Source organism: Chitinophaga sp. RCC_12 (genome assembly GCF_041360695.1).
In the GTDB taxonomy this organism is placed as follows: domain Bacteria; phylum Bacteroidota; class Bacteroidia; order Chitinophagales; family Chitinophagaceae; genus Chitinophaga.
Genome location: NZ_JBFUPS010000004.1, coordinates 288,358 through 403,700 on the forward strand (window position 1 = coordinate 288,358; position 115,343 = coordinate 403,700).

Annotated in this window: 74 protein-coding genes and 1 tRNA gene (2 of these 75 only partly in view); 48 read left to right on the forward strand and 27 right to left on the reverse strand. The window is 47.6% G+C overall.

Annotated elements, in window-relative coordinates; all coding sequences use genetic code 11:
• The 9 genes from AB6805_RS14345 to AB6805_RS14385 all read left to right on the forward strand — a co-directional run.
• A protein-coding gene (locus tag AB6805_RS14345) for a gliding motility-associated C-terminal domain-containing protein (protein ID WP_370910114.1) crosses the window boundary here: on the forward strand, positions 1-1,778 show its 3' portion. The gene continues 7,144 nt to the left of window position 1, outside the view; only the last 1,778 of its 8,922 coding nucleotides appear in the window; the start codon falls outside the window, past its left edge; the stop codon is at positions 1,776-1,778.
• Positions 1,779-1,788: 10 nt separating this feature from the next.
• Positions 1,789-2,145 (forward strand): T9SS type A sorting domain-containing protein, encoded by a 357-nt coding sequence (locus tag AB6805_RS14350; RefSeq protein ID WP_370910115.1) that lies wholly within the window; start codon positions 1,789-1,791, stop codon positions 2,143-2,145.
• A 27-nt stretch (positions 2,146-2,172) separates the two neighbouring features.
• Positions 2,173-6,282, forward strand: a complete 4,110-nt coding sequence (locus tag AB6805_RS14355) for a PKD domain-containing protein (protein ID WP_370910116.1) — start codon at positions 2,173-2,175, stop codon at positions 6,280-6,282.
• A 31-nt stretch (positions 6,283-6,313) separates the two neighbouring features.
• Positions 6,314-7,318, forward strand: a complete 1,005-nt coding sequence (locus tag AB6805_RS14360) for a PorP/SprF family type IX secretion system membrane protein (RefSeq protein WP_370910117.1) — start codon at positions 6,314-6,316, stop codon at positions 7,316-7,318.
• Between the two features lie 26 nt (positions 7,319-7,344).
• Entirely contained in the window at positions 7,345-9,342 is a 1,998-nt protein-coding gene (locus tag AB6805_RS14365; RefSeq protein ID WP_370910118.1) for an OmpA family protein, read from the forward strand.
• A gap of 33 nt (positions 9,343-9,375) precedes the next feature.
• Positions 9,376-10,407, forward strand: coding sequence for a type IX secretion system membrane protein PorP/SprF (locus AB6805_RS14370; RefSeq protein WP_370910119.1), 1,032 nt, complete (start codon positions 9,376-9,378; stop codon positions 10,405-10,407).
• 69 nt (positions 10,408-10,476) lie between these two features.
• Positions 10,477-11,067, forward strand: a complete 591-nt coding sequence (locus AB6805_RS14375) for a hypothetical protein (RefSeq protein WP_370910120.1) — start codon at positions 10,477-10,479, stop codon at positions 11,065-11,067.
• 96 nt (positions 11,068-11,163) lie between these two features.
• Positions 11,164-11,748: an RNA polymerase sigma factor gene (locus tag AB6805_RS14380; RefSeq protein ID WP_370910121.1), complete on the forward strand. Its 585-nt coding sequence runs from the start codon at positions 11,164-11,166 to the stop codon at positions 11,746-11,748.
• An 81-nt stretch (positions 11,749-11,829) separates the two neighbouring features.
• Entirely contained in the window at positions 11,830-13,011 is a 1,182-nt protein-coding gene (locus AB6805_RS14385; protein ID WP_370910122.1) for a glycosyltransferase, read from the forward strand.
• 3 nt (positions 13,012-13,014) lie between these two features.
• Here AB6805_RS14385 and AB6805_RS14390 read toward each other — a convergent pair whose 3' ends face one another.
• The 15 genes from AB6805_RS14390 to AB6805_RS14460 all read right to left on the reverse strand — a co-directional run bounded on the left by AB6805_RS14390 (position 13,015) and on the right by AB6805_RS14460 (position 32,947).
• Positions 13,015-14,352 carry an ATP-binding protein gene (locus AB6805_RS14390; RefSeq protein ID WP_370910123.1) on the reverse strand — a complete coding sequence of 446 codons (1,338 nt, stop codon included), beginning with the start codon at positions 14,350-14,352 and terminating at the stop codon, positions 13,015-13,017.
• Entirely contained in the window at positions 14,337-18,053 is a 3,717-nt protein-coding gene (locus tag AB6805_RS14395; protein ID WP_370910124.1) for a contractile injection system tape measure protein, read from the reverse strand. Before AB6805_RS14395 ends, AB6805_RS14390 begins: the two co-directional genes overlap by 16 nt.
• Positions 18,054-20,909, reverse strand: coding sequence for a hypothetical protein (locus AB6805_RS14400; protein WP_370910125.1), 2,856 nt, complete (start codon positions 20,907-20,909; stop codon positions 18,054-18,056). It lies immediately after the preceding gene.
• Positions 20,910-20,918: 9 nt separating this feature from the next.
• Positions 20,919-21,701 carry a hypothetical protein gene (locus tag AB6805_RS14405; RefSeq protein ID WP_370910126.1) on the reverse strand — a complete coding sequence of 261 codons (783 nt, stop codon included), beginning with the start codon at positions 21,699-21,701 and terminating at the stop codon, positions 20,919-20,921.
• Positions 21,702-21,747: 46 nt separating this feature from the next.
• Positions 21,748-25,545: a hypothetical protein gene (locus AB6805_RS14410; RefSeq protein ID WP_370910127.1), complete on the reverse strand. Its 3,798-nt coding sequence runs from the start codon at positions 25,543-25,545 to the stop codon at positions 21,748-21,750.
• Positions 25,542-25,964, reverse strand: coding sequence for a GPW/gp25 family protein (locus tag AB6805_RS14415; RefSeq protein WP_370910128.1), 423 nt, complete (start codon positions 25,962-25,964; stop codon positions 25,542-25,544). The genes AB6805_RS14410 and AB6805_RS14415 overlap by 4 nt, the downstream gene beginning before the upstream one ends.
• 2 nt (positions 25,965-25,966) lie before the next feature.
• Positions 25,967-26,269 (reverse strand): PAAR domain-containing protein, encoded by a 303-nt coding sequence (locus AB6805_RS14420; RefSeq protein WP_370910129.1) that lies wholly within the window; start codon positions 26,267-26,269, stop codon positions 25,967-25,969.
• A gap of 18 nt (positions 26,270-26,287) precedes the next feature.
• Entirely contained in the window at positions 26,288-28,096 is a 1,809-nt protein-coding gene (gene vgrG, locus AB6805_RS14425; protein WP_370910130.1) for a type VI secretion system tip protein VgrG, read from the reverse strand.
• 6 nt (positions 28,097-28,102) lie between these two features.
• Complete coding sequence (locus AB6805_RS14430; RefSeq protein ID WP_370910131.1) at positions 28,103-28,774, reverse strand: hypothetical protein; 672 nt, start codon at positions 28,772-28,774, stop codon at positions 28,103-28,105.
• Positions 28,771-28,938: a DUF5908 family protein gene (locus AB6805_RS14435; protein WP_370910132.1), complete on the reverse strand. Its 168-nt coding sequence runs from the start codon at positions 28,936-28,938 to the stop codon at positions 28,771-28,773. The genes AB6805_RS14430 and AB6805_RS14435 overlap by 4 nt, the downstream gene beginning before the upstream one ends.
• A gap of 2 nt (positions 28,939-28,940) precedes the next feature.
• Positions 28,941-29,414, reverse strand: a complete 474-nt coding sequence (locus AB6805_RS14440; protein ID WP_370910133.1) for a phage tail protein — start codon at positions 29,412-29,414, stop codon at positions 28,941-28,943.
• 81 nt (positions 29,415-29,495) lie between these two features.
• Positions 29,496-29,951 carry a phage tail protein gene (locus AB6805_RS14445; RefSeq protein ID WP_079467630.1) on the reverse strand — a complete coding sequence of 152 codons (456 nt, stop codon included), beginning with the start codon at positions 29,949-29,951 and terminating at the stop codon, positions 29,496-29,498.
• 44 nt (positions 29,952-29,995) lie between these two features.
• On the reverse strand, positions 29,996-31,498 hold the full coding sequence (locus tag AB6805_RS14450; RefSeq protein ID WP_370910134.1) for a phage tail sheath family protein: 1,503 nt from the start codon (positions 31,496-31,498) through the stop codon (positions 29,996-29,998).
• A 17-nt stretch (positions 31,499-31,515) separates the two neighbouring features.
• Positions 31,516-32,343 (reverse strand): hypothetical protein, encoded by an 828-nt coding sequence (locus AB6805_RS14455; protein ID WP_370910135.1) that lies wholly within the window; start codon positions 32,341-32,343, stop codon positions 31,516-31,518.
• Between the two features lie 31 nt (positions 32,344-32,374).
• Positions 32,375-32,947, reverse strand: a complete 573-nt coding sequence (locus AB6805_RS14460; RefSeq protein WP_079467627.1) for a DUF4255 domain-containing protein — start codon at positions 32,945-32,947, stop codon at positions 32,375-32,377.
• 578 nt (positions 32,948-33,525) lie between these two features.
• On the opposite strand from AB6805_RS14460, the gene AB6805_RS14465 reads away from it, so the two are divergent.
• Positions 33,526-35,274, forward strand: coding sequence for a glycosyl hydrolase family 18 protein (locus tag AB6805_RS14465; RefSeq protein WP_370910136.1), 1,749 nt, complete (start codon positions 33,526-33,528; stop codon positions 35,272-35,274).
• 219 nt (positions 35,275-35,493) lie between these two features.
• On the opposite strand, the gene AB6805_RS14470 is transcribed toward AB6805_RS14465, so the two are convergent.
• A complete protein-coding gene (locus tag AB6805_RS14470) occupies positions 35,494-37,134 on the reverse strand; it encodes a SusD/RagB family nutrient-binding outer membrane lipoprotein (RefSeq protein WP_370910137.1) in 1,641 nt (546 codons plus the stop codon).
• An 11-nt stretch (positions 37,135-37,145) separates the two neighbouring features.
• Positions 37,146-40,241 (reverse strand): SusC/RagA family TonB-linked outer membrane protein, encoded by a 3,096-nt coding sequence (locus AB6805_RS14475; protein WP_370910138.1) that lies wholly within the window; start codon positions 40,239-40,241, stop codon positions 37,146-37,148.
• Between the two features lie 563 nt (positions 40,242-40,804).
• Here AB6805_RS14475 and AB6805_RS14480 point away from each other — a divergent pair.
• Entirely contained in the window at positions 40,805-41,269 is a 465-nt protein-coding gene (locus AB6805_RS14480; protein ID WP_370910139.1) for a hypothetical protein, read from the forward strand.
• Between the two features lie 15 nt (positions 41,270-41,284).
• On the opposite strand, the gene AB6805_RS14485 is transcribed toward AB6805_RS14480, so the two are convergent.
• Positions 41,285-41,692 carry a winged helix-turn-helix transcriptional regulator gene (locus AB6805_RS14485; RefSeq protein ID WP_370910140.1) on the reverse strand — a complete coding sequence of 136 codons (408 nt, stop codon included), beginning with the start codon at positions 41,690-41,692 and terminating at the stop codon, positions 41,285-41,287.
• Between the two features lie 107 nt (positions 41,693-41,799).
• On the opposite strand from AB6805_RS14485, the gene AB6805_RS14490 reads away from it, so the two are divergent.
• The 7 genes from AB6805_RS14490 to AB6805_RS14520 all read left to right on the forward strand — a co-directional run bounded on the left by AB6805_RS14490 (position 41,800) and on the right by AB6805_RS14520 (position 51,205).
• Positions 41,800-42,180: a nuclear transport factor 2 family protein gene (locus AB6805_RS14490; protein WP_370910141.1), complete on the forward strand. Its 381-nt coding sequence runs from the start codon at positions 41,800-41,802 to the stop codon at positions 42,178-42,180.
• A 5-nt stretch (positions 42,181-42,185) separates the two neighbouring features.
• On the forward strand, positions 42,186-42,530 hold the full coding sequence (locus AB6805_RS14495; protein WP_370910142.1) for a TfoX/Sxy family protein: 345 nt from the start codon (positions 42,186-42,188) through the stop codon (positions 42,528-42,530).
• A gap of 119 nt (positions 42,531-42,649) precedes the next feature.
• A complete protein-coding gene (locus AB6805_RS14500) occupies positions 42,650-43,252 on the forward strand; it encodes an RNA polymerase sigma factor (RefSeq protein WP_370910143.1) in 603 nt (200 codons plus the stop codon).
• Positions 43,253-43,334: 82 nt separating this feature from the next.
• Positions 43,335-44,525, forward strand: a complete 1,191-nt coding sequence (locus tag AB6805_RS14505) for a FecR family protein (RefSeq protein ID WP_370910144.1) — start codon at positions 43,335-43,337, stop codon at positions 44,523-44,525.
• A gap of 296 nt (positions 44,526-44,821) precedes the next feature.
• Complete coding sequence (locus AB6805_RS14510; RefSeq protein WP_370910145.1) at positions 44,822-48,205, forward strand: TonB-dependent receptor; 3,384 nt, start codon at positions 44,822-44,824, stop codon at positions 48,203-48,205.
• Positions 48,206-48,234: 29 nt separating this feature from the next.
• Positions 48,235-49,728 carry a RagB/SusD family nutrient uptake outer membrane protein gene (locus AB6805_RS14515; RefSeq protein WP_370910146.1) on the forward strand — a complete coding sequence of 498 codons (1,494 nt, stop codon included), beginning with the start codon at positions 48,235-48,237 and terminating at the stop codon, positions 49,726-49,728.
• Positions 49,718-51,205: an FG-GAP repeat domain-containing protein gene (locus tag AB6805_RS14520; RefSeq protein WP_370910147.1), complete on the forward strand. Its 1,488-nt coding sequence runs from the start codon at positions 49,718-49,720 to the stop codon at positions 51,203-51,205. Before AB6805_RS14515 ends, AB6805_RS14520 begins: the two co-directional genes overlap by 11 nt.
• A 100-nt stretch (positions 51,206-51,305) precedes the next feature.
• Here the strand turns inward: AB6805_RS14520 and AB6805_RS14525 are convergent, their stop codons facing one another.
• The gene (locus AB6805_RS14525; protein ID WP_370910148.1) at positions 51,306-53,741 is read right to left on the reverse strand and encodes a mechanosensitive ion channel family protein; all 2,436 of its coding nucleotides are present in this window, start codon (positions 53,739-53,741) and stop codon (positions 51,306-51,308) included.
• 162 nt (positions 53,742-53,903) lie between these two features.
• Between AB6805_RS14525 and AB6805_RS14530 the strand changes: the two genes are divergently transcribed.
• Positions 53,904-56,387: a hypothetical protein gene (locus tag AB6805_RS14530; RefSeq protein ID WP_370910149.1), complete on the forward strand. Its 2,484-nt coding sequence runs from the start codon at positions 53,904-53,906 to the stop codon at positions 56,385-56,387.
• 32 nt (positions 56,388-56,419) lie between these two features.
• Here the strand turns inward: AB6805_RS14530 and AB6805_RS14535 are convergent, their stop codons facing one another.
• Positions 56,420-58,237, reverse strand: a complete 1,818-nt coding sequence (locus tag AB6805_RS14535; protein ID WP_370910150.1) for a WG repeat-containing protein — start codon at positions 58,235-58,237, stop codon at positions 56,420-56,422.
• A 112-nt stretch (positions 58,238-58,349) separates the two neighbouring features.
• Positions 58,350-61,034, reverse strand: a complete 2,685-nt coding sequence (locus AB6805_RS14540; RefSeq protein WP_370910151.1) for a PQQ-dependent sugar dehydrogenase — start codon at positions 61,032-61,034, stop codon at positions 58,350-58,352.
• A 203-nt stretch (positions 61,035-61,237) separates the two neighbouring features.
• Between AB6805_RS14540 and AB6805_RS14545 the strand changes: the two genes are divergently transcribed.
• The 10 genes from AB6805_RS14545 to AB6805_RS14590 all read left to right on the forward strand — a co-directional run bounded on the left by AB6805_RS14545 (position 61,238) and on the right by AB6805_RS14590 (position 76,734).
• Positions 61,238-61,534: a hypothetical protein gene (locus AB6805_RS14545; RefSeq protein ID WP_370910152.1), complete on the forward strand. Its 297-nt coding sequence runs from the start codon at positions 61,238-61,240 to the stop codon at positions 61,532-61,534.
• A gap of 165 nt (positions 61,535-61,699) precedes the next feature.
• Complete coding sequence (locus AB6805_RS14550; RefSeq protein WP_370910153.1) at positions 61,700-64,249, forward strand: hypothetical protein; 2,550 nt, start codon at positions 61,700-61,702, stop codon at positions 64,247-64,249.
• Positions 64,250-64,674: 425 nt separating this feature from the next.
• On the forward strand, positions 64,675-66,729 hold the full coding sequence (locus tag AB6805_RS14555) for a hypothetical protein (protein ID WP_370910154.1): 2,055 nt from the start codon (positions 64,675-64,677) through the stop codon (positions 66,727-66,729).
• A 2-nt stretch (positions 66,730-66,731) separates the two neighbouring features.
• Positions 66,732-67,121, forward strand: coding sequence for an SxtJ family membrane protein (locus AB6805_RS14560; RefSeq protein ID WP_370910155.1), 390 nt, complete (start codon positions 66,732-66,734; stop codon positions 67,119-67,121).
• Between the two features lie 21 nt (positions 67,122-67,142).
• The gene (locus AB6805_RS14565; protein ID WP_370910156.1) at positions 67,143-67,292 is read left to right on the forward strand and encodes a DUF5989 family protein; all 150 of its coding nucleotides are present in this window, start codon (positions 67,143-67,145) and stop codon (positions 67,290-67,292) included.
• 5 nt (positions 67,293-67,297) lie between these two features.
• On the forward strand, positions 67,298-69,151 hold the full coding sequence (locus tag AB6805_RS14570; RefSeq protein ID WP_370910157.1) for a carbamoyltransferase: 1,854 nt from the start codon (positions 67,298-67,300) through the stop codon (positions 69,149-69,151).
• Between the two features lie 137 nt (positions 69,152-69,288).
• The gene (locus AB6805_RS14575) at positions 69,289-72,279 is read left to right on the forward strand and encodes a SusC/RagA family TonB-linked outer membrane protein (protein WP_370910158.1); all 2,991 of its coding nucleotides are present in this window, start codon (positions 69,289-69,291) and stop codon (positions 72,277-72,279) included.
• 35 nt (positions 72,280-72,314) lie between these two features.
• A complete protein-coding gene (locus tag AB6805_RS14580; protein WP_370910159.1) occupies positions 72,315-73,841 on the forward strand; it encodes a RagB/SusD family nutrient uptake outer membrane protein in 1,527 nt (508 codons plus the stop codon).
• Between the two features lie 115 nt (positions 73,842-73,956).
• Entirely contained in the window at positions 73,957-76,212 is a 2,256-nt protein-coding gene (locus AB6805_RS14585) for a GH92 family glycosyl hydrolase (protein WP_370910160.1), read from the forward strand.
• Positions 76,213-76,236: 24 nt separating this feature from the next.
• The gene (locus AB6805_RS14590; RefSeq protein WP_370910161.1) at positions 76,237-76,734 is read left to right on the forward strand and encodes a 2'-5' RNA ligase family protein; all 498 of its coding nucleotides are present in this window, start codon (positions 76,237-76,239) and stop codon (positions 76,732-76,734) included.
• A gap of 58 nt (positions 76,735-76,792) precedes the next feature.
• Here the strand turns inward: AB6805_RS14590 and AB6805_RS14595 are convergent, their stop codons facing one another.
• The 4 genes from AB6805_RS14595 to AB6805_RS14610 are packed head-to-tail and all read right to left on the reverse strand — an operon-like array spanning position 76,793 to position 83,231.
• Positions 76,793-77,764, reverse strand: a complete 972-nt coding sequence (locus AB6805_RS14595) for a DUF5007 domain-containing protein (protein ID WP_370910162.1) — start codon at positions 77,762-77,764, stop codon at positions 76,793-76,795.
• A 23-nt stretch (positions 77,765-77,787) separates the two neighbouring features.
• On the reverse strand, positions 77,788-78,477 hold the full coding sequence (locus AB6805_RS14600; protein WP_370910163.1) for a hypothetical protein: 690 nt from the start codon (positions 78,475-78,477) through the stop codon (positions 77,788-77,790).
• Between the two features lie 18 nt (positions 78,478-78,495).
• Complete coding sequence (locus AB6805_RS14605; protein WP_370910164.1) at positions 78,496-79,953, reverse strand: RagB/SusD family nutrient uptake outer membrane protein; 1,458 nt, start codon at positions 79,951-79,953, stop codon at positions 78,496-78,498.
• Positions 79,954-79,970: 17 nt separating this feature from the next.
• On the reverse strand, positions 79,971-83,231 hold the full coding sequence (locus AB6805_RS14610; protein ID WP_370910165.1) for a SusC/RagA family TonB-linked outer membrane protein: 3,261 nt from the start codon (positions 83,229-83,231) through the stop codon (positions 79,971-79,973).
• 484 nt (positions 83,232-83,715) lie between these two features.
• Between AB6805_RS14610 and AB6805_RS14615 the strand changes: the two genes are divergently transcribed.
• Positions 83,716-84,219, forward strand: coding sequence for a hypothetical protein (locus tag AB6805_RS14615; protein ID WP_370910166.1), 504 nt, complete (start codon positions 83,716-83,718; stop codon positions 84,217-84,219).
• A 117-nt stretch (positions 84,220-84,336) separates the two neighbouring features.
• Here AB6805_RS14615 and AB6805_RS14620 read toward each other — a convergent pair whose 3' ends face one another.
• Together AB6805_RS14620 and AB6805_RS14625 are read right to left on the reverse strand one after the other, a co-directional pair.
• Positions 84,337-85,083, reverse strand: a complete 747-nt coding sequence (locus AB6805_RS14620) for an XRE family transcriptional regulator (protein WP_370910167.1) — start codon at positions 85,081-85,083, stop codon at positions 84,337-84,339.
• Between the two features lie 58 nt (positions 85,084-85,141).
• A complete protein-coding gene (locus tag AB6805_RS14625; protein WP_370910168.1) occupies positions 85,142-86,287 on the reverse strand; it encodes a redoxin domain-containing protein in 1,146 nt (381 codons plus the stop codon).
• A 94-nt stretch (positions 86,288-86,381) separates the two neighbouring features.
• Between AB6805_RS14625 and AB6805_RS14630 the strand changes: the two genes are divergently transcribed.
• The 18 genes from AB6805_RS14630 to AB6805_RS14715 all read left to right on the forward strand — a co-directional run.
• Positions 86,382-86,684, forward strand: coding sequence for a hypothetical protein (locus tag AB6805_RS14630; protein ID WP_370910169.1), 303 nt, complete (start codon positions 86,382-86,384; stop codon positions 86,682-86,684).
• Positions 86,685-86,755: 71 nt separating this feature from the next.
• Entirely contained in the window at positions 86,756-87,520 is a 765-nt protein-coding gene (locus AB6805_RS14635; protein WP_370910170.1) for a LuxR C-terminal-related transcriptional regulator, read from the forward strand.
• A 277-nt stretch (positions 87,521-87,797) separates the two neighbouring features.
• Positions 87,798-88,445, forward strand: coding sequence for an RNA polymerase sigma-70 factor (locus tag AB6805_RS14640; RefSeq protein WP_370910171.1), 648 nt, complete (start codon positions 87,798-87,800; stop codon positions 88,443-88,445).
• A gap of 253 nt (positions 88,446-88,698) precedes the next feature.
• Complete coding sequence (locus AB6805_RS14645; RefSeq protein ID WP_370910172.1) at positions 88,699-89,712, forward strand: FecR family protein; 1,014 nt, start codon at positions 88,699-88,701, stop codon at positions 89,710-89,712.
• A gap of 50 nt (positions 89,713-89,762) precedes the next feature.
• Positions 89,763-93,269: a TonB-dependent receptor gene (locus AB6805_RS14650; RefSeq protein ID WP_370910173.1), complete on the forward strand. Its 3,507-nt coding sequence runs from the start codon at positions 89,763-89,765 to the stop codon at positions 93,267-93,269.
• A gap of 19 nt (positions 93,270-93,288) precedes the next feature.
• On the forward strand, positions 93,289-94,896 hold the full coding sequence (locus tag AB6805_RS14655) for a RagB/SusD family nutrient uptake outer membrane protein (protein ID WP_370910174.1): 1,608 nt from the start codon (positions 93,289-93,291) through the stop codon (positions 94,894-94,896).
• A 27-nt stretch (positions 94,897-94,923) separates the two neighbouring features.
• Positions 94,924-96,048: a SusE domain-containing protein gene (locus tag AB6805_RS14660; RefSeq protein ID WP_370910175.1), complete on the forward strand. Its 1,125-nt coding sequence runs from the start codon at positions 94,924-94,926 to the stop codon at positions 96,046-96,048.
• Between the two features lie 8 nt (positions 96,049-96,056).
• Positions 96,057-97,202 carry a glycoside hydrolase family 76 protein gene (locus AB6805_RS14665; RefSeq protein ID WP_370910176.1) on the forward strand — a complete coding sequence of 382 codons (1,146 nt, stop codon included), beginning with the start codon at positions 96,057-96,059 and terminating at the stop codon, positions 97,200-97,202.
• Between the two features lie 14 nt (positions 97,203-97,216).
• A complete protein-coding gene (locus AB6805_RS14670; RefSeq protein WP_370910177.1) occupies positions 97,217-98,284 on the forward strand; it encodes a glycoside hydrolase family 76 protein in 1,068 nt (355 codons plus the stop codon).
• 189 nt (positions 98,285-98,473) lie between these two features.
• The gene (locus AB6805_RS14675) at positions 98,474-98,878 is read left to right on the forward strand and encodes a carbohydrate-binding protein (RefSeq protein WP_370910178.1); all 405 of its coding nucleotides are present in this window, start codon (positions 98,474-98,476) and stop codon (positions 98,876-98,878) included.
• Between the two features lie 75 nt (positions 98,879-98,953).
• Positions 98,954-99,037: transfer RNA gene (locus AB6805_RS14680), tRNA-Leu, on the forward strand.
• 716 nt (positions 99,038-99,753) lie between these two features.
• A complete protein-coding gene (locus tag AB6805_RS14685) occupies positions 99,754-103,311 on the forward strand; it encodes a hypothetical protein (protein WP_370910179.1) in 3,558 nt (1,185 codons plus the stop codon).
• Between the two features lie 250 nt (positions 103,312-103,561).
• Entirely contained in the window at positions 103,562-106,099 is a 2,538-nt protein-coding gene (locus tag AB6805_RS14690; protein WP_370910180.1) for a hypothetical protein, read from the forward strand.
• Positions 106,100-106,105: 6 nt separating this feature from the next.
• Positions 106,106-107,209 carry a hypothetical protein gene (locus tag AB6805_RS14695; RefSeq protein WP_370910181.1) on the forward strand — a complete coding sequence of 368 codons (1,104 nt, stop codon included), beginning with the start codon at positions 106,106-106,108 and terminating at the stop codon, positions 107,207-107,209.
• Positions 107,210-107,211: 2 nt separating this feature from the next.
• Positions 107,212-107,733: a hypothetical protein gene (locus AB6805_RS14700; protein WP_370910182.1), complete on the forward strand. Its 522-nt coding sequence runs from the start codon at positions 107,212-107,214 to the stop codon at positions 107,731-107,733.
• A complete protein-coding gene (locus AB6805_RS14705) occupies positions 107,730-114,251 on the forward strand; it encodes a hypothetical protein (RefSeq protein WP_370910183.1) in 6,522 nt (2,173 codons plus the stop codon). The genes AB6805_RS14700 and AB6805_RS14705 overlap by 4 nt, the downstream gene beginning before the upstream one ends.
• An 18-nt stretch (positions 114,252-114,269) precedes the next feature.
• The gene (locus AB6805_RS14710) at positions 114,270-115,064 is read left to right on the forward strand and encodes a hypothetical protein (protein ID WP_370910184.1); all 795 of its coding nucleotides are present in this window, start codon (positions 114,270-114,272) and stop codon (positions 115,062-115,064) included.
• Positions 115,065-115,098: 34 nt separating this feature from the next.
• On the forward strand, positions 115,099-115,343 hold the start of the coding sequence (locus tag AB6805_RS14715) for an RHS repeat-associated core domain-containing protein (protein ID WP_370910185.1). The gene runs 8,332 nt beyond the window's last position; 245 of the gene's 8,577 nt are visible here — the first part of the coding sequence; its start codon is at positions 115,099-115,101; its stop codon lies beyond the right edge, outside the window.

Sequence of the window (115,343 nt, forward strand, 5' to 3'; positions counted from 1 at the left end):
TGATGGTAGCGCAGTATATGTCGTCCAGCGGCAGCTGCCCCAATACCAGCGGCAACGGCGATCCGGAAATGATTTACCTGAGCCCGGTAGAACAGGGTATCAAAAAGGTAGGACTGTACCGCAATACGCAGGAGTCTATCACTGTTAACTATCTTACCCTCATCATACCTACGGGAGGTGTATCCTCCCTGCTGATCGACGGCAGCGCTACTTTCGATCATACGTATCCGCATCCTAACGCGACCGGATATACGGTAGTAGTGAAGCGCTGGCCGGCAGCACCTGCACAGTGTACGGTTACCAGCGACTCTGCCTTCACCGCCGTTACCTACGGCCTTGGCAGCGTGGAAAGCTATGGCTACAACGCAGGTACCCTGGTGAAGAATCTGAACATCCTGCCTTCATTTAACAACGTAATGAACAACAGTGGTCAGAACAACACCTACACCTGCGCTAAAACGCCATTCCGCTTCTCTATGCTGATACCGGTGAAACCAACGGCTATCACCTGGAAATTCAGCCAGGTAGCAAGCCTGGCGCCTAAAACCGATATCGTGCAGAATAACCCGGTGCCAGTGGATTCTATCATCAGCAACGAACGGAAATACTATCGCTTTACAGTACCGGCTGATTACATCTTCAGCAAACCAGGCTTGTATGAAGTGCCTATCCTGATTTCACATCCGGATATTGAAAGCTGCAGCAACAGTTTTGAAAGCATCCTGCAGATAAAGGTAATCCCTGCGCCAGTGGTTGACTTCAGTGTTGATTATACCGGCTGCCTGAACGACGGCGCCTTGTTTAAAGGTACTGCCACTACCAGCAACGGGGTTGCTATCAGCACCTGGAAATGGAGCTTTGCCGATTCTACAGTATCGTCTGCAAAAGATACCCTGAAGTATTTCAGATACCCGGGTGTGAAAGAAGTGAAACTGAGCATTGTGGCGGCAGAGGGTTGCGTAGGGGATACTACCAAAGAAGTAGAAGTGTATGCGCCTGCGGTGGCACAACTCGTAAAAGACTCTATGACCGTATGTAACGGCACGGATGTTACCCTGTCTGCCAGGAACCCTGAACCCGGCGTATTGTACAACTGGTACGATGCTCCAACAGGCGGTACCCTGTTGCACACCGGCAACGACTATACGATTAATAACATTGCCGCCGACGGTAATTACTACCTGGAAACACTCACACACGGATGCCCCGGACTGTCACGCGCTAAAGCCATTATACATGTATTGCCGGTTCTGGAAACACCGGTAATTACGGTAGACAGCGTAGGCGTAAACATGATCCGCTTCAAATGGAAGGCAGTTGCCAATGCCACCGGTTACGAAGTATCCCTGGATGGCGGTACCAGCTGGACATTGCCAACTTCCGGCAGGGAAGGACTGGTGCATATCGTTAGCGGGTTACAACCGGTGCAAACAGTGAAACTGATTGTGCGTGCGAAAGGTTGCGAAGACAAGGCATCACTGCCGGCTGAAGGTAAGACCCTACCGGACGGCATCTATATTCCGAATACGTTCACACCTAACAACGATGGCCGGAACGATGTACTGCTCGTGTATGGTTACATTATCAAGCAGCTGCACATCACCATTTTTGACCAATGGGGTGAAAAAGTATTCGAATCCAATAACCAGTCTGTAGGCTGGGATGGCAACTACAAAGGAAAGGCATTGCCCTCCGGTGTATACATCTATGTATGTCATCTGACCCTTACAGACGGAAGTAAAACAGAGAAGAAAGGAGTTATTAATCTGATCCGCTAAAAACAGTTGTATGAAAAAAGTAAGCATAGAGAAGTTGTTACTGTTAGTCATTGGATGTTGGATGTTGCATTGGCCTTGTGCCAATGCAACTATCCGGCCCATGCGCCAGGATATCGACAGCCTTTTAATGTTGCAGCGATCTGTGAAGGTATATCCCAACCCGGTCGTTTCTTCCCTCACTATACAGTCACGCAAATCCATTCAACAGCTGGTACTCTATGCGATGGATGGCAAAACCATCAAGCGTGTAGCCGTTACCGGTAAAAATAACCAGCTGGATGTACAGGATATCCAGCGGGGAGCCTATATGCTGAATACCATTTTTGCAGATGGCACAACGACGTCGAAGATGATCATCAAACAATAATCATTTCAATATGAAAAATTGAAAAAGATGTCAACCAAATTACTATACATAAAGCGACTTTGCATTGCCATATCCCTGACCCTGTTTCAGTTCGTAGCCGATGTTGCATACGCCCAGAATCTTTCCAATAAAGGGAAAGATTTCTGGGTGGGCTACGGACACCACCAGTTCATGGAGATGGGGCAAAGCAACAGCCAGGAAATGATCCTGTACCTGAGTGCGGAGCAGCCTGCTACCGTTACGGTGAGCATTACCGGCACCACCTGGACGCGTACGTATAACATCCCGGCGAATACTGTTATTGCTTCTGATCTGATCCCTAAATCGGGCGCTATAGATGCAAGACTGTATTCCCTGCCGCCATCTTTTGGCGGCACCGGCGGCGAGGGCGTTTTCACGGGGAAGTCTATTCACATACAAAGTAACGTGCCTATTGTAGCTTATGCGCATATTTATGGCAGCGCCTCTTCCGGGGCTACTATGCTGATGCCGGAAGAAACATGGGGTTATTCCTACATTTCTGTGAACAGTATGCAGAACTATGCAGACGACTGTTTCTCCTGGATGTTTGTTATTGCGAACCAGAATAATACCGTGGTGGAAATTACACCTTCGGTATTAACCCGTAACGGACGCCCTGCGGGCGTACCTTTCACCGTTACGCTGAACCGCGGGGATATCTACCAGCTGGTAGGCGCTTCGCTGGGCGGTGGCGCCGGCCGGGAGCTGACCGGTACTACTATTAAATCGATCGGTAATCCAATGGGACAGTGTTATCCCGTGGCCGTGTATTCCGGCAGCAGCCGTACGGCTATCACCTGCAATAACTCCAGTAGCAGCGGTGATAATAACATCCAGCAGATCTTCCCGTTCCAGGCGTGGGGTAAACGTTATCTCACCGCACCCACCTCTGAAGATGATTTGCCGTCGACCCTCCAGTATAATATTTATAAAGTAGTGGTGAAAGATCCTGCTACTATTGTAAAAAGAAATGGCGTAACACTCACCGGCCTGATCTCCAACTCTTACTACGAGTTTGTTAGCAATACCGCCGATTATATAGAGTCAGATAAACCGGTGCTGGTGGCGCAGTTTATGTCGTCTTCCGGCGCCTGCGGCAATAACGGCGGATTGGGAGACCCTGAAATGGTGTACCTGAGTCCTATAGAACAAGCCATCAAGCGGATTGGTTTTTACCGGAACGACCGCGAGTTTATTGAAACCAACTATCTCACTATGATCATTCCTACGGCAGGCGTTCCCTCGCTCAGGATTGATGGCAGCCCGCTGTTCGACTTCTCTTACCCGCATCCTAACCTGAACGGTTACACGGTGGTGATCAAAAGATGGCCGGCTACGCCTGCACAATGTATTGTGAGCAGCGACTCCGCCTTCACCGCAGTAACCTACGGCCTTGGCAGCGTGGAAAGCTATGGCTACAATGCTGGTACGCTGATCAATAACCTCAATGCCGTAGGCTCTATTCACAACAGTTATGATACCTCTAAAACATCCAATGATTTTACCTGTACCAGTACCCCCGTGCAATTGTCCATTTTAATGGCGTACAAGCCTACAAAAATGGTGTGGCGGCTCAGCACCCTGGGCACAGCGATTACACCTAACGCAGACATAACGGTTAATGCGCCGGTAAGCACCGGTACGGTACTGATCAACGGGATCACTTATTATAAATACTCATTGCCCGGCACTTACCAGTTCAGCGCAATAGGAGAGTATGATATCCCCGTCATGTCCACGCATCCGAGCATTGAAAATTGTAACAACACAGAAAAGGTGGGATTCACGGTATTGGTGAAAGGAAAGCCGCGTGCGGTAATGACTTATACCTATACCGGGTGTTCGCTGGATACGGTTTATTTTAAGGGAGATACAAGCCTGAAGGATCCGCTGATTGACCGCTGGCAGTGGGAGTTCCCGGGAGCAGTGAAGGATAGTGGCATACAGGTAGGAAAAGTATTTCCTGTGGGAAATGCGGCTGTAAAGCTAACGGTGATTTCAAGGGATGGCTGTGTGGGAGATACTTCCTTCCAGGTGGCCGCAGCGGCCAAACCGGTGGCCTCCTTTACCACAGATGCCGCTGCCTTATGCGAAGGCGGAGTATTGAAGATGACCGATAACTCTACTTATGGCGGTACGGCGCCTTTGAAATCGTGGTACTGGAACTTTGGAAATGATTCTGTGCTGAACGCTGCTACCAACGCGGTACAAACGATTACTTACAAAGATCATAGTACCTACACCATAAAACACGTGGTGAAAATAAGTAACCTCTGTGTGAGTGACACTGTTTCAAAAACGGTTACCGTATATGCCAAACCCAACCCGCTCTTTGCTTATCCCGGCGATTGCCTGCCGGTAGGCGGATTGGTACAGTTTACCAGCGGTGCAGTGGTACCCGATGCGCAAACCATCAGCACACACGCCTGGAACTTCGGGGATGCTAATGCAACCACTGCCAACCCGAATACCTCGGTGGCAAAAGATCCCACGCATGCCTATACGAAGTTTGGCACTTACACTATTAAATACAGCGTAACTACCGATAAAGGCTGTACGAAGGATACTACGGTAACGGCTACCTTTAAACTGAAACCACAACTGGCTTATGCTGCCCTGAACGGGGTTTGCGTAAACATGCCCGGTACCATTGCCATAGGCAAAGCTACGGTACAAAATGGCGTAACTGGTAAAGGTTACTACCGTGGTCCGGCTACGGATTCAACAGGCAATTTTACCCCTGCTGTCGCAGGCGCAGGTACGCATACCATCTGGTATGTGTTTACCACCAGCAGCGGTTGTACCGATTCCATTTCCACCACCGTAGTAGTGTATCCTAAGCCAGCAGCTGCATTTACAGCTACCGCCAATTTGTGTCTTGGACAGACTACTGTTTTCACTGACCAGTCTGCCATCCCCGTAGGAACCATCATCAACTGGAAATGGGACCTGGGCAATGGTACGCTGAGAAACAACACCAACAACAATCCGTTTACCATCACTTACCAGAAAGACAGCAGCTACCTCGTGAAGCTGGTGGCGGTGAGTGATCATAATTGTATCAGTGATACCGCCAAAGCCATAGTGGCCGTACATGAGTTGCCGGTGACCGATTTTGCGCTGCCTGCCAAAGTATGTATGCCGGATGGTACCGCCGCGTTTACCAATCTCACTACGGCGAGAGACAAGTCGTCCCTTTCCTACCAGTGGAACTTCGGCGACGGCGGTGCGGGATCGGCGGCAAAAGACCCTACCTGGCAGTATAAAGCCTTTGGACCGTTTAACGTGAAGCTGGTGGCGACTACCGCTTATGGTTGTAAAGATTCCGCCACTAAAACATTAAGCGCCTTCTTCGGCCAGCCGGTGGCATCCTTTAAAGTAACGCCGGATACCCTTTGCCAGGGCGCCGACAATGTGTTTACGGATCAAAGCACAGATCCTACCGGAAGCATTAATAAGTGGGAGTGGAGCTTTGGCGATGGCACCACCTCCACTGAACAACACCCGGTAAAAAAATATACCGCACCTGGTGAATACAGCGTGCAGTTGCAGGTAGCAAATCAGTCGGGTTGCGGATCATCTGCCTATAGCAGCAAGGTGATCGTATACCTCCAGCCGGTGATAGATGCCGGACCATCCTTTGTTGTGCCGCAGGGTACTATCGTGAGCTTTAAGCCGGTGGCCAACGATTCGGTGAACCTCACTTTTGCCTGGGACCCTGCTGCCGACTTCCCCGATCCTACGGTGTTGTCGCCGGTAATTCCTGCCATGCACGATGCCACGTACACACTTACTGCCATCGGCAAACACAGTTGTATGGCACGTGACGCTATGACGGTGAAAGTATTAAAACCAGTTGCACCGCCAAATGCCTTCTCTCCAAACGGAGATGGTATTAATGACACCTGGATCATCACCAACCTGTCTGATTATGCAGAAAGCACCGTGGAAATATTTAACCGCTACGGACAAAGGATATACCACTCCACCGGTTATAATGTACCGTGGGACGGCAGGTTCAAAGGTAATCAGCTGCCAATGGCCACTTACTATTATGTAATCAGGCTCCGGGCGGGTATGGCGCCTATCACCGGCTATGTAACTATTATCAGGTAAAGTAAATCATTCACATAAAACCGTATTGTAAATGAGAACGATCATTGCAACCTTATTCATCTTTGCTGCCACTGTATGCTCCGGTACCCGGTTAATGGCGCAAACCGATCCCCACTTTTCACAGTACTACGTATACCCGTCGTGGTTAAACCCCGCGCTTACAGGCGTATTTGATGGCGACTACCGCGTGGCGGCTATTTACCGCACGCAGTGGGGAAATATCAGCCCGTTTAAAACATACGGCGTAAGCGGGGAAATACCCACTGCAAAGAATATTAATATAGGCGCCAGCGTATTAAATCAAACTGCCGGCGATGGCGGTTACAATTATACAACGGCCTATGTAAGCGCGGCCTATACCGGTGTGAAACTGGATGCTTCCCATTATCACCAGTTAAACTTCGGGTTGCAGCTGGGCTTTATCCAGCGCAGGTTTGACCCTTCCAAGCTCACCTATGGTGAGCAATGGAACCCTGTTACCGGCTACAACCCCGGTAACCCGGTATCGGATGTACTTACCCGTAACTCGGCAGCCTCCTTTGATGCCGGCGCAGGGGCATTGTATTATGACGCTACCCCCGGGAAGAACTTTAATATCTATGGCGGCTTCTCCGTTATGCATCTTACAAAACCACAGGACCAGTTCAGCGCCAAAGGTGATGCCCGTTTCCCGATGCGCTTTAATGTACACGGCGGCGTGAAGTTAACCCTGTCGGAAATACTCAGCATTACGCCCAACTTCCTGTTCATGCAGCAGGGCCCTGCGCAGGAAAAAATGATCGGCGCCTATGGCCAGCTGAATGCAGCCGCAGGAACGGATTTCCTGCTCGGCGTAAACTACCGGTACAAAGATGCAGTGACTACACACGCGGGATTTATTTATAAAAACATGATGCTCGGCGCCAGCTATGATATCAATACATCTGATCTCAGCAAAATGGCGCATGGCTCCAACAGCTTTGAAATATCCCTTACGTTCATTGGCCGCAGATCGGTAAGAACACCGGATGTAGAATTTGTTTGTCCACGATTGTAATCAACTTTTAAAAGCAACAGGATCTCATGAAAAAAATAATATTTACTTCCGCATTGCTGTTATCTGGTATGATGTCGTTTGCACAGTTTACCTATAACTATCTCAAAGCGGCAGATCAGTACTACAGTAAAGAAGACTACAATTCAGCGGCTACCTATTATGAAAAGTACCTGGGCTCCCGCACCAAAACGGTGAAGCCGGATACTTACAAACCTTATGCGGCCGTGTCGGTGGTAAAAAATAAAACGGTAAAGGTAAGCAGCGAACAGCTGGCGGTGTATAAGCTGGCAGAGAGCTACCGCAACCTGCATAACTATGGTAAAGCGGCGCCCTACTACGAATCCGTGATGGAACTGGATAAAGCTGGTTTCCCGTTGGCGCCTTACTACTACGCAGTTTCCTTACGGGCGCTGGCTAAGTATGAAGAGGCGACCCAGGCGTTCAAAAATTTCCTGGACAGCTATACGGCCAATGATAAATTCACGGAAGCGGCCAAACGCGAATTGCAAAACCTGGCATTTATTACCGCCCAGTTGAATAAAAAAGATCTGTCGGAGTACAGCGTAAAGAAGGCGCCTCCTGCGTTAAATACCACTGGCGCCAGCTATGCGCCGTTGTGGAACAATGGTAGTACTCTCATCTTTACTTCTACCCGGCCGGATAGTTCCTTTCAGAAAAATCATACCTATATCAACCGTTTATATACCGCCAGCTATGAAGCCGGGCAGGTATCCAATATTCACCTGTTAAAGCTCGACCAGCCGGAAGGGCTGCATCAGGGCGCTGCGTGCCTGTCGCCCAACGGGGAGCTACTATTCCTTACCCGCTGGCACATTGATCATGGCAAAAAGGTATCGGCCATTTATGTGTCCCGTAAAAACGGTGATAACTGGAGCGAGCCCGTGGTGATGGATGCGCTGGTAAATTCGGCGGGTAATAATACCCAGCAACCGTATTTACTGGAAGATGGTAAAACATTGTTGTACGCCAGCGACAGGGCCGATGGTTACGGTGGTTTCGACTTATGGTATGCCTCCCTTGATGAATCCGGAAAGCCCTTGCAAACAGCCAACCTGGGAGAAGTGATTAATACTGCCGGTAATGAACAGGCGCCATTCTATCATGCGGCTACCAAAACGCTGATTTTTTCGGCAGATAACCGTGTAGGCATGGGCGGATACGACTTCTTCTCCAGCAAAGGAAATGTAGGTACGTGGAAAGCACCGGTAAACATGGGGTACCCGGTTAACTCCGTGAAAGACGATATTTATTTTACCAGCAGAAGCAATAATAAAAACCTGCTGGACGATGTACTGCTGGGCACCGACCGTGCAGCAGAATGCTGCCTGGAATTGTTCTTTGTACATAAAAACCGTCCGCCAAAACGGTTGAGTGGTATCGTGGTGTCCTGCGACAGTAACACGCCGCTGGCGGGTGCTGCCGTAAATGTGATAGATACTATCAGTAACAAAGTGGTATACACGCACACTACGGCCGCCGATGGCAGCTATGCTTTTACCGTGGAAGACTTTTTACCGTTAAAAGCAGTGGCTAACGCAGATGGTTATACGACCAACGCTCGGCAGATAACTGTTCCGCAGGACGAAGACACTACTGCCATGACGGTGCCGGTATTGTGCCTGGTGAAGCTGGTTACACCGGAAGCGCCGGTAGTGCTGGAAAACGTGTACTACGATTTCAACAAAGCTACGTTACAGGAAGGTTCATTCCCTTCATTGGATAAGCTTGCGGAACTGCTTGCTGCCAATCCTGATATGCACATAGAACTGAGCGCGCACACAGATAGTAAAGGTAAGTCCGCCTTTAACCAACGCCTGTCTGAAGCCCGTGCTAAAACCTGCGTGGAATATCTCGTCAGCAAAGGCATTGATCGCTCCAGGCTTACTTATATAGGCTATGGCGATACACAGCCGGTAGCGCCCAATACACTGGAAGATGGTAGTGATAATCCGGAAGGAAGACAAAAGAACAGGAGAACGGCATTTACCATCATTAAAAAGTAACAGCCCGGCTGTTTAACTCAAAATTACTGATCCATGAAAAACATTGTGCTCACAGGTTTGCTTGTTTTGCTGGTGCATGTTACCCATGCGCAGCAACAGCCACATTACACGCAGTATATCATGAATCCTTTCATCATCAACCCGGCATTGGCGGGTATTGAAAACTACTGGGACCTGCGCTTCAGTCACCGGCATCAGTGGGTAGGTATGAAAGGTGCACCGGTAACCACGTATATGACCCTGCAGGGGCCTTTGCGTAAATCGGATTACAGTACCGCGTCGCCTACCGGTTTTGACCCGGAAGGGAATAATCCCCGCGGAAAAGGCTACTGGCAGGATTACACCACGCCGCCTCCGCATCCCGGAGTAGGGCTCACTGTGCTGAACGACAAAACCGGTCCGCTTAACCGCTTTTCCATTACCGGAGCCTATGCGCATCATATTAATTTATCTCCCAGAACCAGCATCAGCGCAGGTATCGGTATAGGTATGCAGCAGGTAAGTCTGGATGCCAGCAGGGTGGAGTTTTTTGATCCTTCCGACCCGGTGCTGGGTACCAGCACTGGTATACTGAATAAATGGAAGCCGGAAGTGAACGCAGGACTGTGGCTGTACTCAGCGGATTATTTTGCCGGTATATCTGTGCAGAATATTATCCCGCAGCAAATCGGGTTCGACAATGGCAAAGTAGTGGGCGACTCTGTTTACAGCGGCAAACTGGTACCACATTTATTCTTTACAACCGGCTACCGGTTATGGATAAACGATGATCTGAATGTGATGCCGTCGGTAATGCTGAAAATGATCACCGCCATGCCATTCAGCGTGGATGTTAACGCCAGGTTTATGTACCGCGACCGGCTCTGGCTGGGGGCTTCTTACAGGATAAACGACGGGGTGGCTGCTATGTTTGGGGTCAACATCAGCTCGCAGTTTAACATTGGTTACTCTTACGACTATACGGCATCTTCCCTGAATACAGTAAGCCGGGGCACTCATGAAATCATGATCGGTTTCCTGCTGGGTAACAAGTATGGAGATACCTGTCCCCGTAACGTATGGTAACGGCTGTCAATTTTTTCATCTTTTCATTTAATAAATAAAAACAAAAACAAAAACAAAACAATTGTCATTATGAAACAGGTTACACGCTTTATGCCCTATGCATTGATCACTGCGGTTGTATTATTTTTTGCTGCCTGCTCCAAAGATGGAGATCAGGGTCCTGCTGGTCCTGCCGGCCCTGCTGGTCCAGGTGGTATCCCCGGAGCTACCGGTCCTAAAGGCGATTCAGGCGCCCCTGGTAGTGCGAATGTTATTTATTCCACCTGGAAGGATGTGGCCTTTGCGCCTGCAGATACCATCTTTAATCAGAATGGTACTATTAACACCATCATATATGGCGCCAGCCTGGATGCTCCGAAGTTAACAGCTCCCTTACTGGCCAATGCATCTATCAACGTATATATCAATCTCGGTACTGCTGCCAATTCTTTCGTACAAGCGTTACCGTATGTGGATGAATATGGTTACCTGGTAAGGTTTGTAGCCTCTGTCGGCGCCATCGACCTGCTTGCGAACGCACCTATCAGCACCACTGGTACGGATAAACGTTATCAATACAGGTATGTAATTATTCCAGGTGGCGTGTCTGCAAGATCTGCGGCAGGCATCGACTGGAATGATTACAGCCAGGTGAAAAAATATTTAAATCTCAAGGACTAGGTTGGCTAATACAACCACCAGTATATAAAAGGGCTGCCCTGTTCAGGGTGGCCCCCATTTGAAATCATTTATTGACCAAAATTTACGAAACCGTGTATGAACCCATATAGTGACCTTACGGATCAGGAGTTGATCCGCCTGTATATTTCAGGAAATAACCCGGCTTTTACCGCATTGGTATACCGCCATAAGAACAGGATCTTTACTACTATTGTTTTACTTGTGAGAGACAGAAGCCTGGCAGAGGATATCTTCCAGGAAGTATTTATAAAGATAGTGAACGCTTTACAATCGGGCCACTATGTTGATAACAGCCGGTTCCTGGCATGGGCGGTAAGGATTGCCCATAATGCATGTATCAGTCATTTCAGGAAAACCAATCAACGGCAAAGCACCATCGTTACCTACAACGATGACCTGGGCGATTATATGGAAGTTACGGAACACAGCCAGGAGTACCGTATGATCCGTGCAGAGGTGACCGAAGAAGTAAACAGGATGCTGGACCGCCTGCCCGGGCTGCAACGCGAAGCCCTGATCCTGCGGTATTACGCCGACCTGAGTTATAAGGAGATGGCGCAAACCATCGGTATCAGTATTAATACAGCGCTGGGAAGGGTACGGTATGCACTGATGAATTTAAGGAAACAGGCCGGGGTTGAAAACCTTGTGGCGGTATAATTCTGCGGGTTAAACTAAATGTTGAAAGCCGGGTGTTTTTCGTTAATTTCAGTCAGCCGGAATAACGAAAATACAACTCCCATGTATACCCGAAATAATCCCCAGGAACGTAAATTCCGCAGCAATGCCGATCACATAGCTGGCAGAAATGGTATCTCCCAAAATGCGCCTGTACAGAGAAAATTTATATATGAGGGTACTGAAGAAGAGCCCACCATCACTGATATGATAGCTTTTAATCCGGAACTGTTTGAGCAGCACTATGGCTTAATACAGGTCATGATGCGCGAATCCGAAATATATCCGCTGGAGAAAGGAAAGGAGAAGGAGGCTATTGAGCGTTACATTAGTGAATTTAAGAGTAAGGATAACGGAGGCCTGCCGAAGATCATCCATTTTATCTGGATAGGGGCTTCCATGCCTGGATCCGGGAAAACAAATGTACTTGCCTGGAAGAAAAGAAATCCCACTGCGAAGATCTGGTTATGGTCTGACAGCCGCTGGCGCGACCGGACTAACCTTATACAGAATGGTTTTGCAGATATGGCGGCCTGGGCAGGAGAGCATGAAATAACTATTAAGGATATCTCCGCTGATGCCAGCGTCTTTACAGAACATTATAAGAAGGAGGCAGGTTATATTAAAAGGGCACCCACTGATACAAATGATACTTGGACCAACTTTGGCACTGCGTCCGATCTGGCGCGTTACAGCATTCTCAGCAAGTATGGCGGCATCTATTCAGATAGCGATCTTGGTTTCAGGGAGAATACCGGGCAGCATGAATCGGGGAGTAGCTCCCCGCAGGCAGAACAGCCCGATATTTTTGAAGAAGTAAAAAAGAAGATCTATAAAACAGGCATGCTTACCCATAACAGGACAGAAGCAAAAAAGGCTGCCAATGACCTGATCGCAGCATTGCCTGGTGCGGAGAATATAGGACTTATTAACGCTAATGCGGAGAAGAAGCTGAATGCGCTATATGAAGACGGGGAGAGACTTAAAGAGTATCCTGACCTGGAGGGGGGATTGTTTAGCGCCCGGGGATTAGAAACAATGGGCTCCACCGGTCCGGAGGGAATGAGGGAAGCGTTAAGAACCAACAGCAGGACAAGAGGGGTTCCCGGTAGTATCCCTGTCGGAAATAGAAAGTATTTCAGTGAAGCAATGGAAAATAAAATATCAGCGGAGGACTTGTCTATTAAAGTCCCTTCGTTGGCGGTGGGCGATTTTGAAGGAAGTGATATGTCCTGGCTAAAGTAACGCCTATACAATCTTCCCGTCTTTCCCAAACTCCTTGCGGATGCCCGCCAACAGATCTTTTTGACGGATGGTTTTATCACCCCGTTTCAACGCCATCAGGCAGCTGTACCGCACTACGTTGATAATAGTGCCGCCGGTCATTTCGTATTTACGCGCAGTGTCTTCCAGGTTCACTTTATCTTCCAGCGCTATATGTGAAGGAAACGATTGTTCCCATATGCGTAACCGTTGCTCCGGACCTGGCATAGAGAAATAGATCATCGATTGAAAACGACGGGCGAAAGCTTCGTCGATATTGGCTTTCAGGTTAGTGGCCAGGATTACCACGCCCGGAAAATCTTCCACGCGCTGTAACAGGTAAGCCACTTCCTGGTTGGCGTAACGGTCGTTGGACGAAGATGTTTGTGTGCGTTTTCCAAACAACGCGTCTGCTTCATCAAAAAACAGAATCCACTGCTGGTTGATGGCCTTGTCAAACACCTGTGCTAGATTCTTTTCTGTTTCACCAATAAATTTTGATACCACCAGCGATAAGTCGATCCGGTATACATCCATGTTGAACGTTTTACCCAGCAGGCAGGCAGTGAGCGACTTCCCCGTTCCCGGCGGTCCGTAAAAAAGACTGCGGAAGCCAGGCTTTATTTTGTGGCTCATGCCCCAGTCGTGCAGCAGGGTGGTGCCATGTTCTATCCATGTCCGGATGTCTTCTACTTCTTCCATCGCATGCGGTTCCAGTACCAGGTCCTGCCACTCCATACCGGTTTCAATACGCTTGGCAGGAAACTGCGTATTATAATCAGGACGGTAGGAAACGCCTTCTGTAAACAGGCTGAGATACTCGGTAGACAAGCTCAGGGTGCCGCTTAGCAGCGGCTCATCGCCGGTGGGGTTGAGTTTAAGGATTTGATGTTTGGCAAAGAAATGATCGGGGCTGAAATACCGGATCATATTAAACCGTTGCTGCAATCCGTCCGCCGTCAGCAGGAATGCGGCTGTTTCCCCGGTTGGTAAAAAGCCGCCGTGCATCTGTCCCTTAATACCACCAAATTCTGTGAATCCCCTATCATAGGTGGCATTCTTCACAAAGAAAATGTCCAGCAACTGTGGCTGTATATGCGGGATCAGCGCGAGCAGCAGTATAATCCGCTCCGCATGCGACATGCCATAGTGTTTTATAATCTGTGCGTACACAGATGGATCTTCCGAGAGATCCGGTATTGGCGGGTATTCCACCACTGTTTGCTGGAAGTATTGTTGCATCCGTGCTTCCGTCAGTAGCCGGAACCATTCCAGTTCTTTCTCCAATGCAGCTGCATTGGCTGCTATTAACTGTATGCCCATTCTGTATATATTGTTTTTTCCATCCAGGGGGTCTTGATCATACCAATGCCCCACGGTAAGGTTTGAAGTATCATGTCGTAGCCCCGTTCTTCCACCCGCAGCCACCAGTCGTCATCTTTTTGCCATAGTGCGCCGTCGCGCTGCAGGAAGGCCGCCTGGAAACCTTCTACAGAGGAGTTGTTCATTTTCTCCCAGCGCTGGATTACTACTTTCAGCAGTTCCTCGCAGAGTTGTTTTTCCTCTGCGGTCAGCAGTATTTCTGCGGGCACCGGTTCTTCCAGTGGTAAGGCGCACAGTATTTTATTGAGTGCTAATTCATGTTCTGCATGTATTTCCTTTCCGTTTACCATATATTGGAGCAGGTGTACGGCGCGATGTTGTGCTTCCCGGTTTACAAATCCTTCGTCGTTCACCAGGCCGATCCGCTTGAAGCCAAACGGAATAAAAGGATGCAGTATGATTAGGCCGGCGTTACCGGTATAAATGGTATCCAATGGTTGCTTCTTCACTTTAGCCCAGCTGTCGGGCCCGTGAGGCGGTGTTTCCAACGGATGCGCCGTTGCCGTAGCGGTAGCCGGGTTTATTGTCCGGAGAAGGTCTTTTTCGTAGAGACTTTCCCGTAACAACGCCCGGTGACGGCTGGCTGTAATGTTTAATTGTGCTTCCTGCTGCAATACCGGCACTACATGCCGTATATGCGTGTACGATAGCAACGCTGGTTGTTGCGCGCTTTTTACCAGCTGGCTGACCAGTATTTCCGCAATACCCGGGGTGGTCGTATTCATAAAATCGAGGAAACGTGTAGCGTAGCTGCGCGCGTCATATACATGTATATGTGCGCCCAGCAATAACAAGTGAAACCGCCGGAATACCTGTTGCAGCTGTATTTTCTCCTGGCTGCCGGGAAGCAGTGATTCCAGCAGCTGTTGCAACTCGTGCAAGGCATCCGTGGTGTTGGCTGTCCAGCCGAGGGGAACATCCTGCACAATGTCAAGGAACGATTCTTCATCGAGGTGCTGCGCCATTTGTTCTATCAACGCCGGATGCTGCAGTATTTTACTGTAGAATAACCTGCGTTCCTGCCGGCTGCGTTGCTTATAAAACCTGACGGCCTTCCGCAGGTCGGTGATGCTGCCCTGGTGACTGTTACCGGCTGTTTCCTGTAACAGGAGCAGGCTGTCCTGTACCGCGTATATATCCAGCGTTTGCCGGATATGGCTGTCGGGTACCCCGGCATAAAAGGAGAACAACCCGTATATCTGCAGCCTGGCCGCCAGTTGCTGCCGGTAGCTGGTAAAGAGCTGATGAAGAATGGCAGGAGCGGCGTTGAATAAAAGGATCACGGCTGCTTTGATGATTTCGTTGGTTGCTGACAATGGCAACGAACCCAGTTTTTCAGGCAACCGGTAGCGTGTAAGGTATACCGTTAGTAGCTGCCGCGCCTCCTCCAGCACTTGCTGTTGCTGATGTTCAACGGTAATGGAAGGGTAGCGCTGCATACGCTGTAACAACGACCGGAAAGCCACCGCCGGTTGATAGATCCTGCTGCTGCTGCCTTCCGCAAAGAAGCTGCCTTCCGCGATGGTTTTCTCCAGCCAGGGTTGCAGCAACGCCTGTACCGGTTCAATATGCGGTTCCAGCTGAAGGAACAGCTCCTCTAGTTGCCGGAATAGTTGTGGTGAGGGGGTGATGCTCTCCTGCAATAGCTGCATGTGTTCTTCATGATATTCGTATAGCCATTGCAGTAACCTTGCCGCATAGGCTGAAGATGTATTACCCGCTGCCGGAGGCAATTGACCGGTGGAAAGGAATTGTTGCAGCCAGTGGGTGATTTCTTCCGGTGAGGCTGTTATCTGTGCGGGTAAGCGTTCTGCCTCCTGCAGGGAAAGAGCGGATGCAGGCATGGTCCATGCCTGCAAATCATTGGCCAGTACTGTATTCCCGGAAAGATGATTAATAACGGGTAGCAGCTGTTGTAGCAGGAAACGGATCATGTGCGGCGCTGCCACTGGCGTTTCCGACCATGCGGGCAGGAACAGGTGTTGCAGCAACACCTCTTTGCTGATCCGGCGGTAACGGGTGGCCGCAAGCGATTGCCAGATGGCTCGCAGGATAAACTGCTCCGGCGGCAGGGTGCTTACCGTCACAAATTGTTGTACGGCGGTTAACAGCGTATATACGTTGTCGTATACTTCCTCCGCGGCGGCGCTCATACCGCTGCTTTTCAGCAACCGGAAAAATACCGCGGGCTTTACGCCAGCCACCAGCCGGTACATAGCTGCCGGTAGGGTGGCGGCGTATTCGAGTATCGTCAGCGTTTGATCCGGATGCTGATCGGCGAGTTGTTCCAGTAAGCTGTTAAGGGAGTAGTGCGCATATATTTTTCCCCACCACGACATACTGCCATAGGTGAGCAGGTGCAGGATCACATCGCGGAGCAACAGCCGTCTTGTAAGCGTGTCCCCGGTAAAGGGCGCCGCAGCAATGGTGTCAGCTGCCCAGTTTTTTATCTCCCTTAAATACCCGGCTTTCTCTACCACCTCCTCATTCATTTGCATGAGTTCATTCCACCTGCCGGCAGCGGTTTGATGCTGTAATACCAGCTGCAGCATTTGTTTCAGGGAGGCGGCGGCACGGTAACCGGTATTGTTAAACATCAGTTGCAGGGACGCAGGTGTAACACCCGGCGCCCACCAGGGAATAGCGCCATATAGCAGATAATAGCGGAGTACATTGATTTGTTCCCCGGTATCTGCCATTAATTTTTTGTAAGATGGATCACCGCCGGCAACCAGTTTTCGTTGGGGCGCAACGGTTAGTTCGTTATAGAGGTCTTTGATATAGTTACCTAATCCCGTTTCTGGTAAGGAAGATTTGTAACGCCACAATGCTTCATAAAACAACTCCAGGATGGTTTCATAAGAAAGATTGAAATGCCCTGCCAGCTTCAGCAGGTTGCTGCGTACAAATTCTTTGCGGTTAAAGTTACTGCCCCGTTCCATAATGAGATAGGTGAGCATAAATAACCACACCGCTTTTTCCAGCTCACTGGTTTCTGTATGGAGTAATTGTTGCTGCTGTTGCAGCAACAGTATTTCCCGGCTGCCGGCAATAATAAACAAGGCTTCCGCCGGCTCCAGCACCTGTACGATAGCCTGTAATATATCAACGGAAAATTGCCACACGATTCGCTCCCGTACACTTTGAGTCCGGCCAAGGCTGCGGATAAAACCAGCCAGTTTCCCCGGGGAAGTTTTTGATAACTGTAAAATGATATCTCCCGGTTGCGCGCGTTCGGTAGTAGTGGCCCACCAGGGCATCACCCCCTGCAACAGGAAAAAGCTCATCAGTTCCAGCTGCCGGTCTTCGCCCTTCCTTATGGTAATATCCCCGCTAACGCCATGCTGTGTGCCTGCCTGTTGATGATACAGCAGGTCGGTAAGCGCCTGTTGCAAAGCAGCTAATATTTTCGTTGGCAGCTCGGCTTCCAGGTCTTTGAAAAGAATGGTCCCTATGTTCAGCACCAGCCCGTCGATAGAAGCCATCATGTCGGCCGGGATCAGTTGTTGCAGTAGATCATCCGTGCCATTGCTGATGCTTTGCCGGAAAAGCGTACTCACTTTATCCTGCAAGGCAAAAGCCCTGGACCTCGAATCGTAGGTGATATCAAAGCTGTATCGCCGGATGATGTGTGCTTCCATTTATACGGTAACTACATGTTGAGAAAATGCGGGATCTTTTACAATGAACGCCAGTAAAGCAGCGGTGGCAGATGGCCGGTCGCCTTCTCCGCGCATGGCTTTGAGCCAATCGAAATACCGGAATTCAAATGCCTGCATGGCGCTGATACCCAGCCAGTCGAAGTTCATGCGGAATTGTACGGGTGTATGTTCCCGGAACAATCCTTCGGTAAAATTCCTGAACTCCTTATACTGGAAGCGTGCCGGCCATGAAGGGAAAATAATGCTCATGCCGAATTTGAAGAAGGCTTCCTGCAACATTTCCGACTCACCGTGTTTTACATAAGGCACCACACGTACTTGCCGGTGCTGCCCGGTTTTCATTTGCCTGATGAGCAACAGCAGGTCCAACATGGTTTTTTCAACGGCAACCTTATGATCAGGAGACGTGAAATGTGCTGCTGTTAAAAGTTCCGGCGTATCGCCGCGATAGAAATATATTTTGTAATACTGCTGCAGCTGTTGCCAGCTGCCATAAGCATCCTGTTCATTCAGGGCTGCCGCCAGCGGGGCCACGTTTTCCAGCTGCGCTTCCCGCTCTTCAAGGGTCAGCCATTGTGCATGTTGCAGCAGTAGTTTATTGGACCTGCTGTAGATACGGAAACCAAAACTCTTGTCGGTGTAGGCGGGCTTCAGCAACAGGTGTTCCAGCAGGTAACATCCTTCCGAGTCTGTACTGATCTGTTTCAGGTGCCGGATCGTTTCTTTTTGTGCCTGCATAGCTTCTTCATGCGTGTTTTCCCGGGTCACCACCTGCCACAACGCATGTGCAGCCTGACGGTACACCAGCAGGTACACATCTTCTTCCCCGTCATATACAATGCGGTAATTGGTGGGATCCAGCCCGTAACGCAGCAGCGACACCGACTGACGGCCATAGTCATATTTCTTGCCGGTAATGATTTCGCCGGAAGTGCTTTCAGCGATGTTCACTTTCAGCAGTTCATCTTTCACTTTGTATTCCTTCACCAGGTGAACATGAATATGTGGCTCTGAAGGTTGACTCACGGATACTTTCCAGTTGCTGCTATCAAATACGGAGGTAAGCCGCTTTCTTTTTTCCAGGCGCACATGCAGCAGTTTATGCAGAATGGTTTCATAACCAGACAAACTCCCTTCGTTAAAAATATCTTCGCGGTAATTGAACGAGCGGTTGCGGTTAGCGCTGAGTGCAGGCAGGTCACGAAGGATGGATGCTTTCCACTCCAGCTCGGGGCTGATCCGGGAGAGAGGGGCATCGCGGTCATAAGTTTGTTCATAGAAAGTAACCGGGTATTTCAATAACACCAGGTTGAAGCGGGCCATCAGGTGATCCAGTATCGTGTTTTTACGTTGCTGGTATTCTTTATCCGGTTCTGCTGCTTCCTGCATATTTTTAATATAGGGGTTCCCGTTATCGTTGATGAAATCCTCCCAGGAGACAGGTGATTTCTGATGGGTAAATGCTTTCAGCAGTGAGGCCACATGCGGCACGTTGTACAGCGGCTGTGTAGCGTAGGTAGCAGCTGGCACCTGTTGCAGGAAAGGCGAAAACAGGTTGCCGATGTTGCTTAGCTGCGCGAGGTAGTTGGCCAGCAACTGTTCAAAAAAGAGCAGGTAAGCCTTTAGCTGTTTAGCCTGTGCCTGGCGGAGCGCGGGAGCATCTTTTTCGAGGCCTTCATGCCCGATGCCATAAATCGCCGGAAAGTGATGCTGAAGGGAATAGTACTGGCCTAAGTTGCGGTATATTCCTTTCAGCGGTTTGGGAGCTTCGGCGTTTTGATGACCTGTAAATTTCCTGCGGGCTACTGTTTTTACCTGCTCGTACATATTGAGGAAGCCGGCATCGCGGAGGTTGTATTCAAATTTGTCGCTCGATATTTTTATCTCGTGCTTGTCACTTATCATTTCCAGGTAAGGGTAGTGGCCTTCTTTGATCTGCACCGGTTTCGCCTGGAAGTTACCGTTTTCATCTGCCAGGTAAATAGCTTTTACTTTCATTACGCCGGGCACTTCTGATACACTTTTCATCAGGTCGGCCGGATCGGCGGTTTGCTTGCGGGGGTGCAGATCGCTGTTCGCCACGAAACCTTTTTTCAGCAAGGGGCCTGCATACATTTCTTCCGGTGTGTGGCCATTGATATACATTTCGGCAGCGGGCACAAATCTTACCGGCGGGTGCATCGTCATTTCAAAAGCATTGCACATCAGGGCGAGGATCTGCTGGGGCTCATGCCGGCTGTCAACAAAAATTTCGGCTTTGATGAAAATCTCCTGTGGTTGCAGCACGACTGCGGGTTCAAAGTCTTCCCCGATGTTCCGGTACGATTGCAGGAGATGATCTGTTTGCGCGGCCAGCTGCTGTACCTGGTCTGCATTGGCTTTCATGTTCTGGGCAATTGCATCTTCCACCTGTATAAATACCCGGTATACACCTTTTGTACATCCGGATGGATGGATGGTTTGTACGGGTTCAATCCATACATTTTCTATATCATCTATTTCATCCAGCACCAGTTTGCGGTAGTCGTTCACCGTCACAGGCGCAGAGGTAAGCATTTCTGCTCTCCGGAAAAAGGAGTGCTGCAAAGGATCAATGTCGCCCTTTTTATCTGCCAGTATTTCTTCTATCGGGAAAGCCGTGCGATATGCTGGATCAGTGATTGCATAGCATAGCTGTTGCAGGATGGTTACACCGGGATCATGCAGGTTGTAGTCGGTCCATTCGGTACCGGACAGCTCCTGCACGCGGGCAATGGCTTCCTTCATTAAAAGATCATAATCCATTGCGGGGGCAATGGATTTGTCTCTGTTGATCTGAACGGGACTATCGGACATATGAGCGCATTAATAGTAATATTCATCCGGCATAAACAGCTCGTCGCTCCATAGCCGGGTGATGTTATAAAAGATTTCCACACCATCGCCATAGTTGCTGTTGGAACGTAATTGCAGCGCGTAGTTATGCGTGGTGCCTTTCCAGCGCAGTTTGATCTTATTCCAGAAAAAGCCGTAGTGGGCGCAGCGCTGGCTGATCCGGTTATGTGATCCGCCGTATGCCGCGAGTGCCGTAGCGTGAAGCAATGCTACCCGGCCGGCGCCTTTCCGGCCGGTTCTGGCCATCACTTCAAAAGCCTGGCAATTATCCATCGATTCGAGAATGGGATGCCATTTGCCGTTTGCCGGAACGGCGCCTGTTTTGAAAGTGCCTACGCGTCCCTGCATACCTGCAAAGCCGTTGACATCCACTTTAAAACGGGGGTCGCTTTTTTTCCCGATCCCCAGGTTGCCGTTCATATGGAAAAAGAAGCTCTTCCCGGGGCCGGTCTGGTCATCTTCCCCGGTGCCGGGTTTCAGGCGAAGGGCAGGGAAGTCCTGTTCATCTTTTTCCATGCAGAAAAAAGGTTCCAGGTCATCAGTAGCGCGGTAAAAGGATACCAGCCGCTTGGAGTCGCCGAGCGTAGATACCAGCAAGCCATTGTCTTCATCTTTTGAAAAACCATCTTCCTGTTTATTGATGGTAGAATCTATCAGGTAGCCGAAGTGGTTTTCTGTTGGCATTACGCCGTTTCTGAAATATTGTTTGAGCTCATCCCGCCCGTATACTTTTTTACTTTGTTGCGTATCCATATATAAGCAATTTATTTTAAGAGATGAATAGTTACTGGTATGCCGGTCAGGGTGGAAGTATAGAGATGGTCAGCATCTCTTCGTCGGTTGCGTGATCCGGTCGTTGGTCCGTTGGCGTTATAACATGTTGGTCGTTGCCGATAATGAGTTCGCTGCTGATCTTCAACGCATCGATGCCCAACGGTTCCGGTTCTTTGTATTCGGGCGAGTGCAGCACAGTGATGAGGTGTTCTTTCGACGGGATCAGCACGGCTTGCGGCAAAGAAGGCGTAACCTGCTGAAGACCGCCTATGGCGGTATCTGTACAATAGGCCGTTACCATACCGGTATCTTCATCTTTTGTGTAATAAAAATGCACGAGGGAAAAACCGGTGATATATTCCACATAAGGCTGCCGGTTGATATAATTCAGTAACTCAGATTTGTATAACGTACTGCCTATCTTTAAATGGGAAGAAGGATCAAACAACCAGGGACAAAGATATTTCTGGATATCCAGCTGCAGCTGTTGCAGGTGGCTGTTCTGGTTGTTTTCAGATGGATCCCTGAACATGATGCTGCATACTACCTTCACACTTTCATACACCGGGTTACGGATCGATAAACGGACAAAGGGGGATATATGCTGTTGCATAAAGGTTTGAATGCGGCACAGGGTGTCCAGGTCTACTTTAGGTTCTACACTGATAAACAGGCCGCTGTCCGATTGGCGCGGAACCACCACGATGCTTACATCTTCGTCCCTGGCGCCGGGTAGCGCAGTGATGCATTTTACAATCAGTATCTCCGGAAAAGCTTCCAGTAATACCTGCGCAATATCCAGTGCAGTAACGGGCCGTTGCTTGTGCCGCAGTCTTTCACTCACCCGTGTATAGAATTTACTTTCGGGTTCTGTTTTACGGCCTCCGAAAGAAGGAAATAACTGCCAGATCGCCTGGATGGTGCGGATATCTTTCTTTGTTTTTTTTATCGTTAGTGGAGGAAGTGTTAATACTTTTTCGAGCGAACCGCCAATTCCTTCAAACACCCGCTCCACGGTTACTGCATTGGGAAAGATACCAATCACCCTCGGCGTGATGCATTCGTGGGAAGGCGTGGAAATCCTGATCCACCAGGTACCGGGTGTATGGATAGTGTTATTGGGATTGATACCGTAAGGAACACGGATCTTTACAATACCACTCCGCGAAAGGTTATTTGTATTGTCTGATAAAAGACACATGCTTTCAAAGGGATGCCATTTGTTATTTGCCAGGTAATGCCAGTTCAGCGGGGTGAGATTGGTAGTGGTGTCGGTGAAATATTTATCTTCCAGCTGAAACAACAGCGACAGCTCTTCTCCCGGTTTCAGTTCGTTAAAACCAATGTAGAGGTGACCGGCTTCGTTGAATACCGGAAGCAGGGAGAAGTCATTGGCGCCGTTGCCCGGATAAATGCCCTCATTCCCGAATACGCCCGCATGATGTATTTCCATGTTTTCGCCCGGTATGGCTACTTTTCCCGGCTTTAATGACTCGGAATGTTCCAGTGTATAGTTGACGGCAATGGCCTTTACCACCGGCACGTAAGGAAGCGACGGCAGCGGTTTTTTCCGCATCGGGTGTTTGGCGTTGTATAAAATTACTTCCGGAAAGATGAGTGTGTACAACAGATGCCCGAACGCTTCGGAGGGGGCCGACAACTCCAGCCTGACGGCGCCCTGTTTGTAAGCGGTTCCACCGCGCTTTACTTCCTTATCCATTTTCATCCCATTGGGGAAACTGATCTTGTTGAAGTCGGCGTCTTTAATCAATGATATATCGGCCAGGTACAAATCGCCTTCTTTATCGCGGCGCGTATCGAAAAGCCGGAACTGCTCCTGGTTGTCGCGTTCGGGCAGAAATACGCCGTTGTTAATACTGCTGAGGCCCACCCTGTAAGAGTTGTTGGTCATATTCCCCGGGTAGGCGGCGAAGTAACTATCGAACCCGTTTATATTTTTAGGAAGATCCAGCCATTCCAGTTTTATGCTGAAGTCTTTCGTATACTTATTAAAAACATTGCTGTTGGAGATATCGAGAAACGACCCTACTGCCGGCATGGGTCCGAATATTCTGAAGGAGCTGTATGCATTCAGTTCGCCGACGTTATTATCCAGCTTTACCGCCCGGAAGCCGGTTACTTTAGCCGTTACCGTTACCCGGTCCAGTACCAGTTGACGGAGAAAAGAGTAAGGATGGTGGAAGCTGTTATTGTTCAGCAATACTTTCAGCAGCGGCAATGCCGATGTAATATTATCGCCATGTACATCTGGGCTGAATACGGTGAAAGCGGCTTCACTGCTGCGCAGCAGGAAGTTGATGACAATAGCGTTATCTGCCTGCTCTGCCGCGCTGCACCGTACATTATAATGTTTAACAGGCGCCCAACCCGTGGGTGTGGTGTAGTATAGCAGGAATGCGGCAGACATCAGTTCACTGTTGATGATAGCGGCACTTCTGCCGGTAACGGCAGAAAAATTCTGCAGATATTTAATCAACTCCGTATAGCCGGCAGCGTTAAAATGCAATCTTACCTGTACAGATCGTGCACCTTCTGTAAGGTATAATGTGGGCGATCCGATCATAAAGCCGATCGAGGTATTCTCCATGGTGCGTACCGATTGCGACAGGTCGTGCTGATCTTCTCCCAGCAAAGGCCAGGTTACCGGCGGGGCGGTGAGGGCGGCAAAAGCCGCCGGTGGTATCACCGGGTGAGTAGCATGATAAATAGCTGCTTCGCAGATGTTATTTGTTTGCAGCGACCGCGCAGCGATCTGGAGGTAATTACTGATATACAGGGTGTGTATGGCGGTAATGGTGGTGGCATGTACCTTGAGGGGATCCCGCAGCCGGTATTGCAACGGTTCCTTCCTGGCGGCGCTGGGCGCAAGCACTATTTCTCCTTTATCCAGCGTGAGGCTGTTCACCTGCGGGGCGGGCGTGACCAGGATATGTACTTTGTCCGGTACCGCATGCAGGGGTTCCATCCCCAGTATGGTGCGGTAATAATAATCGAGATGCCGTTTGGGTATTTCGTTGATCTGGTCCTGCAGGTATTTATAAAGCTCCGTAAACGCCATTAGCAGCCCCATATGCGGCGTATGTTTCCGTTCCCGGAGCTGATTCTTCAGGTAGTAAGCGGAAGCGCTGGAAGTCTGGTAAAATTTCGTCCGCAGCGTATCGTAAATTTCGTTCAGCGAAAAAAATCCGCTGAAGATATCTTCGCTTTCGGTGATACTATTTGAAATGCCGGGGAACAGCGCCTGCAACCGCGCTGTGGTAGTGGCGCCGCGGAGGGTATGATGCCTGGCCGTTTCATAAGGAAACAATTGTTTTACCTGTAGTTCATACCGGTTTAACTTCATCGTTTCATCTTGCACCACCTGGATTACCTGTTCTATGTAATGCCGGATCACCTGCTGTTTATCCGAGAGGAATAATTTCTGCAAGTTATCCATGAGTTCAATGGCAATGTCGTAAAGCAGGGAGAAGAAGCCGGCGGTATGTTTAAAAAGACTGGCTTCATTTCCTGCTTTGCCCATCGCTTCCCGCAGGAAGAGATATTTTTCTTCATAGGCGGTGAACTGGAGGTTGGAGCAGGTGATGAGCATAATCACCAGGTCTGCCTGAAAAAATTCCTGCCAGTCGCCATCCGGCTGATCCTGGAAATTATAATAGTTAAACTGGCTGGCAAGTGCGGTCAGCTGCGCCAGCAGGTCAAAGGTACTTTTGTCGTCTACTTTTACATAGGCAGGTTGCAATGCATCCAGTTGCCGTTCCAACTGGCTGACGCCATCCTGTATATTTTCAAAGTAGTTATTCATCGCGTACTGATGTTGGTACCTTCCAGGAAGTAGAACGGATACACCAGGTTATGCCGGGTATTGGTAGAAATCACCGTATAGTTGATCTGAACGTACACAGTGCCGCTTTCCATTGTCTGGTCAACAATCTGGCAGTCCACCAGTTTGATCCGTGGTTCGTATTCCAGCAATGCATGATAGATGAGGTGGTTCAGTTCCCCGGAAAACCGGGAGTCTACTACTTCAAATACCATCTTGCGGATGTTACAGCCGAAATCCGGCAGCATGATGCGTTCGCCGGGAATGGTGCTGAGAATGATGCGGATGCTTTCTTCAATATCCGCCACATCAGACACCATGAGCACCGAGGCGTTGGGTTTGTCGAAGGAAGGAGGGAAGCTCCAGCCTGTTCCTAAAAATGATTTGATATCTTTTGCCATTGTTAACCTCCTATTAATACCGTTGGACATCCTAATGCAATTACGCCGCCGTGGGCGGTGGTGTCGCCCATACGTACCGCGGGCCTTCCGCCTATGAGTACGGTGAACGATCCCATGATGGCCGAATCAGGCGGTCCCACACAGGTACACAGGTCGCCCATTACGGAGGCGGGCATGCCGCCGATTAAAACGGTGGGCATACCCGGCCCTACTATGGGGCCACCCACATGCGGAATAGGGGGGAGTCCCGGTGTAATGAGCGGGCATACATGCATATCTGTGATCCTTGCGGCGGGTTGTCCCATAATTTATTTTTTATCGTTTTAATTAATCATTACTACGCCTCCCTGTATGATGGTGGCAGCAGAAGAAGAGAGGGTGGCAGAGGTGTTACCGGTGGCGCTGAGCGTGGTGTCGGCCGACATTGATAGTGTGGCGCCGCTCATTTCCAGTGCGGTAGTGGCGGCAACGTTCACCGACATGCCATTCAGTTTGAGCTGCCCCGTGGCCTGCAACGTAAGGTCGCTGGCGCTTTTTATGGTAACCCCTGCCGGCGCCATGGTAATGCTGTTACTGCTCTGGTCCTGGATCACTATTTCCTGCGACGTGTCGTTCAGTGCAACACTGTTGCCTCCCGGCGTAATCACGGTGATGATTTTGTTCTCATCATCAAACGTAATTTTCAGCTGGCTCTTTGTATACAGCGCCTTGATGTAATTATTATTATCTGCGGGAATTACCGGCGGTGTTTTCATCTTGCCGTATAAGGAGCCGATGATCACCGGGTAACGTGGATCATTTTCAATAAAAGCCACTACTACTTCATCGCCTACTTCCGGGAAAAAGATGGCGCCTGCACTGGCGGTGGCATAGAACGTAGACAGCCGGGCCCAGGTGCCTTGCTGACCGGTAGCGGTACTTGCCAGCATCACCTGCACGCGGTACTCTGCAGCGGGGTCCTCAGAAATGGCCACTACCGTGCCCAGCTGAAGTCCTTGTATGGCCGGCAGCTGCCCGTTTGCCGGGGAGTAGGAAAAATTTTCCCTTTCATAAATAGGTTTGCTGTTCAACCCGAACTTTGCGTTGGTATTCCAAACGCCTTCCTTCAGGGTATGTGTTACGGCCCACACATAGGCGTTACCGTTAAAGCGTGCGCCTACGCCGGCTAAGGTGATCAAAGTGTTAGGCCATACGGTGGCGTTGCCCATGAAGGATACCTGCCCGCTGATGGATTCCAGCCGCATACGAAGCAGGGTGCTGTTAGCCCATGATTGTAAAGTTTCCTGTGCCAGCGGTGAGTTAGATACCAGCTGCAGCGGTGTTTGATGCAGCGAGGAAGCCAGTGTGGTGGCTTCCAGGTTGCCTTGCGCATTCAGCGCAGGTTCCGTGGCGGTAGCGGTGATCATAGCCAGTGTTTGCGGATCCCATGCGGCAGCGGTGAGGGAAGGCACCTGTTTCTCGGCGCTTACAGAAGCGTTGAAGCTGATCAGGGATTCACCGAAAGCCACGGATACTACCGGCTCTCCGCTTACCACCGGAGGGGCCGCCACTATTTTGGCACCTACCAGTGATACCACGAAGCCGTTAAATTCCGCGCGTGATAACAGGAAATCCCAGTCGGTACAAAATTTCTGAAACACCAGTTCGTTGAGCGCGCTGGTACTTTGTATGTCGCCGCTTAAACCATTATTACTAACGGTGGTGGACATGATGTCGCTATCTGTTTGATTGATGAACACCGCATCTTTTTTGGTGATGGTCATCTGTACGGCGCTGTGCTTACAGGTTACAATCAGGTGAAAACCCTGGTCGGTGGCCTGTATGGACTGCTTCACCACCACGCCGGTGAAAATCAGTTCTTCACCGGTATTGCCATATCCGGCAGTAATGGTGATGGTGTTACCCGGTAAAAAGCTGTCGCTGTCGCTGGCGGGAAAATCGCCGATCACACCTGTAGATGCTTTCGCCGTAGTGCCATCAGACAACATGATTTCTGCATAGGAGATCCGGTTCAGTTCATGATGTATTGTTACAGATATGACAGGGTACGTGTATTGCACGGCGGTGCCGTTTGCCGTGATGGTATACTGCAGGGTAGGATCTGCTATATTGATAGGTACAACTGCTGCCATAGGAATTTATTTCTTTAGCGGGGGAAAATAGAGTCCGTCGCCGGGTTTAATATCATGGATACTATTCAAACCATTTACCCTGGCCACTTCCATGTAATAACCGGGTTCGCCGTAAATGCGATAGGTCATTAACGGCAGGGTATCGCCGGCCAGTACGGTCCGCATATGTGTAAGGTCCGGGGATGACACACCGGATTCTTTTATTTTCGTTGCAAAGGCTACCGACTCTATCACGGTGAGTTTGATCACTGCGCGCAAAGCCGCGCCGGTAGTGCTGAACAGGCTGTATTTGATGTTGATGTTTTTACATACGCCTGTAAAGTTGGTGTTTCCCCAGGTAATGCGCAGGTAGTTGGGGCGATGGTCTGTTCCCTGGTAGTTATACGCGATGTTCATCACTTTTTCGATATAAGCGTCTACTGTTAATCCGCCGGGAATAGGGATTACGCCGGTTCCATCCACCAGCAGTTCGAGGTCGAAGTTACCCGACTCCATGCTGCTGAAAATTTGTGTAGGCGCTACTGCGCCCTGCTCATCTGTGTTTTTGTAATTGATGGTATAGTTGAGCGTATAATTGTCCGGGTTGATTACGGCGGATACACTGTCGATCAATTCCGTCGCTTCCGGATCTGCATAGCCTGCCAGTAATAATTTCGTGGGTCCTCCTGTAGGGTTCATCTTGCGGGTAAGTTCTCTATGGTAGTAATTAGTTTATCCATGCATTCCCTTACTATCTTATCTTTCAGGGCTTGCAGGTCTTTAACGCCGGTATGGCCTGTTGCCTGCGGGGGATGTTCTTCTATGGTGACTTTGATCACCAGTTCTCTTATTTCCAAAGGCATAATTAACCGATTTGTTGAAAATAATCATAGCATAGTTCCAGGGTTTCCAGGGCAATAACGCTTTCCTGCGCTTTGAATTCTGATACTTTCAATGCTACGGGATAAGCATTTACAAATTGCCATGAAGCTACCAGTCCACGGTTTGCATTCATCAGGCTTACTACTACCGCTACGGGCGAGAAAGTAAAAAGATTAATACTGTTCTGCGCCCAGCGTATCAGCGGTGAGCCGGTGAGCATGCCTCTTTTGAGCACCAGGTTACCATATTTTGGCGCCTGCGGAAGGCGATGGATAAACCTGTTTTCTCCTCCTTCTTTTACTTCCAGTGGCGTAATGGTAGCGGTTAGTCCGCTTACTTCCTGGAAGCTGCCTTCATTGCTGCCGGTGATCCCCGGCACCATTACCCTGAAATAAAATCCCACCGGCGGATAAAAGGGCGTTTGGGCCGACGACGGTGGTGGTGGTGGAATAGGCATGACAATTTATTTGAAGCCGTGAATAAGCGGAGTAACGGATAACGAAGTCATTCCTGCGGCTTCGCTACCCGTTGTCCGTTTTTATTTGGTTAAATGCAGTCCTTCATGCGCTACTTCCATGGTTTCCACTGCCACTTCATTGGCATCGGATTTCATATCGGTAACGGTCATTTTGCAGGGAAACGCATTGGTCAGTGTCCAGTTCATCGCGGTTTGCCCGGTTTCATCCAGTAAACTGATCACGATGGTGGAACGCTTGATGGTATTCATTTTGATGAGATCATAATTATCCCACAGGGTAGTATCTCCTTTGAAGATACCTTTCTTCAGGGTGATATTATTGAACTTGGCGATCCCCGGCATTTTTACTACCGAGTATACAGGATTACTGCCGCCGCGGTATTCTATTACCTGTGTTTCAGAAGTAAGCCCGGTTACTTCCTGGAATATGATCTCTTTGCCATCCCACATGACTTTGAAAGAAAACTTTACCATAGGCCAGGTGGCCTGTGATTGGGTGGAGCCGTCATCTGCCATAATTGCAAGTTTTAAAAGTTATTGAATAAATTTTTAGTTGCGGATTAAGATTCCTGCATTTGTTGCTGGAAGGTGATGATGATAAATTCAGCCGGACGTGTAAGCGCTACTTTCACGGTGATCAGCATCCTGCCTTCCAGGATGTCCTGGGGTGTCATAGTAGCACCAAGACCAACCTGTACATCGAAAGCCTGCTCTGGTGCGGCGCCGGCCAGTGCGCCCTGTTTCCAGAGGTTTTGCAGGAAGTTGTTGATCATGCTTTTTACCGTGATCCAGGTAGTGGCATCATTGGATTCAAACACATAAGCGCGGGTAGCCAGTTTTACGGATTGCTCAATCATGATGAGCGTGCGCCGCACGTTGATATAACGCCAGTCGAGGCTATTGCCATCCAGTGTTCTGGCGCCCCATACCAGCGTGCCTACGCCTGTAAATGGCCTGATCACATTGATAGATTTTCCTGCCATGATATCCACGTTGAGGTTTTTTTGTTCCTCACCGGAGATGTTAACCGTGGGGGCAGTTACCATGCTCACCGATACATTGGCAGGGGCTTTCCATACGCCGCGTGAATTATCTATCAGCGTATAGATGCCCGCTAATGCTCCACTGGGGGGCAGTTCGTTCATCTGCGCACGCACTTCCTCGAGGATATGCACGTAGGTAGGACTGGCAGCCTTCAGCGACTGATGGAAATTCTTTTTGGTATTTTTGTCGGGTGTGGCGTTAGTTTTAAATTTGGTGATGATCTGCGCAGCCGCTGGTTCGGGTAATAATTTTTCCAGGTCCACGCTGGCATCCAGGTTTTCAAAGTCCACTTCATCCGGCTGCACAATAGTAGTTTTCAGCCAGGGATGATAGGCAGCGCCGTAGTTGAGCGAGTTAACGCCAATCTGTTCCCGGAAAACGCCTACCACATCTTCCAGCACGTCCGATGGTTTTTGTTTTACCAGGTCGAAGATGCCGAAGCGGCTTTGCATGTTGGCGCAATGCTGTAATACCTGTGAGTACACCGTAGTATAGGCATCTGCTCCCAGTGCAATGATGTCGGGCATTACAATCAGCGTGGGTTCCGCTTCTTTTTCCAGCAGGGTAAATACATTGGGCTTGGTGTCCGAGCCAATGAAATCATCTGCTGCAATGGTAACGCCATCAGCTCCACTGCCGTAGGTGCCAACCGACAGGATGTAGCAGAGGCTTCCGCCGTTGCCGAAGAAAAGCCGCATACTGTTGTAGAAGTAGGCCGTGTTATTGTCTTTAATCTGCACCACGGTGGGTTTTCCGTTGATGTTAAAGGTTTCCTGCTTCACCTTGGGATCTGCGTCCGCCAGCGTGAATTTAGGTTTGAACTCACTGCCAAAGTATTCCAGGTACTCTGCGAAAGACGTGATCCTGGTGGGCTTGTGGATAAGGGATTTACCATTCCTTTCTGCTTTCTGCGTATAGCCTATGAACACAGGCACTGCAGTTTCCACAGCGGTAATGGAACTGGGGAACGCATTTTTCTCCTCAATATAAACCCCAGGGGTCATGAAGGTTGATGCCATATTAGGTGATTTTTTGTTTAGTATAAAAATATTTCCGAGTACGTTTTTCCATTGGTATACCACGATCTTCCTGCAGCAGATATCCTGTTGACTTCCGGCGACGGGAGCGGGGAGATGATGATCTTATGTTTGTTATCTTCCTCCGGTAACCGGTTTGCCAGTTTTAGTATGTCAGGAGTCCTATCTGAATGAGGGATAGGATCATTTGATACCAGTACCGGTACTTTACTTCGCTCAGGCAGCGTTGCCAGCAATGGCTCGCTGAAACAGGAAGTTCCGCTGTTGTTGAGGATTACCGGGTGTGGCAACGCTGCCAGCTGCTCACTCATCAGGTAGTAGCACCAGTAGGTGCTCCGGGCCTGAAACCTGATCTCATAGTTATCCTGTAGGGATTCATTCAGCACCAATGTCAGCAATCCGAACGGTTTTGTAAAAAAAGGTTCCGTCAGCGTATCTGTTCCGTATAGGTCTGCTGCATCAGCATATGGATGCCGGTGTAAAACGCCCGGTGTATTGGTGGCATCATTGCCAAACATAAAGCATTGGGTAGTAATGCTGCCGGCATCAATAGCAGTATAGTTATAAAACAGCGGATCTTTCAGGATCACTTCAAAGGTTAGCGTGGTATTGTCCTGCAGTAAGTCCCTCCTGGTGCGCTTTCCAGCGCCCAGTGTGTTGTATAGCAACAGGAACCCGGATGCCTGTTGTTTAAGCATCAGATCTGCATTCAGTAACTGTTTTCCAATAGCGGCAGACATGCGGATGCCTAGGCCTTCGTAGGATAGCGCCTGGAAAAAATCATGACGATAGCGGATAGTAGTCAGTATTTCATATTGCTGTTTCATTCAAGTTTTTAAAACTAGCTAAGGATAACATTTATCTCGCCGGTAACATTTCTCCGGCAGTGCCCGCAACGGCTGGCCTGTATTCTTTGATGATGGAATCGTCGAACGTAAGCATGCGCACTTTGTACAAAACGGATGGCATGTACTTGGCGCCCAGCGTGGCCCACATGTTGTTTAGCCTGTCGGCTCCGGGACTTTCCAGTTCAAAGGCAAGCTTGCTGATGCCGGCATCTAACGCAGGTGTATTCTGTGCGGTAAAGGTATTTTTCGACTGAAAAAAGGCGACGGTGTAGGAAAGAAATCTTAAAGCCTGCGCGTAGTTATTGCTGCTGAAGTAAGCAGAAAATAATACATAGAGGTTCACGGATACTGCTGCTGCCGAGGTATTGTACATGCCGGCACCGGTATTTGAAACGGATGTTCTTGCTGTCTCTTTTTCAACATTGACAAGCGTTACAAGCATTTTGTTTTCACCCTGTATCGCTACGGAACCATCCTGGTTTACAATACCGGAAAGTATCACTTTATCTTCGTTGATCTGTAATTTTCGCTTCAGGTTATTGTTAATATCTTCTGTAACACAGCTAAGGGCCTCATAGATCATTGGAATTGTATTTAATTCTTATCGCGAGATGTATACTGTCCTGTAAATTGTCCGGGCTGAAAAGATGTTCGTTATTTTGAGAAATGAAATTGAGTTTTCATGTTGATATCGCAATATAAATTCAAAAAAGCGATTTATTTATTTTTATTTGAAAAAATATTTTTCTATCTTTTATTATCTTAAGCATCCTGATGAATCCCGCTCAAAAAATAACCGCCCTCATAATTGCATTCCTCGTTTTTTTTCATTGCAACAGCACCGTATACGGCAACAACAGGAGTGTGCGCCATTATTTCCAGGAGTCGCCCGTTAAATTACCAAAGCCGCCAAAGCCGCCACCAGCGCCTAAGTTGCCGAAGCTGCCAAAGCTGCCATCGGATACTGCCGCTAACACTAAACTCATACAACGAATTTTAAAAGCCTTTCGCTTCCGACATAATGCTCACGCGCGCGAGCGCGCCCGCGTTTTATATATCATCAACCAAACGTTAACAGATTCACTGGTAGTTAGTAAGGATGACATACGGAAATTAAACGAGGCATTAACCAAAACAGAAAACCAGCAGTTTGATTCGCTGATGTCATTACTCAATGCCATTGCATTAAGTCATGCTTCCCAACCTGCAAATCCGCCGGCCGATACCAGCAGTAAAAAACCGGTGCAGGAACCGGATAGTGCGGTGCCCGGAACTGATCTTGATGCCCTGGTGGATAAGATGATGCCCATCCTGCAGAAAAAGAGTGAGGAACAGGAAACAGAAAATACCAAAGCCGCTCATCTTACCGCTATCCGCTCATTGTACGGACGGCCCCCCGACCAGGTAGATACATTGCGGCTGAGCGATAGTGTAGGTGCACGTTACCTGCTCCGGCTTTCACAAAAAGTAAATGTAATGGGTATCCAGCCTTACTGGATGGAGGAGGGATATACGACGTACAATTTTAATGCGCTGAGTACTTACAGTTTCCTCGGATACCTGGTTGATGGCCAGACTGGCCGCATCCAGCCTGCCTTTCAGCAGGATGAAGTAAAGTCTGTTGGGGATGCGCTGTCGGCAGGATGCAACCTGCAGTTTCTTTTTCTTGATAAGAAAAGCAGCAACATACTCGCCCTTCTCAAAAATAAAAATGCACAGGCAACGTTTTCGGATAGCCTTGCCCGTTTGTTGGTGCAGCAAAAGGCAGATGGGGTTACTATCTATTTTCAGGCACTGCCTAATAATCAACGCGCCGCTTTCAGCAGCTTTATCATTGGGCTTTCCGGTACGTTGAAAAATGTAAATAAAAACTTTAAAATTAATGTAGTTGTACCTCCGTACGATCCTTCCTATAACTACGATCTGCGTGCACTTCACAACTATGTCGATTACTTTATCATTGATTTTACACAGGCGGGTGGCGAAACGGCAGGACCGCTTGCACCATTGGATGGCAATGCCTCAAAGTCTTTAACAGGCGCTGTTTCGCGTTACCTGCAAGGTGACATTCCGCCTGCACAACTTTCCTTGTTACTGCCTTACTACGGCGCCGTATGGAAAAAAGGAAGAGACGGCAACCCGGATGTTTTCAGTCGCTATGTTAGCTACAGCGATATCCGCAAACAATACCCTTCAGATACTGTTGCCATCTTCGATGAAACTACTGCTACTTTTTTTATAGAAGTAAAAGATCAGTATGGCGTAGTAAAGGAGGAGATCTGGTTTGATGATGGCATCAGCATGTCGATGAAGTATGATTTTGTAATGAAGAATGAATTGGGTGGCATCGCAATATGGACATTAGGCGCCGATAACGGTACCACAGATCTGTGGGATGCACTAGTAGATAAATTTGTGGTAACAGACACGCTTGTTCTCGATACGGTATCGCTGTATCCTCCCATCCCACAGCATCTTACGTTCTGGCAGCGCATAAAAAGAGAGTTGGGCATATACGCTATACTATTCAAAGATCCATGCAGCGTGGATGCCTCGCAGTATGAAGGGGATGTTTACTTTATTTATTTCACCATCGGCTTTTTTATTTTAGTGCTGATGGCTGGTGCCGTGTACTTTTACTTTGTAAAAACACAGGGGGACGACTGGAAGTGGCGAAAGAAATTATTGATACTATTGATTGTACTCATCCTGCTTACGGTGGTCAGTGGCTTTATGGCGCTTTTTCTAAATAAAGAGATACCGTTTGTAGGAATCAGCAGCGTACCAGGTCAGTGTCACAGCGTGCCGCTAATGAGTGTGCTGGCCATACTGGGCATTGGTTTTGTGCTGGGATTATTGATCATGCACTTCTTCCTGCAACCATTTTTTAAGGATGATGATGTACCGTAGAGCGTAGGTTGTCTTACTCAGGATTACGCTGATTTTACTGATTAGCTGGATTTTTACTTTTTTGATTTTATAAAGGATTAAGGGAGATAGAAGCGGATATTCGCTCTTATCTCCCTTAATTATTATTTTAAGAAAATCTGAAAATCAAAAAAAATCCAAAAGTAAAAATCCAGGTAATCAGTAAAATCAGCGTAATCCTGAGTAAGACAACCTACGCGTTTACTTCTTATTCCACCACACAGGCTGGCTGATATACGTCGGGCTACTGGCAGTAGGGTCTGCATTCAGTACCTGTGTGCTGTTGTAATTGATTTCATAGCTGGGTACCGCAAAGCGGCGTGGCCAATCGGTTTGGGCCGGGTAATACAACGTGTTAACATGCGCCGGACGTTTAAATCCTTTATAAACGCCGGTTGTTTCGTTATAGTTTCCGGCGGCGTCGGTGCAGTAGTTTAACCGGCGCAGGTCTGCCCAGTTTTCAGGAGAGTACGACAACGCAATGTATTTCTGGATCATGATATTGCTGAGTGTGAGCAATGCCGGCAGCTGTACTACAGAGCTGCTGTTGAGGAATGCGTCGATCGTTCCGGCTGGGATGTCCAGCAGTTCCATATGGGCGCGGATACCTGCTTTATAGGCTGTTAATGCCTCTGTGTTTTTAGCCTGCTTAATAAGAATTTCCGCTTCAATAAAACGCAGTTCCGCGTTGGTAAACAATAATCCTTTGGCGCCTCTTTTTGTGTACCAGGTACCGGTGGATTGTATGCGGTCGGTGGCGGTTGGCGCATACGGTGTTTTACGCAGGATCACATAAATAGAATCCTTGTTGGAGAAGGTATTGTTAGCCGTACTGTAGGTGTATGACAATGGACCTGTATTGGTAATGCCGGAAGTCATATCTACGCCCTGTGTGCGATGCAGTACGCCGTTCCGGTCGGCCATGCTTGGAATGAGCAGGTCTACTCTTGGATCTTCCATATTATTGATGCCTGTAGGGGCGCCTGTATAATTATTGGTGAGGTAGTCCATGTACAACTTGGTGATCCTGGCGGTGGTAGCCGTATTCGTGTATTGCAATGCTTCTTTGGCAGAAGAGGTGACGGTTGGACCTTCATCTACATATTGCATCACGGCGCTTTGGTCTTTCGACTGTGCGCCTTTTGAAGCGGCATCCAGTACGGCCTGCGCGTTGAAGCCGGGTAATGCGGAGGTGTGGTTTAACCAGCGTGCTTTTAAGCCATAGGCCAGGCGGATCCATTTGTCGGTGCTACCGTTGTTGAGGATATCTCCTTTGGCCAGCGGAGGCGCGGTAGGTCCCTGTGTTTTCTGCAGGTCCGCAATGGCTTCATCCAGTAGTGCCAGCACCTTTTCCTGAACGTAGGATGCCTGGTCAAATTTCGGCGTGATGGTAGTGGGATCATCGAACTGGTCATATGGCAGCATGCCGTATACATCTGCGAGGGTGCCAAAGCCCCATGCTTTCATGATTTTGGCAGCGCCGATATAATGATAAGCCTGTACTTTTTCTGCGGCGGTGATGAGTGGCGCCACGTTTACGGCAGTATTTACATACCAGCATTGCCACGGCCATTGTATGTTGGTGCTGTTGGATACCCAGGCGGTAAGGTTGTAGTTACTTCCGCCGCTGGCGTATACGGAAGCCAGTTGTTGTGAAAGATAGGCTGCACGGGTGCCGGTGCTTTCATATGCATCGCAGAACTGGGCGATGAGTGGCGGCAGTCGTTGTTCGGCGGTGGGTACAGATGAATTGGCGCTATTGGGATTGTCGTTGATATCCACCCATTTCTTACAGGAGGCAAGTACAAACGACAGGCTGATGATAAAGAATATTTTTTTCATTTTCCGCACGTTTAGAATTTAAGATTTAAACCAATGGCAAATCCTGCTGTGGCAGGTACTCCGCAATAGTCGATGCCGGAAGAGCCGGAGCCTATTACGCCGGCGCCGGCAGCACTGGTTTCAGGATCCATGCCAGAGTAGTTGGTCAGCAGCAACAGGTTGGTGCCGGTAGCGGTTATGGTGGCATCCCTCAGCCAGCGTGCGCCGCTAAGCCATGTTCTGGGAAGTGAGTAGGAGAGGGAAACAGAACGGAGTCTCATCCAGTTTACTTTTTCCAGGAAGAAAGGCGCGTTCTTTACATACACATCGCGATAGTATTTCTCCGACTGCACCACTGTTTTCGTTACCGGTTCAAATTTTCCTGTGGTGGGATTTTTAGCCACACCGCTGAAGGAAATTTCGCTGTTCCTGTTTTCGGTACGTTCACTCAGGCCGTAGGAGGTCAGCAGGTAGTCGGTGCCGTTAAACACATCTCCGCCCACCCTGAAATCCCAGAGGAAGGAAAAGTTAAATTGCTTATAGGTAAAGCTGTTGTTCAAACCTCCGAGGAAGTCGGGCTCACGGTTACCTATATACGTAGTAAGAGCAGTAGTGGGAATCGGGTAGCCGGTATTCCAGTCGAGCAGCAGGTTGCCGTTTTCATCTTTCTGCCATACGGAGCCGCTTACGCCCATAAACACGCCGCCATCAAAGGATGCAGCCTGGCCTACTGCGAGGTGCACATCAGTTACATACAGGATAGGCAGGGAGCCCGGCAGGGATTTTACCACGCCGTTGTTATGCGAAGCGTTCAGCATTACGTCCCAGCTGAAATCTTTTTTCTTTATCGGCGTGGCGTTAATAGATATTTCAATACCCTTGTTTTCAATGGTACCGGTATTCACCGAGCTGAGGATATAACCGGTGGCATTGCTTACGCGGGGCGTGAGGATCTGGTCGCGGCTGGTGGTAACATACCAGGTGAAATCAAATCCGAGCCGGCCGTTGAGGAAACGCATTTCGGTACCAAATTCTGTGGAGGTGGTTGTTTCCGGTTTCAGGTTATCGTTTCCTCTCGACCAGTAATTGCGGAAGCCACCGCCAATAGTGAGTTCAGGCCCGAACAGGTAAGTGTTGGTCTGGTAGGTGGGAGCGTCTTTACCCACCTGCGCCCAGGAAGCACGCAGCTTACCAAAGCTCAGGATATCGTTTTTGGGGATCAGTTCTGTAAACACCAGGCTTCCGCTTAATGAAGGGTAGAAGAACGATTGGTTCTGGGATGGCAGGGTAGAGGCAATGTCGTTACGACCGGTAGCGCTCAGGAATACAATGTTCTTGTATGACAAGCGCAGGTCGCCATAGAAGCCGGCCAACCGCCTGCGGCTGATTCCCTGGCTGATGTACTGGTTTTCCTTGGCAGCATTGTTAATGCTGATAAAGGTGGGTATCTGGAAACTTTCTGCGCGGGCAGAATTGGATTTTGTGTAGCTGTCTTCTGTGGTAGTACCCAGCAGCAGGCTGGCATCCCAGTCTTTATGAAAGGTTTTGTGGAAGTTCAGCATCAGGTTGGAGTTTACGTAATTGTAGTTCCGGTCTGTTTCAGACAGCATTCCTTTCTGCCAGCCTTCTTTAACACTGGAGCCGGGGGAAATTAAATTACGCAGCTGTGTATAGTAGTTATCTATGCCCAGCCGGTAGGTAGCGTCAAACCAGCTGGTTACTTTTACATTTACATAAGCAGAACCGATAAAGCGGTTGGTTTTATCCGACTGCGGGTTACGGTTAATGATCCAGTAAGGATTATCGATATCGGTATCCAGCGGAATATCGGGTAGCAGCCGGTGCTTGGAGCCATCTGCATTCAGCCATACTTTCATATCATCGTTCCGTGGCCAGGCTACAATGCTTTCCATATAACCGGAACCACCGGAGGCCCATAAGCCGCTTCCGGTAAGTGTTTTCTGCGTTTCACTCCGGGCGTAGGTAGCATTTACGCCAAACGTAAAAATGCCGATCTTCTGTTCACCGTTAAACCGCACGGTAGAACGGTTGAAATCTGTGGAGGGCACTACACCTGATTGGTTGAGGTTAGACCCGGAGAGATAGAAGTTGCCGGTGGCCGTACCTCCTGAAATGGTGAAGCTGTTATCAAACGCATTGGCTGTTTTGAAGAAGTCTTTCATGTTATCATAGATCTTCTCTCCCGGGTCAAATTTATTTCCCCACGACATCGCCGTTTGATCGGTAAAGGTGCCGTTATAGCTGGAGCCTTGTTTATAGATACTTTGCTGTTTGGGCAACCGGTTTACCCAGTTGGTAATATAGCGGCTGGTAACGGAGCCGGCCACATTTCCGGTGGTACCTTTTTTGGTGGTGATCACGATGGCGCCGGCCGCAGCACGTAGACCATAAAGCGCAGCAGCAGCGGGGCCTTTCAGTACGGAAATGGACTCAATATCTTCCGGGTTGATATCCATGGCGCGGTTACTATAAGTGGTGCTCTGGTTGATAGATCCATCGAAGGCGCTATTGTCGCCCTGTCCGGTGGAGTTGTCCATTGGCATACCATCAATGATAAACAGCGGCTGGTTGTTTCCTTCCAGGGAGGTGCCTCCGCGGATAATAATTGAGGCAGACGCGCCGGGTGCGCCACCGGAGTTGGTGATGTTCAGGCCCGCAATTTTACCGTTGAGGGAATTTACCAGGTTAGGATCTTTGTTTTTCAGCAGTTCAGCCGACTTGATGTCCTGCACGGCGTAACCCAGTGCTTTTTTTTCTTTTTTGATACCCATACCTGTAACGATCACCTGTTCAAGGGAGCTGGCGCTCGTCAGCATTTTTACGTCGATTGTCGGGCTTTTCCCGGTAGGAATGCGCTGGCTTTCATAGCCGATAAAAGAAAATTCCAGGACTTCTCCCGGAGTTACCGCAATGCGGTAATGCCCTGTAGCATTGGTTTGTGTATTACGGTTGCTACCTTTGATTCTGACGGTGACGCCAGGCAGGGGATTACCGTCATCGGCTAACACAATGCCGGTAATAAGTTTTTGCTCCTGTGCAAAAGCAATGTTGGGCAACATCAGGAATACCAGCGATAATATCGCCAATAACCGGAGAGGATTTCTCATGTTCTGTTGTTTTAAATGAAGCTTGATATTTGGTTGAAACTATACGCGTGTTTAGGTTTACAGGTTGTTACAGGATCTTGTTTACAAATAGGTACGAACTACGATTTTGGTTAAACTACATAGTACGGGTAACTAAAAATGACGATTCTCTATAAGCATAAACTTTCACTAAGGTAATGGCAAAAAACATTCAGAGTTAATATTAAATTCACCTGTTTTCTATCTGGTTTTTAAGATGACGGTTAAATAAAAGTCCTTTGGGACACGGTTATTTCCCGGATGCTTCATCCATGGGTCAAACATGGGTATATCATGGATCATCCATGCGGTTTTAATACTGTTAGCATGCACTCCTCATGGACTTCCCATGCACTCCCCATGCACTCCCAATGCACTATCTCCTATTTTGGGGGCGGCGGAGCCCGGATTAAAATGATAACCGATATCAGTATAACCGGGTATCCTGCTCATATTGATAGAACCCAATACAGTACCGGAAAAAAAAGGCAACGCCATCTAAAAAAGCAGGGTACTTTATCCTGTTAATCTGTGTAATCCTTATAATGATTCGCATTATTTTTATTTTCTTTTTCTCCCTGCCCTTTTTTGCAATGGCGCAGCAACAGAACCCAGATACCACTAAACCCAGAAAATTAAAGGAAGTAAGGGTAAAGGCACGCTGGCAGAACAGGCATGCGGCGTTAAATAAGCAATATGTCATCCGGGAGGAATTCAGGGCCATAGAACATTATACTTTTGATCTCCGGGACCCCATCAACCCCGGCAGGGAATACTTTGCGCTGGATTTTCTGAACCGGGAGTTGCCGCCCGGGTGGCAATCCAGCAGCGTGCTTTCCTGCTCTTCCGGGGTACAATATTTCATAGACGAGAATGAAGTGCCTGCGGCCATAGTGGCCATGCGCCCGCTATCGGATTTCGCCTACGCAAAAGTATTCCAGGATTTACATCCGCCTTGTCCGTGTATAGTATTATATACCAGGAAGGGAGAAGATCTGAGGCGTAAATAACAGGATACCAACCGCTCACCTGAACTGCTTTCTCAACTTGGCAAAATATTCCTTAACGGCCCCGGCTTTATCTTTTTTTATCTTTTTTCCAAGTTCCCTCCGCGGGCAATTTACATTGTATTTTGCCCCCCAATCCATTATTTCAATGATGATGGGCAACAGGTCTATTCCTTTTGGCGTAAGACTGTAAAGAAACTTCGACTTATTCGCCGGTGATACCCGCTTTAACAGGATACCTTCTGCTTCCAGCACGCTCAGCCTGTTCGACAAGATATTGGTGGCGATCTTTTCTTCCGACTCCAGGAACTCACTATAAGACAATTTCCCCCTGAGCATAATGTCCCTGATGATCAGCAGCGACCACCGGTCTCCAAAAACATCCAGTGAACAACTGATGGGACAATCCGACCTGACCTTTTCCATACTGACTGAATTTAAAAAGTACTTGCAATTTACAATAACTTTCTTATTTTCACTTGCGAAATGCAATAACTAATGTTGCGATTCCTGATTCTTTAAAAATAGAAAAAATGGAAAACTCCACGTCAACAAAACAATTACTCGAAATTTATTACAATGGCTTTGCCAGGAAAGAAGGATGGGAGGCGGTCATCTCCGACGATTTTAAATTCACCGGCGGCGATATGACAAAAACGACGCCTGCTGTTGGAAAAGCGGCGTACATAGAAGTGATTAAAAGATTTTCACGGGCATTCAAAACAATGCGGGTGAAAGAAATGATCATAGACGGTGAAAACGCCTGCGTAATTGGAAATTACGATTTTATATTTCCCGACGGAACAAGTATCAATGGCGATGTAGCGGAGATCTGGAAAGCAAAGAACGGAAAACTGGATGCACTGACCATATTCTTTGATACGCTTACTTTTGACAAGCATATCCCCAAATAAATTTTATGGCCTACAGTGAAAAACTGGCGGATAAGATCCGGCAGGCACTCGCACAACTACCTAATGTTGAAGAGAAGAAAATGTTTGGCAGGATCGCGTTTATGGTGAATAATAAAATGTGCCTGACAGCAGGCCCCGGGCAGATGATGTGCCGTATTGACCCCGGGATTCATGAAGAGGCGATAAAAAAAGAAGGCTGCCGGACAGTGGTCATGAAAGGACGGGAGTACAAAGGATTTGTGTATGTAAATGAAGAAAATCTTAAAACGAAAAGAGATTTTAATTACTGGTTAACACTTGCCCTTGAATTTAATAAGCAGGAAAATACACCGGTAAAAGGTAAGAAATAAAATCGCTATAGATGGTTACCAGGGCAACCTGGGGCAGGAGGGGCATGCAGTTTCCCGCTGGCAAGGCAAATTTTTTGATAAGAAAAAAAGGACTAAATTTACCTTGTACAGGGAACTTAATGAAAAAAGAAAATGAGCTAAATAGTGAACAAGCGCTCTTCCGGCTTATTGCTGAAGGGGATGAACCGGCCTTTAAAGCGCTTTTTGAATGCTACCGCTTGCGTTTATTCGCATTCGCTCTCCAGTTCACTCATTCCAGGACCGATGCAGAGGAGGTAGTGCAGGAGGTGTTCCTGAAAATCTGGAAAAACAGGTTAAACCTCGCCAATATCCAGCTTCCACAAAAGTATATCTATACCATGACGCGCAACCAGGTGTTTGATCATCTCTCACGGGTGGCAAGGAATAAGCGTTTGCATGAACAGGTATGGGCAAATATCCATGAAAGCGGCGATTACACCGAGCAGGCAGTGCTGGCAGCTGAAACGGCCAATATCGTTCAAAAGGCGGTTAACGGTCTTTCCAGCCGCAAGCAGTCCATCTACTACCTCAGCCGCCGGGAAGGGTTAAGTAACCAGGAAATAGCTGTGCAACTGGGCATTTCCGTGCCTACCGTTAAAAATTCCCTCGTGGAGATCCTCCGTTATATCAGGACCTATATGAGCAATCAGTACGAATCCTCCGTCCTGATCATAGGCTTCCTGCTCTCTTTCTTTCTATAAGAAAATTTTTTTGCATTCAACCGGTACGGTTGCCTTTATTAACAGTCTATATACCGGAGGAAGTATTTTCCTCTCACGTTTTATGACAGAAAAGGTAATTCCCGCTTATGACAGGCTGCAGTACCTGTTACAGCAATATACACGAAAGCGCTGTACTCCTGAAGAAATGCAGGAGTTGTTCCGGTACCTGGAAAACCCCGCGGTGAGGGAGCTGTTCAATAATATAGTGGATAAAGATTTTGAAGCTCCCGGAGTTGCGGAGGACGGTGAGGAGATCGATTGGGAGTTCATGTACAATAAGATCGTCCTGGGGGAGGCTCCTGCTAAAAGAACCAGGATCTTCAATCTTTTGAAAATCGCTGCTGCCGTATTAATCCTGGTTTCAGCAGGCTGGGCATGGTCGCATTTTGCTGCCCGTCGTGCGGCGCCCGTTTTAGCACATGTGCAACCGCAGGGAGATGCATTGCCTGCGGCGAATAAAGCCGTACTGATACTGGCAGATGGTAATACCGTGAACCTCGACAGTGCCGGCAGCGGGGCTATTACCCGGCAGGGCACTGTTAACCTGAGCAAGGCGCCGGGGCATCTTTCCTACGCCGCAGCAACAAACGGATCCGGCAGTCCTATCTATAATAAGGTGGCAACGCCCCGTGGCGGCATCTTTAAACTTACTTTATCCGATGGCACCAACGTATGGTTGAACAGTGCCTCTTCTATCCGTTTTCCCGTTGCTTTTTCAGACAAGGAACGCACCGTGGAAGTTACCGGGGAAGTATATTTTGAAGTGGCAAAGCAGGTGGTAAAAGGCAACCCGGTTCCTTTTTTCTGTAAAGCCGGGAACATGGAGGTTGCCGTGCTGGGTACGCATTTTAATATCAACGCCTATAATAATGAAACGGATATAAAAACTACTTTGCTCGAAGGCGTCGTCAAAATAAAACAGGGTGCAAATACAAAACTGTTGCAACCCGGACAACAATCCCTTGTTGGAAAAGACGGTCAGATTACGCTTTCAGATCATGTAAATATGGACGAAGTAATGGGCTGGAAGAACGGCTATTTTGTTTTTGAAGAAGCAAATATCGGCCAGATCATGCGGGAGGTGGAAAGATGGTATAACCTCGACGTGGAATATGACGGCCCGCTACCGGATGGCCGTTATAACGGACGGATATCCCGTGCCACCAAAGTATCGCAGGTGATGAAGGTATTAGAATTAAGTGGCATCAACTTCAGAATTACAGGAAATAAAATCATCATTAAGTCCCGATAGCACAAATTAATATCAACCAAAAGCTATGTCAGCGAGAGTTTTCATAATGTACTCAGGATAGTCATGGTCCTGATCCACTTACTTATTGTAATAGTTCAATAAAATGCCGCTTCATGTGCGAGATGAAGCGGCGGCGCCTGAACTAAACGGAATTCCTTTGTCAGAAATTTTCATTTAACATCCAAACAACCAAAAGTATGAAATTGCAGGCTTTTCGGAAAGAAAAATTCCCCCGTCCGGAGGGAAACAGCTTAACGATCCCTTTTAATTGGAAAAAAATAAAAAAACTGCTAATTATGAAGCTAGCGGTCCTGTTAATTATTGTCAGTACGGGAATATCGGCCAGCGCCCATTCCCAGACAGTGACGCTGAATGAGCGCAACCTGTCGCTTAAACGGATCTTTTCATTAATTGAAAAACAAACCGGCTATTCTTTCTGGTATGATGTTAACCTGCTGAAAGAAGCCAGGAAAGTAGACATCCGGGTAGACAAGGCCTCATTGCCGGAAGTGATGGAGCTGAGTTTAAAAGGGCAGCCATTTCATTACAGCATTGTGGACAATGTGATTGTTGTGAGCAGGAATGCCCCTGATCCGGCGGCCGCAGCACCGCTGCGGGTGGAGGTTTCCGGTAAGGTAACCGATGAAAACGGCGCGCCGCTGCCGGGCGTATCCATCCAGGTGAAAGGAACAAAACAAGGCGTGAGTACTGACGCAGGAGGAAATTTTTCTCTCAACGTGCCGGATAATTCTTCCCATACCCTTATTTTCTCTTTTATCGGGATGGTGACACAGGAAGTTCCGTTGAATGGTAATACAAAACTCAGGATTGTACTTAAAGCCGCTATCGAGCAAAAACAGGAAGTAGTGGTGATTGGTTACGGGTCCGTTAAGAAAAGAAATGTGACCGGTGCCGTATCTTCTGTAAAAACTGCCGAGTTGAATACAGCTGCTTCCACCAACGTGGTACAGGCGCTGGCCGGCCGCGCTGCGGGCGTATCTGCCATCCAGAGCAGCGGACAGCCAGGCGCCGGCGTCAACCTGCAGATAAGAAGTAATCCATCGTACGCTTCCCCCGGAGCATTGTACGTGGTGGATGGAGTTATCATTAACGATAACGCCACGGAACCTTCGTCAGACACGCGGTATGGCAACTCCGGCGTTGACCGGTCGCCACTCAATTTCATTAACCCCAATGATATTGAATCGATCGACTTCCTGAAAGACGCTTCGGCTACTTCGATCTATGGCGCCAGGGCCGGTGCCGGTGTGGTGCTCATCACCACCAAACAGGGTAAAGGAGATAAGCCGCATATTGAGTACAGCGGAAGCTACGCCTTCCAGGATATCATCAGGTTTTATGATATCCTGAATACGAAAGAATATATGGAGCAACGTAACAAAATAGGGCTGGAACAATGGATGCTGACTAACAAGGTTGCGCCTTATGGCAGCACCGACCCGGGCACCGTAACGCCGTATATTCCAAAGTACACACAAACACAAATAGATACCACTGCTTTATTACCCAGTGCAATAGATGCGATCACCCGGAAAGGCTATACCAAGCAGCATAATATTTCCCTCTCCGGCGCCAGCAATAAAACGCGTTACTATGTATCCGGCAATTACCTGGATCAGCAGGGCGTGCTGGAGCACTCTGCGTTTACGCGGTACAATGGAAGGATCAGTCTTGACCAGGGAGTTGGCGAAAACATAAAAGTGGGCGTAAACGTGATTGCTTCCGGTTCCAATGCCATCAATGCCAACGTGGGCACACAGGCAAATGAATATTCCGGCATGGTGCTATCCGCATTTTATTACCCGGCCAATATGCCCCTGAGAGATGCAGCGGGTAACTATCTCATCAACCCGGATTACCAGAACTCACCCAACCCGCTGTCTTTCCTGGATATTACAGATTACACCAAAAGCAGCCGCCTGCTTACTTCCGGCTACGCGGAATGGACAATTATCCCCGGCCTGAAAGCTAAAATGAATTACAGCTATGATCAGTCCTCCGGGAAGCGGTATGCCTATCTCCCTAAAACCTTCCTCTATGGTGCGCGCGCAGGCGGACAGGCATCTATCAACGAAAATAACTCTGTCTCCAAAATTTCAGAAGTTACGCTCAACTACAATAAAAGCTTCGGGGAAAAACACAATATCCAGGCGCTGGCCGGACATTCTTACCAGGTAAGTGATTGGGATGGTTTAGGACTTTATAACGACCGGTTCCCGACCGATAACTTCCTTTTTAATAACATCGGGTACGGTACCGCACCAAGACCCGGCGTAAGCTCTTACAGGAATCCTACCCGCATCTGGAAATCATATTTCGGCAGGATCATTTATGATTATGCAGATAAGTATATCCTGACCGCCAGCGTCAGAAGGGATGGCGCCTCCAACTTTGCACCCAATAAAAAGTGGGGTACATTCCCCGGCATTTCCGCCGCCTGGATCATCTCTGAAGAAAATTTCCTGAAAAACAATCTCCCGGTGATCAGCTTCCTGAAGTTAAGGGCAGGCTATGGTACCACTGGTAACAGTGACATCGGCGGCAGCGCATTCTCGTACTATACCGCCAACACCTCTTATGTGTTTGGAGGTACCAGTTTACCGGGTGTGTCTCTCAGCCAGCTGAGTAATGATAACCTGAGCTGGGAAACACAAAGGGATGTGAACGTAGGACTGGATTTCCAGTTATTCAGTAACAGGGTAGGAGGTTCATTCGACTATTTCAACAGAACGATTGTGGACTTGTTGCAAAACGTACCACTGACGTCAGACTTCCCTGTATCGAGCGTGGCGGGTAACGCTGGCGAAACACGCAGCCGTGGATGGGATGCAAGCCTGAATACAAAAAATATCATCAGCAAAACAGCGGGAGGTTTTAACTGGTCCACCACGATTAACCTGTCGCATTACTATAATTCCTGGGTGAAGAGATCTCCGGATGCGTTAAGATCGCTGGCAAAATATATTGCCCCTGATGGTCCGTTCAATGGGCTCTATCGTTATGTTAGTGATGGAATCTATAAAGGGGATAAAGCAGCTCCTGCCAGCATGCCGGGCATCCTGCCGGGCGGAATTATTGTGAAAGACCTGAACGGCTACGACGATGCAGGTAATCTTACCGGTAAACCCGATGGTAAAATTTCTTCTGCAGACCAGGTGCTGGTAGGCATCGACGGTCCACGCTACAGTTTTGGATTCAACAACAGTTTCAGCTATCAGAATTTTGACCTGAGCATTTTCATGTATGGTTTTATCCAGAAGAAATATAATTCTGACTATGCGTCTGCATTCAATACATATGCGCAGCTGGGGCAATTTGGCTGGAATGTATTGAGCATTGCCAAAGACAGGTGGTCGTACGATAATGTAAATGCGAAGTACCCCACGGGTCTCAATGATCCTTATGCCAGCTACGCCGCCAACTCCGACTATTGGCTGGAAAATGCCAGCTTCCTGAGATGCAGGGATATTACCCTGGGCTATACTTTCGGCGGGAAAATGATTGCGAAACAAAATGTATTGAGCGGCTTACGGATATATGCCAATGTTCAGAATCCTTTCATCATTACTTCTTACAAAGGAATTGATCCTGAATTGCAGAACTACCTGGCATATCCCATGTCGCGCTCTTACACTATTGGTCTGAATGCCAGGTTCTAGCCTCTTTATTCATTTTAAAAGGAACAGCAATGAAACGTCCAAATAACTACAGATACGCTTTACTGATAATTTTTCTTTTCTCCCTCGCCAGCTTTTCCTGTGAAAAGGGGCTGGAAGAAAAAACATACGACCGTTATTCTTCCTCCACCTTTTTTCTGAATGCCGAAGATGTAAAAGCGGCGGTTACCGGGATGTATGCCGGTATGCTCAATGCAGGATTTTACGGGGGAGGCTGGGGCGCCGCCAATGAAGGCTGGAATGCCCAGAGCAGCTTCACCACAGATGAACTGGTGTGTTCCTGGGGCTGGGACGGCTGGCGTAAATTTAACCAGCTGAATTTTTCGGAAGATTTTTCCCAGCTGTTAAATCATTACAACGGGCTGATGCCGGTGATTTCTGAAATAGCCATCGACATCGACAAAATACAAGGCGTGCAGATGGATGAAACCCTGAAAAGCAGGTATATCGCAGAGCTCAAGGCATTGCGCGCCCATTACTCCTGGATTCTCTATAATTGCTATGGCCCTGTGCCTATCCGCCTGGATGCGAAGGAAGCGGCAAATCCTTCAGCACAGCCTATTCCCCGGCCCGATGCCGCATGGATGGTAGCACAGATAGAAAAAGATTACAAGGAAGGATTTGAGGGATTACCCAAGGCCAGCGAACTGGCAGCCTCCGATTATGGCAGGTTTACAAAGGATATCTGTCTCATGGGCCTGATGAAATTATACCTGCATGAAAAGAACTGGGCATCGGTTATCAGTACCGGTAAACAGCTGCAAACATATGGTCATGGCCTGCAGAATAACTATAAGGATATTTTCACCTTCGCCAACAAAGGAAATATCCAGGAAGTAATCTTGGCTGTCCCGTGCAGGTTCGACGCATCGGTCAATAATAACCTCTGGCTGGCTATGTGTATGCCGGGTAACTACGTAGATCCCGAAGGACTTACCATTACGCAATGGGGCGGTTATAAGATGCCCTGGAAGGCCTACGACAAATTTGATCAGCAGGATAAACGCCTGAGCGTTTTGCTGGCCAAATGGCCTACTTCCGGCGGCGCCACATTCGACGCCCGTGCAAATAATTATATTGGCGCCATTCCCATGAAGTATGGTCCTGATCCCGGCGCTATCAGTGAAGCGCAGGGAACGGATATTATTGTGTGGAGATATGCGGATGTGTTGCTGATGCTGGCTGAAGCCATTAACGAAACCCAGGGCCCTGTGCAGGAAGCCTGTGACCTGGTGAACGCCGTGAGAACCCGCGCAGGTGTGGCCACCTATCTACCCGGACAATTTACAAAGGATAGCTTCAGGAAGAAAATCATGGATGAACGATTTTTTGAACTGTGGTGTGAAGGAAGCCGCCGGGAAGATATGATCCGGTGGGGAACCTTTGTACAGCATGCAAAAGATGAAGGCTCCATATTTGCCAAACCGGAATTTGTATTATACCCGTTGCCCCGGAAGGTAATCGACGAATCTAAAGGTGTTATCAAGCAAAATAATGGATACTAAAATTAAAGCAACGGATCTGGCCTGGGCCTGGTCCGTTGTTTTATTATTGCTCTGTGGCTGTGCAGGGAAGCAGCCGGATCACCGGCGCGATATCGCAAAAAAATATTGCGCTTCCTGTCATTCGTTTCCTGAACCGGCACTGCTGCCGGCGCATATCTGGACGGATGGCGTGTTGCCGGCGATGGGCGCCTTTGCGAATATTTATAAGGACCGCAGCGGCGAATATAAAATGCTGCCACCGGCATTGCAGCACCTGCGTGATCCGGCCATAGCGCCTATGAGAACATTTATTCCGCTGGACGACTGGAAAGAGATTGTGGCCTGGTACGCCGCATCGGCGCCGGCAGAAATTGCGCAGCCGGTATTTCCTGTTCATATGCCCGGCAATAACTTCCTGCTGAAATTACCGCCAAAGAAATCTGCGTCTTTTACTTCCTGCATTTATTATGATGAAAAAGTAAAGCTGCTGTTTCAATCAGATATGAATAAGCGTATCCTCCGTATTTTCGACCCGGCATTGCACCAGGTAGACAGTCTTGATAACAGCACAGTAGTGGATGTAGCGCCTGTGGGCGAAGGCCGTTACCTGCTCACGCACATAGGAAGTCTTAATCCCGGTGGAGTAGCGAGGAATGGGGCGGTGGAGGAAATTACTATCAGGCGCAATAAAATTATACAGCGGAAAATTTTATGCGACCAGCTTTACCGGCCGGTACAATCGCTCCTGCTGGATGATGAGCTGGTGGTATGCGAGTTTGGCTTTATGGAAGGGGGATTATCCCTATTTACAAAAGCCGGCAAGAAGGTGATCGTTAATTTTCCCGGTGCTGAAAAAATGTATATAGAGGATATTGATGGAGATGGTAAAAAAGATATCTGGGTCATGTTTGCGCAGGGAAATGAGGGCATCTTCCAGTTGCTCAACAAAGGAAATGATCACTTTGAAATAAAAGAGGTACTGCGATTTCCGCCTTCCTATGGCGCTACCTATTTCCAGCTGGCGGATATGGATGGCGATGGCAAGCGGGATATCATCTTTACCTGTGGGGATAATGCGGATCAGTCGCCCGTACTGAAGCCCTATCATGGCGTCTATATTTTCAGGAACATGGGCAATGCCTGGCGCCAGGTATTCTTCCAGCCGCTGTATGGCTGCTATAAGGCAGTGCCGGCGGATCTGGACCACGACGGTCGCCCCGACCTCGTTGCTATCAGCTTCTTCGCTGATTATGCGCAGCATCCCGACCTGGCGCTGACCTGCCTGCTGCAAAAAAAGGATGGACAGTTTGAATTACATACCGATAAACAGGTGGCTGGCATGGGCCGGTGGGTATGTATGGATGTTAAAGATTTTAATGGTGATGGCAAGCCGGATATCCTCGCCGGAAATATGGCCGCAAAGCCGGGGAATGATAAGTCTCTGATGAATTACTGGATGAATGGTCCTGAATTTATTATCTGGGAGAACCGGTATTAGATATGTTTATTCAATGCCTTATTCACGATGCGAAAAAACAGGTAGCAGCATAGGCCTCCAAGTACAGAGGCAATTTTAAAAGGTACATCTTTTTCCGCAATCAGGTGATGTCATTCTTTGACACGTCCTTATCCTTCCTGATATGTATATCCTGTTGGGGGAAAGGAATCGTAATACTTTCTTCTTTGAAGACCTCAAATATCTTTGCGATAAGATCGCTTCTTACAAGTATATATTCTTTAATATCCCTGATCCAGTAGATCATCTCTATTTCTATAGCACTGGATGCAAAATCTTTAAAGTACACGCCCTGCAAGGGGTAGGAGAGAATCCTTTCATCTCCTTTCAGGATGTCGAGTAATAGAGGTTTCACGGCGTTGATATCTGTGGCATAGGCAACGCCCACTACTAAATGGCATCGCCTGAAATTGTTGCCCATGGTCCAGTTGGTGAGATGCTGACTCAGCAGGTCGCCGTTGGGTATAATTAAATTGGCGCCGTCGATACTTTTGGCAACGCTGCTTCTGAAGCCGATTGATTTTATCGTGGCAATTTTTCCGTCGAACTCAATGATATCGCCTACTGTTACCGGTTTTTCAAAAGAGATGATCAAACCGCTTACCAGGTTATTTACTAAACCTTGCAGTCCTAATCCCACGCCTACGCCGAGTGCGCCGAGAACGATCACAAATTTATCGATCGGGATACCCGCGGCCGCAAAGGCCAATACGAGTCCGGCTGTGATGATAAAGATCCGGATAACCAACAGCCAGCTTCCGGGTGAAAACTTTTTCCGGGAATCGCCTGCCTGGTTGGGAACGTCATGTTCAGCTGCAAAGTAAGAGACAAGTCTTGACAGAAAAAAGGCGCATAACAGTACAAAAATGAAAATAGCAATGCCGGCGATGGAGTACTGGTAATCACCTATGGCCCGTTCCATCGTTACAAAATTATTGACCGAAACAGCATATCCCCTGAGATGGTAAAAATGCCTGGCGACTATCAAAATCCATCCCACAGCAAGTATAATATAGAAGATGGCCGGCGCCTGTTTTCCTACCCTGTTAAAATTCAGGTAGAATAATTGACGGCTGGGCTGTTTATACACGCTGGACGCCAGTACCAGGCCCTCGTTGATAAGCCGGATCACCCACAGGAAAACAATACCCATGATCAAACTCACATATCCGCTGATCATTAAAGCCTTTGCAACATTGAAGCGGCCCAGCAGGTTCAGTAAGGAGGAGCTGATTTCAAACAGGAGGAATATGACAACGAAGTACAGGATCTTCGGCTCTTTAAGCTCACTTTTCTTTTTATTCACCAGTAATGTAGTCATAAAGATACTTCCTCCTACAGATACTGCCAGCATGAAGTATCGCTCTGGCCGGGATGCCTGTAAAATCATGTTATCAATGCCTGCTAACACAAAAAGAAGGGTGGTGATTGCCCAGAACCGTTGCCAGTAAACGCTGATGTAGCTCCTGAAAACAATCCTCAAACTGATAGCCGCCGCCAGCCAAAGCGCAAAGTTGAAGATAAAGGGCGGTGATCTAAAGAGAAACTGGAAAAGGGAGAAGGTAATAAGAATGGCAGCAGCCAGTGGGTGAGCGATTATCAGGGTATCGGCATCAGCGCGTGATGACTCCTGTAATTGTGTTTTCAGGGAACGGAGAAAATACCACGAACCAACCAGCATCATAAACATGAAGCAGATCCTGATCAGATGATCTTCGGCATAAAACCGCAGCGTTATGATTTCTTTGGCGAGGGAGAACTTAATAATTTCCGAGGTAGGTCTGGAAAATATCGGGTCCTGCCAAATAAACGGGAACTCCTGCTGAAAAGATTGACTGGCGAGGTGAGTGCTATAGATCTCGATATCTTCCCTGGTGGAGTTGATATCAAACAAAAGCAGGTCTGTTTTCAGCTGCTGTTCTTCAATGATAGCGGCAATTTTATCCAGGGCACTGTCGAGAGGAACTATTTCCTTTGCCGTAACATACATGCGTTTGATATGCTTTATTACATCGGCGGAATCATCCGGAAGCGCGTAAAGTGACGGATCGGTGGAAAGCGAATCAATCTGGAAGTTCAGGGAGGCTATTTTGCCGGAATAGTTTTGCAGTAATTTCTTTTTATCCGTAACACGGGCACTTAATTCATCAAGTATGGAGGCTGATACATCCAGGTTGCGTTGTGTTTGATTAGTTCCCTTGTTAAAGAGAATACCATCTTTTACGATTTCCAGTGATTGTTTAACGCCGGCAATGAATTTATTAAAGGTTGTGGTGTCAATGCCTCTTTTCAGAAATATTTTCGCCTGGCGGTTGATACTTTGCATGTATTCCAGCGTGGCCCGTTGCCGGTTAATCATCTTTTCCTGCTCATACTTTTTGATGCTTTTTTCAGATTCTGTTACGCTCAGTTTTTTTAAAGTCTGAATCACGTTCTGCTTGGTGAAGGTTGTTGTATCAGCTTGTGCAGCCGATACAAAGGGTAATAACAGAAGTAATGACAGGAAGAAATATTTCATCAGCTATTAAAGTTAATACGGCCTGAAAAGCATCACGAAAACAGTAGATAATAATATTAATATAAGATTATTTTCCGGGATCTGTTTTCATAAATAACAAAATGCAAAGCAAGTTCAAAATAAAACGAAAATTTTGTAACTTCCTTACAAATAACCATTTCCATGAAGGCCGCGTCATCACCGGATACGTTAACCAGTTCGCATGCAGCCGCCAACCAGGCGGCAACCAACGGCATTGCGATGCCCGCGGTGGTAAACCGGGAGGCGGCGCCACAGGAGGAAATCCCCACTACAGAAGTACCGCTTAATGGAGAACTGACGGAACCATTGCTGATCGATATGGACGGCGATGGCGAAGATGAACTGCATACGCTGATCATGGACACCGCAGATGGGCAGTTGTGGCTGCATTCAGACAAAGAAACACTGGAACTTTTTCTAAGGCGGAAGCGCAGCAAACACGCCAGGCATATGACACCGGATATCGCTAAACTGCTGAACGATATTGAGGCGTTGGCCAAGAAGGTGCATGTGAATACCTATGGCACTACCAAGGCGACTGACAGAGTCAGTAAGAAGACCGGTTTACCAAAAAAATCTCAGCACGTGGCGGCCACAAAGGCGGAGCGCATTATCGCCGTAGGACAATTAAGAGAGATCGCCGGATTGCTAAAGCAGTTAAATGCGAAGTCGGCTGATGTGATGAAAAAGGTACGGCCACCATCTCATAAAGAAAAATCATCCGTTCATACAACGGTCGACGGGGATACTTTTTGTAAGGAAGTGGTGATGCACCCATTGAGCCTGTTGCCCAGGGATGACGGTGTGACGGGAAGTGCTCCTACGGGTGAATCAAAACTATTCACAGCGCTCAACAGGAAGATCACGTACATACGTGGTCATATGCTGAATGATCACCTGCATGGACCAGGTACCAATGATAACCTGGTTCCTATATCCACCCCGTTTAATAGTTTGATGAAAACAACGGTGGAGGCGAAAACCAAAGAAGCCGTGAATGCCAACAATAAAGTAGTGAGGTTTGAAGTGGAAACACTCGAATGGGGTGCATACAAAGGATTTTTTAAAGGCACTTTCCTGGAGGAGAACAAACTTCCCGCTAAGTTCAGATTTCTTGTTCAACAGCTGGAGCGGGATCCCACAAAAGATGGCAGTGAAATAAGTCACTGGAAACTGGCCGCTAAAAGCCCGGTATTCAGTGACACGCTGGTACATACCATACCAACCAGCAAAGAAACCAAGAGCGGAACAATGGCGCTGGTACCGGAAACATTTATACCAGGGTATTATTTTTCTGCTGCCGGAACATTAAAAGAAGTGCCACCGGATTATCATCTTTCAGGGAAATATTTTGTTAACGGATCCAGATTCGACTATCTTTTTGAACCGTTTGGGCTGGATAAAAGTACACTGTTTTCTAAGGAGTACGACCTGGAGATCACCACAGCATTTAAGATGCCGGCCGGTTATGAACTGATACCGATAGCTCAGAAGCCGATAGCATTTATTCATGATAATAATATACATTCCACGACAACACCAGAAGGCCAATCGTTTCTTATCGCCAAAAAAACAGAGCAGGCGGCTAATGAAGCAGCATATGCGGTGAAGATAGAAGAAGTAAGGAAAGCAAAGGAAGATGAGAAACTGGCACTGGAAAAGAAAAAGACACCCAAGCCGGAGTATAAAGTCAAAACCATGGCAGAACTTAAGAAAGAGCGCTGGTTACGGGAGCTGGGACCAGCGTTCAAAAGGGAAGTGGAGAAGTATACCCTGGAACTTAACCCCGAATTTGGGAAACGTTTTGAGGATAAACAAGGAGAAATACTGATTAAAACCCAGGAAGAATGGGAGAAAGACCCCCAACTTGGTGAAAAAACAATGGATATCCTGATGGCTCCACTGAAAACACAGATCGCAAGGGACAAAGAGGAGTTGCTGAAGGAACAAACAACGAGTGATTTTATGCAGGGGCTTTTGAATGAGTTAAATGCCACGATCAATTCGCGCTACCTGCCTGTTTTGAAGGAAGATTGGAAAAAAGAGAAGTTTAATAGAGAGGCAGGAGCTATCATCGAAGGCTATAAAAAATACTGGCGGGACCTGAAAGGAACATTAATTACAAGAAAACGGGAGGAGCTACTGGCTTCGGTCTATAAAAAACTCGATATGGCACTTGATCATGTGCAACGGTCAATACAGAAACGTAAATCTGAAACAGACCTGAAAACAGAGGAGACCGGCGACGAAAAGGACAAGAAGCCTAAAATCATCCCAGGACCATTTGTTCCTAATACCAATGTAACAACATCTCCGCAGCGGGATATACCTCGTTTCCAGCCGCAATCCCCGCCTCTTAGCGCACCAGCACTGACCGTTGCCGACCGGGAGACGGCCGACGAGCTGCTGGCGTTGGTAGCCAGCGTGGCGCATGTTGATCCGGCACTGCAACACCCGATGGGAATGTTAACAGAGAGCATCCAGGAGTTCCTCCGTGGACCCAATGCGCAAAGTTGGGAGAATGTGTACCGGATCCTGGAAAAATGTAAGTCAGTAAAAGGGGTGGAGCTTCACTTATTGGATTGGATCAGGATGTGGGAATCGATGAATATAAGATCGACCTGACACAGAACTTTTATCATCGGATATGGACCCTTTCATTCTTCATCAATATACGCCTGGAACTTTTTCTGAACATCCTCCGTAAAATAATAATAACCATACTCCTCGTTTGCCTCCACATAATCCTGCAAATGCATTTTATCAGCAGGTACGATTCCCTCTTTTATAATGGTAGAAACATGCGCTCCTTTTATACCATAGGCGATCCCGGTGTAAGAAATCAGGCTGATAAGTTCTTCAAATTCAAAACCCGTATGCTGGCTTCCGTCAATATTGTACACCGCCCAGTTGGCGCCGTTATGCACGGCGATGTATTGCGATTTGAGGTATTCTATTGCGGCGTATTCAGCTGCCAATAACCATTTGCTAAAATCACCGCAGATGAAGAATAAGCCGTCTTGATTATTGGCAGTAACCTTACAAAAGTTGAAAGACAGATGTTCAAGACGTTCGGGTAACTCCTTAATAATAGCCGTTATCGGCTCATCGGTAATTGGACGCAGATCTTCTATTACATCAAAATCGAAATCCAGCACCAGTCCCAGCGGGTATTTAAACAATCCCTGTTTATCATTCTTACTCACTAAATATGCGTGTCCCCAGCTTTCAATGATGCCGGTATAATCAGCCAGTAAAATTTCTCCACTGGAAGATAGTAAAACATTATGCGCCTGATATGGATGTTTTAAAACCTCGAATATAACAACCTCTCCATTAAAATTTTCAGCATGATAGATAGACCTCCCTTTAACAAAGGCAGGATCGAATTTGCCCAGGAAAACAAACTGACCGGAGAATATTAAATGGCTGCCGGCGCCTTCCTCTTCGATGGTGTAAAACGTTTCATCGTCGGAAACTTTAATTTCATGGTTATAATCAAAAGGCAGCATTACTTTGTCATCAGCATTTATTACCCCGTATTTTCCATCCAATCCGGCCGACCAGTAACTTCCCAAAGGCGTTAAGGAGGAGAGGTCATCATAACGCGGCGGGAGCTTGATGTTGCCGTTCGACTGTATCAGGCCATATTTGCCGTCCAGGTTCACTACTGCATATCCGCCGTCAAATCCATAGGCGTCGTTATAAACCGGCTGTACAACCATTTTCCCGGATTTATGGATATAGCCGTACTTCCCGTCTTTTGCCACCACGGCGAGCTCTTCTTCTTCATCGAAACCATAGAACTCGTCGTAAATCGCTTCCGCCAATATCTCCCCCTTCTTATCTTTTAATCCCCAAAGTCCGTTTTCTTCAAAAATAGCTGTATCCCCGGTATCTGCCTGTTCATAGATATACCTGAATCCATAATCATAACCAGGGTAATTCAGCAAGGACCTGAAATCGGAGAACCCCAGCATCACCCCGCCTGCAAATGCAGCAGGGGTTAAAAGCGAAATATCATCGGCGTCTATTGCGCGGGTGATGACATTGTTGTTATAGGCGATCACCGTCAACAGGTCATTGGCTTGCTGCTGATGACTTTCATCGCTCATGTTAAAAACGTCCCAGGCATCCACATGGATGTAAGGCTGACTTAAATTATCCAGGTACCGGAACATTTTTTCTTTGGCGACCGTAAAGTTTTCTATATCATCTATCAGTGCTGACTGGTGATTTTCGATGAAATTATAAAACCGTTTAATGTTTTGGATTCCCTTTTCTGCATTATAATAAAGACCAAAATTTTCCGGATCGGTATGCGTGTTATAAATGTTACCCGCCACAAAACCTTCGTCAATCAGCAGGGGCTGCAGCAGCAGTGGCACTTCGTATCCCCATTCCATTACCATTACATCGGTATCCTGAACAACAGCAGGGGAAGAAATATTATAGAGGTAAGCTCTGTGAGACATAATGAATAATTTCAGACGGAAGATAAATCAAATGCAGATAAAAAAATGCGCCCTGTATACATTTGTATACAGGGCGCAGAAAAGCACCATAACGTGCAAGGCTATATTTTTATTATGGTTTAAATTCGAGCCAGTCCAGTGTAAACAAATGCTGGTCCGGTTGCTGATCTTTGCTGAACACGAAGTAGAGATCATTTTTACCGGCAGGCGCTTCCACTGGTGCGGTTACTTCTATAAATTTATCCCAGTTGCCGGTGGCTTTGTATGCCAGCCTGCTGATCACTGGTCCGTTCACGCTGCCGGTATGAATTTCCAACACGGCATCCTTGTCGAGGGATGAATAACGGTAGATGACTTTATGAATACCTTTCAGATCAATATCCCTGAATACAAAGAACGATTTGTTATGAATAGCCCCCAGGTGATCAGATGAGCGGTCTATGTTGTTAACGGAGTCCGCATCCTCTCCCTGTACGCGGAGGGAGCGAAGGAGCAGCAGTCCGCTGCCGCTGAGCGGGGAGGCGTTGCCGCCGCCATCTGTATAGGTGGCTGCCAGTACATAGGTGCCATACTTTTCCTTACCCAGGTGATCCTTCAGCGCTACGGTGCCGGAGGCGGGCAAGCTGCCTGCCGCCTGTGGCGCGGACAGCGTAAGGATGTATTTTACAATTTGTCCGGCTTCATCAACAGACAGCTGCGGATGTGCCGCCATAGAGTGTTCTCCCCAAACGCCGCCACCGCCTTTGATGATCTTGGCAGCAAGATAGGCTGGTGCTTTAGGATCTTTCTCATAGCGTTTGGCTACCTGTGTAAAGGCCGGGCCAACGGAGGCTTTATCTACCTGGTGACATGCCTTGCAATCACTGCTTTCCATCAGCAACTTGCCGGGATGCGCCGGTACCGTGGTAATGAGCTGATGTCCTTTCTCTGCTTTCGCTTTGCTACGCGGAATGTAATGCAGACCAATCATCAGTTGCTCGTTATTGATGGCCGGATCTTCCTTATCCGTCACTGTAACGGCATAATGCAGCGGGCTGTTTTCAAAATAGAAGGTGGTGTTATCGGTGGTGCTGACCTTTACTTCCGGTACGGTGTTACCTACGCGGATGGTTAGGGTATCGGTGCTGCTGGCGCCTTCCGGATCCGTTATTTTCAGGATGGCATGATATACGCCATTCTTTTCATAAGTATGCACGGGAGCAGAGTCTGTTACCGCAGCGGTTTCATCGCCAAAGTGCCATTCGTATTTGAGTGCTTGTCCTTCATCAAAATCATAGCTCTTTTTGCTGCTGAAGTTTACTTTCATAGGGGCAGTGCCGGCGGTATCAGCAGTGGTAATAGCCGCTACCGGTGCGCGGTTGCCGCCGTTATAGGAAATGCGTACCAGTCGCGCATCGTCGTTGTCGATACCATATACAGAGCCGTACTCGAGTATGTACAGGTCGCCGCCTTTACCGATGGCCATGTCTATCGGGCGTCTGAAATCGCCGTTGGTTTTCATGAAAGGCTCCATCGATTTAAAGTTCTGCTGGCTGTCCAGTCGCACGGCATATACCCAGTTACGCATCCAGTCGTAAATAAATAAGGCATTATCATACCATGCAGGCAAACCGGTAGGGGAGGCAGTTGCTTCATTATAATGGAATACCGGTCCGGCCATTGCGCATCGGCCGCCGTTGCCCAGTTGCGGGAATGTGGCAGAGGAGTCGTATGGATACCAGATCATGGCCTTTTGTGCGGGTGGCAATACTTTCAGTCCGGAGTTATTAGGTGAATTGTTTACCGGCGCTTCTGCTTTGAAAGGTGCGCCGATGGTTTTGGTAGCAAAATCATATTGCGGGTATACTTTATTATCGCCTACTACAAATGGCCATCCGAAGTTGCCTGGTTTTTTTGCCTGGTTGATTTCGTCGTATCCGCGCGGGCCCTGGTCGCCGTCCTGGCCTGCATCCGGACCTACTTCACCCCAGTAAACAATGCCGGTGGCAGTGTCAACGGACATGCGGTAAGGGTTGCGGCAGCCCATCGCGTATATCTCAGGGCGTGTGCCGGCGGTGCCTTTAGGAAAGAGGTTACCGGCAGGAACGGTGTAGCTGCCGTCTGGTTCGGGATGGATACGCAGCACTTTTCCGCGGAGGTCGTTGGTGTTACCGGCGGAGCGTTCGGCATCAAAAGTAATGCGGCCGGGAATAGTGTCTATCGGCGCATAACCGTTGGAAGCGAAAGGCACCGTGTTATCGCCGGTGGAAATAAAGAGGTTGCCGTTGCGGTCCCAGTCGAGCGAACCGCCCGTGTGCGCGCTCACTTCCAGTTCCAGCGGGATGGTGAGCAATACCTTTTCGGAAGCTACCACCAGGGAGTCTTTGCCTTCCAGCGTAAAACGGGATACCTGTTGCGCTGCCGGGAGCTTATTGGGCGTATAGTAAAAATAGATGTAATGATTTTTGTCGAAGTCCGGATCAAGGGTAACACCCAGCAACCCGTTACCAAATCCTTCCTTCGTATCGGGAAGTACCGGGAATGTATATACGACTTTGGTGGCCTGTGTGGCCGGGTCGTAGTGATACAATTTACCGCTGCGTTCAATAAAATACACGCTGCCATTACCTGCCACTGCCAGTTCCATCGGCTCGTTGAGGTCGTTGGAAAGAATGGTTTTGGTAAAACGATTGTCTTCCGGGGCTTTGGTAGCCTTGCTTTTGGCAGGATGGTCGCCGCATCCCTGCATAATTAATGTCAATCCGACAATAAACAGGGCCGGAATTCTCTGCGTGCATAGCCTGAACAGTTCACTCATGTGATGTGATTATGGATTTGATTTGCGGGACACAAAATAATAGAATATTATTTTTTATTTCCTTAAAAATGGATGAAAGGAAATAATCACATCATTTTGAGGATCAGGGAATATTGGCTAATTTAATATCAGATTGGAAGAGGAAGTTGTCATTTTGCGCTGTGCTTCCGTATATTTGAGACCCACATTATTCAAGCTGGTAAATGGAAAAGATGGATCTGAACGAATTTAAGCAATCTTTACAGGAGACACACCCACCGAAATATGTCGACATATACCTTGAATCCCTTTGGTACGAAAGGAAAGGTAACTGGAAAAAGGCGCACGACCTGGTAGACGATCTGCCGGGACCGGATGCTGCAAGGGTACATGCTTACCTGCACAGGGTAGAAGGAGATCAGGCAAATGCTGACTATTGGTACCGCCGGGCAGGCACCACCAGGCCTTCCGGTACACAGGAAGAAGAATGGGAACAATTAGTTATCCAGTACTTAAAATAACCGGCAACTGACGGTTACCGATTGCCAATTTAGCGTGTACATTTTACATTTGTCATTGATTATTAGGCTATAAAAAAGCACTAATTTGTTTATTATTTGTATATTCCGCATGGCGTTAGATCAACAAATATTAGACAATCAGTTATTTTAGTTTTTTAGCGGAGTATGCGGAAATTTATCCTTTTACTATTTTTATCTGTTTATCTGATTACAAATGCTGGTTATGCGCAGTCCTACGGATTACGCTTTTCCAGTCATGAAGTGGTGCAGGAAAGGAGAACAACGCTGAACTTAACTTCTTCCGGTCCGCTGTGTTTCAAAAAGAACGGGGAAATATCATTCGATCTGAACTTCCTTCCCTATAAAGAAACTTATTTCGGATACGTATTAAGGATCATCGCCGCCAACAACCAAAACATAGACCTGGTATATAACCAGAAAGAAAGAACCTTTAACTTCCTCATCGGGGAAAGCTTTTCACGCGCATTTGCCATTGATTCAGCCGCTCTCTTTGGCGGGTGGACGCATATCACTATTCACCTGGACCTGGAGCGTAATGAAGCCGCTATTTCGGTCAATGATAAATTTATCGCCAAAGGTCCTGCAAAGCTAGGCAACCCGGCATGTACCCGCGTGTTCTTCGGCGCCAATACCTACGAAGGCTTTCAAACAGTGGATATTCCACCCATGAACCTCCGTAATATAGTGGTGAAAGAAGGCGCCCAAACCAGGTACAACTGGCCGCTTTCCGAAAACGATGGCAGCAATGCCACCGACCTGCAGGAAGGTAAAACTGCGGTGATCCGCAATGCCAACTGGATAGGCCCCAAACACCGCAACTGGAGCCTGCTTCAGAGCTGGGAAATTAATGGTACCCCCAGTGTGGCTTTTGACCGGGAGAAAGAAGTGCTCTATATTGTATCTTCCGATTCACTATATCATATCTCGTTTAAAAATGAGCAGCAACAGGGCATCCGCCTGGCGCAACGTCTCGATAGCCTCATGCCGGGGAACCAGTCGGTATTCAACCCATTTCTCCATAAGCTCTTTAACTTTTATATAGATCAGAAAAAAGCAGGCTCCTATGATTCCCTCAACCGGAAATGGGATATCAGCTACACACCAGACCTGCTCACCGTTTACTGGCAGGCCAATAAATTTGTCTCCCAACAGGATACTTCCCTTTATATCCTTTGCGGATACGGACAAATGCAATATAAAAATACCGTACAGCGATATCATTTTGCCAATAAGAAATGGGACTCCGTACCCACCACCGGAGAAAGGCTCATTCCCCGGTACCTTGCCGCCACCGGCGCTACCAGCAATGGAGATACCGCTTATATCCTTGGCGGCTACGGCAGCAACAGCGGCAACCAGGTAGTGAACCCCCGCCATTATTACGATCTTATGGCCTTCCACGTGAAAGATCACTCCTTTCACAAAGTGTTCCAGCTGGAAGAACCACCCGTGCAGTTCTGCTTTGCCAACAGCCTGGTCATCGATCCCAACACCCAGAATTATTACGCTCTCATCTTCCCCGACGATAAATTTAATACCAGTCTGCAGCTCGTGGAAGGTTCGCTGAAAGCGCCACGGTTAAAGCCACTGGCCAATACCATCCCTTACTCTTTTCACGATATCAAATCGTTCGCAGATCTCTATTACTGCCGCGACAGCAAGAAACTGGTCGCCGTAACGCTCTATACTTCCAAAGACAATATCACGGAAGTAAAGGTGTATACACTGGAATTCCCACCCGACGCGGTAGTGGCAGATAAATCCGGTCTCCCGGAATTTTCCGCCTGGTACCCGCTGCTGCTTATTCCTGTAGTCGCCGCCGGCCTGTTCTTATTCCTGCGCCGCCGCAGAAAGATTACGCCGCCTTCAGCTGTTGCGCCACCGGCATCAGCAACCGCAACACCGCTTCCTCCGCTGCCCGTGGTCATACCCGAAACGGTTACCGACGAAACCGCACCGGAAGAAATCATCGCTGAAAAAAAAGGAAACATCTACTTCTTTGGCCCGTTTGAAGTACTCGACAAAGAAGGGCAGGACGTCACCAAATTCTTCACGCCACTGCTCAAAGAATTATTCCTGCTGATAGCCATCAATACCATCCGTTCAGGAAAAGGCATTTCATCCGACCGGCTCTATGCTACCCTCTGGCGCGATAAGTCCAGCAAGGAAGCACAGAACAACCGCTCCGTGAATATGGTAAAGCTCAAAGCCATCCTCGACAAGCTGGGCGCCTGTGCCTTCGTAAAAGAAGCTGACCGCTGGAGCCTTCAATACTCCACCGCCGATATCGACATGGACCTGGCCGGGTTCCAGCAACTGCTGCACTCGCCCCGTCCACTGCAGGAACAACCTGTACGTGATCTGTTGAAGATCCTCCATCGTGGCTCTTTCCTGCCCGACACCAACTACACCTGGCTGGAAGATATCCAGTCCGAAATCTCCGGCATAACCCTCGACATCCTCACAGAGGCCGCCAACCAGTTCAAATCTGATCCGGAACTCCTCATTGAAATCGCGGACCGCATCTTCCTCTTCGACCCCGTGAATGAAGAAGCCCTCCGCATGAAATGCAGCAGCCTCGTATCGCTGGGGCGCCATTCCCTCGCCAAAACGGCCTTCAACAAGTTCGCGAAGGAATATCTCCACATGTATGGGGAGGAGTTCCCGCAGTCGTTCACAGACTACTCAGGGTAGCGGGATTGGTGCGGATTTTGTCTTTCTCACTGATTACGCTGATTATACTGATTTTTAGGATTTGATCATGTTGGGATTTTAAAGGATTTTGGGAGATATAAGCGGATATATTGGCTTCTGTTTTCCTGATTATTGTTATTATTATTTTCGTTAAAATCAAAACATCATCAAATCAGCGCAATCGCCGTTAATCAACCTAATCCTGCACCAAGACAATTTAAAATCGCCGAAGGCGGTCTACGCTATTATTTCCGCTTATATCTCCCCAAAATCCTTTAAAATCCCAACGTGATCAAATCCTAAAAATCAGTATAATCAGCGTAATCAGTGAGAAAGACAAAATCCGCTCTAATCCCGCTAACTTTTTTTCGCATTAGTGCATTATTAGTGCTGCCGTTAAGGCCTGCTGTATAAATTGCAGCGAAATGAATAAGACAAGGTTCCACGACTATGGCACTCAGGCCGTTTTATTACGAAAGAAAAGGATGCTGGTGATTAAAATCATCAGCATTCTTTTTCCTTTTTTAATTATCGGTGGAGTGGAAGCAGGATTGCGGTTATTTAATTACGGCCACAACCTGGCGCTTTTTATTACCTCTCCGCAAAACAGCAATTACTACCAGCTCAACCCCGCAGCTTCCCTGAAATACTTTTCCAATACGGAAATCGCTACCAAAGGCAATAGTGAATTATTTAAGAAAGTAAAAGACGCAGGTACGCTCCGCATTTTTGTATTAGGTGAATCCACTACCATCGGGTATCCCTATTTTCATAACGGCGCCTTTCACCGTTGGCTGCAATACCGCCTCATGCATTCCTGCCCGGAGAAACGTCTGGAGATCATTAATCTTTCACTAACGGGCGTTAATTCCTATACAGTAGAGGGTTTTACAAAAGAATTATTACCGTATCAGCCGGATGCGGTGCTTATTTATACCGGGCACAATGAGTATTATGGCTGCCTGGGCACCGGCAGCACCGACAAAATTGCCGGCAGCCCTTTCCTGATCCACCTGGTGCTGAAGCTCCGGGAGCTCCGGATCACCCAGCTCATGGCGAATGCGCTCCGCAAAATTTCCAGGCTGACACCGGCCAGCCCGGATGGCGCGGGCAAAACCCGCATGGAAATGATGGTGGCCGCACAACAGATCCCTTTCGGATCAGCGATGTATGAAAGAGGCATTGCCCAGTTCACAGCTAACATGGATAATACGCTGCACATGCTGGATCAGGCGAATGTTCCGGTGTTCATCAGCAACCTGGTGTCTGCTGAAAATGATCTGTTCCCATTTGTCAGCATACCACCCGACAGCACAAAGTACCCGGGCTTCAACACTGCATACCTACAGGGTGAGGGGGCAATGGCCAAAGGGGATTCGGCGGCGGCCCTGCAATATTTCATGGCCGCGGAAAACAGCTACCAGGCGCATGCGGGCTGCAACTATTACCTGGGCTTGCTGACCCTGCACAACGGCGATAATGCCGCTGCCAAAACGTATTTCGACAAAGCCAGGGATCTCGATGCCCTTCGTTTCCGGGCGCCGTCCAAACTGAATAAGGTGATGCTGGAGCTATGCAGCAAATATAAAAACGCGCACCTGGTAGATGCCAATGCGGCTTTTGAGGCTGCGAGTGCTGGTCGTATTATCGGTAATGAGCTGATCCTCGAACATGTTCATCCTAACCTGAAAGGCTATGCGCTCCTGTCGGATGTATTTTATAATACCATGAAAGCACAGGGGCTTTTCAAGCCGTCGCCGGAAACGGAAATGAGCTTTGCCCGGTTGCAGCAAACCATGCCCATTACCGTTATCGACAGCTTATCCGGCGCTTATAAGATCGCTAATCTTAAAAGAAGCTGGCCGTTTAGTAAAACGCATGTTGACGATACTATGCTGATTGCCAGTGCGGAAGAGCAGCTTGCTTATGAAGTTGCTTTCAGGAAAACATCCTGGGCCGCAGCGCTGCAACAGCTTTATAATGCCTACAATCAAAACGGCGATTTTGCAAACGCCGCTACCATTGTGGCAGCGTGGGTACAGGAGCATCCCACCGAAGCGAACTACTATGAGGAAGCCGGTAATTACTATGGTAAGCTGGATCATACCGCGGAGGCCATCTTCTACTTTAAAAAAGTATTTGTCATGTCGCCTTCCTTTGAGGTGGCCAGGACGCTTTTTGTGCTTTACCTGAAGCAGGATAACGCTAACGGGGCATTGCCTTACCTGAATTATGCCATCGATCATAACGAACGGCGCTTAAACCTGCTGCCCGTAAAAGATTGCCTGTTGCAGGTCCTGGAGCTGCAAACCAAGGCGGCGAGGGAGCCGGCAAATATAGGCTTGCTTAACCAGATTGCAGGACTGTACTACCGGATGGGCAATAAAGAGGGCGCCGTGCTGTATATAGAAAAAGTATTGCAGGTCTCGCCGGGCAACCGGGATGCACTCACCATGCAAAGTCAACTCAAAAAAGTATAGCCATGTGGAAACGGTTCACCAATATTTCGCTGCAGCAATGCAAAGAATCCGGCCAGGTGGCTGTGGCGGCGCTACTGGCGGCGGCATTGTATTTCCGTGATTTCAGGCTGGTAGCCGTTGCATTGTTAGTGTTGTTCATCACATTGCTGGCGCCCCGGCTTTTTTATCCGCTGGCGGTGATCTGGTTGGGGATAGGAAAAGTTTTGGGAGAAGTAAACATTCGCATACTCCTGACCCTTGTTTTTATACTGGTGGTAGTACCTGTGGGCTTATGGCGGAAGTGGCGGGGCAAAGATACTTTACAACTGCGCGGGTTTAAGAAAGAGAAAGGATCGGTGATGGTTATACGAAATCATGTATATACGAAAAAAGATTTACTGCATACATTTTAAAACGATCATCATTTTCACGTCATGGAATTTCTGCATGAACTGTTCTATTTTTTAAGAACCCGTAAAAAATTCTGGCTGCTTCCGCTGATCACCATGCTGTTGTTGCTGGCATCGTTGGTGGCATTGACCAGCGCTTCCGCACTGGCGCCTTTTATTTATGCCATATTTTAACGGCTTTGAGGAAAATTATCCTGGGTATATCGGCATTTTATCACGACAGTGCAGCTGCGCTGATCATCGACGGGCGCATTGTTGCGGCCGCACAGGAAGAACGTTTTACGCGCATTAAGCAGGATGCTGCTTTCCCGGCGCAGGCCATTAAATATGTATTGTCTGAAGCGGGTATCTCCTTTGATGAGCTAACTGCGGTGGCATTTTATGATAAACCGCTGCTGAAATTTGAACGGTTGCTGGAAACGTATCACGCTTTTGTACCACGTGGCTGGCGCAGCTTTATCGCCGCTATGCCGGTGTGGATGAAGGAGAAAGTGTTTATGAAGAAAATGCTCCGCCACCAGTTCCGCACATTGGGAGCTACGGTAAAAGTGCCACTGTATTTCCCCGAACATCATTTATCCCATACCGCCAGCGCTTTTTACCCGTCGCCTTTTGAGTCGGCCGCCATTCTTACGGTGGATGGCGTAGGGGAGTGGGCTACCACTACCATTTGTTACGGCGCCGGTAACGATATCAAAATTTTAAGGGAACTGCGATTTCCGCATTCGCCGGGCTTATTATATGCCGCATTCACTTATTTCCTCGGCTTTAAAGTAAACAGCGGCGAATATAAATTAATGGGGCTGTCGCCCTACGGCCAGCCAGATGCCCCGCAAACCATTGCCTTCCGGGAAAAGATCCTGTCAACGTTGGTGGATATACGAAACGATGGCTCCATCCTGCTGAACATGGATTATTTTGAATTTGCCACGGGGCTGAAAATGACGGCCACGCCACTATGGGAAGCCTTGTTTGGCATTCCCCGCCGGGAGCCGGAATCCGGCATCACGCAGGAGCACATGAACCTGGCGCTGGCTATTCAGCAGGTCACCGAAGAAATTGTAGTGGCGCTGGCACGCACAGCGAAAGCCATTACGGGCAGCAACCACCTGGTGATGGCAGGCGGTGTGGCGCTTAATTGTGTGGCCAACCATAAAATAAAAGCCGCCGGTATTTTTGAGGATATCTGGATACAGCCTGCTGCCGGTGATGCCGGCGGCGCACTGGGCGCTGCATACGCCGCTTATCATATTGGTATGGAGCAGGCGCGTGTTTTTTTCCCGGGAGATGATGGCATGCAGGGCGCGTTCCTTGGCCCCGCTTATGGCGACGCAGATATCCGGAAGCTGCTGGCCCGCTATGCAGCGGTGGCTGTTCATCAGCCGGACTTCGACGCACTCACGCAGGAAGTGAGCGCCCACCTGGCCAATGGAAAAGTAGTGGGCTGGTACCACGACCGGATGGAGTTTGGCCCGCGCGCACTCGGCAACCGGAGCATCCTCGCCGATCCACGGCAGGCGGCTATGCAGCAGCAACTCAACACGAAAATAAAATTCCGCGAGAGCTTCCGCCCCTTTGCACCCGCAGTACTGGCAGAAGATGCGCACCACTATTTTAATGATGCCACTGCTTCTCCCTATATGTTATTTACAACCACATTAAAAGATGCGCTGCGCACAAATACACCAGCAGATGCCACCGCCTCCGTTTATGAGCGGCTGCATCAGCAACGCTCCACTATCCCTGCGGTGACACACCTCGATCATTCCGCCAGGATACAAACCGTACATCGTACGCTTCATCCAAAGCTATGGCAACTTATTAATTGTTTTAAAGAACTAACGGGCTGCAGTGTGTTGATCAATACCTCTTTTAATGTAAGGGGAGAGCCGGTAGTAAACACGCCGGAAGATGCGTGGCTGGCTTTTATGCGAACGGAAATGGATTACCTGGTAATGGGGAATTATGTTTTTGATCGCCGCCAGCAGCCAGCGTTGCCGCCGGCGTTGTTCAAATCCTTTGAAAGGGATTAATAGCTTCTTCTTAAAAAAGAAAATTAAAAAAAATACAGCATTAATACGGCTGTTAGTTCATTATTAGCGCTGCTGTTAGGCCGCCGGCGCTTACTTGCATTCATTATTCTCTTATCAATCGAAATATCGTTCGCGTTATGAAAAGATTACTATTGCTGATGCTCCTCGCATCGGGCCTGCTGCAGGCCTATGCACAAAAGCAGTTGACAAAGGGTAAAGTGCTGGATGAAACCGGCCAACCACTACCCGGAGCAACCGTTAGAGTAAAAGGTACCAACATTTCAAGTCCCACCAATGCACAGGGCGAATTCCAGATTGCTACCGGCGAAACCGCTTCCCCGGTACTGGTGATTTCCTATATCGGCTACCTTTCACAGGAGGTGACGGTAACCGGCGGCGACCTGTCCGTCACCTTAAAAACGGATGCCAGATCCCTCAATGATATCGTAGTAGTCGGGTATGGCACACAGAAGAAAAGCGATGTAACCGGCGCCACCAGTTCGGTGAAAGCCGTGGAAATTGCCAAGCGTCCTTTGGTAAGGGTAGAACAGGCTTTACAGGGAACTACTTCCGGCGTAACGGTGCAAAGCAACAGTGGTCAGCCAGGTAAAGGCATCAGTGTTAGGATCCGCGGCGCCAGTTCCATCACCGGCAGTAACGACCCGTTATACGTCATTGATGGTTACATTGGCGGCAACCTGGAGTCCATCGCCCCCGGCGATATTGAAAGCATGGAAATCCTGAAAGATGCTTCTGCTACTGCTATCTACGGTTCCCGTGGATCTAACGGCGTGGTAATGGTAACCACCAAAACCGGTAAATCAGGGAAACCCCGCGTGGATGCAAGCGCCTGGATAAGCAAAGCTTCTTTGCCAAAAAAACTAAACCTGATGAACGCCTACGAATTTGCGCAGCAGGTAAATAAAAAAGGCGATGTTGCCGGAACAGGCCATCCGTTTACAGATGCACAGCTCGCAGAGCTGCAGAAAAATCCCGGCGGTACCGACTGGCAGGATGAGCTGACCCGCAAGCCATTGACACAAAACTACCAGGTAGGCGTGTCCGGAGGTTCGGAAAATGTAAAGTATTATTTCTCTTATAACCACCTGGATCAGCCAGGTTTGCTGATCAACTCCGGCTATAAAAGAAATACGCTGCGCGCGAATGTGGATGTGAAGCTGAACAGCAAAATGGACCTGAAAGTAAATATTACAGGCCTGTTGCCGGAATCACACAATACGGATTTCTCCGGCGATATCGTTGATCCGTTCTCGCAGTCCAGTATGTGGGATCCCACCAGCCCGGTAAGAAATGCGGCAGGTGATTATATCAGCCAGTCTAATTTCGCATCCCTCGCTAAAAACCCGGTACAAAATATCATGAGTCGTTCGGTAGATGGAAAAACGTCCAACCTGACTGCCACCGGCGTTTTTACCTATCGTATTATCGATCACCTTACCTTTACTTCCAATAACAGCTATGAGCTGCAGAACCAGCAGACGCAATCCGTTTTTCCTCCGGGAACAAACGAAGCGTTTAACGGTAACGACTATGCGAAAATGGAGAATAGTCGCTACCGGAGCTGGCAGAACTCCAACTTCCTGACCTATAACAACCGCTTCGGGAATCATTCCCTCACCGTTACCGCGCTCGTGGAACAGGCTTCCAAAACCAATACCAACACCATTGCACAGGCCAATAAATTATCTACCTACAGCCTCGGCTACTGGAACCTGGGATTAGGTAAAACCCAGTCGACCAGCAGCGGCTACTGGGCAGATGCGCTCATCTCTTATATGGGAAGGGTAAACTATGCCTTTAAAGATAAATACCTCTTAACCGTTTCTGTTCGTACAGATGGATCTTCCCACCTGGTAGAGAAGTACTCCACATTCCCCGCAGTTGCATTGGGATGGGCAGTAGACAAAGAAGGATTTATGGCAAACTCCAAAGTGATAACCGGATTAAAGCTCCGCGCCAGCTACGGGCAAACGGGTAACCAGGCAGTACCTGCCTATTCTACCATTGCCCAGATCGGTACGGCCCTGCCTTACTACTTCGATGGCACTACTTCAAGCGTAAATACCCCACTGGGAACACCGGTAGCCACTACGCTTCAATGGGAAAAGAACACTACCTATGATGTAGGATTGGATATGGAATTCTGGCGTGGCCGCTTAACCTTCACCGCAGATGCCTATAATAAAAAAGTATCTGACCTGCTGTATGCCACCGATAACCCTTTTTATTATGGCGGCGGAAGCTTCCAGCGTAATATCGGCAGCGTAAGGAATACAGGCCTGGAATTCAGCGTAGGCGGTATGCCGGTTGTTGGAAAAGATTTCAAGTGGACCAGCAACTTCAATATCTCCTTCAACAGGAACGAAGTATTGGATCTGGGAGGTCAGGACAATATCATTGTAAATGGTATCGGCTCTGCACAACAAGGTGTATCCATCATCAAAGTAGGGGAACCGCTGGGTACCTTCTATGGTTATAAATACCTGGGCACCTGGAAAAATGAAGAAAAAACAGAAGCCGCTACATACGGCAAGAAACCGGGGGATACAAAATATGCTGACCTCGATGGCGATCATAAACTTTCCGGCGGCGATCTTACCACGATTGGTAATGGTATGCCTAAATATTACTTCGGTTTCATCAATGATTTCTCTTACAAAAACTGGAGCCTGAACGTTATGTTCCAGGGCACGCATGGCAACCAGATGTATTCGTTCACCCAGGCCTATACAATGGGCGGGCTGGGAGATGCACGCGATGCCACCAATGCGCAACTCCTTGATATGTGGACGCCTGAAAAACAGACAGACGTTCCGGTCTATGGTAACCAGAACGAAATTAAAAGCAGCCGTTATGTATACGATGCCAGCTATATCAAACTGAAAAATATTTCCCTCACTTATACCATTCCTGCATCACTGCTGAGCAGGATACATGCACGCAGCCTGGACGTTTATATCAGCGCCCAGAATATCTGGACCATCACCAATTACCCTGGCTACGATCCGGAAGTAACCAACGCCACCAATGCCATTACACAAGGTTTGGAAACAGGTACGATACCTAACCCCAAAACCTATACGATTGGTTTACGACTTGGTTTATAATTGAATGGATTCTGTTTTTCTAAAAAATTACTATTATGAACAAAAAATATTTCCTCCCTTTAGCGATGGCAGCAATGATCGGTGCATCATCCTGCGTGAAGCTGACGGAAGATCCAAGAGCAACACTCACTCCCGGCAATTACTTCAATACACAAAATGAACTGGACGGCGCCGTAACTTCTGCTTTCAGGGCGCTTGCCGTAGATGGTGCATGGGGCTTCACCAGTAAAATGACCAGTTACTTCGGCTCCGACGATTTAACCACGCACCCTGCTTCCAACAAAGCAGACTCGCGGGAATTTGACCGGCTCCAGGGTACCACCACCAACGCCAGTATGAGAGCGGAGTGGGAAGGACCGTGGAATACCATTTACCAGGCAAACAACGTGATCGCCAATTTTGAAAAAGTAGCTGCCACCACCAATGAGGCGATTCAGCAACGCACGTATGCCGGCGGACAGGCATATTTCCTCCGGGGACTGTGTTATTTCTACCTTGTAAGAACATTTGGTGCATTGCCTGTTGTTACCGGTCCGGCAGATATTACCGTAACACCAGCAAGGGAAGAACCTGCAAAAGTATACGAACTGATCATCGCCGATCTGAAAAAGGCGGCTGACATGCTGCCCGATAAATGGACCGGCGCAGACGTAGGCAGACCCGGCGCATTGTCTGCAAGAGCCGTGCTGGCAAACGTATACCTCACCATGGCAGGCTGGCCTGTGAACCAGAATTCCAATTACGCTTTGGCCGCCACGGAAGCAAAGGCCGTAATGGACGCCGGAAAATACGACCTGATGCCCGACTACCTCGATGTATTCAAAACCAATAATAATATTGAATCTGTATTCGGACTGCAATATAATGTAGGCGGCCAGTTGCCTAACCGTTCCTTTGGCGCTACCTGTATTCCTGATGATGAAGGCGGATGGGATGACTTCTTTCCGGAAATCAACTACTTTAAGGATGCACCGGTTTGTAAACGTACCGATCAAACCTTCCATACACAAATCAAAAGCAATAAAATCGGCGTAGTGAAATGGGATGATCCAAGAACGGCTACTCACCATCCTTACTATAACAAATTCCGTTATGGCGCTGGTGATGGTATCGTTGAAACGCCTACACAGGTGGTGAGCTTTAACGCCAGTACCAATAAAACCACTGATATCGTTCGCTTTGCAGAAACGTTGCTCACCTACGCAGAAGCTTCTGCCATGGCTGCCAACACCGTTTCTGATGATGCCTACGAAGCGCTGAACAGGGTGAGACGCCGCGCCGGTTTGCCCAACATTGTAAAAGGCTTAACGGCGGTGGCTTTCCGTGACTCGGTAGTGAATGAACGCAAATATGAATTTGCCGGGGAATTCGGACAACGCTGGTTCGATATCGTTCGCTTGCAGTTGCTGCCAAAGGTAATTGCACGCCGCGATCCGAATGAGTTCAAGGATCTTCCGTTGAATCCTGCTGCGGTTGCCAACCCGGGTCCTAAATATATTGCTCCGATCCCATTCCGGGATCTGAACCTGAGCCCGGGATGGTCACAAAACCCGACATACTAAATACTTTTTGATTTGGCCCATAAATAGTTTAATCATGCCTTGTGCATGATTAAACTATTTTGTTAATTCGTTCTGTAGCCAATGAGGAATTCTCCCAGCGCATAAATTTTAGTGAATGAAAAAAACGAACTGGAAGCTGTACAGCCTTCTGTTGCTGACACCTTTTGTATGCTTATCCGGCCGCGCGCATGCCGCGGTGTATGATACTATCCCCGGGGTAAAGCCATCCATCGATCTGATTGACCCAACCATAGGAAACGTAGGTCAGCTGCTGGAGCCCACCCGGCCCACCGTGCAGTTGCCGAACCAGCTGATCCGGTTTACGCCGCAGCGGAAAGACTTTATGGACGACCAGATCTCCGACTTTCCATTGAACGTGGTATCACACCGGCTCGGGCAGGTGTTTTCCCTGAAGCCCACCACCGGCAAGCTGTCGGAGAATGACTGGCAAACCCGGATGGCTTACGACCATAACCTGGAAACCAACCGGCCCTGGTATTATTCTACCTGGCTGCTGGATGAAGAAGTAAACGTGGAATTTACCGCCGGTAAAAAAGCTGGCTACTACCGTTTCCGTTTTCCTGCCGGTGAAGAAAAATCGCTGTTGTTTGGTACCTATAACGATGGTGAAGCTGCTTACACCTTCCTGGCCAATAAGGTAATGACCGGCATGGAAACTTATAACGGCTATGTAAAAGTATACCTGTACGGCGTTTTTAGCGAAGCCGGTACACCCGGCGTAGTGGAGCAGGGACAGTTGAGCAACAATAAAAATATTGCTGGTAAAGGAATCAAAGCGTTTATCAGTTTCCCTGCCGCTACCAAAGAAGTTACCTTCAAGTATGCTATCAGTTACATCAGCGCGGAGCAGGCAAAGAAAAGTTATGAAGAAGAAATCAGTAAGAAAGATTTTGACGCCGTAGCCGCCAGCGGAAAAAAAGCCTGGGCAGATGTCATGAACCAGGTGAAGGTAAAAGGCGGTACGCTGGCGCAACAACGTTCTTTTTATACAGCTTTATACCGTTGCTATGAAAGGGCAGTGAATATTACAGAAGACGGGCAGTATTACAGTGGTTATGATAAACAGATCCATAAAGACAACCGTCCTTTTTATGTAGATGACTGGACCTGGGACACCTACCTGGCACTGCATCCACTGAGAATGATCCTGGACCCTGCAAAGGAAGAAGACATGCTGGAATCGTTTGTGCACATGTACGAGCAAAGCGGCTGGCTGCCTACCTTTCCCGTGTTGTTTGGCGATCATGCCTGCATGAACGGGTTCCATTCTTCCGTAGTAATGCTGGACGCACACCGGAAAGGGCTGAAAAACTTCAATATTGAAAAAGCCTATGAAGGTATGCGGAAAAATGCGACGGAGGCTACTATGCTTCCGTGGCGCAATGGGCCTAAAACAGCGCTCGACGACGTATATCACAACAAAGGTTATTTCCCTGCATTGCGCATCGGCGAAAAAGAAACCGAACCAGCGGTGCATCCTTTTGAAAAAAGACAGGCAGTAGCCGTTACCCTGGGCGGCAGCTACGACGACTGGGCATTGTCTGAGCTGGCGGGTGATCTGAATAAGAAAGATGACCAGCGCTTGTTTGCACCAAGAGCGAAGAATTATAAAAATCTATGGAACGCCGATAAACAATTTTTTCTGCCGAAAGACGGTAACGGGGAATGGATCGATATCAACGTAAAGTATGACGGCGGTATTGGTGGCCGTGATTTCTATGATGAAAATAACGGCTGGACTTACCTCTGGCAGGTACAACAGGATATCCCCGGCCTCATCAGCCTGATGGGCGGTAAAGATGCGTTTGAAAAAAGACTGGATCAGCTGTTCCGTGAACCGCTGGATATGTCGCGTTACGCTTTCTGGAGCAAGTTCCCCGATGCCACCGGTCTCGTTGGACAATACTCCATGGGTAATGAACCAAGCTTTCATATTCCATACTTGTACAACTACACCGGCGCCCCGTGGAAAACGCAGCAGCGTATCCGCTTCCTGCTGGACACCTGGTTTAAGGATAACATCTTTGGTATCCCCGGTGATGAAGACGGCGGCGGAATGTCGGCCTTCGTCGTATTTTCTTCCATGGGCTTTTACCCGGTAACACCCGGTATTCCGGAATATACGATTGGCAGCCCGGTGTTTGAAAATGTAAGTATCGCATTGCCCAACAAGAAACAGTTTATCGTAGTGGCGCACAACAGCTCTGTGGTAAATAAATATATTCAACAGGCAAAGTTCAACGGCAAACCTTTGAACAAACCTACGTTTACGCATCAGCAGTTAACTGATGGCGGAACGCTGGAGCTGTTCATGGGCCCGAAGCCTAACAAGAGCTGGGGCGTACAGTAATTAGGCGTTATCTTCGCAGCTAACATGGCATCTTACATCGTTACTTTGCAACTTGAACGGAACGCCGCCGCATTCTTTAACCAGATGCGCCGGCAGTATTATCCTGCTCATGCCAACGAGGTACACGCACATCTTACTTTATTTTACCGCCTGCCGGCGGATGAACCACAAATCATTACCTCCCTGGCGGCGATGGTTGCGCGGCCCTCTTTTGCATTGCAGGTAAGTGAAGTGAAACGGTATACCAACGGTATAGCCTATACGCTCATGTCCACCGAATTGCAGGCATTGCATGAAGCCTTGCAAATGCAATGGGAACCCTGGCTGATTCCGCGCGACCGGCAGCCGTTGCACCCGCATATCACCATCATGAACCAGGTAACGGCTTTTAAAGCGCAGCAGGCGCATGAGCAATTGCTGACCAACTTCCGGCCCTTTGAAGTAACCGCTACGGGCATAGCGTTGTGGCGGTATTTAAAAGGCCCCTGGAAACTGGCAGGGGAGTATCCTTTCCTTACATAAAAAAGCCTTCCCGTTTTACCGGAAAGGCTTTCTTACTTCATTCATCGTCTTATCGTTGTTAAATAATTCTATTCACATGTTTGATCTTAACAACTACCTCGTAGGTGCCCTCCTGGAAAATCTGGAACTGGAACCGGGGGTTCACGTTATAGATTTTTTCGTTGGTAGGTGCATACCCTGGATCCACGGTTACAAACTGGCTGGGGATACGGTAATAGATCAGGTATCCGTACACACTTTGTAATAAGGGAAACGGCGTAGTTTCAAAGTTGCAGACCATGCTGGTATCTGTTTTCTCCAGCGGATGAAACTGTGCATAGGTCTGGAAATCACTGCGGTCGCCCCTGCGGATGATCTCTCCCTTGGCCGGGTTAAAGTAGCGACCGTTCTGGTCAGCGATCTTCAGGATAATATTGGTGCCTTCATCGGAGATCTTCCGGATGGTAACGGTGGGCACGCCGAGGTCGCCACTGGTAGTGGTGCCGTCTTTAAACCAGGCGGCGCCGCCGTCGCCCACGTGATAAGGCGGCTCGTCTATCAGGGTGAAGGTGGCAATGTTTTTATACTGTTTGCTGCCGTTCTGATTGGAAGCCTCTATATCAAATTCGTAGGTACCCAGCGGTACTTTGATGGAAGTGCCGTAAAAAGTAAAGGCGCCGGTATGCTCGTTGAATTCAAAGCAGGGGGTATTTACTTTTTGTCTCTTTTTATTCAGCAATTCTACCGTGGTATCTTTTTCCGGATCAAATTTCCCGATCCACTCATAGCGCTCATAATTAGTGAATACGGAGTCGGCATGGGTGTGTTTCACCGCATCGCGGATATCCAGGAGCTTGTACACTACCGGTGCGCTGGAACCATCGTTGCTCACGGGGTTGGTGGATTGCACCTGGCCCCGTTTTATTTTAATCGGATTATCGATGTAGCGTATCTGGTTGCTGAGAAAACCGTTTTCCACTTTGGAGCAACCGTACATAGCTGCCGAAACAGCCATCACCAGGGCGCCGAATATTTTTATATTTCTTTTCATGATCATTGCGTAAGGGTGAAAACTCAGTTAAACGTATCCGCGAAATAGGTAAATGTGTGTTTGTTATTCAACACATGCAGTATTCCGTTGGTAGTAAGTATACCGGTAGTCTGACAGCGTGCTTGCAGGTATTGCTCTGGTATGGTATTAGCCAGGTCGGCATCCGTTACAGGAACAGGATGACCGGGTTTTGCAATCAGCTTGGTCAGGTAAAGGTATACCGGGTATTGTGTGAATACGCTTCCGTCGGTATAATCTCCGCTGGGAATGCCCTGTACCAGGCGCAGTTCCCCGTCGTTTGCCCTGTACAGCTTTCCTGTTTTGGTAGCTTTGTCTAAAGGAATCAGGTCTTTGAAAAGATAAGCCCGTAAAGAATCTCTCATGGCTCCAAAATCCAGGGAGTCGAAAGTAAAGATATAGTTAGGATCTGTTCTCTGCGTGCGTTCCATTTCCTGCCGTAAATCCAGGTAGTTGGTGATATCATAGTCAGTGATGGCAAAGAAGGTTCCGGTAGCATTTACTTCTTCCTTCAAACCTGTTTTATCGATCATCAACACAACGGTATCAAAAAGCGGATTTGTTTTCAGGTAATCATAAGTAGTCATGTTTACATGCGGATCATGCAAACTGCCGCCGATCGTGTAATCCTTCTTACAGGAAAATAAAACCACGGCCATCAAAGCGATGAAAGAGAGATATATTTTATGTTTCATACAGCTGATTTTAATGGGTTAGAGTTTACCTCTCCAGTAAGGAGTTTGTGTAAGGGTGAAATCGTCTTTGAACATTGTTGGATCGATTGGCCATAACCAGCCGCCGTTTTCAAACTGCTCGCCGGGGAAATGTTCATTGTAGTCAGTCAGTCTTTTATTGCGCACCAGGTCGTAATAAGCATGGCCTTCGTAGAACAGCTCCCGGAGGCGTTCTTCGAGGATGGTATTGGCGAGGTCCTCACCAGCACCGGCATAATCATCCAGTCCTGCACGTTCGCGTACCCTGTTAAGCAGGGGCAGTGCATCGCCATCCTTACCCAGTTTGTTCAGCGCCTCAGCCCTCAGCAGCAGGATATCCGCCAACCTGAAAATGGTGAGGTTGTTGGTCATGCGGGGATCTCTTTTGGTAGAACCATCCGCATAGGCAATGTTGGAAAACTTGATGATCTGTCCCTGGTTACCGCCAAGTCCATAGAAGAAGTCTTTGAAACGGATATCTTTATCGGCATCATAAATCGACAGGTAGTTTTCATTCACCGGCCATTCGATATATCCTTTTCCATCGATAAACGGCATCATCAGCGTAACGCCTGCACCGCCATTGGTGGCCAGGGAAATTCCTTCTGACTGTCCGTCGTTGATATTGATCTCAAAAATACCTTCCTGCGTTTTGCCAATAAATACTTTCATGTAATTGGCAGAATCGATCAGCGCATAACCACCGTTGGTGATTACTTCATTTGCCGCTGCTTCACAGCCGGCGTAATCGCCTTTCCATGCCAGGATATGTGCCTGCAGGGCAAATGCAGCGCCTTTATTGGCTCTTACCGCCCGTTCAGATTCATCTTCATAACCAAAATCCAGGTTTTGTTTAGCCACTTCCAGGTCGGCCAGGCATTGCTTCCAAACGCTGTCGGCCGGGCTTCTCGGGATATTCTTTGCAGTAGACACATCCAGGTCCGGTTCCAGTTTCAACGGCACATCTCCCCAGATCCTGCTCATATAGAAGTAGGTAAAGGCGCGAAGGAAGTAGGCTTCGCCGATCACGTGCCGTTTGTTATTGATATCCGTGAATTTGCTGTCGTCGATACCCGGTACTTTATTGATGATCAGGTTTACCTGTTGGAGCAACTGGTAGTATTGCTGCCAGTTCCAGTTGTTGCCACCCACGTTCAGGCCAACAAACTGACCATTGGAAATATTGTAGTTGCCATTATCCCGGCCGCCGTCGATACTCAGTTCGCCGGATACAATGTCCCCGTATTTATGCCAGGAATTATCACGGATCAGGATATTACGCAGGATGGCATAAGCCCCGGCGAGCGATGTTTTGGCATCTGTTTCCGTAGAAAAATAAGCGCTGGTAAAAGTGGAGTTATGCGGTTCCAGGTCCAGTATTTTGGAGCAGGACGACACCAGGGAAGCTGCAGAAATAACAGCAGCTGCATAAGCGATATATAAGCGTTGTTTTTTCATGATTTTCTTTTTTATGGTTAAAGGCTAAGATCCAGTCCCAGGGTGAACTTTCTGGGAATGGGATAACCACTGCCGCTATATACTCCAAAGGCATCCACCTGCTCAGGGTCAGGGATATTTTTAGATTGTTTGAAGATATAAAGGTTGTCGGCCAGCGCATAGATCCTTAAACGTCTGAAGTGAATTTTATCCAGTACTTCCTGCTTGAAAGAGTAGGAGAGGGATACGTTTTTCACACGGAAGTAGGCGCCGCTTTCAATCCAGGCAGAACTTACCATAGCGTATTTGTAGTGGGTACCGTTTACGGAACTGAGACTTGGATAGTCTGCCTTATCGCCCGGATTTCTCCAGTAGTTGATGTTGCTCAGGTCGGGCATGGAATGGGTAGACAGGGAGTGATAGGGATCGGGATCGCCATCATCCGTAGGTACCAGCTGGGAGAGCTTTCCGGCGAGGTAGTCGTTGAACACTTTACGGCCTGCCGTGAAAGTACAGAACACATACAGCGTGAAATTCTTGTAGCTGAAGGTATTACCAAAACCGCCGGTTACTTTAGGGTTGGGGTTACCAGCCGGGATGTAGTCGGTGTTGTCGAGGATACCGTCGCCGTTGGAGTCCTGCCAGATCGGGTCACCACCTCTGAATGGATAGCCGTAGAAACTGAGCGGTAATCCGCTGGCTTTATTTACCGGTACATCTGCATCGGTAAAGTAGATGCCTGTTTTGTTAAATACGTTATAAGAGTTCAGTGGTTGTCCCTGGCGGAGCAGGTATTTATCGAGATAAATATCACGGCCGCCGTTTGGCAGGGAGGTGATCAGGTTGTCGTTATGTGCAAGGTTTAACAACGCCTGCCACTGGAATTTTGAAGATGGCTTCAGGATGTTGGCAATGAACTGCACTTCCACACCGGTGTTGCGTATGCCGATGGCATTGGCGGTGAGGATGGAGTAACCGGTGGTTACAGGTACATTCAGGTTAAAGATACCACCGTTGGTATTTTTAATGTAAGCATCTGCAACAACATTAAACCTGCCGTTATATAAGGTTACATCCAAACCGAGGTTGCTTTGTGTACTCTTTTCCCAGCTCAGGTTATTATTGGTAAGACCTTTGTCGAAATCGAGCGACACGGCCGGAATACCGTTATAGGCAAAGCCATAGTTGTTTCCTGTAGCAGGATTGGTACTGCCGGGGAAATCACCTGCGCCGATCCGGTAAGTATTATAAGAGAGGTAGTTGTCGCCACCATCCGGTTGGCGGCCGGCAACGCCGTAACTGGCGCGTAATTTCAACAGGCTAAGCCAGCTGCTGGCAGATTTGAGAGCCGGTTCGTCGCTGATTACCCAGCCACCGGATACGGAAGGGAAATAACCCCAGCGGTTATTTTTACCAAAACGGGAGGAGGCATCTGCGGTGATTACAGCGGATAACAGGTAACGTTCTTTATAGCCGTAGTTGGCTCTGAAGAAAAGCGACTGGATACCGCTCTGTAACAGGTCGGAGCGGGTATCGGCCAGGTTTTTATTGAGCACGGTAACGGTACGGATCTGGTCATTCGGTATGCCGATAGCGCTGGACTGCGTAGCCCGGTACTCCCAGTACTCTGTATTCTGACCCGCCAGGAAGTTGAACGAGTGATTGGTATTCAGCGTGGTGGTGTACTGGAGCGTATTGCTCATTAAGTAGTTGTTCGATTTATCTACAAAGCTGGTCGCCTTACCGGTTCCGTCTCTCCTTACAGCACCGGGGGTATAAGAGTCCATCCGGCTGTTGGTTTGCGTAAAGGAGATCACCGTGGTGAAGTTAAATTTACTAGAGATCTTCCATTCGATGATCGGGCTGATAGACAGGTTATCATTGCTGTTCTGATCTGTATTGCTGGTGGTATTGCCGAAAATGAAGTCTTTGTTGGCATTGCTCATATACAGCAGGGAAGTAGGCAATGCGCTGGAGGCATAGTACCCGCCGTTGAAAGGACCATAGCCGCCGGAGAGATCATTAATCGATCTTGGGCGGTCTATTTTTGAGTAGCGGATCTGTGTGTTGATCTGCACATTGGGAGAGAGGTTCAAGCCGGTGCTGCTGCTGAAGCTGTAACGCTTTAAGCCTGATTTCCGGATGATACCATCTTCGCTGTAGTAGTTGAGGCCGTAGCGGTAATTGATCAGGTTATTACCACCTGAAATGGAAAGGTCGTAGTTGTCGACCCGGCCGGTTTGATACATACCGCCCTGGTAGTCGTTGGCGTTATTGAAGGCCGGATTCAGGCTGTCGGTCAGCACCTGTGGGATATTTCTCAGGGTGCCCCAGTCGCCGTAATGGTTGATCAGGTCCATTTTTGCCCGGCGTTCTTCCGCGCCTATCAGTACTTTATCCAGTTGCGGCATTTCCGTGAAACCATGATAGGTAGCGAAATCAATTTTTGGTTTACCGGAGATCCCTCTTTTTGTTTTGATGATGATGACACCGCCTGCGCCTCTTGATCCGTAGATCGCGGCAGCAGAGGCATCTTTCAGGATATCGATGCTTTGAATATCGTTGATGGAAATACCGGCCATTACGTCGGTGTTGGTACCGGAGCCGTAATTAATGGCGGCAATGTCTTCCGTGGTTTGCGGTACACCGTCGATAACGTAAAGGGGGCCGCTCAATGCGCGGGCCAAACTGGCTTTCCCGGAATTGCTGGTAAAGTCGCTGTTGATGTTGCGGCTTACGGCGGTGTTACCACGCATTACCACGTTGCTTCTTACGCCGGGTTCACCGGAATAGTTCTGCACATCCAGGCCGGGCGCACGTCCCTGCAGCAATGCGTCGAAAGTAGGTGTAGGCACATCCAGTAATGTTTTTGGATTAATGGAAGTAACGGCCGCAGTAACTGTTTTACGGGAGGTTTCCTGGTAACCGATAACTACCACGTCTTTCAACATTTTTTTGTCTACCGGTAAAGCTACGTTCAGATGCGCGTTAGCTTCCTTTACCATTACCGAGTAAGGAAGATAGCCCATCATGCTGAAGGTAAGCGTACTGCCAGGATTCATTTTGAGTGTGTAGCCACCATCCGTGTTGGTGATAGCGCCTGCTTTGCTGTCTGAAATGCTTACAGATACGCCCGGCAACGGGTTGCCGTCTGAACCATCCTTTACTGTGCCTGATACGGTGATCTGTGTGGAGGCAGATTTTACCTGTGCGGTACCTCTCAGGCATAGGAAGGTGAGGCAGAACGTTAATAACATAACAGCGCCGTTACGGCTGTTTTGTGTAAAATTAACAGTCATGTAAATTGATTTGAAACTGATGAATGATACTGGAATGCTGATTACCCAGTTGTTATTATGATATTGGTTGACGTATTAAACCCGGAATAAATGATGTAAAACGTATTCTCTGTTGTTGACTAATTTTGATTTGACAAATACCATCGTTGCTTCCGATGGCAAAATTCTGGTCTGATAAATGCTTTTTCTGTTACTAATTTGAATTTTGGTCTGATAAATCCTTATCTTGCTAAATCGATTTTCTGATTAAATCACAGGTCTCAGAATGTGAGGATGAAATTAGTATGAACAGGAAAAATAACTTGTTAATGAAATTTAAAAGATTGTAAACAATCTTAAAAAGAAGCAGGTCTGGCCGCAGTCTGTATCTCCCTGCAGGTAAACAAAACAGTGAATTTCTTCTTCCCGTTTCCGGGTATAGATATATGGTTTAAAAATATTATATTTACGGTTGTAATAAACTATCTAACCCGAAATTATACCTATGAAACAACGCTACTTTTTTGTCGGCATCCTGCTGACCATTTTCAGTGTCCACAGCTTCGCGCAGGAGGCAGTCAACCCGGGAAGCAGGGCCAAGGCAGCTGCTGTATTTACCAAAATCCTCAACGACGCCGCTGCCGTATATCCGCCGGAGTTATCTTATCTCACGGAGGCGGGTGCGAAAATTGAATCTTCTTTCCGCGTAAGCGAAGATGGTATCCTGTCGGTGACTTTCCGCTACCCGGTGGAAACCAGTTATAGCCTTTACCGCCTTAGTGCGCCGGTGAGTTCCATTAAAGGCGTGTTTTATGATTATTATATCGGGCTGGAATTTGACGGCCCCGTGGTACACATAGCGGAGAGCGACAAGGGCAGCCGGGAGCTGAAGGAAAACAATACACTGGCGCTATTTCACATCGCCAAACCCGGCGACGGCCCCCCCGGCGAAAAGCTGAAAGTCAGGATAGAACAGGCATTACAGGCGTTCCGGGAGAATTACAAGTAAACGGTTCCTCAGAAAGCCAGGCGCACAAAAAAAACGATGCAGGCCGGCATCGTTTTTTTGTGCGCCTGTTTATATTTAAATAAACGGGTTGCATGAAAATCTTATCGCCGGGTTGGTTTAATTCAGTTCCGGGAATTGTTTGCTCACATAACCGATGAAAGTCCATATTTCCAGCACTTCTTCAAGGGCTACGGTTACGGTTTCATACTGCGGGTTCAGTGAATGCAGTGATAACGTACCGTTTTGCTTAATGTGATTGCCTACCACTTTAAATACAATTTCTTCTTCGCCACCTTTCAGTACGAGGATGCAGGCGGTATTATCTTTTAAATGGGACCAGTCCTGCAGGTATTGGGCAATAACGTGGCTGCCATCAGGAATGGGTTCCATCGAGTCGCCGCTGATGGGAAACATGCGGATGGTTTTACCCCTGGGCAAACCGGGCAGGGTAAATTTGGGCAGTGCCGAAATAAACGCCGGGTCGCTGAAGCCACTGCGGTAGCCTGCCCTGGCGCGTGCAGGAACAAACTCCATGTTTTCCTCATTGCTGTTGTCGACCGTAATCGGCAGGATACGTATATGCCTGCCTGTTAGGTCCACCTTTTTCCCGGCTTCCAATTCCAGGAGTTGTTCTTCCGGGAGCTGCGACAGGTCGGTTTTCACCATGAGGTCCAGGTCTATTTTAAAATAGCCGGAGATCAGCGCCAGGTCGTCCATCCGGGGATTGCGTGTTTTCCCGCTTTCCTGTGCGGTGATTTTGTTCCGGTTCAGTCCAAGTAAATCAGATAGGTGCTGTTGGGAAATCTTCTTTCGTGTCCGTAATAATTTGAGATTAGCGGCCCAGAAAAGGGGCTGTTTGTCCATGTATTATATATTTACGATAACTTATATTTATAATTGACAAGGACAAATGTAGGGCTTTTTACTCATTCTGTTTGTTCAGCAAACTGTTTAATTGCTGGTAGAGTGCTTCCCCGGTGAGGTCTTTATTGAAGATCATGCCGGTAGAATCTATGAGGAAGTTCTGCGGGATGGCTTTCACGCCATACACCCTGGCAGCATGGTTTTTATCTATTTTAGGATCGGCGAGGTTGGTCCACACCATGCTGTCTTCTTTAATGGCTTCGAGCAAATATTTCCGGTCGGCCGGCGGATCGAGTGCCACGCTGATAATAGTAAAGTTTTTATCCTTGAACTGTTTGTAAACTTCCTGGATCTTGCGGTGTTCGCGTCTGCAGGGTTCGCACCAGGAGGCCCAGAAATCCAGGAATACGGTTTTGCCTTTGAAGTCGGAGAGCCTTACCATTTTCCCGTTCATGTCGGGTACTTCAAAGTCGGGTGCATCTGATCCTACTGTGAGGCTCCTGGCCCGGGCAATTTCTGCTGCAAAGGCTTTTCCTTCGGTGGTATTGCGTATTTCTTCGGAGAGTTTAAGGAAGATAGGTTCTATCAGGTCGGGGTTTACATCCAGGCCGGCCAGTTCTTCCAGTGCCATGAGGCTATAAAAGGAGTTGGGATTTTCAGCAATGTATTTATGTTGAAGCAGTTTTTGTGCTTCGTAGGACACGCGGTACTGCAGGGCCATTTGCTGCTGGAATCCTTTGTCGTCTTTTTTACTGGCCGGCGCCCTGTTATATTCTTTTGAAAGCTGCCGGATGGATTTCAGGACAGATTTCATGGATTTATTAAAGTTGGCTGCTTCCTCGTTGATGGGGGAAGAAATGCGCGCTTTGCTCACATGTTCCCTGATCAACACTTTGGTGGTTCCCTTTTCCAGGAAAAAAATCCTGGTGTCCGCGTCTGGCGGGAGCTGCATAAAATCGATGCCGCCTCCTTTGGTATCGAGGATGAGCATGGCCCGAACGGGGCCTTCCACCGTACCTTCAAAACGGAATTCACCATTTTGTACCACTGCCGAGTCGACTACCAGCACATCATTCACCACTTTGTTCAGGTACACTTTTACGGGGCCGTTCTGTTTGGTAAGTTTGCCGTTCAGGATATATTTTGCGGGTTGGGCATTTATGAGTGCGGGCAAACACAGTGCTATAAGTGTTATTTTTTTCATAAGATATGCTATCAGGAGTCTAAACTATCAACAAAATTTATTCATTTGCAATACAGGACTTTTGTTAATCCTGAATAACATACAATACAGCGTTATGGCAAATCAAAGTAAGTCGCCGCACATACTGAATACCTCTACGAACCTGCTGGGCTTTTGCCTGATCGTATTAACTTCCATTAAAGTGGCTCATTTCAATCATGCCACCATTATAGATGACTGCACCGGGATAGCGGCCATCCTGCTGATGGCGAGTTGCCTGTTGTCTTTTTTATCGTTGAAAAGCAACGAAGGGCGGACCAGTGAGCGGTTGGAACAGGTAGCTGATTATACCTTCCTGGTGGCATTAATATGCATAAGTATCACAATTGTTTTTGTATCTTTTAATCTGCTGAGCTAGTTGGCGTTGCCATCGATAGCTCTTTTTAGCAGGTTTGTTTACGGTTTTCATTGTAATATCTCCCCTGTACCATGACGATTCGCATATATGAAGAAACCAGGAAGGTCTGGAATATACTGGCTGAGCGTAATGATCCGCCGGATCTGGCGCTGGAGATGGAAGTCCATAAGAAAGTGCTTAGTTTTTTCCAGGTGGGAGCGTGCTACTACTTTATATTTAATGCGGTAAAGGGAGAACTCGACTTCATGCATCCGGGTGTATACGATGTGCTGGGTTATAACGCGGATGAATGTACGATTACGGAGATGATGTCACGTATCCACCCGGAGGATGTGGCCAGTTTCCTGGAGTTTGAGCAGGCGGCGGTGGATTTCTTTTCCCGGCTGCCACCCGAAAAAGTATTGAAGTATAAAGTCCGTTACGATCTGCGTGTGCGGAAAGCCAACGGCGAATATGTGCGGTTGCTGCAGCAGTCCACCTGCATACAACACGATGAAACCGGCGCGGTATTACGCAGCTTATGCGTGCATACAGATATCACCCATCTGAAACCCACTGGTCACCCGGTATTATCTTTTATAGGGCTGGAGGGGGAACCATCTTTTACCAATGTGGAAATCCGGAAAACGCTCACACCCAGCCGGGAAGTATTGACCAAAAGGGAAAAAGAGATCCTTCGTTTGGTGCTGGCCAGTATGCCCAGCCGGGAAATTGCTATTCATTTAAATATCAGTAAACTTACGGTGGACAAGCACCGTAAAAACATGCTGAAGAAAACGGGGATCAAATCGGCTGCTGAACTGGTGGTAAAGGCGGTGAAGGAGGGGTGGGTTTAATGCAGCGGATTTTGTCTTTCTGCCTGATTACGCTGATTATAATGATTTTTATTTTTTGATTAAGGAAGGATGGAGATAAGATCCGGAGAGACAGGGCAACGTGATTGATAGATACATGTAAATATATTATCATTTAAAATGGATAATTGTTTATATTGATCTTTTTTTATAACATTGTTATGTCAACCAAAAGTTTCACGATAACAACCAGAACAACAAAGAGAACCGCTGATTCTCGTTTTTTTTGTCCACTAAGCAAAAACGTTTTAGCATACACATGAAGATGGCTGAGATTAGTGAATGGCAGGTGCAGATAGCGCGTTATGATGATGAACAGGCATTTGCCCGTTTGTTCCGTCATCTGTACGACCGTTTATTGCATTTCTGTATCCGGTATGTGCATGTAAAGGAAGCGGCAGAGGAAATAGTGTCCGACGTTTTTGTTAAGCTCTGGAACCGCCGTAAGGAAATAGAACAGGTATCTAACCTGGAGGTATATCTTTTTGTGGCCGTAAAAAATCATTCGCTCAATTACCTGGAGCAATATTCCCACCTGCGCATTGTACCGCTTTCCGGTTCAGATACGGCCGATCTGCGCAACAGCATCGACCTGGAACGCGACCTGGAATGGAAGGAAATGCGTTTTAAAATGGACCAGATCGTGTCCTCGCTGCCGGCCCAATGCCGCCGCATTTTCCAGCTGATCAAAGAAGACGGCTTCAAATACAAGGAGGTCGCCGAAATCCTCAACATCTCTCCCCGCACGGTGGAAACGCAGCTTTCCCGCGCCATGCGCCGCCTGAACGAAGGGCTGGGCGCCATCGGCAAAACGAAGGAAATGTTGCCGCCGCTGATCGTGCTGCTGGCCGTGTCTGCACTGCTCGCCTTCGGCGAGGGAAATTGTCTTGGAGCAGGATTACACTGATTATACTGATTTTCTGGATTTTGTTTCTTTGGATTTTATTAATGATTAGGGGAGATTATAAGCGGATAGCTTCGCTTATATCTCACCAACAAATGCTGTTAAAATCAAAAAAATCCAAAAGAACAAAATCCAGAAAATCAGTATAATCAGTGTAATCCTGAGTAAGACAACCTCCGCGGAAAATATTTTTTCCGCGCTTGTAAGTAGTTTTCCCTCCGCCACCTGTCCTTATACCTGAACACGATTCCATTTTATGATAAACGAAGAACATTTCGTCTTACTGGTTACCCGTAAACTGGCGGGAGCTGCAACGCCCGCGGAACTGGCGGAGCTGGATGCCCTGCTGGAACAGCACCCGGTATTGAAAGAGAAATATCATCACCTCCACCACTATTTTGAAGATCCGCGTCACCTGTCGGCCGAAAATACGGAACAGGCCCTGCAGCGAACGATGTCTAAAATAAAACAACAAACGACTAACATCCATCCGATGGAGCCTAAGAGATCCGGGAGATGGAAATGGGTAGCTGCTGTTGCTGCCACCATATTGTTACCGGTCGGCGTCCTCTGGTTTTTTAACGCTACACGTAAGATACCGGATGCCGGACGAGAACAATGGGTGAAACGCAGTAACGGCAAGGCTACCCGGTCGTTTATTGAACTGGCCGACGGCAGTAAGATCTGGCTGAATGCAGAAAGCATGATCACTTACCCGGAAAAATTCCGTGGCGACAACCGCGAGATCTTCCTGGAAGGAGAAGCCTTTTTTGATGTAGCCACCAACGCCAAACGTCCTTTTATTGTACACCTGAAAAAAGGGACTATTAAAGTACTGGGCACCTCTTTTAATATCCGGGCCTATGAAAATGAACCGGTGCAAACCGCCGTGGTAACAGGAAAAGTAGCCTTCATTCCACGCTATGAAGGAACCAAAAAGATTAGTGATACCATCCTGGTAACACCTGATGTAAAGGTAACCTATACCGCCAGCAGCGGCACCCTCATCAAAGGCAATACCATCGGGTCGGAAGATAAAGCCTGGACAGAAGGACGGCTTATTTTCAGAAATGCCACCCTGGAAGAAATCGGCGCCAGCCTGCAACGCAATTTCAACAAGCGGGTAGAGTTTGAAGCCAACGCACCAAAACAGTACCGGTTAACCGGGGCTTTCCATAATAACTCCCTGGAAGATATTATGTACTACCTCAGTAAATCGAAAGCATTCCACTACCGCATCACCGATTCAACATTAGTTATAGGAGAATAATCACATCAAGCCAACACCAATATTTATTCATTTTTAATCACCACTACGTTATGAGAAAGGTATTATACAAGCCTTCTTTTCGTCCGCCTTTCCTGTCGCTGATAATCTGCTTATCGCTGCTGAGCGTGCTGGATCTGCATGCGCAGGTAGCCTATGCGGCAGGGTTACGCCGGCAGGTGCAACATCAGCCGGTAAAGGAACGGGAAAGACCTCCCGCCATGAATCAACTGATCAGCCTGCAGGTCGACAATGCCAGCCTCGCACTGGTACTGGAAAAGATCGAAGCACAAACCTCCCTGGTTTTTGTGTATTCCAACGATGATATTAAAGCAGCACAAAAAATATCCCTGAACGTAAAGGATAACAAACTGGATGATGTACTGCAGATGATCCTGTTGCCGCTGGAAATCAACTATGAATTCATCGCCAATAAAATTATCCTGAAGCATAATAATCTTACTGCTGATAATGATCAGCAGCAGGATATTACTATTACCGGCCGCGTAGTGGATAACAAAGGAGAAAACATTCCCGGCGCCAACGTCCGCGTAAAAGGAATGAGTGTGGGTACCGTTACCAATGCGGAAGGCAACTACACGCTGAAGATCCCTGCCAGCGCCGCTAACGGCACCCTGATATTTTCTTCCGTAGGATATGTAACTTCCGAAATAGCGATCAGCGGAAGGAACAGCATCATTGCCATGCTGAATGTAGATTCCAAAGACCTGGGAGAAATCGTGGTAACGGCTTATGGCCAGCAGAAGAAAACACAGGTAACCGCCGCCATCAGCACCATTAATTCAAAAGACATCACCAGCAGGCCGGCCGTGAACATGTTCCAGGCTTTGCAGGGACAGGCGCCCAACCTCATCATGCAGCAAAACACTGCGGAACCCGGCGCCCCGATGACCATGAACATCCGCGGGGTAGGTAGCTTAACCGGCAATGCTCCACTGGTCATCATCGATGGTGTGCAGGCAGGAGGCAATGGTTTGCAGAACCTCAACCCCTACGATGTGGAAACCATTTCTGTATTGAAAGATGCAGCATCGGCTGCCATTTACGGTTCGCAGGCCGCCAACGGAGTGATCTATATTACCACGAAGAAAGGTAAGAAAGATGAACATCCTTCAGTTAGCTACAACGGTATGTATGGCTGGCAAATGCCCACCACGCTGCCCCGGCAGATGGAAGCATGGCAGTACATGACCCTGAAAAATGAAGCCCTCGTGAACTCCGGCAAAACGCCGCAGTATACGCCAGGTGATATACAGTCGTGGCACGACCGTGGCTCCGAACCCGCCATGCTCACCGAAATGATCCGTAAATACACGCCGCAGCAAAGTCACAATTTAAGTTTAAACGGCGGCGGTAAAACCAGCAGCTACCTGTTATCGCTGGGTTACCTCGACCAGGGCAATATGCTCCAGAATAAATATGTGCCGCAGGACTTTTACTACAAGCGTTACAACGCCCGCCTCAACATGTCGGTGGATGTGAGCAAATACGTGAAAGTAAGCGGTAACGTAGCCTATACCCGCTCCACTTATCGCACACAGGTATCTGATATCGGCTTCCTGATGCGCGATGCGATGCGTGTGCCACGTACCACTGCCGTGAAAGATACGCTGGGCAACTGGGTGGTGCCACCACTGACCAGCAACAGCGTAATGGCTTTACTGGCACAAAGCGGATACAGGTTGAGAACCGTAGATAATTTGATGGGAGGAATTGATGTAGTGATTACACCGGCAGATCATTTTAAGATCAACCTGAATGCTTCCGGTAATTATAATATTGATAATACCGTTACCCGTATTAATAAATTCACGTATGCACCTTATTATACTACCGCCACACCGCCGTTGTATAATGAGATGCATAATTCCGAATACAAGGATCTGACAACAAACGTATATGGTACCGTAGAGTATGAGAATACCTTTGGTAAGCATTATGTAAAAGGACAGGTGGGCGTGCGCAGTGATGCGGTGAATGAAGGTTACGGCTTCCGTGCCGACCGTTTTGGTACTACCAACCTGGACAACGACTGGGCTATCGGTGGTGGCTATATCCCTAAACCGGATGGCACCTTCGATTACAGGGATATCGGTACCTATAACGATATGAGCAATCCTAACCTGTATGCGCTGAATTCTCTTTTCGGAAGATTTAACTACGTTTATAACGATAAATACCTGGCAGAAGTAACCTGGCGTTACGACGGTTCTTCCAAGCTGGCTCCAGGCCACCGCTGGCAGTTCTTCCCGGCATTTTCACTGGGATGGAGACTGACAGACGAAGCGTTTATGGAAGAAGTAAAGGATAAGATCGGCAACTTTAAACTGCGCTATTCCTGGGGACAGGTGGGTAACTCCAACATCGGCGGATTCAACTACCTGGCCAGGGTAAGACTGACAGATGACCGTAATTCTCCGTATACCACCGGTAGTTATTCGTTTAATAACACGCCTGCTATTGGCGCTACTTTCTCTACTTACAACGACCTGTTGCAGTGGGAAATTTCTACCATGAGCAACTATGGTATCGATGCAGATTTCCTGAAGGGTGCTTTAACAGCGTCTTTCGATTATTTTAATAAGACAACAGACGGGATCTATCTTTTCCAGACGGTACCAGGAACCGCAGGTACTGCCGCTCCGCTGGAAAACGTGGGTAAGGTAAATAACAAAGGCTGGGAACTGGCTGTGAATTACAGGATGACCACCGGTAAATTCCACCACAACTTTGGGTTCAACCTCGCCGATAACCTGAACAAGGTGATTAAATTCGGCCAGGAATCAGTGCGTGGTTCCGATGTAACCTTTATCATTAAAGAAGGATTTCCTATCGCTTCTTACTATGGTTATAAATCCGACGGATTATACCAGAACCTGGACGATATAAAGAATGCGCCTAAAGTACCGTTTGCCTACAACCAGCAGGTGATGCCGGGAGATGTGAGATATATTGACCGTAATAAAGATGGGGTGATCGATGAAAACGACCGCTACATCTTTGGTAATCCTTTCCCGCGTTACACTTTTGGCTTTAACTACAGCGTAAGCTGGAAGAACTTCGATATGACCATGTTCTGGCAGGGCGTGGGCAAGCGTTCCCAGTTCCTGAGAGGCGATATCGTGGAGGCATTCCATAACAATGAAGACCACGCCATGGTGCAGCACCTCGACCGCTGGACGCCTACCAATCCGGGCGCATCTTACCCACGGTTAACTATCGGTTCTGCTGATGCCAACAACTTCGCTTATTCCGATTACTGGCTGTTTGATACCAAATACCTGCGTCTGAAAAACTTCCAGCTGGGCTACAACCTGCCTGCAGCTTTAGTGAACAGGGCGCGTATCCAGGGTGTACGTGTATACTTTACCAGCCAGAACCTGATAACGATCATGCCTAAACGCTTCCGTGAAATAGGCGTGGACCCTGAGTTTACGCAGTTTGATGATAAGTTGTCCATGTCTAATTACAACCCTATTGCCGGGCGTAATTACCCGAATGCGGCCACTTTTGCTTTTGGTCTGGATGTTAAGTTTTGATGCCTAAACAATCAATTGTATGAAGAAATTAGTTTTATCAATATTAATGGCCGGCACTTTGTTCAGTTGCCGTAAACTGGATCAGCCGATCACCCGGGAGTTTACTGAAACTGCCTACTGGCGTGATTCACAGGATGCCCTCGATGCATTAACCGCCTGCTATGAACATCTTTCAAAAGATGATTATTTCTTTGGAGATGAAGCGCTGAGTGATAATGCGTATAACAGCGGCGGCGGCATGATGAATGTAAATGCCATCTCCAACGGCGGTTATGATGGCGCCAACGGGCGTGTATCGGATACCTGGTCGTATTACTACACCACTATCCGCAGGTGCAATACCGTTACCACCAATATAGACCGCGTACCCAATATGGATCCTGCGCTGAAAGCCCGCATCCTGGCAGAAACCCGCTTTATCCGGGCGTACGCTTACTTTCAGCTCACTGCCTGGTATGGTGATGTGCCTTTCTACACGGACCTTATCACCATTGATGCTTCCCGTACCATTGCACGTACGGATAAGAACACCGTCCAGGAATTTATATTAGCAGAGCTGGCGGATATCCAGAAAGACCTGCCTACTAACACGCAACAAGTGCAGAACGACCGTGGCCGCATTACCCGTGGAGCAGCCATCGCTATGAGCGCCCGTGTACACCTGTTCCGCAGCGAATGGGCAGCTGTGGTAGCAGATTGCGAAAAGTTGATCGGCAAAACAGACAATGGCGCATATGCCTTGTTTGGCAGCTATAGCGGCCTGTTTACCGTAGCCAATGAATATAACAGTGAAGTGATCCTGGACCTGCAATATGGCGGTGGCAGAACATACGACAAGCAACGTTCCTTCATGCCGCAAACCATTGCCGCGCTGAGAAGTGTACTGGTGCCTACCCAGGACCTGGTAAATGATTATATCATGGCTAACGGTAAAGCCATTGGTGAAGCCGGTTCCGGTTACAATGAGAACACGCCGTATATCAACAGGGACCCGCGCTTTGAGGCTACCATCCTGCATCATGGCTCTAAGGTGATTGATTTCGCAGGAGCGGAGCAAACCATTCTTACGCAGCCGGGTTCTGTGCCTGCTACCAATACAGTAGACGACCAGGGCGCTTCTCCCACCGGTTACTATTTCTACAAATATTATGATCGCGCTGCTACCAATTATGCTTCCGGGTTGAACCTGATCATGATCCGTTATGCCGATGTACTGCTGATGTATGCAGAGGCAAAAAATGAGTTGGGGCAGATGAATGCGGCCGTATGGAATCAAACGATTCAGCCTATCCGTGTGCGTGCCGGCTTTAACGATGCTGGCGCCACGCAGTTTAATACAGCGCTTAACCAGGATCAGCAGCGTGTGGTGATCCGCCGGGAAAGAAGAGCTGAGCTGGCGTTTGAAGGACTGCGTATTTACGATGTTCGTCGCTGGAAAATTGCGGAGGTAGTGATGAACAGACCAGTGAGAGGCATCAAAGTAACTTCCGGTGCATTCAATAAAGATCCGAACGGCTACATCATCGTGGAAAACAGGTTGTTTACAAATCCCAAACACTACCTGTGGCCGGTGCCAACCGTAGAACGCGATCAGAATAAAAATCTTTCACAAAATCAAGACTGGTAATATCCTTCCACCTAAAACTGTAATAACATGCAAAAATATCTGATCATCATACTGAGTGTTTTATTCTTTAGTTGCAAGAAAGACGATTATTCACTCAACACCAATATGCAGCCGGTGCCAAAGCTCACTGCGCCGCTGGACAATAAATACATCAAGCTGCAGCCTACTACCAGCGCTACCGTGAGCTTTGAATGGGACCAGGCCCGCGCCGAAGATGGCTCCCTGGTGCAGTATGAAGTAGCCTTTGATAAAGCCGGCGGCGATTTCTCTGCGCCTGTGGCAAAATTTTCTTCTGATGGCGGCGGTGTGCAGAACAAACTGACTTTGTCGCATAAAGACCTGAACAGCGTAGCGGGTAAAGCGGGCATTGCTTCCCTTGCTACCGGAAAACTGATATGGACGGTACTGGCATCCAAAGGATATAACATCCAGAAGGCCGCCGAAACAAAAACCATTGAAGTAGAAAGACCTAATGGTTTTGCGGAAATCCCTACAGATGTGTACCTCACCGGTGAAGCTACCGAAGCGGGCGCTGACCTGTCGAAGGCCCTGAAGCTGAAATCCACTGCTCCGGGGGTATATGAAATTTATACATCTCTCAAAAACGGTAAATATCATTTCACCAGCAGGAATACCGGCACACCGGATACTTATTCCATTACCGGTACTGCTGTAAAAGAAGGTGGTGAAAGTGAACAAACCGCGGGTACTAAAGTATATCGCCTCCGCCTGGATTTTAATAATGCCGCAGCAACCGTAACGGAGATAGGTACTATTGGTCTTTGGTTTGCGCCGCTCAATAAATTTTTATTCGAGATCAATTATGCCGGTGGCGGTACCTGGAAAATCCAGAGCCAGCTGATCACTTTCAAACAGGAATCATGGGGCCGTGATGAGCGGTATAAATTCCGTATTAATGTAAAAGACAGTGATGGCAATGCCGGTGAAGAGTGGATAGGCAGTTCCAATGCAGATAACAACCGTCCAACTTCCGCTACACCGTTGAGTTTCTGGGAGCTGCGTCCTATTACCAACAATGACCAGTGGAACTACTGTTACAAGTTTGCTACCGAAGCAGACAATAAGAATTGTGATGTGAACCTGTACTTCACCACGGATAAAAATTACACCCACGAAATCATCGTAAAATAATGACCGCTATGAAGCTGATACGATATTCCCTTTTAATGCTCTCCCTGGCCTTCACTGCATGTTTGAAAGAACCTGTAGATGATGGCCCGGGTCCGGGAGCCAACAAGGCACGTTATGTTTTCGATTGGGCGCAGATCGGTGATTCCTCTTTACAGGGGCTCACCAGCAATTTCTGGAACCAGGAAAAATATTTTAACGCCAACAATGCCGGTAATGCCACTTTTAACTACTGGCCCAATGCGCATGCACTGGACGTACTAACGGATGCCTATATACGTAAAAATGACCCGGCTATCAAAGCCCGTATGGATGATTTGCTGGCGGGCATGAAAACAAAGAACGGCGGTACTTACATCAACCATTTCTATGATGATATGGAGTGGATGAACCTTGCCTGTTTACGCGCTTTTGAAGCCACCGGCGATACCCGGTATAAAGATGTGGCCGTATTGCTGTGGAACGATATCAAAGGCGGCTGGGATGATGTATGGGGCGGTGGTATCCACTGGAACAAGGATAAATCTAAGAACTACAAGAATACGCCTGCCAATGCGCCTGCGTGTATTATTGCCTGCCGGATGTATGGTCTTACCCAGAACCCGGATGATATTGCCTGGGCAAAAAAGATCTACGACTGGCAGAAAGCCACGCTGGTAGACCCGGTTACCGGTCTCGTTTGGGATGGTATTAACCAGGACGGCAGCGGCCAGGTAACCAAGAACTGGAACTTCACTTACAACCAGGGGGTGTTTATTGGCGCAGGGGTGGAGTTGTATAAACTGACTGGTCAGAATGTATATATCAATGATGCATTGAAAACCGCCAACAACACTTTAGCTGGTGGATTTACCAATGCCAATATCCTGAAAGATGAAGGCGGTGGAGACGGTGGTTTGTTCAAGGGAGTGCTGGTGCGTTACCTGATGTTGCTGATCACCGATGGCAGTATCAGCAGCACGGATGTGGCGAAGTATGCCGCTTTCCTGCAGCTGAACGCAGAAACGTTGTGGCTGAAAGGCACGACGCGCCCGCAGGTGTTATTTAACAAGGACTGGTCCACCATGGCTGCCGGCAGCGACCTCACCACCCAGTTGAGTGGCGCTATGCTCATGGAAGCCGCAGTGAAGCTGAAGAGTATGGGACTGATGAAGTAATGAAAATGATAAAGATGGGGAGAAGAATAGTGAGGCTTACCTTTTGGTGTTTGCTGTCTGCCGGCAGCGTATTTGCCCAAAGCAACAGGCAAAAGGCAGAGATGCTGCAGCAGGCAGTGAACAAATATTTGTATGAGCGCAAAACCGGTTTGTACATCCAAACCAGCGACCGTACAAAGAATCATAATCCGCATGCCGACCTATGGGGCCTTTGCGGGCTCATACAAGCCACCAATGAAATGGAACGGATCCATCCTGGTAAAGTGTACATGGCGCCGGTGGTGGAGGCAATTAACCAGTATTATGATCCTGTTCCACCTGCACCGGGATATGCATCTTACGTAGTGAAGGAAAGGCGGGAGGATAGGTACTACGACGATAACCAGTGGATTGGCATTGCGTACCTGGATGCGTATGCGCGTACCAGGAAGAAGTGGTACCTGGGCAAAGGAACGGAGATCTACCGTTTTATGATGACGGGATACGATACCGTTAGTGGTGGTGGCTTATATTGGAAAGAAAGGGATATTACCACGAAGAACACCTGTTCCAACGGACCGGCTATTTTACTGGCGCTGCAGTTGTATGATGCGGTGCATAAGCAGGCCTACCTGGATACTGCTTTGTTGTTGTACAACTGGGTAAACAGGTATCTCCGCAGTGAGGACGGCGTGTATTGGGATGCCATAAAGCCGGCGGAAAACAACCGTATTGATTCTGCCACGTATACTTACAATGCCGGCGTTATGCTGGAGGCCAATGTAAAGCTGTACCGCATTACAAAGAATGCGCAGTATTTAAAAGAGGCCCGTCATATTGCAGAAGGCAGCTACAGGCGGTTTTTCAGGAACGGAAAGTTTCCTTCGTCGTACTGGTTTAATGCCGTATTGCTAAGGGGATACGAAGCGTTGTACAGGACAGATAACAATCCGAAGTACATCCGTGCCATGCAGGAGTATGCCGGTAAGGTATGGGAGCAGGAGAGGAACAGCAGCAACAACATGGTGGGTAACCGCCCGGAAAAAGAGCTGCTGGGACAGGCGGGGATGATGGAAATTTACGCCCGGCTGGCCGGTATATAAATCATGGAAATAAAATTATAAGGGCCCGTAGCATTTATTGTTACGGGCTTTTTCGTGTGAGCCCGGGTTATTATTTTGCTATAATATTACATAATTCCTTAATTTTATAATTTTTATTATTAATTTATCCCGGGAAGCGTTATTTCCTGACCATCTTAGAAAAGAGAAGAAGACAACCTATCCTATCCTATGAGGCTGATGTTATTGCTGCTTTTTGCTTTCGTGCCGGTATCTGTTTTGGGACAGACGGCGGCGCCGGCGGGTAAAAAGGGGAATCGCGCAACGGAATTCCAGATGAAGGAGGGCAGTTATCTCAGCTTTGCCCAGGTTAATTTAAGTCTTGGTGAAATAGGCTTCCGCGTGGAAGTGGCATCGGAGCACAAAAAGAGTAATGCCCGGCTGGAGTTCCGGATAGATAAACCCAAAGGTAAAATTATCGGTACCCTTGATATTCCTTATACGGGAGACAGTACCTACGCGTTGAAGTTAACGGGTAACCTGCGTCATGCCGAAGGCGTGCATGATCTGTACCTGGTAGCGAAGGGTGGGATGCCGTTCAGCATTACGGCATTTGGCTTTATTTTTAATTATTAATATAGGCGTTTCCGTTATTTTTTTGGAAAATTAAAATAGCTGCTTATCTTTGCGCTCCCTGACACGATATCAGTTGCCCAGATGGCGAAATTGGTAGACGCACTGTGTTCAGGTCGCAGCGCCTGCAAGGGTGTGCTGGTTCGAATCCAGTTCTGGGCACTAAGGTGGACAAATCGAGATTTTCTTCGGTTTGTCCATTTTTATTTTTATCAAGCCCGCGTCCAGACCGTACGTCGAAATGTGGTACGTCCCTCTCCTAATTATGCAGAATACCGGGTATGTACTTTATTGTGTTCTCAATAATAAGTCCCGCGTTATGAACTTTAACGCTATCCCTTTTAATCTAAAAACGGGACTGGGGAAAGGCAGGCAACACAAAAAAACACTTAACAAACATGTAATTAAATACTTCATGGCAAGGTAATTAGGGTTGATCTGAACTTCGAACATAATTAATTACATGAAAGTGTTATTGTTTTTTGTACCCCGAGCCTGTACCTTAGTTTTATGAAAACAGTCACCCAAATAAGTTAATCCAACAATGATTTTTTTTACGCAATGTCATGTACCTTACCTATATAAGATAGTGGACGTTCTACATATTCGTGATTTTTTTGTGCCTATATCTCCTGTATCTTATCCCCGGATCAATCCCTTGATACCGTATGATATTATTAAGATATCTTGTTGAATAGCAATTGCAGTTTTGTACCCTTATTCCAGGTCCTGGTATCTATGATTTATATGTTTAAGTTCTATGTATTGGTATTTTTCGTTCGGTCAAGCTGCTGATCCAGAAATCCGACAGAGGGTACAGCATGCTAAAAGAGGTACGAACGGCTACGTGATTCAAACATCCCTAAAAATACCTAATAATGAAAAAGCAATTTTTCAAGAAACTTCGAGTGTTACTAACACTCGCCTTGTTAACCATAACCCATCTGGCTCTTGGGCAATCAACATTCAGAGTTAAGCAAGATACTGTCATGGTTGTTGGTGCTGAGCTCCAGGTAAAAAATGCCTCCAAAAATGTACAGGGCTTTCTGTATAACCAAGGCGATGGAAATACAGTATTCAAAAAGCTTTCCCTGGAAAATATAGGAGACAGTGCTATCGCTATTGCCGGACAGGATACTATAGCGGTAAGGTTCTCCGGCGGTGGAGGTGTTAGTGTGCCGGCTGTTTCGCTGGCTGCTATGCCTATTGATGCCAACAGTATGCAGCTGAAATGGTGGCAGTCAGACAGGGAGCTATATCAGTCGCCGAAGATAGCCCTGATTGGAGACAGCCAGGGGGCGGGGAGTTATGCCAGTACACCGGCCAACTCCATTGCCGGAAAGCTGCAGGCTTATATTTATGCAGTATCTTCCAATGCACGGCTGACGAACTATTGTAAAGATGGATATAATTCCCGCAATCTGGCGCCTACAGGCAGCAATAGCTTTGTAGACTCGACGATGAACGTCACCAAGGCAATTGCTGATGGAAATAATATTATTATCCTCATTAATACCAGTAACGACTATGCATCCCAGGCCAGTGGCGGTGAGATGTCTACAGAGGAGGCGCTCTCTAATACCTTGCTGATAGATGAAGCCTGCAAAAAAGCTGGTGTGCAGTTGTTGGTAATGAGCAGTATTCCCCGTACGGCTTTCGGTGCTCCACAGCGCCTTAAACTGAGACAAACTGCAGATAACCTGCGTAGAACTTTCGGAGCCAGATGCATCTATGCGTATCACCTCCTGGAAGACTCCGCTAATCCCGATGTATTACAACCTTCATTGCAGTTCGGCGATAATATCCATTTGAATGACCAGGGGTACCTGGTCATGTTTAATGCAATGAGGAATGCACTCGCCAGCTATTTTACTTCCAATACCGATGTTGTTAAGTACATTGTACAACGGAGCGCTTATATAAACGGCCTCTATAATGATTTTAAAACTATTACATCACCTTATGAAAACACACTTGCTATCAGCCCTGATAGCAGCTTTTACCGAATGCGGATCTATTTCCGGGACGGGTATTTTTCCAGCTGGAGTAATGTAGTCAAAGCTGTAGTTGATGGTAACATCCCAGGGGGGCCAGGAGGTAATGGAATAACTGTCAATGCAGGTTTAGATCAATATTTAAATGAAAATGAAAGTACTACCAACTTTTATGGAAACATAAAAATCAACAATCCTTCTCTTTCAGTTGCTTCCTATCAATGGTCAGTTATTTCTAATATAACTGGTGTTACATTTTCAAACGTAAACGGTATAAATACAGGAGTTACAGGAATTCCAATTGCTGCCAGGTCTACATATCGTTTGACTGTCACTGATAATCATGGTTCAACTTACGCTGATGATATTGATGTATCCGTTGCCAGACCATCGGATATGTTTAGTTCAGGAGGTTATTTAGACAACAAATATGATTCTAATAACCCAAATTTGAAAACATGGGTTTACTTGCCACAAGGTTATGATTCATTAAAACCAGGTGGTTACCCTTTAATAATATTCTTGCATGGAGTTGGAGTCAATGGCGCTGAGAATAACGATGATATTAATCAATTATTACTGGAAGCTGAAGGATTACCATACTTTTTGCATAATAAGTTGTTTCCTATGCAGTGTGTTGTTGTTTGTCCTCAATTGCATGATGGACTTTGGACTTTAGCAACCGCACAAAAAGCCGTTAATTATGCCGTTAATGGATATGCAATTGATTCAAATAGGGTATATGTAACTGGTTTGTCTTCTGGCGGCGCAGGCACAACTAACGTTGCTTTAGGTAATCCAAATCTGTTAGCTGGTGGTATCGCTTCCAATACAACTTTTAATGATGTGGCACTTACAGGGAATGGAGATGTAGTAAAAGATATACCATTTTTGTTTGTCCATTCTTATAATGATACAAGAGTTCCGTTCACTTCTCAATATTCAACCTTAGATGATGTTAATAGCATCAATGCTGCCAATCCAAAAGGTATATACCCTCCATTAATGTTAATGGCTTGGAATAGTGAACATGATAATGGTACATGGAATAATTATGTTTATGATAAAAGAATTGCCCCATTTGATTTTGAAACTGACTTTTTACTTTTTCACAGCAAAAACTTAACAACTACCTGTAATAATTATGTTACAAAAGCAGAAGAAAAATTGAAGTTTTATGATTGGTCCAGAGCAAAATTAATTGTGGATAAATTGAATAATGGAACTGATAAAACGAATTTTACAAACCGATTGAATACAGTTTTGGATGGTCTGACAACTACTAAAGATCGTAAATATTATATGTTGAATCTTGGCAGCAATTCAACTTTTAACTTATATACTATCAACAACGTCACTTCAGCGGCTAACAATACAACTGTATCAAATTTGAAAGACATTAAAAATGGTACAAGTACAAAAGGTTTTACAGTAGTTAGCAACCCTGAAGGAATTACAACTGATGGACTTAATCATAATTACATGGGTATGAGTGCTGATATGTTCAAAACAGCATTCAAATACTCAAATGTTAATCCAGCGCAATGGAAGTTAACTGGACTGGATGTAAACAAATATTATGATGTAATTATATACAACTCTAATACTTCAAAGGCTTTATTTAATTCAAATAATAAAACTGGTACCAGGTCAGAATTGAACGGCAGTATCGCTCAAAGTAGATTAGAAGGTTTTAACACAATGTTTACAACTGACCATTATAATGTTAAACCGAATGCATCTGGAGAGATAGTTATGAATATGTCCGCTTTAGCTAATTTTCAATTCAATCAGAACATATCCTATTATGGTCAAACCGTTGCAATATTATTGATTGAAAAAACAACAACGGCTAATCCAAGAGCCAATTTCGGCAAATTTAATTTCGCTGGCACAACCGCTGCTTCCCATCCTGACTGGGCAACTTTAACAGGCGACCCAACAACATCAGTTCAAACAGCAATAGACCCTGTATCAGGTTGGGCAATCAATACTGTTAGTACTGATCCAACTCATTGGGCAAAGTATAGTGGTAATTATGGGAATGACAATGAAGCTCCTGCTAACATTTATACCGATATTTTTCCAGCAGTTGTTTCTAAAAGTGCGAGGTTAAATTATGCTTTGAATTTTAATCCAGCTACACAAAACTATAACTATGAAGTAATTGGTGTGCCTGGAATGGGCTTACCTGCCGGCACTTACAATGTGAAGATACTTTCAAGTACTACAGCTGATTTTGCACCATCAAAAATTTGGGTAAAAATGGGTAGCAGTAATGGAGTATGTGATAATACAATTGTAGGTAAGGATAATGTTAACAACTATCTTACTTATACAGGTTATTTAAAAGATGGAGAAACCATAAAAATTGGTTGCTATATGCCGGATGTTTGGGGTTTGTGTTTTATGAATGCAGTGATCGTTGAGAAAGTGGATTAATGTACTAATGAGGAACTTTTTGTAAAGACGTTATCTCATAAACTGTGTCCCTGGTAGAAATGTAACACCAGATGCAACCGGGAATATCAACATTGCGGTGTATCAGTCGGCTAATTCTGCCACATACGGCTCTTTTTCATTCCTGAATGCATTGATATGCAAGAAAAATAACCCGCAGCAGGGTTGCTTCCCCGGATAGCGCCCCTGCTGCATCCCAGATAAATAATCCCTATACCATGAAAATTTTTATATGGCAAAAGTTATAGCGGCGTGGTGTACCTGTGTGCTACTTTCCGTCACCGTTCATGCTCAAACGGTAAAAGTAAATGCCCCCGTTAAGCAACTGGAGGAAGAGGCCAAAAAAGCTGGGCTGCCTATGGGTAACCCTATGTTGCAGATGATACTGGCAGACTCGCTGAACAAAAGGTCAGCCATGACACAGGCTAAAGCATATCTCCGGCAAAATCTTCCGGCTGTTCCGGATGTAGGCGCCGGCAAATATCTGCAGGAATCCGCCCGGCAGGAATTCTTTCAGTTTATCGGTAATTCAGCCGGTAAACAGCAGCTCACGCAGTTGCAGCAAGGCATGAGTACCATCAAAGACACTGCCCGTATCCGCCAATACATCGCGGATAAACTGCGGGGCTTCTATGCTTTACGGGATGAAACGGGCGTGAATAAGCTGTTAAATGCCGGTGCGTATAGTAACAGCCTTAAAGAAGCCAGTGCCGGTGCTTTCGCAGAAAACACACCGGGCATGCCTATACTGGGTACCAGTGTTACAATAGGGGATCAGCTGATGATAAAGAATATACCCGTTAACGTGAGGTATTCAAATATTTCAGGACAAAGTACCTGGAACAATCCCTTTGCGGATCAGTCGCTCGTGAAGTTTTCATTTGATAAAGACGCTTACGTAAAACGCCTTAATAGCATAGTCGAAAAGAAATATGATCTCAAAAAGTACTTTCTGAAAGACATTGATGTCAAAAGCGCGGTAAAATCCTTTACCAGCAACCGGTTGGAATCGCTCCAGCAAAAACTCACGGGGCTGGGAGAAAAGCAGTCAGCCGCCTTCGGCCAATTGCTCAACAGCGATCATATCATCCAGCTGGATTCGTTGCAACTACGGAATGAGTTACTAAACAATAGAGCCCTCGGCATTACAGCAGAAGACCTCGAGCTGGCTGTTGCAGCGTTGCAGGACAGTATCTTACTGGCCCATCCGGTGGCCGACAGCAGCCTCAATGCCCAGTTGGAACACTTCCGTACAGCCAGTGCTGCCAGAAAATATATAGCGGGCGTTTTTGCGCTGAAGAAAGAAGTAGGAGAAGGCCTGCAGGCTAAATCCATTATCTCAGACGAACGGGTGGCGGGAGGAAAAATCAACGGGCAACTGGAAGAGGAGAGCAACAAAATAAGGAACATTAAAGAACTGTTGCCATTGAGCGGTCTGCAACGCCTGTTATTAAGTGCCAAACAACTCGACATCGGTAACATTGCGGCTTCCGGAAGTAAAGGCGGGGTACAGGACTTGTTTATGTCCGGTATACAAACCAGTTTTCTGAACAACAATAAATTCCTGATGCTGGGTGCCGGAAAGCGTATCGATGGTGGAACAATAAAAGACCTTGCTTTTAATTCATCGCTTGATCCCGGGGCTTACAGCATGCAGTTCCTGCAAATGGGCGCCGGTGATATTACACAGCCACACAGCCATGCAGGAGTCGTGAACGCCAATACCAAAAGCGATTCCCGCCGCCAGTATACTACCCTGAATTTACCTAGAAATACTTTTGTAGGCGCTTTTTCCGAAGATATCAGCCTGGGTAGTTATGGCCGTATCGCCGCACAATTATCAAAGTCCAACAACCAGTTCAAGAATTCGGCAGTAGGTAATGACCCGATGCTGGCCAGTAAGGCTGCTGCATTATCGCTGTTCAACGATTTCTGGGAAACCTTGTCTGTGGGGCTCGACTACAACGGGCAGGTAAATGAGTGGAATATGAACCAGCGTGCCTACGTCAGCTATTCTGGCCTGGGATATAATAACCCGGCGTCTCCAGGAGCAGGAAGAGGAACGATACGTTACGGATTAAAACTGAAAAGAAACTGGTATAAAAATAAACTGGTGCTGGGAGTAAGATCCGATTTCCAGGATATCAGCTCTTCGGCCTTGACTTCCAGTAAATGGAAAAACAGGCAGTTTGCTATTGATGGTCGCTGGAAACTGAGTAAGAAGATCGCCTTTGATGCGCGTTTTAATCAGTCGGCCATGAAAAGCACCGGTGAAAAGGCCCCATCCTTTCAGTATATGACCCGGCAGTTATCACTCGCTTCACAGGTGCAGGGAAAAATGGCGGCACTTCCATACAATAGTAATATTATGCTGGGATATCAGCAGATCGATATTTTACCACAACACAGCACCTTGTTGAATATTAATATTAATCACAACCTGGTGCTTAGCTCACATGTCCTTTCGATAAACCTGTTTTACAATAAAGATATTAAGGGGGAAGCGGTATATGCCAACCTCCTTACGGTGGAAACGGGATGGACCTACCAGGTGTGGAAGAAAATAAGCTGTAGCAGCGGTATTACCTACCTGGATAATAAGGCGGTGGTACAGCAACTGGGCCTCAGGCAAACAGCGGGCGCCAGTGTACTGCCCCGGTTAAATGTGAATATGTATGTTGACTGCCGTAAAAACCTGTTGAATACGCCACAGAACTATCTGTTTGGCAACTTCAGAAGTGAACTGGCTATTTCTTACCAATTGAATTAAGTACCTATGTTAAAGTTTTATCAGGGAGTGATTTTTTTGATGCTGTTTTGTACTGTTCAACTCCGTGCCCAGGTATCCTTTGTTTTTATCCCGGAACTGCATGGCCGCACATTGGATGGCCTGTTGCAGGTGAAGCTGGCGAATACCGGCAGCCAGTCGCAACTGGTAAGTCTTACCGTAAAAGTATCTGCTGCCGGCGCCGGCAATATTGTCAGTATAAAAACACCTGCCTTTCAGTTAATGCCCGGCACCAACTCCTTACCGGGTGGATTGATTGCCAGATCCGCCATCCGCTTTGCAGAAAATAAGGTGGCCACTATCTGTCGCCAGTCCGGCTACTTTACGGAAGGGGATTACGAATATTGTTTTGAATTGAATGCCGGTGATCAGTCGCACCAGGGCGAAACCCTGGGCGACCAGTGCTTCGATTATTACCTCCAGCCGTTTTCTCCCTTGCTGCTATTGAACCCGGCAGAAGAAGACAAGATCTGTAACAAGCGACCACCCTTTTTCTGGCAACCACTATTGCCGGCTGTTCCGGGTGTGCAATACCGGCTCGTACTCACGGAAGTGAAACCCGGACAGGCAAAGGTAGAAGCACTTAATTACAATATGCCTTTGATTAACCAGCTGGGCATTAATTCTCCCATGCTTTTCTATCCTTCTCTGGCAAAAGATCTTGTGCAGGGAAAAACTTACGTGTGGCAGGTAAGCGCCTACAAAAATGATATGCTGCTGGTGAACTCCGAGATATGGGATTTTATGGTGTTCTGCGAAGAGGAAACCGCGGCAGAAGTACCGGAAAGCTTCAGGGATATCACGGATCTGACAAAAGGTAATTTTTATGTGGCCCGCGGAAAAGTGCTGTTTGCGGTAGAAAATGTGTACGACAAAGCCCCGCTGAATTATAAGATCCGTTGTATCACCAGGCCCGAACTGGAAATGCGTAAACTACCGGCGATCAAACTGAATCGGGGAAACAACCATGTGGTCATACCCCTGGCAGAGAACAGGTCATTCGTGGATGGCTACTATTACCTGCTGGAGTTGAAGCTGCCTAACGGTGAAGAAAAACAATTAAGATTTCTTTATAAAAGTGAAACGGAATAGCGATGAAATACTTAATAATATCCGTGATGATAGGGTTGTTAATGTCTGCCTGTCATTCAGGAAAGAAAGAAATAAAAGCTTTTTATGCCAACAATGGCCAGGCGCTGGTTCAGGAACAGGATGCAGGAGGTATCGGGGTAAGGGCCAGTTACCTTCCGGTGCAGTGGGAACGGATGCTGGGAAGGGAAAATCCGGATGCAGCAGGGGAAATGACATTTAAGTTAAACGTTGCCCTACCAGCTTCCTCCCGGGAAGAAAGCCGGAAAATGCAGGCGGTAAGCGTGGATACCCTGTTTTGGCTGGTAGTGGGAAGTGATACGCTGGCGGCACAGTTTACGCAGCGAATTCCGAATGGAAGTACCTCTTCAGCAGAATACCTGACCACGTTCAAAAGGGCCGTGCCGGCAGGAACAGCTGTATTGTATTTCGTGATGAATGATTGGATGTATACGCATCATAAGTTGGTGTTTCCCTTCCAGGTTACACATATCAATAGTATTGACTCATTAAGCAGCAGGTTATGATTCCAGGAAACATAATATTCAGAAAGTCCATTGCAGTTTTTTTTCTAGGCTTGCTTGCCTTCCAGATATTGGTACCCTGCGCTGCATGGGCACTTACAACCGGTCCTTCTCAACCGGAAAGCAAACAGTTTGCGGAAGCAGGTACCAGTGAAACGGTCGACATGTTTACCGGTGCATTTAAATACAATATTCCTATAATGGATATTGATGGTTACCCCATCAATTTAAATTACCAGTCCGGTGTAGGAATGGATGATGAGGCCAGCTGGGTAGGACTGGGCTGGAATCTCAATGTGGGCGCTATTAACCGGAGCCTGAGAGGTATTCCGGATGATATGAACGGAGATAAGGTGATCACGGAGCATTATACAGCGCCTAAAACAACAACCGGTGGGCGGGGAACAGTCAAAGCGGAGTTCTTTGGCGGGGCGAAACTGATTGGCCTGAAAGGCTCTTTGTCGCTCGGTATCTTCAGTGATACTTATACCGGGATAGGAGCCGAGTTCGGCATAAATGCGGGTATCTCTCTTACACGCGGGAGTGGTGCCTTAACGCCCGGACTGGGTGTGGGCCTGATGTCCAATACCAGTAACGGTGTGGATGTATCGCCTAATATCACGCTGGCTTTATATGATAAGTCGAATGAAAATAAGACCACGAACGTAGGGCTGTCGGCCAATCTTGGTTATAACACCCGCCAGGGGCTGAAAAGCCTCACGCTGAACGGGTCTTTCGGTGTAACCACGAGAGACTGGGATAATCAACCGGGTTCCTCCAGTTTTGATGTAGGCGGCATCGGATTCACTTATAACACACCACCTTTTTATCCACATATAGGAGTGCCTTACCGGTCTACCAACCGTAGCTACAGTATAGATGTAGGACCATCCGGCGCCGGTGCTTTTGCGGGCGTAGGACTTACCGGCTACCGGTATAAGCGGGAAATACTGAACAGGGTTAATACTAATCCGGCATACGGATACTTGTACGCGAACCAGGGTAAAGATGTACCCAACGCCGTAATGGATTTCATGCGGGAGAAAGATAATGCAGTAATTCCCAATATGCCCAACATTGCGATTCCTATCGCTACGGCCGATATTTTTTCCTATTCCAGCCAGCTGGGAAGCGGGCAATTCCGTCTGCATCGTGGTGGTTCAGGAACGGTGTTTGACCCTGCTGTCAATGACGCGAATAACACCACTACCCTTGGAGTAGATCTGGGTTTTGGATTATATTTTCATGGTGGGGTCACGTTTTATAAGCAGGATGTATCCAACAAAACCGGGAAGTGGAAAAACGGTAACCGATTCAATGGAGTAGCTGATTATAAGAACATCGATAATACCCTCGAAGAGCATGCCTATTTTAAGCAGATGGATGAGAAGAATGTGGGGAGCAATGAATATGAGACATTAATCAAAGGCGAAGACGTAGTGCATGTATCTTTGGATGGACTCAGCAGTAAAAGTGAACTGAAAGACGGATATAATAATACTTATCCCATATCCACATCCAACCCGCTGACAAAGAAAGTAAGACAGGTAAGACGGAACGCCATTTCCTATCTCACCGCCTCAGAAACCTACAAGGGTGGCGTGATAAGAATGAAAGAAGATTACCGGGAGAACAAAGTAACTGGTTTTACACCCGCGCTACCTTCCGCAGTAACAGAGTCAAGATATGGTACTCATCTTTCTGAATTTACGGTCACAGGAGACGACGGGAAAAGAATGGTATACAGCCTGCCCGTTTATAACAAGGTACAGGAGGAGTATTCATTTGCTACAGATCCGAATGCGGCGAAGGATGAGGACAGAAACCTGGTTGGATTTTCGCTGAAACCAGATGGAGGAATCCAGCATAATTACGGCATTGACAAATATTTTCATAAGGAAACGCAGCCTGCGTATGCGTCGGCTTTCCTGTTGTCTGCGATATTGTCGCCCGATTATGTAGATGTAACAGGCGACGGTATTTCAGATGATGACATGGGTACCGCCATTAAATTTAACTATACAAAGGTAAACGGTAATTACAAGTGGCGATCTCCGATGAAGCCGAATAGGGCGCTCTATAACAAAGCATTGAATGCGGATCAGGATGATGATAAAAGTAGCATTGTATATGGGGAGAAGGAAATATGGCTTTTAAACTCTATTGAGACAAAAAATAAGGTGATGTTTTTCCTGTTGGACAGCAGGAATGATGCATTAGGTGTTACCGGTATCACCGGCGCTATAGACAATACCGCCAATGGCAGACAGCGTTGTTTGAAGGAAGTCCGCCTGTATTCGAAGAAAGATCTCACGACACCCATAAAAACAGCGGTATTCAACTATGAATACACGCTCTGTCAGAAAGTACCCAACCAGGCTGTTGCCGATAGTGGTAAACTTACCTTAACGGGTTTGCACTTTACCTATGGTGCTTCTACCAAAGGGAAACATTTTCCCTATACTTTCAAATATACGGGCAAGAACCCCGATTATGAGTATCTCTCTACCGACAGGTGGGGTAATTATAAAGCGGCCAAATCCGGTTTGAATAATTTAAATAATGACCGCTTCCCCTATAGTACACAGGATAAGGCGATCGCCGATCAGAATGCCAGTGCCTGGAATTTGACGGATATCAGTTTGCCAACAGGCGGAGAAATTCACGTAGACTATGAATCCGGTGATTACGCTTATGTACAGGATAAGCCGGCGATGCAGATGGTGGAACTGACGCAGTTGGTAGATAAAGACGGCAACCCGGAGCCGGACTTCTTTTTTGCCCGTGGATTTATGATCAATATTAAAGAAAGCCTGAACGGAGCCTCCGCAGAAGAGAAAAAAAATGATTTTATCAGGCGTTACCTGAATGGCGAAAGGGATTTTTACGCCAAGCTATTTGTGAATTTGACGGATAAACCCGATAATGGCACGGCTGAAAGTAGTTGCGATTATGTTCCGTGTTATGGAAAGGTGAAAGATGTGATAGAAAAACCCGGTGGAAATGTAGCGGTCATATTCGACACCATGGGCGAAGGGAATGTGACTTCGAATCCTTTCATTTTTGCCGCCTGGCAGAAAATGAGATTAGAGTATCCCAAGTATGCTTATCCTGGCTACAAGAACAGGATATCCGACGATATGCCTATACAGGCAGCATTAGGCGCCCTTGTGAACTCCATCAGTAACCTCAGTGAAATTACAGGTAACTTTTATAATAGAGCAGAGCGGAAGAGATTTGCACGAAGCGTGGATCTGAAAAAGAGTTTTGGACGTATTGCAAAAGTGGATGGAATAAAACTGGGCGGTGCGGCCCGGGTAAAGCGTGTCAGAATATCGGATATCTGGAACACGATCAGTGGAGAGCCTTTAACAGGGGCTACCTACGGTCAGGAATATACGTATACCACTACCTGGAATGGAAAAACGATCAGCAGTGGCGTAGCCAGCTATGAGCCGGGAGTAGGGGGCGATGAAAATCCCCTGCGTTTACCGGTACCTTATACCGAAGATATAAAAGGTGGTCTCAATAACTATTACTACCTGGAGAAACCCTTTGGAGAAACCTTATTCCCCGCACCGGTAGTGGGTTATAGCAAAGTGGTGGTAAAAGATCTGAATGCGGAGGGCGTGGTGGAAGCCGCACCTAAAACGGGATGGGTACAACATGAGTTCTATACTTCAAAGGATTTCCCGGTACAGGTAAGCTATGATCAAAGCCCGGACGCCTATAATTATGATTCCAAAGGTTGGTTTAGTTTTATTGGTTCCAATGTAGCACATGAACTGGTGTTATCCCAGGGGTATGTGGTGAAACTGAACGACATGCATGGCAAGCCCAAAGCAGAAAGAGTATTTAACCAGTCGGGCGCAGAGATTGCCAACACCAGTTACTACTTCAATGCAAAGCCACTGGGGGTAGGCACGCAAATGCTCGTGAATAATGTGGATGTAGTGAACGAAAAAGGAGAGATTACGCAGAACCAGGTTATCGGCAGAGAGATAGAAATGATAGTAGACATGCGGGAAGAGGAAACCAGCAACACAGGCCGGACCATCCGCGCGGGTTTTGACATGATACCCGGCTTCCCGATACCGTGGGTGATCCCACACTGGCCGATGAGTCAGAACGATGAATATCGGTTGTTCCGTTCTGCATCGGTATTAAAAACCGTGCAATATTCCGGGGTACTGGACCGGGTAGTGAAAACTATCAATGGATCTACCGTTACAACCAAAAATACTTTATATGATGCCGTTACCGGCGATCCGGTAGTTACCACCACCAATAACGAGTTTGATGATCCTGTGTACCAGGTAAATATGCCGGCATACTGGATGAATAGCGGGATGTCCGGTGCTTATAAAAATAACAATGCCCTTATCCGGAATTTCGAGACAGATGCTAAAGGGAAAATTCCATCTACGTTTACCAGATTTGTGACCACAGGCGATGAACTGATTGATCTGAATAAGCAGGATTCCATTTACTGGGTGGTGAAAACATTGACCAAGGGAGACCAGGACCTATCCTATAAGCTTATCAACAAGGACGGGAATGTGGCTAATAATTTCAAGAGCGACGTAAAGTTGGCCCGCTCAGGATACCGGAACCAACTAACGGCCCCCGGCGCCTCCGTGGTGTGTTTGAAAAACCCGGTGCAAAATGGCGCTTTCCGCTTTACAACAGATACGGACGACGAACTGGCTTCCCTGGGTGTGCTGGATGCGAGTGTAACGTTATACGATCAGTCCTGGGGCTCCCGGCTTAAAATGGAGGGCATTTATCCAGGGTATGACTATGAGCGCCCGGACAGGGGGGTGTACATCAGAAATCCTAATGCAAACGACCGCATGTGGCCCTATTATGCACAGTACAAAGATAGCCAGGATGGGAATGACGGAACGAGCTTTTACGCTCAGAATGGTGCGGAATATGGTAACAGAAAAGGATATTTCTGGGGAGGGAATGGTAACACCGGAAGATTAACGGCCATTGGGATGTATCCCAGGTATAAGAATCCAAATGGTAATGATTTGTGGTATTCTTACAACACTGATATAACACTGGAACCAGCTGCCAGCTATTCTCTGGGTCTGGGTGGTAATGATGAGGTGTATGTATATATCGATGGTGTGGAAGTGAGAAAGCTCACGGAAGAGAAGCTAAGCAATCATAGAAAATGGCATGTTTTTGAATTAGCGAACATGCTCCCCGGTAAACATAATTTCGAGGTCATGGGTCGTAATTCCAAGGGTCAGGAAGCCGGTTTTGCTGCGGAGATCTATAATAAATCGGCTTATGAATTATATAACACCGGTAATTATACAAATATTATCGCTTATTCATCAGAAGATCTGATACATTATCCCGCCGATGTAGTGGAACGTCAGGGGGAGTTAGGTACACCAATAAGTAATGAGAAGTATACCTTGCCTATAACCTTTCAGATGAATCCCTTCTTGTATGGATTCCTCGGAAACTGGCGCCCGGTAGAGCAGAAAGCTTTCCTGGTGAACAGGACCGGGCAACAGCTGTCTGTCCCTGATATCAGGAAGGGTGGGGTTTATCAGAACTTTACTCCTTACTGGTATTTCTCAGTGACCGATAATTTGTGGAAGCCCACTTACGTAAATAATGAAAAATGGGTCAGCACCGGTACTGCCACTCTTTTTGATGCTCAGGGAAATGGCCTGGAATCAAAAGATCCACTGGGGATTTTTAAAAGCGCATTGTTTAGCTTTAATAATACACTTACCGCCGCTGTGGCCTCCAATGCAATGCAGCGGGAAATATTTTACGATGGATTTGAGGATTATGCATATCGGGTGAAGGCTATTCCGGAAAATAGTAATCCGAAAGATAGCTTCAACATGTTCGTGATGATCCGCGACAAGGGACAGTATACAGACTGGCTGGATAACAAGATTGCCCACACCGGTAAATACAGCCTGAAACTAAACAGCCCACTGGTATTATACACGCGTCCGCATGAAAATGTACACCATACCGTGCCTTATCTGGATTTTTCTGACCTGGGAGAATATATGCGTACCACCAGGCCCTATGTTTACCCAATGGGATTTGCTCCGAAGCCCTATGCGAACTATATTTTTTCTGCCTGGGTAAAAGATGCACAGCCATCTGGTAATACCTCCGATCTGAAAGTAAGTGTTAATGGCGCGGATAAGCCACTTACGGTGAAGGCTTCGGTAGAAGGATGGAAACTGGTGGAGATGAATTTCTGGGCCAGTGATCCCGGGGTATCCACCACGCTCACACTCACGGCTGGTACTGCAACAAGGATAGATGATATCCGCATTTTACCGGTGAAAGGTAACATAAAAACGTATGCATATGATCCCCTGAATCAGCGGCTCATGGCGCAACTGGATGAAAATAACCTGGCCACACTGTATGAGTATGATGATGAAGGTACCCTGATCAGGTTAAAGAAGGAAACAGACCGGGGAATCATGACGATTAAAGAAAACCGCTCTTCTTACAGGGCGAAAAATTAACCGCTTTAATATTGAAAGATGAAGAAGTATCATATAAGTGGAAAGTTTATCATTCTATTCGTGGCGGCAATAATGGTGGTTGGACTTGCCATAGGCGCCAGGCCTTTGCTGAACAGCTGGTGGCCTCCTTTGAAAGAACAGGCGCCGGTAGCGGAAGAAGCAACCCATTTTCAACGGGAGGATGCTGCGTTGCTGGGACAGATCATTGCTATTTACAGGCGTATTGATACGTTGTCTGTGATTGATATGGGAGGCAGTATCCGGATCAGTGATCCGGCGGAGCCGACAGAAAATGTGAATGCCACATTTAATTATTGCAGGAGAAATGCAGAAATGTATTATCAGCTGGGCGATAATGAAATGATCCAGCTGAAAGACGTGTGTATTTCGGCTAACCGCGGAATTGAGAAACTATTTGTTTCACCTCCCAAAGAGGTAGTGGCGGCTCCCCAGTTACCGGTGGATAGTATCATTGCACTCTGGGAGAGCGACAGCTATGCTATCAACGCTACGCACACCGATAATTTAACAACCGTGCAATTGCTTTGTGAACGCCATGTTACCTGTAAGGAATTGAAAATTACCTATGATCGTAGTACCGGGAAGTTGAACAGCATTTATATGCGTTTAACCAACCTGGAAGATCCGCTGAACAGGAAGATGGACAGAGAGATCACCACGGTTTTCAATAAATGGAATGAGGTGATTACAGATGGCCGCCGGCTTAGTTTGTCTACTTACCTGCAGAAGGAAGGAGAGGGCTGGAAACCTACTGCTGCCTATAGGCATTTCAGATTGATATCAACGCTTTAAGTGTTAACCTATTCACCATTAATGCCCTTTACCTATGGGTTATAGAAAATTAAATATTCTCTGTTACAGTGTATGCTGTGTACTGTTGCTGCTGCTGGGAACAATTCATGTTGCCAGCGCGCAGGTAGAGTCCTACCAGAAACGGCTGCAGGGAAAGATAAAAAAAGGAGATACCCTTGTTATTAAGGATGAAAAATTCCGGAATGATGCCTTTGACTGGAAATCGATCAACAACAAGCTTGTAAATAACGTCGTTACTTTCGGATTGTACCGGGATTC

What these genes read in the sequence shown, in the direction of transcription:
- AB6805_RS14640 (WP_370910171.1), top strand. Translation starts at nt 87,798, where the DNA reads ATGAAGATGGCTGAGATTAGTGAATGGCAGGTGCAGATAGCGCGTTAT.
- AB6805_RS14600 (WP_370910163.1), bottom strand. Translation starts at nt 78,477, where the DNA reads ATGAAACATAAAATATATCTCTCTTTCATCGCTTTGATGGCCGTGGTT.
- AB6805_RS14555 (WP_370910154.1), top strand. Translation starts at nt 64,675, where the DNA reads ATGAATAAGACAAGGTTCCACGACTATGGCACTCAGGCCGTTTTATTA.
- AB6805_RS14415 (WP_370910128.1), bottom strand. Translation starts at nt 25,964, where the DNA reads ATGGCAAAAGATATCAAATCATTTTTAGGAACAGGCTGGAGCTTCCCT.
- AB6805_RS14350 (WP_370910115.1), top strand. Translation starts at nt 1,789, where the DNA reads ATGAAAAAAGTAAGCATAGAGAAGTTGTTACTGTTAGTCATTGGATGT.
- AB6805_RS14575 (WP_370910158.1), top strand. Translation starts at nt 69,289, where the DNA reads ATGAAAAGATTACTATTGCTGATGCTCCTCGCATCGGGCCTGCTGCAG.
- AB6805_RS14560 (WP_370910155.1), top strand. Translation starts at nt 66,732, where the DNA reads ATGTGGAAACGGTTCACCAATATTTCGCTGCAGCAATGCAAAGAATCC.
- AB6805_RS14610 (WP_370910165.1), bottom strand. Translation starts at nt 83,231, where the DNA reads ATGACTGTTAATTTTACACAAAACAGCCGTAACGGCGCTGTTATGTTA.
- AB6805_RS14445 (WP_079467630.1), bottom strand. Translation starts at nt 29,951, where the DNA reads ATGGCAGATGACGGCTCCACCCAATCACAGGCCACCTGGCCTATGGTA.
- AB6805_RS14370 (WP_370910119.1), top strand. Translation starts at nt 9,376, where the DNA reads ATGAAAAACATTGTGCTCACAGGTTTGCTTGTTTTGCTGGTGCATGTT.
- AB6805_RS14530 (WP_370910149.1), top strand. Translation starts at nt 53,904, where the DNA reads ATGAAGGCCGCGTCATCACCGGATACGTTAACCAGTTCGCATGCAGCC.
- AB6805_RS14410 (WP_370910127.1), bottom strand. Translation starts at nt 25,545, where the DNA reads ATGAATAACTACTTTGAAAATATACAGGATGGCGTCAGCCAGTTGGAA.
- AB6805_RS14440 (WP_370910133.1), bottom strand. Translation starts at nt 29,414, where the DNA reads ATGCCTATTCCACCACCACCACCGTCGTCGGCCCAAACGCCCTTTTAT.
- AB6805_RS14480 (WP_370910139.1), top strand. Translation starts at nt 40,805, where the DNA reads ATGATTCGCATTATTTTTATTTTCTTTTTCTCCCTGCCCTTTTTTGCA.
- AB6805_RS14515 (WP_370910146.1), top strand. Translation starts at nt 48,235, where the DNA reads ATGAAACGTCCAAATAACTACAGATACGCTTTACTGATAATTTTTCTT.
- AB6805_RS14580 (WP_370910159.1), top strand. Translation starts at nt 72,315, where the DNA reads ATGAACAAAAAATATTTCCTCCCTTTAGCGATGGCAGCAATGATCGGT.
- AB6805_RS14635 (WP_370910170.1), top strand. Translation starts at nt 86,756, where the DNA reads ATGACGATTCGCATATATGAAGAAACCAGGAAGGTCTGGAATATACTG.
- AB6805_RS14510 (WP_370910145.1), top strand. Translation starts at nt 44,822, where the DNA reads ATGAAGCTAGCGGTCCTGTTAATTATTGTCAGTACGGGAATATCGGCC.
- AB6805_RS14460 (WP_079467627.1), bottom strand. Translation starts at nt 32,947, where the DNA reads ATGATCTATGAGGCCCTTAGCTGTGTTACAGAAGATATTAACAATAAC.
- AB6805_RS14585 (WP_370910160.1), top strand. Translation starts at nt 73,957, where the DNA reads ATGAAAAAAACGAACTGGAAGCTGTACAGCCTTCTGTTGCTGACACCT.
- AB6805_RS14700 (WP_370910182.1), top strand. Translation starts at nt 107,212, where the DNA reads ATGAAATACTTAATAATATCCGTGATGATAGGGTTGTTAATGTCTGCC.
- AB6805_RS14520 (WP_370910147.1), top strand. Translation starts at nt 49,718, where the DNA reads ATGGATACTAAAATTAAAGCAACGGATCTGGCCTGGGCCTGGTCCGTT.
- AB6805_RS14375 (WP_370910120.1), top strand. Translation starts at nt 10,477, where the DNA reads ATGAAACAGGTTACACGCTTTATGCCCTATGCATTGATCACTGCGGTT.
- AB6805_RS14465 (WP_370910136.1), top strand. Translation starts at nt 33,526, where the DNA reads ATGTCATTACTCAATGCCATTGCATTAAGTCATGCTTCCCAACCTGCA.
- AB6805_RS14565 (WP_370910156.1), top strand. Translation starts at nt 67,143, where the DNA reads ATGGAATTTCTGCATGAACTGTTCTATTTTTTAAGAACCCGTAAAAAA.
- AB6805_RS14540 (WP_370910151.1), bottom strand. Translation starts at nt 61,034, where the DNA reads ATGAGTGAACTGTTCAGGCTATGCACGCAGAGAATTCCGGCCCTGTTT.
- AB6805_RS14620 (WP_370910167.1), bottom strand. Translation starts at nt 85,083, where the DNA reads ATGGACAAACAGCCCCTTTTCTGGGCCGCTAATCTCAAATTATTACGG.
- AB6805_RS14435 (WP_370910132.1), bottom strand. Translation starts at nt 28,938, where the DNA reads ATGCCTTTGGAAATAAGAGAACTGGTGATCAAAGTCACCATAGAAGAA.
- AB6805_RS14625 (WP_370910168.1), bottom strand. Translation starts at nt 86,287, where the DNA reads ATGAAAAAAATAACACTTATAGCACTGTGTTTGCCCGCACTCATAAAT.
- AB6805_RS14365 (WP_370910118.1), top strand. Translation starts at nt 7,345, where the DNA reads ATGAAAAAAATAATATTTACTTCCGCATTGCTGTTATCTGGTATGATG.
- AB6805_RS14615 (WP_370910166.1), top strand. Translation starts at nt 83,716, where the DNA reads ATGAAACAACGCTACTTTTTTGTCGGCATCCTGCTGACCATTTTCAGT.
- AB6805_RS14665 (WP_370910176.1), top strand. Translation starts at nt 96,057, where the DNA reads ATGAAGCTGATACGATATTCCCTTTTAATGCTCTCCCTGGCCTTCACT.
- AB6805_RS14670 (WP_370910177.1), top strand. Translation starts at nt 97,217, where the DNA reads ATGGGGAGAAGAATAGTGAGGCTTACCTTTTGGTGTTTGCTGTCTGCC.
- AB6805_RS14395 (WP_370910124.1), bottom strand. Translation starts at nt 18,053, where the DNA reads ATGGAAGCACACATCATCCGGCGATACAGCTTTGATATCACCTACGAT.
- AB6805_RS14400 (WP_370910125.1), bottom strand. Translation starts at nt 20,909, where the DNA reads ATGTCCGATAGTCCCGTTCAGATCAACAGAGACAAATCCATTGCCCCC.
- AB6805_RS14485 (WP_370910140.1), bottom strand. Translation starts at nt 41,692, where the DNA reads ATGGAAAAGGTCAGGTCGGATTGTCCCATCAGTTGTTCACTGGATGTT.
- AB6805_RS14490 (WP_370910141.1), top strand. Translation starts at nt 41,800, where the DNA reads ATGGAAAACTCCACGTCAACAAAACAATTACTCGAAATTTATTACAAT.
- AB6805_RS14450 (WP_370910134.1), bottom strand. Translation starts at nt 31,498, where the DNA reads ATGGCATCAACCTTCATGACCCCTGGGGTTTATATTGAGGAGAAAAAT.
- AB6805_RS14550 (WP_370910153.1), top strand. Translation starts at nt 61,700, where the DNA reads ATGCGGAAATTTATCCTTTTACTATTTTTATCTGTTTATCTGATTACA.
- AB6805_RS14705 (WP_370910183.1), top strand. Translation starts at nt 107,730, where the DNA reads ATGATTCCAGGAAACATAATATTCAGAAAGTCCATTGCAGTTTTTTTT.
- AB6805_RS14470 (WP_370910137.1), bottom strand. Translation starts at nt 37,134, where the DNA reads ATGAAAAAAATATTCTTTATCATCAGCCTGTCGTTTGTACTTGCCTCC.
- AB6805_RS14650 (WP_370910173.1), top strand. Translation starts at nt 89,763, where the DNA reads ATGAGAAAGGTATTATACAAGCCTTCTTTTCGTCCGCCTTTCCTGTCG.
- AB6805_RS14660 (WP_370910175.1), top strand. Translation starts at nt 94,924, where the DNA reads ATGCAAAAATATCTGATCATCATACTGAGTGTTTTATTCTTTAGTTGC.
- AB6805_RS14360 (WP_370910117.1), top strand. Translation starts at nt 6,314, where the DNA reads ATGAGAACGATCATTGCAACCTTATTCATCTTTGCTGCCACTGTATGC.
- AB6805_RS14535 (WP_370910150.1), bottom strand. Translation starts at nt 58,237, where the DNA reads ATGTCTCACAGAGCTTACCTCTATAATATTTCTTCCCCTGCTGTTGTT.
- AB6805_RS14710 (WP_370910184.1), top strand. Translation starts at nt 114,270, where the DNA reads ATGAAGAAGTATCATATAAGTGGAAAGTTTATCATTCTATTCGTGGCG.
- AB6805_RS14430 (WP_370910131.1), bottom strand. Translation starts at nt 28,774, where the DNA reads ATGAACCCTACAGGAGGACCCACGAAATTATTACTGGCAGGCTATGCA.
- AB6805_RS14675 (WP_370910178.1), top strand. Translation starts at nt 98,474, where the DNA reads ATGAGGCTGATGTTATTGCTGCTTTTTGCTTTCGTGCCGGTATCTGTT.
- AB6805_RS14630 (WP_370910169.1), top strand. Translation starts at nt 86,382, where the DNA reads ATGGCAAATCAAAGTAAGTCGCCGCACATACTGAATACCTCTACGAAC.
- AB6805_RS14355 (WP_370910116.1), top strand. Translation starts at nt 2,173, where the DNA reads ATGTCAACCAAATTACTATACATAAAGCGACTTTGCATTGCCATATCC.
- AB6805_RS14500 (WP_370910143.1), top strand. Translation starts at nt 42,650, where the DNA reads ATGAAAAAAGAAAATGAGCTAAATAGTGAACAAGCGCTCTTCCGGCTT.
- AB6805_RS14390 (WP_370910123.1), bottom strand. Translation starts at nt 14,352, where the DNA reads ATGGGCATACAGTTAATAGCAGCCAATGCAGCTGCATTGGAGAAAGAA.
- AB6805_RS14525 (WP_370910148.1), bottom strand. Translation starts at nt 53,741, where the DNA reads ATGAAATATTTCTTCCTGTCATTACTTCTGTTATTACCCTTTGTATCG.
- AB6805_RS14380 (WP_370910121.1), top strand. Translation starts at nt 11,164, where the DNA reads ATGAACCCATATAGTGACCTTACGGATCAGGAGTTGATCCGCCTGTAT.
- AB6805_RS14655 (WP_370910174.1), top strand. Translation starts at nt 93,289, where the DNA reads ATGAAGAAATTAGTTTTATCAATATTAATGGCCGGCACTTTGTTCAGT.
- AB6805_RS14590 (WP_370910161.1), top strand. Translation starts at nt 76,237, where the DNA reads ATGGCATCTTACATCGTTACTTTGCAACTTGAACGGAACGCCGCCGCA.
- AB6805_RS14690 (WP_370910180.1), top strand. Translation starts at nt 103,562, where the DNA reads ATGGCAAAAGTTATAGCGGCGTGGTGTACCTGTGTGCTACTTTCCGTC.
- AB6805_RS14405 (WP_370910126.1), bottom strand. Translation starts at nt 21,701, where the DNA reads ATGGATACGCAACAAAGTAAAAAAGTATACGGGCGGGATGAGCTCAAA.
- AB6805_RS14605 (WP_370910164.1), bottom strand. Translation starts at nt 79,953, where the DNA reads ATGAAAAAACAACGCTTATATATCGCTTATGCAGCTGCTGTTATTTCT.
- AB6805_RS14595 (WP_370910162.1), bottom strand. Translation starts at nt 77,764, where the DNA reads ATGAAAAGAAATATAAAAATATTCGGCGCCCTGGTGATGGCTGTTTCG.
- AB6805_RS14495 (WP_370910142.1), top strand. Translation starts at nt 42,186, where the DNA reads ATGGCCTACAGTGAAAAACTGGCGGATAAGATCCGGCAGGCACTCGCA.
- AB6805_RS14695 (WP_370910181.1), top strand. Translation starts at nt 106,106, where the DNA reads ATGTTAAAGTTTTATCAGGGAGTGATTTTTTTGATGCTGTTTTGTACT.
- AB6805_RS14385 (WP_370910122.1), top strand. Translation starts at nt 11,830, where the DNA reads ATGTATACCCGAAATAATCCCCAGGAACGTAAATTCCGCAGCAATGCC.
- AB6805_RS14505 (WP_370910144.1), top strand. Translation starts at nt 43,335, where the DNA reads ATGACAGAAAAGGTAATTCCCGCTTATGACAGGCTGCAGTACCTGTTA.
- AB6805_RS14645 (WP_370910172.1), top strand. Translation starts at nt 88,699, where the DNA reads ATGATAAACGAAGAACATTTCGTCTTACTGGTTACCCGTAAACTGGCG.
- AB6805_RS14475 (WP_370910138.1), bottom strand. Translation starts at nt 40,241, where the DNA reads ATGAGAAATCCTCTCCGGTTATTGGCGATATTATCGCTGGTATTCCTG.
- AB6805_RS14455 (WP_370910135.1), bottom strand. Translation starts at nt 32,343, where the DNA reads ATGAAACAGCAATATGAAATACTGACTACTATCCGCTATCGTCATGAT.
- AB6805_RS14685 (WP_370910179.1), top strand. Translation starts at nt 99,754, where the DNA reads ATGAAAAAGCAATTTTTCAAGAAACTTCGAGTGTTACTAACACTCGCC.
- AB6805_RS14420 (WP_370910129.1), bottom strand. Translation starts at nt 26,269, where the DNA reads ATGGGACAACCCGCCGCAAGGATCACAGATATGCATGTATGCCCGCTC.
- vgrG (WP_370910130.1), bottom strand. Translation starts at nt 28,096, where the DNA reads ATGGCAGCAGTTGTACCTATCAATATAGCAGATCCTACCCTGCAGTAT.
- AB6805_RS14545 (WP_370910152.1), top strand. Translation starts at nt 61,238, where the DNA reads ATGGAAAAGATGGATCTGAACGAATTTAAGCAATCTTTACAGGAGACA.